Below are 115343 nucleotides of genomic sequence, written 5' to 3' on the forward strand. Positions count from 1 at the left end.
CAACCAGCTTAACACCGTCAATTAGTTCAATGTTTAATTCTTCTGCATACTCTTTAGCATTTTTAGTGAAAGATCCAGTAGTAACAATATATCCACCTAAAGCTCCTTCCTTGACCATATTAGAATGAATGATGGCAATACAGTCAAATGCTAAATCACCTTTAAAACATTTTACCTGACCTAAATATTTTCCTTCTTCCGTAACATGCTCAAAGTCAACTCCAAAGTCACCAGTTGGAGGTGATACCCAAGTACTCCCTCCTCTAGCTTTTTCAAATACTTCCGCAACGAAGGATTCAAACAAAAAGGGGTCTTGTTTTATAAAGATTGAATTTTCCTTAATAGGGTTTTTATCATCCTCATACTCTTTCCTAAATTTAAGGTACAACCCCATCGCTAAAGTTCTTTTTATTTCTAGACTACTATCAATATGACTTGCTAATAAAGCAGTTTTATAATTCGTTTGCCTTTTCACTCTTTGGAATTGTACAAAAGCTGCAATTAATACTACGGCTATCATTATTTCGACCAATAACATTAGACCGCCTCCTTATAGTTAAGGTATCGGTTATTTAAGAGGAAATTATTCAAATAATTCACTTTGGCCTATGGTGTCATAAAGGTATACTTAATTGAAGCCTAATCTGTTTTACACTTTTCTACATGCGGATAAGATAGTATCAGAACGATCTAAGAATTTACAGAAGTCGAAGAAATCCAATGAAAATGAGAAATGGGGTTTTCTTGATGTGTGGACGTTTTTCACTTACTGAAGATATTTCCGCTCTGCAGCAATACTTTGACTTTGAAATCTCTGAGGAAATCTCACCTCGCTTTAACATTTCCCCAAGCCAAAGAATTCTAACAGTAATTTCCGACGGCGAAAATCGAAGAGGTGGAACGATGAAATGGGGCTTGGTTCCGTTCTGGGCTAAAGATGAGAAAATAGGTTATAAAATGATAAACGCTCGTGCAGAGGGTATAGATGAAAAGCCTAGTTTTAAGCACGCATTCAAGCGAAGACGCTGTTTAGTCGTGGCAGATGGCTTTTATGAGTGGAAAAAACAAGGGGATGGCAACAAACAGCCTTACCGCTTTATTATGAAAAATAAAAAGCCATTTGCTTTTGCGGGGTTATGGGAAACATGGAAAAAAGGAGAACAACCTCTTCACAGCTGCACAATTATTACAACCACACCAAATGAAGTTACCGAGGATGTTCACGATCGCATGCCAGTAATCCTTCATCAGGATAGCTATGATTTGTGGCTAAATCCTAAAAATGACGATACAGATCATCTTAAATCATTACTTGTCCCTTATCCAGCTGATGAAATGGATTTGTATCCTGTTTCTACAATGGTTAACTCACCAAAAAATGATATAGCTGATATTCTTACTCCGTTGAATAGTATGTAAATGCTATTATGGTTTAGAAAAGAACTTTTCGCTTCGCTTAGCTTTGGGAAACTTGGAAAGTACAATTTACCTTATACTAGGTTAAATCAGCCGGTTCAAAAAAACACGAAGGGTACTTTTTTAATATAGGTGCTCTTTCCCTCTATATGATATACTTCTCTTGTACAGCAATCGCAGGGTGGGCAGCGGTCCCCTCCAATCCATTGAGGAAAGGGGGTGCCGCTGATGGTTACGTATGAAGCAATGAACTTGATGGTGAGCTTTGCTACACTTATCGTTGCCGTGATCGCAATAGGTATTTCTTCAAACAAAAAGAAGTAGCCTACCCTGCACATCGCCAAAATGTGAGTAGGACTACTTCTATTCCGGATTGGCCGCTGCACTTCATGCAGCTTGCTGTACATTGAGGTCCTGGTGACAGCCAGGATCTCTTTTTTTATTATATGGACTATATACATAAATTATAAACATAAAATTTTATCAAGTAAAGTATTGAAATGCATATTGACAAAAAGTAACCATACCTTGCTTTCTTTTGATTCATAACCTGCTTTGCATTTATTTAATTATGAAGCGGATCAAATACCTTTAAATTGGGAATAGTAATCCTACAACAAGATTGACATAAAAACCTCCTACTGTGTAGGAGGTTTCCTTCTGTGCGCCCGGCATGGGTGCAGTCTATAGGGTGCAAGTCCCGAGCCATGAAGGCAGTAGTAATGGTTAGCTTAACGCAAGGGTGTCCGTGGCGACACGGAATCTAAAGGAAGCGAGCGGCAAACCTCCGGTCTGAGGAACACGAACTTCATATAAGGCTAGGTACCATTGGACGAGTTTGCAGATCAAAACAAAGTCCTTACTGCCAAAGGTGGTACAGAGTAAATGGAGCAGATAGATGGAGGGAAAGACTGTACTCTTACCCGGGGAGATCTGGTTGGTACGCCAAGTACACTTGGTAACCTATCTAGCAATAGATAGCTGAACAACCAGAAGTCAGCAGAGGTCATAGTACCTTACCTACTCGAGATGGTAAGGGAAGGGCTGAACATTTAGGAAGAACGAGAACTAGGCATACAATTCCTGTGTAGAAGCAGACAATCCAAAAGGACTTACCTGAAGGAGGAAGTGGTGAATTCCACAAGGGGACTTCAGGAGGGTGGAGCAGGAATAACATAATTAGATTTCTACGTTCACGTCGAAAGGAAATATCACATGTTAATGGATCTGATTCTGTCACGGGAAAACTTAATAGCAGCACTTAAACGTGTGGAGAAGAACAAAGGGAGTCACGGCATAGATGGAATGTCCGTAAAATCCCTACGAAGACATCTCTATGATAACTGGGATACCTTATGCGATTCTTTAAGGAAAGGCACCTATCAGCCCAACCCAGTCCGTCGAATCGAAATCCCGAAACCCGACGGTGGAGTAAGGTTACTAGGAATACCTACCGTGACAGACCGATTCATCCAACAAGCAATCGCTCAAGTTCTAACCCCACTTTTTGACCCAAGTTTCTCAGAACACAGCTATGGATTTAGACCGAATAGAAGAGGTCATGATGCGGTTCGCAAGGCAAGGGAATATATAAGTGAAGGCTATAGATGGGTAATTGACATGGACTTGGAGAAATTCTTTGACAAAGTAAATCATGATAAGCTAATGGGGATATTAGCAAGTAGAATACAAGACCGATTGGTCTTGAAACTAATACGTAAATATCTCCAGGCAGGAATCATGATTAATGGTGTAGTCTATGATGCAGAAGAAGGAACACCACAAGGAGGTCCCCTGAGCCCTCTTCTTTCGAATATCCTTTTGGATAAACTTGATAAAGAGTTGGAAAGAAGAGGTCACAAGTTTGTCCGCTACGCCGATGACTGTAATATTTACATGAAATCGAAGAAAGCTGGAGAACGAGTGATGAACTCGATTACAGGTTTCATAGAGCAGAAATTAAAACTCAAAGTAAATCGAGGGAAATCAGCAGTTGATCGCCCGTGGAAACGAAAGTTCCTTGGCTTTAGCTTTACGCTTAATAAGAAACCGAAGGTTCGTATAGCCAACGAAAGTATTAAAAGGCTTAAAGCAAAAATACGGGAGTTAACCTCCCGTTCCAAACCAATTCCTATGGAAGTTAGAATTGAGAAACTAAATCAATATCTGACGGGATGGTGTGGATATTTTGCATTGGCTGACACACCAAGTAAATTTAAAGAATTTGATGAGTGGATTAGAAGAAGACTTCGTATGATTGAATGGAAACAATGGAAAAATCCAAGGACAAGGGTGAGAAAACTCAAAGGTTTAGGGGTCCCTGACCAGAAGGCATACGAATGGGGAAACTCCAGAAGGAAATATTGGAGAATAGCCTCTAGTCCAATCCTACACAAAACCCTCGATAACTCTTATTGGAGTAATCGAGGGCTCAAAAGTCTATATCAAAGATATGAATTTCTACGTCAAACTTAAATGAACCGCCGTATACCGAACGGTACGTACGGTGGTGTGAGAGGTCGGGGGTTAGTCACCCCCTCCTACTCGATTTAATATACATCCATAATATTGTTGGTATACTGATCACTCGAACAATGTTTTTCTTTTAATTTTTGTATGGCAGCTTGGACTAAATCTAAGTCACTCAAACCATTGGGTTCATTAGAAGTAGTCAAAATATGCGCTACCCTTCTATAATTAATTCCAGTTTCATACCCCATTAAAAAATATATAGCTCTTCTGAACTTCCCATCTTGGTTCCAATCTACATCACCGTATACGACTCTGTAATATGCACCTGGACTATGTTGAGGTGCAGGTATATCAATATAATCTATAGGATCCTTATGAATAGTCATGATATCCTCCTTTATTTAATAGGTTAATTATACCAATTGTTATTTAGAGATTACTATCTTTAAAATTCAGATATTTTGATGATAAAAGCTCATATTTGATAAAAGAAACATATATATAATAAGAAAGACAAAAATATTAAGGATACATATTAAATAACCTCTTTAAGAGTTTATCCTCTTTCCCCTTCTCCCCCAAGGATTTATTAAGTCTCCAAAGACAAAATCATTCAAATAACTAAGAACTTAACAATTGTGAATTAAATAGATTAACAATTCAACAAATTGCTAAATCAATTGTATACATATACACAGGATGTTTATAAAATTAATAAGTATTCCACAGGTAAATATTCGATATAAAGTTTGAAATAAAAAAAGAGGTTCCATAATAGATACCTCTTTTTTTGGCAGATTTTATGAATCAAGAAGATTATTGAAACACGAAAAGCCTTGTAGCAATTATAATTTTTTACAAGGCTCTCTAGATATCAAATTTTGCAAATTCCGGTATTTCCCCAGTCAATTGATATTGTTCAACTTTAGCATCGTGAAGTAATTCATATGGGATCTTCTTTAGTAAAGTTAATAAATCTTTTCGGAACGCTTTCCTGAAAAAGGCTCCCAGGGAATGAATTCTAAACGTTGATTTAAGTACACTTTGTTCAGTTATGTAGGAACCAATACTATCTATACAGCTAAGAAAGTATCGCTTAATCGACTTTTCAAGATTGAAGGATTCATTATTATTAATATATTTTATCTTATCATATACCTCCTGCTTAAAAGAAAGCATGATGTCAAGCTGGTCCCGGGGCTTGTATTTTATCTTATGGCCATCGAGAAAATATATTAATTCATGGGAAAGCATTGCGATGAGATGATCAACTTTAAATTCATCGCTGCTTTGTTCTTTAACACAATCCTCTTTTAATGTAATCCATACCTTTTTAACCCAAATCTGATTGCCACGGAACTGTAAGCCCTCAAATTTAATATCAAATAAGGGTTCCAGCAAAGCTAAAATTTCTCTAACCTTTTTCGCAGTTTTATTTAATTGCTTCTTTAAAGTTGACATGTTACGAGATTGTTTAAGCATTTTCAAGTCAATGTCTTCTCTTTTAGACATAGCAGTACGGAACTGGTTAAATAAAGACAGCATTAACTCAATTGCTTCGGGGTTTGCTGTCCTAACCAATTCTGCGAGTATATTTGTTTCAAAAAGAGAATGAGGAATTAGAAGGTAATTTAGCTTACCTTCTTCCACTCCCGGGTTATTGCATTTTTCAATATCTTTTAACACTAAGACAGAGATTCCATTTTGAATCTCCTCTTTAACAAAGTGATATTTCTCTAAATATAATTTCCCTGAATACAAAGAAGAATAAGGAATCTGGAGTTTTTTGGCCCAGTAAGAAAGGTTGAACTCTTTGAGAATACCTCTTTGGTTTTTCTCCATGTCCAGCTGCTTGAGCATAGTTAGGTAGACAACATAAGCGGATGCTGGGGGCCGTTCAAACGTCTGGTCTCTCAACATATGAAATTCTTTTAGTATAGATTGGTGCATTCTGAAACCATCAATCTTCACTCTTTTCATGCTCAAGCTCCTCCTTTCTAATTTATGTTTTTATTCTCAGAAAGCTAAATAAAGACCAGGTACTAGAGATCTTTTTTCCTGAATGCATATTGTTCTAAAGACATGAAAAAATAGCTTTTCTAAAGACATTTCTATTAATCTCTTATTGTTGAAATAAGTATAACTCAATCGAAATTTGGAAAATGTTCCTCTCTAGAGAAAATGCACCACAAATAAAAGTGGATTAAACATTGGTATAATAAGCTTTTGGAAAAAGTTATTATTTTTTTCTTATACGATTACCGCTAGATTATGCACCAATAGATATAAAATGCACCATTTAAAATAAATGAAGATTTATTAATAAACCATTGATAATTGTAGATTTATCTATAATGTAAAGGATTATATTTATACGGGTTCCGCTATAATATCTTTGAATTGGTGCATTTTAAGTTATGCAGCAGTCGCAGTAATTGATTTTCAGTATTTGAACTTTCATTTGGATTTTTTTAAATTAATTACCAACTTTCTTTTAAAATCAAGGTTTTTAATCCATACAGGTTCCGCTAGATGCCCATCAAATGGTGCATTTTTAGTGGTGCGTTTTATTTTTATTTCTATACGGGTTCCGCTATAAATTCAAATAGCCGGCTGTTAACCCCTACAACCTCCGCAGAGAAAAAGAGATATAATATCTATTAAACCCTTGATTTAGAAAGGTTTATATAAGTTAGTTATATCAAAAGTGGTGCATTTCTTTTGATAAGTGGTGCATTTTGATTAGGCATGTCGGGTAAAATGGTGCATTTCTCGATTTTTTAATTTTTATTTGGTGCATTTTGATATTATTAAGAGGACAAATTCACCCCTTTTTCTAAGGAGGTTAGAAAAATGAAATATGAAGACATACCAGAACATTTAATCCTAAATTATGAAGCTCTGAAAATTGTTCTTTTTGAGGAAGTTAAATCACTCTTTATGGATCGCCCTCATGTTTTGTCAAAGTGGAGCAGCTTAGCGTATCAAATGACAAAAGAAGAAATATTAAATCAAAAGCCCACAGATGATATGCGTTCTTTTGGAGTGTTAATCTCCCTTTTTACAGAAGCATTTTTTCACCAGAAACCAATTACTAAGGAAATGATCAAAGATGTTGTCTCCTCATCTGGTGACACGATAAAAGCATTTATAACAGGTCATCTGCATCAGGAGTTTCCTGAAGTCGAAGTGAAATATAGTTTTAACGACAATAAAATTGAAGAAGCGCTAGAGAAGGACTATATCCTTTCCAGCACGAATATGGATTTTCATCTAATGAGAGATATGGTTACGAAGAAGAATGATTTCAAAGAAGGCGAAGCAGGTTATCTAGCGACTGAAATTATAGACAATCGAGGTAACGTTAAAGGGGTTGCTGAGCTGCGGCCCCATGAATTACAAACTGAATTAACGATAGAGCAGCAAGTATGGCTAGAAACCTTGGGTGAAACGCTTAACTCGTTAGATGACTTGACCGCGGATTTATTTGATTTGATATCATATTTATGGCTTACACAGCCAAAGTCGAGTGATGGATACATAGAGTTTCATAGTAATGATGCTTTGCGACTAAGAAATATTAAAAAGAGAAGTTTTGCTGGTAAAGAATTTGATTACCGGGAAGAAGACCGTTTTAACATTATGAGAAGAGTAGCGGCACTCTCAAGTATTTGGGTATCCTTAGGCGATCAGACTATTAAGATTGTAAATACGGAAGGCCTTCAAGATAGCGAGCTGTATAAATTTAAGGATTTCCAGAAGATGTTTGAAATAGGAAAAATACGTATAGCCTATGATAAGAACACAGGAGAAGCTAAAGGAATATATGCTGTCCAGGTGCGCCCTACTTCTATTCTAACTCCTTATCTGGAAGGTCCTAAAAAGACACTTGGTATATTAGATTTAAAGGTCTTTAAATACAGCCATACCAGCCAAAGAGCTCATAAACGGCTGACAAGGTATTTAAACCTCCAATGGAGGATCAGAACGGTTAGGAACACGCTTGGGCAGCCATTTAAGGTAGGAACTCTTTTAAAAGAAATGGACTTCTCCTCCCGTTATACTGGAGTTGCACTGAGGGATAAATTTGAAAACACTTTGGATGATCTCCAGGCTGATGGTGTTATAAAAAAATGGATGTATTTAGATGAATTAGACGAAGAAATGGTAGGAAAACGAAACTGGGTTAAAGAATACTGGAGTAAGTTAAATGTACATATTTTGCCGGCTGATTATATTGTAAAGGAAAACAGAAAGATTCTTTCTTCGCAACCAGTGACTAACAAAAGATTAATTGAAACATCCATAGCGCAAAGTGCAGCAGATATTGAATTAGTACCAAGCGGACATTCCATGGCTATACAAAGTGCAAAAGACTCACAAGAGCCGATTGCTTTAACTCCAGAAAAAATGAAGGAAGCATTGGAGTTTTTAAATATTAGCATCCGGCAAGCAGCTGAGGAAATAGGCATTGCTCACACTACCCTATCGCGCTATATAAAAAGGGAAAATAAAAGACAGAATAAGAAAAACGATGAGAAAATGTTGAATTGGCTGAAGCAAAAGCTTAATTAAACGTTGGAAATTGTTATTGAAACAATATTGAACATTGAAGGTAACAGGGGGTTAAGAAGAGGTACTTTTCATGTCCTTGATTGTGAGTTTAAGAAAAACCCTACTTTTACTGTGGCAGTAACAGCATATGAATGGATACAGTCTCAAATAAGGGAAAGTGGCTTTAGACAAACTGTAATTGAAAAAGTGACATGGAATGAAAATAAGGATATTACAGAAGACGTAAAGCAAATTAGACCAATAATAAAAGATGACTTACCATTTTGAAAAGGCCGAACTCATAGAAGAGTTTGGCCTTGTTCTTCAGTTGGAGAAAATGGTCCTTCTTTCATATATTTTCCACAAAGTTTAGATGCTTACTCTCCAACCATACCATCATTGTCATTATCTCGCATATACGGGTATAACCAATGATCGCTCATTATTGGCATACTGTAACCTGCATCTTTTGCTTCTTGAATAGTTACCTGGCCGTTGCCATTTGTATCGACACTAGAAATATCACCTTTTTTGTTTGAGCTAATTGAATTTGAAGGTTTGCTACCTGTTAAACCAAGCGATTCGTTTACTTTATCAGGGTTGACATTGTCGAATTTATCAACAATCTTATTCCCTTTTAAAGTATAGGTATACTGATAATGTGAAGGAATCTGCGTATCTGTATTAGGATATGTTATTAATGCTTCAAAGTCTGTAGCTCCACCCGCTTTACGGATTGCGTCTTCCATATAAGCTTGGTCACCGTGACGGTTGAGTGTGCTTTCTTGTGGAGTAATATTGTAAGCATTCGATACCCCACCCATAGAATCTGCGATAATGTGTCCTTCGTCCATATCGTCTCTTTCAACACCTGGAACTTTTGCCTCATCAGAGTAGTATCTGCCAGACGATAATACAGGTTCTGTACTGTCATCTTGTAGAATAATTTCATCGGCAATGACACGCACTAGTTGTCCGTGTTCATTTGTAAACGCCCAATATTTACGATCTCCAAAGCCAATATCAACAACTATGTTAGATTGACGATATCCAGATAAATCTCCACCATCAACTTCAATCAATTTGTATCCTGGAAACAGTTCATTATTTTGTTGGGCTGGTGCTTCCTTTTCTACTGGTTCATCAACAATTGTAGTAGTTTCTTCTTTCTCAATTTCCGCTTGATTGATATTTTCAGTTGTATGAACTGTGGTTACTTGCGAATCTGTTTTTTCTTCTGTAACAGATACATCTTCTGTGTTCGTACATCCAACCATAAAGATAACCGCAAAAAGCAAGGTTAAATAGTTTTTCATTCTTGTACCCCTTATAATAACTTTAAACACATTTAAGTGTATTTTATCATAATGTTTATCTCTGAATTATATTTAATTACATACGAAAGGAAATTAAGCAATCGAAGATTTTTATTCTACGACATAAGAAAGAGCTGGTTTATCCGCTCTTTATATTGGAGAAAAGCACCCTATAGTTAAGTGCAATGCTTCACAAACTCAACTTCACACCTTTTTTATGCTCCTCAAGTTTGCTTCCAATCCCATTGGTTTTTTTTCTATCTCATAGTAGCTATAAATATCTGTTCACCTTGTTTATTACATTCTATGATTACAGTAATATCATCACCCTCGTGAACAGCGTTCAATTCTGTATGAATAAGAGAATATGAGTAATTCTTTTCCCCAGACTTATTAAACATCACTCAACACCTGAATTTTAAAAAAACGCTCAGACTTCTGAACGTTTTTATACAATATTTAATTAATGTTTTTTTTCTTCTTTTTATCACCAAAATACTTCCACAAATGATATGTGATCCAAAACAAGAGTACATATAAAATTGAGAACAAAGAGAAAATTGAAGTATGTTCAAGGAAAAAATCTGATGTTGATGCAAAAACAACGAAATATATTAAGATTATTAAGAAAGGCACCAAAAGAATTCAATAACGCTTATCTTTAAAAGTTTTAAAACTAAACAAAGGAATCACCCCTAAAATTTAATTTTAGCATTAGCTAGGGTTTTCTCCCTGTTGTTCAATCGCTATTTTAATACTTTCTATTCCAGGGAAATTGTTATGTGCTTGCTGTACTTCGGTGAGGCAACGAGGACAATAAACCTTTTTAAATGGGAAGAAGCTAGTTTTTTAACGCTTTTAACTATTGTAACATTTTACTAATCTAACTAAAATACCTTATTGAGCAAACCTGCCCCATTTGTTGAATAAGAAAAAGCCGCCTGATTCGCAGCTGTTCTTGAACAGTTGTAAAGTGAAAATAATGTTGTTTAATTTACATTAAAGCCATAAAAAATAATAAAGATGTTGAATTTTTATTAATCTAAAGATGCAAAAGGCGTATTATGCGTTAAATTAAGTGTAATTAGTATGTAGAGGTGCGACTGATGAACTCGTTGAATAAGTTTTTTGAAAAAAAAACATTAGTATTTTTAACTATATTTCTTATTGGTCTTTTTCTCTTTTCCTTTGGGTTTTCGTACATTTTCGTATTTGTTCAATCTCCTATAGGAATAATCAGTAGTGAGCATTCTTCTGATTGGTTGCTATGGATAGGGAGTTTCATTGGTGGGGCAATTGGTGGTATTTTTGCCTTCTTTGGAATAAAGATAACTTTAGAAAATCAAAGAAAGGAAATACAATTCGAAAACAAAAAAAAGGCCCTCCCTTATATTGATGTAAAAGCCAGTAATTATGATTATAAGTATAAATATATTCAATTTGATTTCTGTTTTACAGAAGAGGGAACGTAAAGATATAACTGATACAGCAAAAATAACTATAGCTTTGGAGAATGTAGGACTAAGGGAATTGTATGATTTGTATATCGGTGATATTGAATCAACATATTTTAAGGCTACGGCAGATTACTTTTACACAAGTCCAATAGTCTATTGCAACAAATTTATGGAACTAAATCTCTATTTTTATGAAAAAGGTTCCTATGATAATGATAATTTAGAAAGTCGTCATCACACGCTTATTTCCCCACTTATTTTTAAATGCTATTTTAGAGATTGCTATGACAATTGGTATTATCAGAAGTTTAGCATTTCGTTAATGCATTCAATAACTCCAGACGTTAGTGTAGATCAACGAGCGCTAAATATTAATTTTGAGAGGTATGAGATATTGTCTCAACCAATCGAAATCCCTGAAGAAGATTTACCGTGGAAGAATGGGAAATCAGTTTGTCATTGCTAAAAATGAATGAATAAATTTTAAATATTAGTTAAACCACTTTATTATCTTTTTAATGAATGAAATTTGTATGGACTAATACGGTATTAAACAACTTTTAAGAGCCTTATTACATTTCGTATGTAGTAAGGCTCTTGTTTTTTATAACAATATTAAATGTAGTGTAGTGCTTTCAAAATTAACCATAATGATTAAACAAAGAAAAAATCCCTGATATCGGTCAAAAAGCAGGGGTTTTTGCATTTTAATGGACTTAGGGAAATGAATAAACTATTGCTGCTTGTTTAAAGCACAATAATTAGTAAGGATGTTGGTCATTATATTTCATACTTTTTAAGAAATCTATTTTTCTAATATCTTTATTATTATTATTATCTGCTCGATAACTGTCCTTAGATGAAGACTGGTAGACACGTAAATATTGATCAGGATTTAGTAAATAATACTTTACGTCTTCCTTTTGATGGATTTTTAAATCCTCTAATTGTACCCCTGCGAAATTCGGTAAAGTATCAATAATACCAAACTCAACTGATAACCCCTCTTTAAAGAACTCATGTTCATGCAAATCAATTAGGCAATATTCCATTGAATTCATGATTTTCACAATATCAATCCAGTTATGTATAGATAATTCAGGCGGCACTTCCCATCCTCTTTTATCACCAGGTACATGAATATCTATGTCTTGAGCATCCCAACTCTTTCCTGTTATGACTTCTAAACCAACCGAACCCATTAACAATGGAATAATATCAATATCATTTAGTTTTTTTGCAATTTTAATAAACTCATCAAACTTGTGATTATCCATTTGCTCCTTCACCTTCCCCGATTTCACCATAACTATATTTTACAAACCTGTTTGTCAGTTCAATAACACAGGCTCTTGCTCTTGTTTTTCTTCTAATTCATATACTTCATCCCACTCTATTCCACAAGCCGCTGCATGTATTTTAGGATCGTATTTCTGGTCATTTTTTAAAAGTGTATAGGATAAATTTCAATTACCCATTTCTGCCTTCCTACTAGATGTTCAGTTACTATCAAAAATAATTAAGTGATGTGAGCGCTATATCCTACATTAAGTTATTGCTGACGTACCATCCTAATAGCCAACCAAAGATTCCGCTTATTATTCCTAAAAAAATCATTGTTGCCCCTTGCTTATCCCCCTTGTAATCTCGCCTTATTACAACTCCTATGCAAATAGGGAAAAACAATAGCATAGGCGGCATTAAGTTAAAAGTTAATAAGATGACAGATAACCACCCAATTGTTAGGAGTATACCTTTACCATTTTTTTGTTCACTTCCCATCAACTCACCTCAATTCATATCCTAATTTTTACATTTATTACTCATTCTATCATATAGAAAGCTTTGAAATTATAATTCTTTGATTATCTAATCAGCTCCGATACTTTGATAAGAAAAAGTAGTTCATATTTATTGAAGAATCACAAGTATAAAAGAATATGTGCCCATTAATAAAACAGGGCCTTTTAAGCTATGATAATAGATTGTTATTAAGAAGTCTTATATTCCTAACAACTGACTAAACCGTTGCTAAATCTTTATTCACTAAAAGGGATTTGTGACGAAAAAAACTCTATAAACTAAAAAATGGCTTGCCAAAACTATTGTAGTTAGCAAGCCATTTTTATTGCCATTTATTTGATATGCACTTCAAAACGAAACTTTTTTCATTATGAGATAAATTCTACAAAGGAAGGGATACGTAATTTATTTTCTTTTGTCAGGTTACGATATTTTACCTTTGCCTTTATTTTTGGTTCCAGGAAAATAAAGTCCTTGTTTTCATCAACTACATAATTACGGTACTCTTGATAAAACTTTTTCCTCGCTGCAGGAACCATGAACTCCATTAATCCAACAGGTCTCATTTTTTTCCCCTCTTCCAAGCTTAGAAGGAGTCCAAATTCGTTTTTTCTCAATCCTGTAATGTAAACATCAGCGAAAGAGTAATTGATGACTTTAAGCCAATTATGAGACCTATTTTTAATTTTATATAAGGAGTGTGCTTTTTTTATAACAATCCCTTCTAGTCCATGCTCTTTGGTTAAATTAAAATATGCTTCCGCATTTCCGGTTGTCCATTCGACCGGTGCTATATATTGAGAAGGTTTGATTAATGATTTTAATAGTTCTTTTCTCTTGAGCAGAGGTAAATGTGTAATTCTTTTCTCCTCAAGATAGATAATATCGAATACACAATACTGTATGGGTTGTATTCCATTTCTCCCCGCTTGAAATCTGCTCATTGTTTCCTCGAAATCAGGTTTACCTCCAGGACCAGGCACAACTACTTCTCCATCCAGGATCGTTCCATTTGGGATGTCTATATTCAGGAGCTCAGGAAACTTCCCTGTTATTTCATTTCCATGTCGAGTATATAGTTTTATAACGTTATCCCATTTAGATAGAAGTAACCTAATCCCATCTATTTTTAAATATCTCTATTTAATTGCACAATAATATTTTGTACAAAAGTATGTGGTTAATAGCTTATTAGAACAACACTTTTTAGCAATTGCACAAATAATCGTTGTACAAAAGTACGCACAATGATATTATAGAAAATGCTGCATATCTACATTTCTTACCTTACGGTATTGTTGCACATAAATATAAATGCTGGAGGACACATGGGCAATTTAAATGCATCTACAATAATGCCCCTTCAAAACTATAAATTTATCATGGTCTCCGTTTGGATTGATTGGGGAAAATTAAGTGATGGGAAAATAATAAAAAAGCAGTTTGCGGTAATTGCGTTAAAAAATCTTATTACTGATACCCACATTATTCATCCTGTAACAGAGTTCATTTTACGTTATTGGCAGACAAGAAAGTTCAATACACAAAAAAAGCATGCTTTAAACACTGTTAAATTCCTCAATCACTTACTAATAAACAGACGGAGGATGGACATTCGATCACTGTCCGAGGTGCAATTAGCAGACGGAACTAACTATCTTAATACGCTGACATCGGGTGGACAGTCCAGGGAAGCAGTAAAAGATAGCGAAAGGACACTCACCTATTTTTATCTTTGGTTAGTCGATAAGGAAATCGTAAGGGATCTTGATAAAAGCATGTTTGTGAAAAAGGAAACCCTTCAAGGATTCAGCTATTACGAGTCCCCTTTTCAGGTGATTTACCCAGACCATCGAGCGCCAAAAGTTGAACATTCTTTTCCTCTTAAATACATCCCCCTTTTATTAGAAATTGCAATCATTGAAGCAAGACCTATTGCACTTGGAGTTTATCTACAGTTATTCGGCGGGCTTCGAGTGGGAGAAGTGGTCAATTTAAAACGGACCCAAGTGAAGAGGCGAGTTGCCAATGGAGATTTTCTTTTTGAGGTAACAGATCAAAATTTTCGTTCGGATCTTAAGGATAGTGCGGGTAGCAATTATGTAAAACGCACTAGAAACCAAAGAATTTTTCAGATTAGAGATTGGGGAGAGTCCTTATTTAATGATCATCTTCAATTGTTCAAACCCGTGGATAATTCGAACGCACTTTTTATTAATAGGGATGGAAAAGCTATGTCTGGGCGTAGTTATCGTCAATATTTCGATAAGGTAAAGAAAAGCTTTCTCAATTACCTAAAAGTATACGGTGACATCGAGGATAAATTACTTGCTCACCATTTGAGCACGATGAGTTGGTCTACCCATATAGGAAGGGGAACCTTTACAAATATGTTAGCAGAGGCGGCTGAGAACCCTTACGATATCGCATTTCCGCGTGGAGATAAAAGCCTCATTTCTTCCCTAACCTATATGTCACGGACAGAGCGCATTCGAAAAAAATTAGAACAAAAATTTAATACGCTGCACGAAGCTTATATCCCAAAACTGATTGAACAGCGCAAACAACAAATGGAGGATTAAAGCCTTGCAAAACAGATCGGAATATCTTACACAATCAGAACTCGCAAGAGTTTTTAATGTCTCCCATAGCACCATTAATAGATGGATATCCGAAGGAAAAATACCTTCAATCGTTAATATTGAAGATAAATCTTTCATTCCAAAGGAAGCCATTCCATTGATAAAGGTAAACATTGGATATATAAATACCGATGAGTACATGGGACTTCAGGAATTTCTTGAGTTGTTCAATATCAGTAATGAAACTTATCTAAATTGGATTAAACGAGGTTGGATTAAGGGCGGCGTACAATATGGAGGCAAAGCCTATATCCCACTAAATTCCTTAGACCAAATAAAAAAATCTAGTGGTTATGTGAACGAAGCGGATTGTTTAACTCTTAAACAATTGAGTGACATACTTAATGTCAGTCCGGAGAAGATATTCAGATTCATTAAAAGTGGCTTGCTTGTGGATTTCAATCTATACAAGGATAAATATCTTTTCAGATTGGATTCTATTAAAGATATTAAACAAAGCATCGGTTTTTTCGACGGTTTCAATCCCAATGATTACTTGAGGATAAACCAAGCAAAGGAAAAATTGGGACTCGATTTCAATTTTTCCTACTGGAAACGGAAAATACCTTACACTCTGCATTTAGGTACCCCTTATATCCATACGAAGGATTTAAACCTTGTATTTGACCTTGTAAAAGGCAAAAAGAAAATTGAAATCATTAAGCCTGAGCTTGAGGGTTTTTTGAATACCACAAAGGCTGCGGAATTGTTACATATGGCTAAAAGCACGGTATCCCAACAAATAAATAGCGGCAAGATTAAGGGCGCTATTAAGGTTCGCTCCAAGTGGATGATTCCGATACAGTCAATCGAGGATTATAAGGAACAACGTCGTATTTCTTTGAGTGAGAAAAGAAATGCAGTTGCTAAACCAGCCAATACATTACAACTTAAAATGATAGCCGAAAAGACTGGTGTGTCATTGCAAACGCTGAGGATTAAGGTCAGAAATAAGCAGCTATTTCCAAATGCCCAAAAGGTTAAAGGAGTTTATTATATACCAATTGAAGAGGCAAATCACTTTATTGAGACCACTCCCCATCAGCGATACAAAAAAAAGGTGGACATTTATACGAGTAAAGATGCTTTAGAAGAAATTTTAGAGTTTATGAATACCTTTTGTTTGCCTTTTCATTTAAGGAAAACCCAAGATTTATATGCCGAGTTCTGTAAGATTAAATTGGGCAAATTGAGGGGTATTCCAAATCATATTCGTACCTTTTTCAATTATTACAGGTCTGTGTTCGAGATTTTACGCACTCTTGATAAAAATCTATATCAGCTGGATGTTAGTGATATAGATGAACTTCTAGCTAAGCGTTTGAAGAACGAACATTCCAAACGAATTTTCGTATCGTTTTATAACTATTGTTATTCGAGTTTAAACCTTCCAGTCCCAAAAAAGTATGTTGTCTCCAAAGCGAAAAATAATACTCAAAAGGAAAAGGAAATTTACACTCCTGAAGCTTTTTTTTCCTTCTACATATATGTGAAAGAAATTGCGTTGCATTTGCCAAATGCCATAAATAATCAACATTATGCAAACATGTGGGCATTTACTATAATGCACCTTACAAACGCATGGAGAGCTTCTGACATTGTATTTAATACACCTCATATTGAATTGTCATCGATACAGGTTGATTCTTTTGACTGGTTCAATACTAATGCTTTAACAATAACGCAGTGTCAGAAGGTCATTAATCAGCTGTATTTGCATTTTCGCTCAATTAGAACGAGCAAAACCAATGCGTTTGTTTCATTTTTAGTAGAGCCCGCACTGGTTGTAGCTTTATCTACCGCAATGATTGTTTCAGAATTACATAGGCAAAAATCATCCCAATCATTTCTTCTTGACTCATTTTTCCATGGGAGAAAAAATAAATCGGTGGCTACCTCTGGAAAGGCTCGGCATCAAGAATTTTTTAAATTTGATACATCCCTCGAACCCTTTAAAAGCTTAAAGTTTAATAACAGTACCATGACGTACCTGTTTTATAGCATAACTGATGAGGATGGGCAAGATTCTGATATAGCGCTGGAGCTTACTCAAAGGGTAAGGTCTCATAATAGGGCGGAAACTACGAGCATTTATGTACAAGCTACAAACGATGATGGAAGCCTGAACCAAGTATCCACCAACTTATTCAGGCGAGGGCATTTCGGTTGGCTCTATAATTTTTTAATACTATTGGCTACTGAAAATGATGATGTCCCCCGAACCATGGAGGAAAAAACAGAGGCAATTTCAACACTGCGAATTGAATTAGGCAGTCCATCGGACACCGAAAGGTGGGCTCAATTTCTTTTACAGATTAGGCAAAAACGAAATTCGGTTATGTCCCGATTGGCGAAAATGAGCAAGGAATCTCTGATAGAACTACTTGTAAAAATTTTTAAAGGGGAAATGCCTTCAAAGACCGAACACGCTCAATGTTTAACTGCCCCTTCATGTGAATATCCGAGATTGAACTCGTGTTATTCATGCCCAAACATCATCCCTAAAAATTATTTGTTCATTGAACTAAGTGGAGAATTTGACCGGTTGATAAAATCAATCGAAACCACTGAGCATGATGTTGTTCGAAAGAAGGAATCGTATTTTCTTATGAATTTATTAACCCTACTTGATGAAGGCATCAACTTTTTCGGGGAGGATTATATTGAAGCGTATATTAGAATCCAACATGTACGCGATAATCTTAGCAAACTATCCGACAAAATTAATATTGAATAAGGTGGACAACTTGGAATTAAAACTGTCTCAGGAACTGTTCGGAAACGCAATGGTAAGTGTTGTGGAACAAATTCAATTCGATGAAACTGAAAATGAACGATTTTTGATCACATTTTCAGCATTAAAAGAAAATGGGTTTATTGTTGCGGACTCTTTCCTCGATCACGTGTGGATTATGCCGTGTAAGATAAAGGCTAACGATTTTCGGCTAGAGTTTGATATCGAAATATACAGAGACTTAAATCAAGCTGTCAAAGCCTTTATCACCTTACGGAGATCCGCCGGGGTAAGTCCACATAAGTGTTACGACGAAGTGCAATTGCTTAAGAAGACGATAAGGGTTACCAACGGGTTGAAAAGGACAGATGAGCTTAAACACATGATGTCAACTATGGCAGCGCCGAGGGCTTATTCCCTTTCAAATTTGTTGAAGACCTTCATCAGTTTCTTTCCCTGTGAACATGGTGAGGAGATACTGGCAATCTGTAATACTGTCGCTTTCGCAAAATATGGGAGCAGAGACTTGCCCCACTTTCATGATGTCTTAGTATTCAATGATATCGTAAATGATTTTTTTCAGACAAAACCGGTCGAGCAGACCCTGAAATTTATGCCAATTATGATTTGGTGGCTTATTACCAATATCTTGCCTCAGCGACCTACGGAGCTACTTTTAATGAATAGGGACTGTCTGGAACATAAGTCTGATGGCTCCTTGTGGCTTAAAGTGCCGAGAATCAAGAACGAAAATGATTCTCCAGAAAAAATGATCAAATACGATTCAATCCAAATAGATCGTAAAGCGTACCAACTTTTCTCTTTATACAAAATAAAGCTCGCTGAATTAGGCATTGAAGATCACTACCTTTTTCCAAGGGATTTTTATCAAATGTTCAGGAAAAGACCAAAACGACAGGCATTTAATAGAATGACTCTATATAATTTCGACGTTTTATTGGAGGAGTTCTATAAAGAGGTCGTTGAGGGACTATATTCGGAAACAAGCCTTGAGAGAATCAAACCTGGAGATACCAGGCACTTTGCGATAATTAATATGTTTTTACAAGGTTTCAATATGCTTTCCATCGCTAGAATGGCAGGTCATGATGTGATTGCCACTCAGGAGAATTATTACTCACATGCAGAACATTTTTCTCAATCATATGTCTATATACTCGCTCAAAATATACTTGAACGAAAGCTCTCCGAAACTATGCCGCATGGATTTATTGGCTGGAGGCGTGGTGCATATGATAGAGGAAAGATTTACGATAACCAAGACACCTTAAATATGTTAAAGGTAGATTTTGGATATTGTAAGGAAAAAAGCGACATCTTCCCTACCACATGTGTAGAGGATTGCAGGTCATGCAGCAACTATGTTTTTAAACCGGACATTGATCAATACGAACAAGGGATTGAATGGCTCCAGGACTATTCCGCCGCGCGTGAACAGCGTATGAATGAGGTCCTTTTAATAATGAAGGAGCAGTGCAGTTCGTCGCTCCTATCGACTCACCCTCGCTCTGAAGAATTATTGAAGACAAATTCAATGAAGCTAATAAGCTGCATGAATCAAAAAGCAATGATTGATTCAAAATTGATGGAGGAAGGCAGATATGACTAAGGCGCAAGAAGGACGGGCTGCGACAAAAGGCAGACCGTCCAACTATAGTGACGAGCAGCTCAAAGAATTGGCGTTAGAGATAAAAAATAAATTCAAAGGAAAAAAACTGACCTATCTTTTCTTGGAAAAGGAAACCGGAATCGGAAGAAATACATGGAGCAGACGCATTTCTGAAACGATCGAGGAATTAAATAAACCTATTGCACGGTCAATCGGATTGTCCGATAGTGATGATGTTTACTTCCCAAACATTGAACAAATCTTTGAAATCTACAAAAACGATAAGAACAAAATAATCAATGAACTTCTTTTCATCGAAACAGCATTCTATGACCTCTACAATGAAGCTATAAATCTGAAAGAGGAACTCAATCGAAGAAAAGTTCACAGCGAGGAGTTAAGAAAGAAAAACGATGATATACGGCTATTGCGGGAACAGGTAAAACATTACGAGCAACTTTACAATCAGCTAATGGTTTCAAGTGCATTCCCTCACCTGCAATCCCAGAACCAGATTAAGGATAATTTGATTCGGTTTGATAAGAAAAACAAGAAACATTTAACTCTTGAAAACTTAGAAACCTTGTTTGAAACGGAGGAAGGACTTGATTACGAGGGTACTGATAACAACCACAACCTGTCAAACATGGAAAACAGGTTTAGCAATATATTCAAAAAGGACCGTTAGGTCCTTTTCACTGTTTTTTTATTGAATAAGGCAATTTTAAACAAAATAACCAGGGAAACCCCTGGCTAAAAAGAGAGATTAAATAATTTATTCTTTTACTCTTAGTAATCTTAAACTATTTAAAGTAACCAGCAGAGTAGCCCCCATATCAGCAAATATCGCAATAAATAGGGTTAACCATCCAGGTATGACCAATAATAATGCAACAGCTTTAATCGCTAACGAGAAGGTAATGTTTTGCTTGATAATTGCCAATGCCTTACGGCTCAATTTAATGGTATATGGCAACTTGCTTAAGTCGTCGGACATTAGAGCAATATCAGCCGTTTCTAAAGCCGTGTCGGTTCCTGCACCACCCATCGCTACACCAACAGTTGAAGCAGCAAGAGCTGGAGCATCATTCACACCATCTCCGACCATTGCTACACTTTGTTGCTTTGAACGAAGTTCCTTAATGAAATACAGCTTATCTTCTGGAAGCAAGTCAGCTTTAATGTTAGAAACGCCAACTTGTTTTCCGATGGCTTCGGCAGTTCGTTTGTTGTCACCTGTAAGCATAACGGTTTCTATTCCCATATTGTTTAACTTGCCGATAACTGCTTTGGATGATTCCCTCATTTCATCGGCTACGGCGATGAATAAAAGTATCTCTTTTTCTGTCCCTAACACCATCACCGTTTTACCTTGCATTTGCATTTCAGCAATTTTTTCTTTCCTGTCACTCGAAATGCTTCCGTGCAATTCTTCAAACAAATTTGGACTTCCCACATAATACATTTCATTATTCACTTTGGCTTTAACGCCTTTACCCGTAATTGATTGGAAATCCTCGACAGATACATCATTGAATTTCAGTCCATTTTCTTCTGCTTTTCGCATTATTGCTGAAGCAAGAGGATGCTGCGATCCTTTTTCAATGGCTGCTGTGATTAGCAACAACTCATTCTGATCTCCACCAAAAGTTTGAATGTCCGTCACAGCAGGAACACCTTTTGTTAATGTTCCTGTTTTATCAAAAGCAATGGCTCTAAGGGCTCCTGACTCTTCTAGATGAATACCGCCTTTAATTAACACGCCATTTTTTGCTGCATTTCCAATGGCAGTAACGACAGCAACGGGAGTTGAAACAACCAAGGCACAAGGGCAACCAACAACGAGGACCGCAAGTCCCTGGTAAACCCACTCACTCCAAATCCCTCCGAAAAAGAGTGGGGGAATGATTGCGATGAACAGTGCCAAAACGATGATCAAAGGCGTGTAATATTTCGCAAATTTATCAACGAACGTTTGAGAGGGTGCCCGTTCTGCTTGGGCTTCTTCGACTAAATGGATTATTTTCGAGATCGTTGTATCTTCAACCCGTTTTGTTACTTTAACTTCAAGTAATCCTTCTTCATTTAACGTTCCTGCAAACACTTCATCATCAATGGTTTTTGCTACTGGGACACTTTCACCTGTAATGGCAGCCTGATTTAGTGTTGAAGTCCCTTTAATGACTACTCCATCCATCGCAAGTTTTTGACCAGGTTTCACAATCATAATGTCTCCGACTTGAATATCCTCAACGTGGACCATCATTTCTTCATTTCCACGACGAATTAATGCTTCTTTCGGGGCAATATCCATTAACGATTCAATGGATTGACGAGCTTTATCCATTGAATAACGCTCTAGGGCTTCACTGATGGCAAACAGAATCACAACCGTTGCCCCTTCACCCCATTCACCAATCAACGCAGCTCCTATAATGGCAATGGTCATTAGCGTATTCATATCAAATTTTAATCGGCTTAAATTTTTGAGACCTTTAATAAACAGCGAATATCCACCGATTAAAATGGACGCTGCATAGCCAATTGTCGGAAGGATGTGATTTTCCCCGTATTGCTCACCTAAAAACCAACTAATCACAAGCAATATAGCCGAAATATAGACCTTGATGTTCTCTTTTTGCTTCCAGAACAGTTCTCGCTCTACCTTTTTTTCATTTTCATCTCGTAATTTCAGGTTCTCAAAAGCACCTGCCTTTTCAAGTGCTTCTATGGTCGTATTGCCCGTAACCGTAATTTTGGAAGCACCAAAGTTAACTTTTGCATCTGAAACACCATCCAGGTGTTTCACGTTCGTTTCGAACGTTTTAGCACAGTCAGCTCAGGTGAATCCTTGAACACGGTATGTTTTCGATTCTTGTTCATTGACTATTACTTTTTGATCAGACATTAACCTGTCCCTCCTGTTTATGGGCTAATGCGAACATCATTATCTGCTTGATATGTTCATCATCTAACGAATAAAATGCGAGTTTACCCTCTTTTCGAAACTTCACGACACCTTGTTTATGAAGTGTTCTCAAATGATGGGAGGCATTGGCGACGGTAACACCTACGATATTCGCAATATCACATACACAAAGCTCTTCATCCTGGCAGAGAGCGTAGGTGATTTTTGCCCTATTTTCATCAGCAATCGCTTTTAACATTTGAGCAACACTAGAAATGTCTACTGCTTTTAAATCTCCTTGTATTCGATTCACTTTTTCTTCGTCATAACAATAGATTTCGCAAGTATCCTTTTTCATATTCCCACCTCGGTTCATTCAAATATCCGCTTGAATAAAGTATACCCCTTCTGCACCGTTTCATTCAAGTTTTTATTTGAATGTTTTTCTTAATGCTTCTGTCTTTTTACCTAAGTCAGCTGGTTGTTAAAACAGGAATGTGAATAAGGCATCAAATGTTTTGTTTTCAAACAAAATATAAATTCCTAATCCTATGAAGACAATTGGAACAATCCAACGTTGATACTTCTCAATTTTTTCGGATACAAAATCCAAGTTGGCTAAACGATAACCGACATAGAGTAAAATTCCAATCATAATCAAAAAGACAATAATAGAAACTATGATTTCAGTCACGTTTAATGTTGTGAAATACGGTACATATATGGAAAAATCATCTGCACTGGAAGATAATACAATGAAAGTGACCGTCACAAATAATTGATTAAACCTACCTGAGGAAAATAGCGATAAAATGCTGCCTTCATCTTCATCCTCGTCGCCCTTAACCCATATCTTTATACCTAAGTAAAGTGGTAAAAGCCCAAGTAGTCCTATAACCCATTTTTGGGAAATTAGGTTAGTAACACCAAAAGCTACTAAAAGACTTGCTCCTATAACAATTATCGTTCCAATATACTTTCCTATCCAAATATGTTTTTCCTGTCCTTTTTTGATTTGTGAAAATAATAGAATTAAAATGACAAGGTAATCAATACCAGTTGCTACATAAATAGCTGCGGCTGTAAGTATAGTTGTTATCATTTTTCAACCTCCACTTCCCGGTGTGTCAGCACAAATTGAACATTTATGCAAACACTAAAAATATCTACTGTCTGAAATCCTGTTGTAATCGATTGACCTTTTCTTCGTCATTCAATAGATCTCGTAAGTATCTTTATTCATATTCCCACCTCTTTCTCATTCAAACTTTTACTTGAATATAGTATACCTCTTATTCATTTCCTCATTCAAGTATTTACTTGAATGAAAATAAAAAAGAATTGGGGGAATCCCAATTCTCGCAATGAGTGTTTTTGTTACAAACCTGACACGTCAGTTTTAGGTGAATAATCTTGCCCATTGATTAGACAGAAGAAGCTGCCATTGCAGCACATTTATATATTTAGTATTGGGCTCTCTTTTTTTGTGCGAATGTCTAATTACAATGCCGATAAATACATAAAAATTTTTTCTCATTGTAAGTATCTAAGTGGATGGATAATGTACAAAAATATCCACTCATCCGCTATTTATGTACAGGAAGTTAATTATGTACAAACAACAAATCATAAAGAAACACATGGTGCATAAGAATTAGGATAAGATTTTTGTTAATGTGCACACCCATTTATAGAGATACTTTTAATTCGGAGATATATTCATTTTCATCAAATGGAAGCTCATCGAATGGAGGATTAAATTTATGCAATAACATTGGTGAAACAAACATCCATACCACCTCATTTCAACATTAACAGATACCTTCGATAGTATCCTTATATAATTGGTGGCAAGTTATCCAAATGCTTGTAAAGTAACCATATTGGAGGTTTCGAAGTCTGAATTTTCTTGACCCTAACATAATAAGGTAATATAATAAACACTATAAAACGGTGTAATTTAAAATGAATTTATTTTGTATTATTTACTGGCGGTGAATAGGATGAACACTTTGCTTAGTGCGGCTAATGCAGCATTGCAATATAACAGGGGAAAACAAACAGGTTTAGCTGGTTTAGTTTTTATAGGAATTGTTTTACTTGCTGCTTATCAATGGGATCATATCGTCCCTATTTTTGAAGCAATCGGTTTGATAAGTTTTCTCGATCAATGGGGTCTCATATATGAAGGTGAATCTTATATGACTGGATTCAGCATCTTTATGGTTGTATTTAGAATCTGCATTTTGTTTGTAGTACTCGGGTTTATATTATTAGTATTAGGAATTATTGTATCAATGGTTGGCTCTAGTGATATCGGTATTTTAATATTGGGTCTTCTTATCAGTATTATTGCCTTACCGTTTTATCTTGTCTGGATACTTTTCGAGACTATATTCACTCCGAAAGAAGTCCGGGAAGAACGAAAAAGAGAACGAATGAGAAAATATAAAGAAGCTAATAGTACTCCAATTGATATCATAAAGGAGAACTATAATGAAATTACTGAAGATGAGGCAATAAGGTATTTGAACCGAATTCCTACTAAGGGAGACCATTTATTCTTATTAGGGGTAACGGAGGAAAACGAAGTATTTTTTGTTTTTCCAAAACCATATTATTTAAATACTGAGAATTTCAGTGCTGGCCTATGGGGAATAAAATCCATTATGAAACGGTGCAATGGCTCAGAATTTGGTATTGGGCCATTTCAGATAGATATTAAGCCAGAAGAGATTTACCCAGGTAAAGGTATTCAGCCAGTCCCAATTGATCGGATTACTTTCTATCACTCTGATAATAGCCATAAGGATATTAAAGCGAAATCTCAGCAATTTAGTTACCGGGATGAATATAGAAAATACATTGATGAAATACAGTCAACATACTTTCAAAAAAAGGATAATTTAGAAAAAACCATTTCTATTACTCCAAATAAAGAAAGATTCAATGAAGCAGTCCATGAAATAGCAAATTTCAATGCTTCCAATGAAGAGATAGTAAGGATGATGTTACAATCTGAAGGAAGAGTACAATAGAGAGGCAATGTATGGATAACGAGGAATTAATAAATCAATTAGAACAACACAAATCGGAAATAACAACTGCTGCACATTGGAACTCATATGCAAAAAGTGTTGGTTTACCAGATTCAAATAAGTTGATCGCTAATTATGGGTCATGGAATGAATTAAAACGTAAGCTAGGGCTTCCGGTAACAAATACATCATATACTCCAAGCGAGATACGTACAATAGTCAAAAAGCATAAGAATCATGTTAGGACCCAATCTGTGTGGGATCTATACGCAAGGGAACATTCTTTACCCTCTTCTAAGACGCTTATAAAGAGTTTTGGAACATGGAGTGAAGTAAGGAAATATGTTGGGAATAAACGTGAAAGAAAACCGACATATACAAAGAAAGACATTAAAGATATACTCAAAAACCATGCTCCCAATTTCCAAAATCGTACACAATGGGATGTTTATGCAAAAGAGAATAAACTTCCGACTTACAAGACTATAAAGAAATTTTTTGATTACGAGGAAATTACAAAAATTCTTAACAAGGAAAAAAAGATTAATTTATCAAAAGATGATCTAATACGCATAGCACTTAAGCATAAGGATATATTTTTAACATCAAGCATGGCAAAGTGGGATATATATGCTTCTGAGAACAACTTGCCTAGAAGTACCACCTTCCATAAACATTTTGGCTCCTGGAACACAGCTAAAAATGTGATAAAGCCAATGTAATTTAAAAGCCAGCTCTCCTGTTATTGGAGGCTGGCTTCTATCTGTTTAATGATATCCCAAGCAGAAGTAGTTATTACGTAAGTGCCTATTTCATCCTCATGGTGAGAGTCTGATAAAGTTAAAAGATCAAAATTTACCGTGGCTTCTTTTTGATCGGCGTATTTAATGGTTAGTGAGATTGTGTTGCTATCTGTATTTAAGAACCCTTTATTTACTTTATACAAAATCTCTTTTAGAGTACCATTGCGAGAAATTTTATCCATTATTTCTTTAGTAACGGCATCCTTATCGGGATTTTTACTCTTAAATAAATCTTGAGAGATAGACTCTACATAAAAACTAGATAAAAAGATGTCGGTATTGTTGCTAAGAAGCCCAGCAATAAAATATTTTATGGCATCTTTTTTGGGATCTTCTTTTCCTTCATGCTCAGCATGTTCTGGATGGAAATAACCAATGTCTTGGTCGTTACCTTCCGCTAATTGAATTGTTTTCTCAGTGTATTCTTTTGAATCTTTTATTTCCTTCAGTACCTCTTCTTTAGTAGCGTCTAACTCAATCCTTTGTTTGTCTGAATTGATATCTAGATAGATAAACAAAGAAACACCTAAAATGGCCATTATTGATATTAAAGCGGCAGATTTTTTATTCATGATTATTGAGGTGTCTCTCCGTCTGAGGTTTCAAGACTCTTTCTTAGTATTTTCCATTCATTATTGATAGATGCTTGATTCGTTTTAATTTCTTGGTACTCAGTTCTTAGATAGTTTTTATCAATTTCATTTTCTTCAGTGTTGGCCATATCAATAGCAGTTAACAAAAGTCCGTGAGAGCGATTAATTAGCGCTATAAGATTTTGATGGTTCTCAAATAATTCGGGCTCTACATCTAAACTTTCAACATCAGAAACTAGTGTATTTGATATTTCTATATTGTCTTTCATAGATTTTGCGAATTGTTCACGGCTGTATTGTTCAGTATATAAGCCATCTAATGAATTATTAAAGGACTTAAAAATTGATGTCATTTGATCAAAATATACTTGTAAGGACTTATCATATTCTTCTAGATAGGATTTATTTTCTTCAGTTACCTTTAAACTTGCTGTAGCATTTTGTTTTGAGGAACATCCCATTAAAATAAAAATACTAGTAATGATAATAGTTGCAATCCCTAGCTTTTTCACAAATACTGATTCTCCTTTGGTTAGAGGGGGAATCCCCCTCATTTATTAAAATTGAACAACTAATGCCGGATTCATCGCATTCCCTTTATTGGGTGTCCACTGGTTTTTGTGTACTTCAAAGTGTAAGTGTACTCCAGTTGAATTCCCGGTCGTTCCCATATAGCCTAAAAATTGCCCTTGCTTGACTTTTGCACCTTGACTCACTGCTCTATTGGTCATATGAGCATAAACTGTTTCATAAGCTTGCCCATTAATGTTGTGCTTAATAAAAACAACGTTTCCATAAGATGAAGAAAAATATGATCGGCTAACTGTCCCATCTGCAGAAGCAACGATAGGAACTTTGGATTTACCCCCAGAAGCGATATCAGTTCCATAATGTACCGTTCCCCATCTTGCTCCAAAAGGAGAAGACACAGGACCAATAGCTGGCCTCATAAAGCTACCTGGCTTTAATGGAGGAGTATCTCCACCACCTTCATAGGTTGCTGCAGTCTTAAATTTCTCTGCGTTTGATAGTACCTTATTAACATACCAATCTGCGTGATTGTATTGCCAAATGGCTTTTCTTGCATCTTTTGCATATCCATTTTTTGATAGGTAATATGCTGCGGTATGAATGGCATCTTCCATGTCCCAAGGGTCTGCTTTGCCGTCATTTTGGGCATCTCTTCCGTATCCATTTCCAGCAGCAATGACTGCTGGACTGGTGATATCTAGACTTGACGAAACGAGTCCTCCGCCGATATTGTACTTCCAGCCAACCCATGTTGCGGGCATGAACTGCATGTGTCCAACAGCGCCAACAGATGAAACCATAGTTTTATGTGAACTGAATCCAGTTTCAACAAAATGTACAGCTGCCAATACATACCAATCAACACCATACTTCTTTTCCGCAGATCGATAGAAAGGCATGTATTGTGGAGGTACACCTGCACCAGGTATTATAGTTCCGTCAAAGCCAGGGGAACCACCGAAGCTACCTCCGGTTCCCATCGTTTGAAGCCAATCTGTATAAGCAATAGTTCCTCCCATAAACATATAGTTTGCTTCTACTATACTTTTATCGGTTAGACCAAGCCCATAAGAATTGAGGATACTATCAAAAGTAGCATAATCAGTAATAGTAGATTTAGAGGACTCGAAATATTGTTGACGTGTTTTAGTAATTGTTTTTACTTCTATTTTTCGAACTTTCTCGACTTCTACTTCTCTAACCCTTTCTTCTTCCCTTGATTTAGCTTTTTTGACAGGAACTTTTTTATACTCTGTTTTAGTTACCTTTTTATACTTTGTAACAGTTATATACTCTACGTACCTTCTACCGTTTTCATCAAGTTTTACAACAGCAATTTTTTCTTCGTAAGGAACGTATTCGGTAACTGTATAGGGCCGTGTCTCATATTCGATATAGTACTCCACTACAGTAACGGTGTATGTTTCTTTTACTTTTTCTTTATATTTTTCTTCCCGGTATGTGATCTTCTCACTAGTTTTCCAAGGAGTGACTTTAGGTGTGTACGTAAAAGTTGTTGTTCCATTCCAATACTCTACATGGTTTAATTTTGTAACCATATTAGAGGTTCTTTTTACAGGTCCAGCATTACATTTTCCATCTTCACATACCGTGACCTGTTTTTCTTTCCATTCATCATATTGACCGTAATCAAATGTAGGAGCAAGAGCATTGGCCATTTTTTTAATGACGCTTTTAATATCATCATTTTTTTGGAAAGCATCTAATTGAATAGTGGCAGCTATTAGTTTTTCGGGTACGCGATAGGGTCTTTCAAGTGAACTATTCATATTTACTGTGCCATTTGCCTGTTGCACAATATATTCATGAATCTTCTTATCTTCACCCTCTAGTCCATCGCCTGTACCGAACATGAAGCTCCAGGCTAATGAGATAACAATAAGAGCAACAATTACCGCTAAAGCTATCCCTATAACAGGGAGGCCAACAGCTCCAACTAGCCAAGCTAGTACTTTTCCAAGTAGCAAGACAAACTTTTTTGCCGCGAATTTAGCTAATTTAACTGCAAATTTAGCTCCTTTTTTAGCTAGCTTTTTAGCTACTTTCCTGCCCTGCTGTTTGGCCTTATGTTCAGCATATTTTCTTAATACGGATGGATCACGTTCTTTTTCTTGAGGTGAAGGCAGCATGCGATCACCTCAAGCCTTCCACAAATGCTTTATTTCTGAACTTGTCATTCTGTTTTCTCATCATATTTCGTTTGTTAGCTGGACGATAAGCGACTAAATCCTCTGGTTTTAATGAAGTAGTATAACCATCAGTATTATTTGGAATCAGCTTATTATTTCTCATCTCACAGGTGATCTTTTGAGTTTCATCTGGGCTAATTCTTGTATCACCCGGTCCATAAGGAGAAATGCGGTAGGTTTGTCCATTCTTTACTCCTTGAAGGTAGCTTCGATTTCTGTCAACAATCATTTCAATGTTGGACATTTCACTCATTGCATTCTTTAAATAATACTGTCCGCTATCTACCAATTGGTTATAGCTTTGTACTTCTTTTACAACCCTTGGAGTTTTAGGTGTGTTCCTATTAGCTACCAGTTTATTAGGGTTAACATTTATTGTGCGGTTTAAATTAACCCTCCCTCCTCCACTGTCTTCTTGGTAGACATTAGAAGTTGGAGTGAGTTGGCCATCTTGAATTGATAAATCTTGATAAAGGGTGTCTCCCTTTTTTAAAGAAGAATCACCCGAGCCAATACGAGAAACTGTTTGAAGCTGTCCCGATTTCGTTCTTACTTGAAGGACTGTTTGACCCTTAGTAGTAACCATTCGAACTGCTCCAGATGCAAGTGTTTTTTGGCCATCATCCCCAATTATAGTTTGAGCCATTTGTTCTATCTCAGATATTTCAGCAACATCCGGAGATTTTTGATTAACAGCGTTGTTATATGGATTCCATCCTTTTAAGCCAAATGCTTTAGTTACTTGTGTTCCTCCAGCTGCATAATTCGCTCCGGCTTTATAACCCTTTACACCACCAATCATGCCTGTGGTATAAGCAACAGCATTTCTGAAGCCTGATTGTTTTTCTAATACATTTTGAGCGATGTGGTTCCTTCCAGCATCCCACGACTGTTTAATTCCTAATCCAACAGAATCAACAGCTGCTGTTACTGGATTTTGAATTGGATCTCTATTTTCCCATGCTGTTCTTGTTTCAACAGGTAAAGACCTAACAAGAGTGCCCAATTTAGAATCACCAACAAATTTGCTAACCGCTTTCGGACCAGAAATAATACCCGTACTTTCAAGGACTCCACTAGCAACACCAGCACCTAAAGCAGATGCTCCTCTAACGAAACTACCTCCTCCGATTAACCGATGGTCTAAAGGTATATGCCTAGGGAGTCCGCTTACAGGATTGGCTAACGCGTTTAAGTTCTTTTGAAATTGATATGGTGCATGTGATGTGTTCCATTCTTGAACAGCCTCTTGTCTGGTGGCCCCAGGGTTGCTACTAATATGCTGTTCAACAAAAGCGTCCCTTTGCTTGTTTGTTTGCATTGAAGCTAATTGATTACGTAAGAATGGTGTATTTACCGACTTCCCTGAATACAGTGAAGCGTTCTTTACGGAACTTGTAGCTCCACGAACAGCGAGGAGGCTAGCGCTTTGACCCGCTCCAATTACCGCGCCTACTTCATTTCCAACCTCATTAACAAAGTCGTCCTTGTTAATGTAAGAATTGGTACTAGAAGGGATATATCCTAATTTAGAAGCGGCCTTACTAGCAATCTGACTAATTGTGTTTTTTTTACCAGCAACCGTATTTTGCCAAGCAACTTCCCGATTTTGGTTATGGGTTTGTATAGTATCTGAACTTGCATCTGCAGGCAATGGGTTGGACATATCATAGTTCTTCATAAAGGATTCACGATTATTTTTAGCCCACTTGCTTGTCAAATTGCTTACAGTAGCACCGATTAATTCAGAACCCTGAGCTTGTCCCACTTTAACTCCATTAGTCGCAGCTTTGACTGCTTGAATACTTTCAGGATTATTAAAACCGGTAATGGAACTTACTTTATTTCCAAGCTGATTTACAAACTCTTCTTTATTAATAGAGGATGAATCAACTGGAGATCCATTCCCTAGTTTGGAGGCAACCGAAATGGCAGCATTTTTAATAGCATTTTGCTTTTGACCAAGTGCTTGATTCCAGGCAGCTTCTTTAGATTGTTGATGCATTGTTTTTTCTTCTGTAGAAGCATTCGTGGGTAAGGGGTTTTCATTATCATAATTTCTCATAAATGCTTCTTTATTTTTACTGGCCCATTCTTTTGTTAGGCCACCAACAGAAGTATTTATCAAATCTGTAGCTTTTGCACGATTTAAGTTAACGCTATTGATTGCATCCTTAACGGCACCTAAACTTTCTTGTTTCCCATTCATGCCAAGAACGCTACCGACTTGATTGCCAACCTCACTAATAAAGTCATCCTTATTAATGAAAGATTGGCCATCTAACTTGCCAAATCCGAGTTTAGAAGCTGCAGCCAAGACTACACCATTTATGGCATTTCTCTTTTCAGCTATCTTCTGATTCCAGGCTTCATTTTTATTCTGATTATGTTTATTCTTTTCAGCTTCCGTAGCATTTGCTGGCAACGGATGAGCGGCATCATAATTTTGTTTAAAGGTATCTTCATTGTTTCTTGCCCAATCATTAGTCAGGTTATTTACGGTGGAATCTACTAAGTCTGAAGCTTTTGCAAGTTTCCCATTTTGTGCTTTAAGTCCTTTTACTGTTGACCTTGCTTTTTCGAGAAAATCACTTTGCTTAGACGCAACTTGTTTATCCCACATTTGATTGATTTCGCGATCAGTGGCATCAGGGAAACGCTCTTTAATATCTTTTAGAAATGCATCTTTATTTTCACCAGCCCATTGAGAGGTTTCTTTATCAGCAAGGGTATTAGCTAATTTTTCATCTGCATGAGCTTCAGCATTTTTTAAACCATCAAACTTGTTTTTCCCCGCCTTAAAACCAGCTTTAGCTCTGTCTGCCAATAATTCTGCACCAGCCATACCCGCTCTTCCCGCTACTCCACCGATTGCACCACCAGCACTAAAACCTAAAGTTGAGCCAGCAATTGAACCGACAGGACCCATCGGTGAACCAGCAATAGCTCCGGCGGCTCCAAAGATAGCTTTACCGCCTTTTGAAAAAATTTCTCCAGCTTTTAGCATTCTTTCTGCTCTTGAGGTAGAACCTATGTCTGTTCCAGCTCCTGCAAGGAGACCTTTTGCACCGTCTTCTTCAGTACCATCTTTTCCGCCTTTAGCATTTTTAGCTACCTGGCCAGCAGCACTTCTTAATGATTGAGCGACAGATTGTCCACTTAAGGCCCCTTTAACTGCACCAGCAACACCCATTAGTGCAGAACCACCCATCATGGCTGCCGTTTTACTTAACCGGTCATTCATCTGTCCTCCTAAACCTAAAAGAGATCTGATTGATTCCGTAACAGGAATAAAGATGATGTAAAGTAAGATACTTCCGATACCAGGATTCGCACCAGCAATTGCTGCAATTACCCAATATACCCCGGCATGAACGGATTGAACAAATACAGTTCCTGCATATTCTTTAAACAATCCAGCGGTAATACCTTTCGTTTGCGGAATAAGGTAAAGAGCCACTGCCAAAGGCGACATTATGGTTAAAATCATTAGTGTAAGGGTACGCATCATATAATAGAAGTTTGCCCATATTGAAAGTCCAAGAAGTACCAATCCTATTATTAATCCCCCTAGAACACCTTGCTTTAGAAATGTAGTAGCCTGTTTCGCAATATCTCCATCCATGACTTCTTTTGCACTTGAGAATGTCGAAACAAACATTTCATTTACGGAGTACATAATTTCGAAAATTGTGCTCAAGTTAAAAAACAATATAGCTACAAGAATAAAGTCTTTAAAATATTCAAATGTATAGGTCCTGTTAGAAGGATTTATACCGGAAGAGGATATTCTCATACCTGCTAATATAATAGAAACTAAAATGAACCCTACAGATAAGGACTGCATAACAGCCATACCTTGAGCTATAACACCAAATTGATCCTCATTAAAAACACCATAATAGTATTCTTCTTTTCCTGTGTCATAAACGAGCCCCTTAAGAGTGTCTAGATCCTTAAAGGGACCCAATATCCATTCGAGCATCTTCTCAAATAGGGACTCAAATATATCCATAATTTTATCTTGCAAGGACCACCACCCCCTTCTAACGCTGTTCCATGAGTTGTTTTCGCTTCATTTGTTCTTCATAAACTGCTTGGTTAGATTCAATGAAGAATAATTCTTCCTCACTAGGATTTGTTTGTAACCACACGGAGCTTTTTCCCATCCGAAGAATTCCTTCACCTTTATCCGGATTCCCGAATAAGATATTTATTTCACCAGCGCTAAGGTCAAAGTTTTCCTTAATAACTTTCAAATCAATTTTGTTTTGCTGAAGGAATAGATAAGCATGTGTATTTTGTAGAATCCCTCTAGCTTTGTTATTTGTAACAAAGCGTACAAAGTCCTGACTTGCCAATCGAAGACCTGTGTTTCGTTTACGGGCTCTTCGTGCCATTTTTTCAAGGAAACTGACTGTTTGCTCAGAATCGATTAATGTCCAAGCTTCATCGGCGTAAACAAATTTCTTTTTTGTTGCGTTATCTAGATTTTTCACAAAATGCTCCCATAAATAATTCAGGATTACATGATAAGCAATTGGGCGTAAAAAGCCTTCCTCCATTTGGCTAATATTAAAATTAACCAGCCTTGCATCTTGCAATGATTGGGTAACTCCCTTGCCAAGATATGTTTGTCCATCGAAGATAGGCTTTGAGCCATCCCTTAAGAAGGGGCGAATGGCGGCTATTAATCTTAGAGCTTTTGGCTCTTCCTCATAATGATCTTTTAAGTATTCGAACACATCAGATATAGTCGGTTCCGGTTTCCTTACTTTTGATTGGATCAATTGGTTGTCAACTTGAACTACCTCGTTGCTGAATAAGGAATCAGGATGAGATGTAAGCTTTAACTTTTCATTAAAGATGTATTGAACTGCTTCTTCTAAATAGTTTCTCTCAAAAACATCAAGGCCTCGATCTTCCGAATTCTTACCGCGGCAAATAATATCGAAAAAGTCCAGAATGTCATTCATTTTTTCTCTAAGAGGTACAAACCGAATAAATTTCTTCCCCTCTTTTTCAATAACTTCTCGTTCATCAGTATCTTCTAATAAATCTAACTCTTCATCTTGCTCATCCATTGGGACGTCAGTAAAGTTAATAGCGAGAGGATTAATGCAAATATCTTCTTCTTCACTAATGTTTAAATTGATACCACCTAATCGTCTGGTGATTCGAACAAATTCACCTTCTGGGTCTATTAATCTGCTATAGATATTTGCACCAGTTAATTCCCGAGCAATTAAGAGCTTAAGAGTTACTGATTTACCTGAACCAGATATACCAACTACAAACATGTTATAGTTTTGTGGACGGTACTCTTCATTCCCAAAACTATTGATAAACTCTAATTGGCCAGTAATTTTATTTATTCCTAATGGAATACCTCCCATGTATTTACCGCTGCCACTAATGAAGGGAGCGAAGGTAGATAAAGCACGGCGGTCAATATTACGAAATGAATCCGGAATCTCATTTTTCCCAAAAGGAATAACACTTTTAAAACCTTTTTTGACTCTGCCCCAGGTCGAGACTAAAGAGAAGAATTGACTGCTCATTTCATCCTCGATGGCTTCACTGTACCTATTTAGTTCCTTCTCGCTTTGGCCATATAAAACCCCTAACGAACTAACGTTATACATGTCATTCTCGGAGAACTGTATTTCGCTCATAAGTAAGTCTGTGTCTCGAATTTTAGATTCCAAATCATTAATTTGATCAATGTTTCCTCTTTTAGTCTGAAAGGTTAAGTTCGACTGGAGCATTGTAATTTGCCGCTGTAAGGTTCTAATGGCATCTGATTTTCCTACTTTATGTACATCAATTAGAACGTCTACTTCTCCACTTGAAGAAAGATTGTAGAGCCAATTAGTCTGCATTTTTCTGGGATAGCCGTCTCTTGGAATATAAATTGGACGGAAATATGTTTTGGTTCCTAGAGATTGCTTTATTATTCCAAAATCTTCACTATTAATTTTTAAGCCTTCAGGGGAAATAATGTCCCACATTGTAGGCTTAGTCACCATTTGATGATCTGAGATCGCTTCATCCTTACCGGACTGTTTTTTCTTTTTAACCTTACTTTCTTTAACTTGCTTGGCCTTCTTCTGTTCGATCTTCTTTTCGCTGTTCTTCTTGGTTAAATTCATTTTCTTCAATAGCCTCCTTAACCGCTTCAATATGTTCATCAGTCTGCTCAGCTGTTACGTACAATGCATTTTTTTCTGTTTCTACTAAATCTTTGAAACGATTTTTTACTGCTTTTCGACGATTAAAAGTGTGATAAAGCAATTCATAAATCCCTTCTGTAGGAAGAAGAGAAACATTCATTTCCGCTCTCCTTAATTGAGATTTAGCGGCATTCAATCTCCTCATTAATTCAGCAAATGATTTCTCAACAAGTTTTTCTTCTAATTCTTCAGCTGAATCAGCTGAAATGTCCTTTGCGTTGATTTTATGACTAAATATGAGATATCTCTTAGTCTCATAACGTGGTGTTTGTGATTGCCAATTTTGTAAGTCATCAATCATTGATTGGCCAAAACTTAATGCTGCTTCATTAAGGTCTTCTGAATTTCTCATGCTCTCTTTCATTTGCTGGACCGGTTCAGAAATATCTATAAAACGATTTTGTAGGTAAAACTGTACAGGGTAATTAATGGCAGCTAACCAACTTTCAAAAACCATATCGATCGCTTCCTGTTCATCTTGGCTCTTAAGGAAGTAATTGACCGGCTCAACTTCAGCTATCATGGTGAAGGAATTATCGTTAAACCTAATCATATGGTTTGATATGTCCTTTACTTCATCAAATAACTCTTGAAAAAGCTTTGGCTCTTCTTCGACTGAAACCTCATGCTTTTTCTTTTTTTGTTTCTTTTTATTTGATGGGGTATCTGATTCATAAACTTTTTTTTCTTTCCAAAGGAGAATGGGCTCCTTCAACATCATTTTGTAAAATACATAAGCAACAACCCCGAAGATTGCCATTACGATAAGTTCAATCATTTATTAGTCACCTTCCAATTTTTAGAACGGCTACCTTTCCGCCAAATGCCTATCTGTTTTCCGTAATTAAGCTTAATTAGAAAATAGTGGTCAAAATTTAGATGAAGTTTTGTTTTTTTCCAAAAACCAAATATGAAAATAAAAACCAGTGTGGGAATTGCTGAAATAAGAGCAGCTATCCCACCGACGATAAAATGCGGGAATATGTTAAAGACTATGGGGATATATGTATATAAAATGGCCCCGCCAATGATGAGGTAGATAAGTTGCCTTATAGAGATAAAGCCTAGTATTGTTTTTTGTTCAGAGGACATATCAATTGGAACAGTTTCTTTTCTCAAATGAGCACCTTCTTTAAAAATCTACCCCTCTAATAATTTAGAGGGGTATGAGTTTTTCTATTTGAATTTCTAATTAGGATCCGAATCCTGCAAACCAACCAGCAATAGTCGTTGCTTTAACAATAATGAAAATTCCAAGTCCAGCCATTAAGATTCCAATAAAGCCCTGCGTTCGGGCCTGTGGATTTCCGCCCTGAGCAGCTGAGAGTCTCATACCCGCGAATAATAGGCATCCAATAACCCAGAATCCACCTACAGCTGTAATAAAGTAAACAATGTTAGCAAGATCGGTATAAATTTTACTGTTTTTCAAATCTCCTTGAGGAGAAATACCGGATTTCTTCCATGCTGCTGCGGCTTCCTCAGGAGAGAAAATAAGTAAAGAAAAGGCAAATACTGCAGTTAACGCTACAAATGGAAATAATTTTTTCATAGACTTTTTCATGGTTCCACCTCCTTCGAGGAACAAAAAAAGCCCCGAAGAATCTAAGAGCTGTAGATACAAAAAGTATCTACTCTTAGTTCTTCGGGGCTTTCCCGTTGGTTTAAATTTGTATATCATCATAATAATGTAAATATTGGATATGGTCAAGCCTTTATTCCTGTTTTTTGAAGGGCCTATTGCTCCGTGAAATCCTAAATTATGGTACCAACTTTAATAAGGATTATAAGTTTCTATAACGAGCAACAATATTTTCTATTACGTTGGTTAAATTTCCAGTTCTATATTTCTGTATAAAGTCGCTATAAAGAATTCTTAGCACCTGGTTAACTGTAAATGATTTGTTTTCCCCTAATTCTGCTATATCACTTAAAATTACTTCCAGTCGTAAGGCTTCTTTTCTTCTGATGGTACATTCAAATATACGCTCTTTTCCTTTAGATGTATTACGGTTATATGTTTTATTCCCACCTTCATAGCTATTCACCTTTAACGAGTGTTCACTCCTTATATCTAATTCATGATAAAGATCATATGGATTGTTTCGTTGTTTTGCTTGATACAAAAAATCGTCAAGGAGTAAACTTATTAGATCTCTTTGCGTGAATTTACACTCCATGGCTTCAGATACATCATTGCAAAATAGTTCTCCCCTTAAGTATTCAGATGCAGGCACAGAAAAAGAGTATTGAAGTTCTTGAGATTTATATAAGCTTCTACCCAGATTAAAAATTAACTTATCAATCAATCCACTTGGTTGATAAGATAAATCGTCAAGTTCTTCTTCATATATTTCATATTGACCATATCTGGTTTTATTCATAACAATAACCTTCTTTCAATGGTTAGCATGAAACTTATAATCCTGTAGGCAGCCTCTTTTAGACTACAATCCCATTTAACTTTATAATCAAAAAGCTGATCATGGTAATGAACTTCAAGTTTTGCAGGATAAGGTTTCCCTTTTGGATTGTAATAACAGGGAGGAATATGATGCTCTTCCTTGAGCGCCTTCTTGATTAACAAAGTGCAATAAGGAGTCGGTTCCAGGCCACGCATTTTAGCAAGCCTTTTAATTAATACCCTCTCTTCGTCATTGAATGGTATCTTCACATCTTTCTTTTTATCGCATCTTTCTTTTCTGCCCTCAGCCTTCGTTACAGGCTTTTTCCGAACATTGGGTGTATGAGTTACGGATAGCTTGTTTTTATTTTTGTTATCAAAAATTGGATTGATTGCTTTCAATATACTCCCCCCTCTTCTAAAAGAGCTCCTCTCTCCTCTTTTATCCCAGTGTCAAAATGTTAAATAGTTATATTGTTAATCTATTCATCTAGTGGAGAGTATAGTACGTTTAGAATTTATTAATTTGGACAAACTAAAACTTAACGAACGAAATAAGAGGGCAGGTGGGGAATATATGGCTTCTAAAAAGGATAAAAAAACATTGCTGAAGGAATTAGGGAAGGCAGCAAAAAAATCTAAAGCTGTGACGAAAGTAAAAGTGAAGTGATTTTAGCAGATTTTAAACTCAAGCTGGTAAAGTAGTAAAATATGAAGAGATTATTTTTCTTGAATATAAACAAGCTTATATGCTATTACTTATAGTGCGACATAAATTGATGATTCCAAATTTTTCTAGAGGTGACCAAAATGAATAAAACAGAACTTGTAAATGCAGTTGCTGAACGTAGTGAGCTTTCCAAAAAGGATGCTTCAAAAGCTGTTGATGCAGTATTTGAAGCAGTTACTAATGTATTAAAAGAAGGGAAAAAAGCCCAATTTTTAGGTTTTGGTAACTTTGAGGTTCGTGAAAGAGCCGCTCGTAAAGGGCGTAATCCGCAAACTGGTGAAGAAATTGAAATTGCTGCGAGTAAAGTACCAGCATTTTCTCCAGGTAAAGCACTGAAAGATGCAGTGAAAAACAGTTAAATAACTGGTTCTAAATGTAGTAAAGCCCTTCTTAAGGGCTTTCAGACTGTCGACAAACTCGATGAAAATCGTGCTTGTCTGCAGTCTTTTTTATTTTAAAATAGAGGTAATACAATGCTTGAGGTGATTTAAATGCTTTCAAAACATAATCCAATTCAACGGGATCAAATTGAAATGGTTGCTTTAGACGAACTTGTACCGGCGGACCATTTGGTCCGCAAAATTGAAGCGGCGATTAATTTCTCATTCATCTATGACTTGGTAAAAGATAAGTATTCAGAAAAAGGCCGCCCAAGTATTGACCCTGTAATATTAATTAAACTCACATTTATTCAATATACCTTCGGTATTCGCTCCATGCGTCAAACAATTGAAGAATTGAAAACGAATATGGCTTATCGGTGGTTTCTAGGTTATGGATTCCACGATAAAGTTCCTCACTTCTCAACTTTCGGTAAAAACTATGAACGCCGATTTAAAGACACCGATCTCTTTGAACAGATATTTTACCGAATCTTAAAAACTGCAGCTGAAAAGAATTTAATTAGTGCTGAACACGTTTTTGTAGATTCTACGCATGTAAAAGCCAGTGCAAATAAGCGAAAATTTGCAAAGAAGGTTGTTCGAAAAGAAACACGTGCCTATCAAGAACGCCTTCAAGAGGAGATTAACCAAGACCGTGAGGATCATGGAAAAAAGCCGTTTCCTCCAGATAAGTTTGATAAGGAAGAATACAAAGAAATTAAAGAGAGTACAACGGATCCAGAGAGTGGCTACTATGTAAAAGATGAGCGTACAAAACAGTTCGCCTATTCTTTTCATGCGGCCGCAGACCGCAACGGCTTCGTGCTAGGCACAATTGTAACCCCGGGTAATACGCATGATAGTCATATTTTAGAGCCATTGGTTGAACAAGTCATCGAGAAAGTTAGTAAACCAGAAGCTGTTGCGGCAGACGCAGCTTATAAAACACCTGCCATCACGAGCTATTTATTGAAAAACGATATCACACCTGCTTTACCTTACACCCGGCCTCGCACAAAAGAGGGTTATTTCAGAAAACATGAGTATGTTTATGATGAGCATTTTGACTGTTACATTTGCCCGGCTGGTGAGATATTAAAATATACAACGACTACAAAGGAAGGGTACCGTCAATATAAATCAGATCAGAGAATTTGTGCCGGGTGCTCTTTCTTGTCTCAATGCACACAGAGTCAAGCACATCAAAAACTAATTCAACGTCATGTGTGGGAGGAACATGTAGAAGAAGCAGATCATCTTCGCCACCATCAAGACGTCAAACCGATCTATGAGAAACGCAAAGAAACAATTGAACGTGTATTCGCAGATGCAAAAGAAAAGCATGGCATGCGTTGGACAACCCTAAGGGGACTTAAAAAATTGTCGATGCAGGCGATGCTTACTTTCGCTGCCATGAATTTGAAGAAGATGGCCACCTGGACTTGGAAAGGTCCAGAAATGGCCTAAATGATAACCTCGGAGAGGTCTGCAATTCTCTGTTATTGCATAATGTCCCACAAAAAAGCAAAAAAAGGGTTCTGAATGAGACTATTCCGAACCCTTTTTGTCTTATTCGATTAAGCATGGCCCTATGCTCTGGCATGAAATGAGCTGGCTGCCATTTAATTTTTCCTCTGTCACGGATCATCTATTCTCATCTCCTTATAACAACAATTATACAAACATTTGTTCTTAAATCAACTTGAAAACGAACATTGGTTCCCTTATTATTATGTGAAAAGGAGCTGATAATACATGAACTGCTAAAATTTCTCAAGGGAAAATAAAATACCCATTGAACTATTAGGCTTACCCACATATTGAAAAGAATCTTACGACAGAGGACAGAATTCAATTTACCCTATTTCCATAAGAGACGGATACCTTTGAAAGAAATTTATTCTGAACAATATGAATTCCCTAGCCTAATTTTTAAAGATGAGCTTGAAAATGGGTAAACAATTGGAAGTCATACATTGAAGAAAATAAAGAGAAGTACGTTTCAAAGAAAAAGGAGAGAACCTCATAATAAATTTTACAGTTTGGTAGGTCTTTTCCTCTTCAATATGGAAATAATAGTGAAAGAAGAGGAGGGAGTCCATGACGACTAAAATTGAAGATATTCTTGTTAGCGTCAATTACGATGAGTATCGCCCCGGCATGAAAATCTATTTTTTGGAAAATTATCAAGGGTACAAAGAGGGTGACACCGCAATCATTAAATCCATGAGCGGTTTTGATGGCAGCACTTATACTCACCCAAGGAGCGGCGGTTGTTTCTTTATTACTGATAATAATAAAAAAGTGGAATGGGGAAACAGAATTCGAATATGCTGTTTAATTGAACAGGATCCAACGACCGTATTTTTACAAAGCATGTACTCTAAATACGAACAGAAAGCTGAAAGGATGAAAGAAGAAGCAAAAGCTGAAGATCCGGATTGGTTCAATAAAGATCGTTTTGATGAATATATCGCTGAGAAGTATGATACTCTAGACGAGATTTTGCTTGCTTATAAATACAAACGACTAGGATTTAATTATAAATGAGGGGGCGTCCAGATGGGTGCTCTTTTTTGTTTATATAGAAAATAGATAACAACATTCAAGACAGCCACAGAAAGATATAATCAGATTACTAAATTGACGAAGCAGGTTCTTGCTTGTTTATTTGGTGAAGTAAATAAGAAAAGTCCCCTGAGAACTCACTCAACGGACTTTCATATCTTTAAAATTATATTAATTTAGAATAATTTTTTTATGTGGGGTAAGCGATTTTTGATAAATAAGTCATCAATTCCCTTAGCTTCATCCTCATTCCATAAAACGAGGTTTGCTCTATAGCCTTCTTCTTTTAGACCTTTAGCACATTCCATTAAGTGTTTCTTTACATATACATTGGAAACGGCATCTGCATCAAAGCAAATATTTACTTGTTCCACACCCATTTCCTTTAATACAGGAAGGGCTAGGCGCCATGCTCCTGCTCCCGGAAGTGCTAAGAAGATATCACCTATATCATCAATTTCTAATGGATCATATAGTTTCCCAATACAATCTGATGCTATGTCGCATTTTAAAGGACCTTCAGATAACCATACAGTTCTTGCTTTTAGACTAACCCCTTCTTTCCATTCCTTTAACTTAGAAGTAGGTACTGCAACATGAATGGGGGCTGGATTACCTGAACCTGTTCCTTCTGGTTTCTTTGCTGAACTAAGCCAGAAATAACGGTTTCCTTTTACTACTCGAACCCATCCTTTAACTTCATTTTCATGTACAATGGTTGTCCATGTTTTTTTAGATTTAATCTCTTCCTCTAAGATGATTTCACCATCAAAAGAGACCTGCACAAGATCTGGTTGCTCTATAATCCGGGCTTTAAGACCAGGGCGATTAACTTTTACTTCAACCACATTTTGAGGATTATCTATTCGGTACTGGAAACCGACAATTTCATTATAGTGATTTCGAAAAGGTATCAAAATGCCCTTGCTGCCGGCAATAGTCCAGTACTTTTCTTCTTGTAGATAAAAACCAGGGATTCCTTTAAAATGTTTAATTTCCAAACCTTCTTTCAACAATCTCGCTACCTCCCAAGGCTTATCTGGAAAGCTGCGGTATTGCCTTAGCATAACTTGCTTATCAGCTAGCTGTCTTGAAGGAGAAGTTAAGTGTTTGTAATGTACATCATCAAGTTCTAAGCATTCTATTAATGCACTATAAACAGTATTAAGGACTTTATCTTTTTGCTTGGGGTGTCCTACATGAATTTCTTCGATTTCCTCTTTGTTAATCTTTCGCTTATTATCCCCTTTAAGTAGGTGAAGGTAGCTAGGTAAAGCCGAATTTTTTGAAAAATAAGTGTCACTTTCAGTTCGGATACAAGCTACCGCTGAACCATCAACGTGAGCCATACAACCACCTGTCTTACCACAAATTACACATGGGGTTCGATAGTATTCATACCAATCTTTGACTCTAGTTTGCCTCATTAATTTCATAATTCGTAACAACCTTTCTTATAGTTCTTAAGCTCTACACACACAATCCTTATATCGGAAATGATCAATTGGCGGCATGACTGTTACAAGCTTAAAAATAAAATGCGAATGTTTAGCGATGACCACAACAATCGGGTTATCATCCATATCTCTCCCGGCTATTACAACCTTAGATGCCCCTTGTCTTTCAATGATTTCTCCATTAAATAAAGCTGAAACAATGTCTCCTTTAGAGTACCCTCGCTTTTTAAGTCTTTTCTTAGTGTGTGTCCCTATTAAAATTTTTCCTTTTCCAGTCATTAAGACTTTTTTAATTTCCTTTAAATTCATTTTTTTCCACCTCCATTGAATAAAAAAAGCGGCCAATGGAAAGAAGAGAGAGCATCAAAAAGAAAGCTCTTGCTTCGATCCAAAGACCGCTAAATTGATAAATTACCGCTTATCTCATAAAAGATAGCCAAGAAATAATAAAAGAAAATAGATTACTATCAGTTTAGCACCTACATGAAGAATCAATCAACAGCATCTAATAACTTTCTTTTTATTTTCATCCAGAAGGTTGGTCGGTATATTTTATCAAATTCTTTCCCCACAAACCCTCTAGCTATTTTAATAAATGGCGGTATGAGCTTTTGAGCTGCAATTATGTCAGCAATCAATGGTTTTCTCTCATGGTTATTTGCCATTACCCTGTCAAACATGGAAGGTAAAGCTGTGATGAGCTCCAAGTCTAATAATTCTGCTACGTCCTTTGGCCGGCTATGAGTACCAGTGCGGCTATGAATCAATTTAACTGGCTTTTTATACTCCTTAATGAGTGTATTGTGTATGAAATTTTTCCATTCTTTAGTTCGGTCAAACTGGTCATCAGCAATTACCCAAATTTCGTCGAGGTATGGAAGTGTATTTAAAGTGGAATCATCCATCTTTCCGGTAGGCAAATCCACTAATACATAAGCATTTTCTTTAACTGAAATAAAAAAATCTAAAATTAGATCCTGGTTTCGATCAATATCAAAATCATTTAAGCCTACCGGGAACCATTTGACGCCTTTATAAATCCATAAAGAGTTATTATTGCCATTGTCATTGGAGTAAAGGTTTTCCGTTAGTGAAATCCAATTGTCTGGCTTTGAACCAAACCGGTGTAACATCTTAAACAAGTGAGGATTCTCTTTTGGGATCTCCACAACTGATATAGGAACACCATGTTGCTGAAGGAATATGGCATAATCCACAATGAAGGTTGTGGCCCCTGCTGTTAAAGGTGCCCAAATGCCTACAGTCTTTTCTGTACTGAGATTTACGCCATTTAATTTTCTACCGAAATCATGAGCCTTTGTAGGTGAAGAAATGTATATTTTCTTCCTCTTTTTTTGTGAAGCTGATGAGTTGTCATGTTCTTGATTAGGTGCTGCCTTTTTAGATTCCGGACTTGGCGTTTTACTTAGGGATTTACTATTGATCTTTTCTGAGTTTTTTTCTAGATCGTTTTCTTTTGGAGGAATTTTAGAGTTTGTATTATCCTTTTCCTTCGAGAATTCTGGAGGTGATTTGTCTATGGATTTTTCCTGATTATCACTCTTCTTAACGTCATTTTCAGCTGTTTCATTAGCAATTTCTTTCTTTATCGGCTTATCATTGAATGGTTCCATTACTGTTCTATCTATTCCTAAGTGGCCAATAGGTGAATCATAGATGGCCATTCTTGTATCATTTGTACTTCTGCATAGAACTATGTTTTTATTTGTAACGTTTATACTTTTATCATAGTCGATTACAATGAGTTGACCCTCTAATTTAATGGTTTCTAAAATATGTTGATCCAGAAAGTCACTTAGAGTGATACATGCTAAAAATGGGTTGCTTATTGCCTCTAAAACTTCCTCCTTGGAAGATAGCTTATGTACATCTACAAAGGGAAGCAATCCTTTAATTGTACTTCTGATTTCTCCATCTTCTTTATCAGAAACTGCTAAATATATCTTTTTCATGAATCTCTTTCTCCCGCTTCAGATAATCGTTAATCCGAACTCTAAGTTGGGGAGAGAATGGTACCTCGCCCCTTTCAATCTGTCCAAGATAACTTGTACTAATTCCCATCCCCTTTGCAAACTGATATTGGGATAAGGCCATTCGTTTTCGGAGAATTAACAATCGTTCTACGTCATCTTCTATTTCAATTTCATTAAATGTATCAACTGTTAGCATTTATTTAACTGTTCTCCCCTCTTTATAGATTCAAATAAAAAAGACCGCTAAACACACCTTTAACAAAAGGCTGTTTGAGCGGTCATCGCTTTAAGTAAATTAAATTATAGAAATATTATAGCACATCGGGAAGCATTTTAAAGGGTAAAAACACCACAATAGCACAATCCTGGAAGTTTATTATTGTTAATTAAATGATAAAATTGTATAATTTTTTCAGGAACTTTTTTTATTTTTTTATTTTTTGGCAGCCATAATTTGGTTAGCGGATACTCTATTAAACTTACAACCTTTGGGTTGATGGAATTCAAGTAAGCATTATGTGCTTATTTGTAACTATCAAACTCAGAGGTTTTTTTGCATTAATGGAGCAAAAAATAAGTGGTGGAAAAGTTCTAAGAAACTTTAAGGGGCTGTTGTTGTGAAGAAAGATTGTAGCATGGAGGAAGTTATGCAAAAGCTGCAAGCGCCTTTTCCCTCAAAGGATATCGAATGGCGTGTCAGTCGAAGTGGTCAAAGCAATGGTAAAAAATATGCCTTTGTCTTAGCTTATGTCACAAATCGAGCAATTCAAAATCGATTAGATGAAGTATTCGGACCGGCTGGATGGCAAAATGATTTTTCTGATTTTATGCAAGGAGTCCTTTGTACAATCTCATGTTATGTAGATGGCGAATGGATAAAAAAATCAGATGGAGCAGAGCAAACTCAGTTTGAATCATTGAAAGGTGGCCTTTCAAGTGCAATGAAAAGAGCTGCAGTTCAGTGGGGTATTGGAAGATATTTGTATAGATTGGAAGAGAATTACGTACAAGTTTTTGATAATAAACGTGATGGATCCAACTATATAAACGACAAGAAAACTAATGTTAAGGGTTATTGGATGCCACCAAAGCTTCCAGATTGGGCTTTGCCTGCTGATGAGAAAGGAAATTGTAGAAATGCTTCACAAGATCCTCAAAATAAGCCTGAAAAGCAATACCAAAGAGAAAATAGCCAAGCTCAGCAGAGCAATCAAAATGACTCTGTACTGAAAAAACTGGGAAACAACCTCCGAAAGGAACTAAACAAATGAATCAAAAGGGCGAATTTGACCGCTCTCGTTGTTTAAAGGTAATTGGTGAGTATTTAGAAACTACGGGCCTGAAGGAACAACCGCAATTTATCATTCCGCTGTTCAAAAAGGTGACCCAAAATTCTACTTGCAAGTCACTACAAAATATTCTTGATAAAGCAACAGAAGAGGAACTTAGAGCATTTTATGGTGTTTTGAGGCCGGTTAATGACCTGGTTCTTATCACAAATAATTATAAAGTTGCTTTAAGTGATTCTTTAAGATATGTACAAATTCTTCTTCCTAATGTGAAGATTGAGAGTTTGTTTAGTTGCTTTATACATCTAACGAAGGATCATGTTAAAGAAATCGCTACATTTATTAAAGAGGACCTTCAAAATGGAAATTTAACTAAAATCGCTTAATTGAGGAGTGGCACTAAAGAAGATTTTTCTATCTTTCTTTTGGTGCTTTTTTATTTATACAAAAACAACTCATGGAGGAATAACAATGCATATTAAAATTAACCATTCTGTGTTGTCTGATGCTTTAAAAAAGGTAGAGAAGGTAGTAAACGCCAAACACAATATCCCTATATTACAAGGAATTTACATGGAAGCTACTAATGAAGAACTTATCTTTATAGGTTCTGACAGTAATGAATCATTCCGCTTTCACGTACCTGTTGAGGGTGAAAACGTTGAGGTATATGAGCCAGGGAAAACGGTATTGCCTAAACAAGTGACCGAAACCGTAAAAAGATTCAAGAAGGACATTACCTTAAAGCTTGATGGTTTTACTCTCCTTCTGCAATCAGGCCGGTCTAAGTTTAATTTGAATACGTTTGACCCTGAAGAGTTTCCAAAGTTACCCGACTTTGCTATTGAAGAATCTACCCTGTTCTTAAAGGGCACTGATCTTAGCAATCTAATCAAGAAAACGGGATTTGCTGCGGCTGATTCTGAAATACGCCCTATATTAACCGGTGTATGCCTAGACCTTTCTGGAGATTGTATGCAAATGGTTTGTACCGATTCTCACCGGTTGGGTAAAGTCCAGGTGAGAAACACTTCAGATAGGGATTTAAAGTTTGTTATTCCTGCGAAATCGCTTGATAAGCTGAATAAAACATTTGATTTACAGGAGGATGTCCATATCTATTGTGAATCAGAAAACCAGCTCATCTTTAGAAGTGGTTCCTTGGTGTTCTATTGTCGTTTGTTAGAAGGCACCTACCCTGATACTTCCCGTCTCATTCCGCAAGATTTTAAAGCGGAAATGAAGATTAATCGGAAAGTGTTCCTGGATGAAATTGAAATAATCCGCGGGATTGCTAATAATGCAGACAATGGACAAGGAGGAGTAATTAAACTTCATGTAAACGGAGCAGCAACTATTTCTTCTTATACCGCTCAAACAGGCAAAGGTGAATCGGTTGTAGATTATGAGTCTTTAGAAGGCGAAGATAATTTCACGATTAGCTTTTCGGGAAAATACATTGTTGATGCTTTAAAAGCCATCGATGACGAATTCATAAGTTTCAAGTTCAACGGAGAAATGAGACCTTTCTTGTTAACTCCATGTGAATCTGAGTATGAAGAGCTTCAGCTGGTCTTACCAGTTAGAACACAGTAAGGAGCGGAGAGTTATCTCCCTCCTTTTCTAATGGGGGAATTAATTTGAAGATTGACTTTCATAAAGTAGAAAAACTTTTGGAGCCTTATAAGCAAATTAAAAAGCAAACCTCTGAAAAGAAAGAGGAAGGAGTAGCCAAAGTCATTCAATATGTATGGAATCATACTCCTACCAAAAAGGTGGATTTTGATTCTTTTAATCTAAACGGAGGTCTTAGAGCTTTTTATGAGTTTTATTTCCTCCCCCACTACGATGATGAAATGACACAGGCAGATTTAGTCGCTATTAAAGACAATCTATGGGAGATTAACGCTGCCTGGGATGACTTGATCTATTCATTAACCAAATGTAATAACAAGGTTTATGAGAATGAAGATGATTTCATTTAAGGAGGAATTGGCATGAGAATGTTATTAGATGCAGAAGAAAAATACGCTTACGATGAATCAATAAGCAATTTTCTTACATTAAAGATTTGGCACGATTTAGGGGTTAATGTGAAAGAATTTCCGGATTACATTGTGTATCCAGGTGGTTATGATGGTTCATCTTTCGAGATTCTAGAAGCTGGATTAAAAGCACTTTATCCAACATTCAGACAGCTAGATTATGAAGATGAACACAAACTAGAAACCATTGCTAAAGAATCTAATATTTCTTCTACTCCTGAGCGGCTATATTTATTAAACAATGATAAGGTTCAAAAGCTACTAGATACGGGTGAGATAGATAAGCTAAAAAAGCCATTATCCAAACTTTACGGAGATCTTACTGAATTTGATATGAGTTTCCATAAGGAATATGGATTGGTCTTGGCAATTTATTTTACAAGTGTATTTTTTGAAGCGGCTGAGGCAGTGGCTAGAATTACTAAATTAGTAGAGGATTTATATATACAAATTGAGGGTGTGACAGATAATGGATTATGTTATCAAGCTATCTGACAAAATTGATGACTATGAAGGTTATGTAGAGGTTCTGCGATTATCTGACCGTTTTGATGGAAAGACAGAAAGCTTGGACAAGATGGTGAAAATAGAAAACCGTATCATCCAGGATTTATATAAAATTACTCTATCAGATTTAATCCGGATCTTATCGGAATCTAGTGCAGGTGGAGAAAACATTTCAACTCCTATTTTACCGCAAAATTGCATAAAGCATGTATGGGTGAATCGAGCTGCTAAACAGCATGAAGTATACATTGAGATACCGAAAAGGCGGTGGGATATTACCTATCATTCTCAGGCTTTTGAGAAGGTGGGATTCCCAAGGATGATTTTTAAATACTCAGTGTCTGACACTAAAGTAATCCTATCTAACATTGTAGCAGTGCAAGAGCAAGGGATACTAACTGATGAAACCCCTTTATTTCTGTTTCCTTTTTCAAATGTGAACATAGATACAAAGGTATGTATGGGTGGAAATGAACTCCCTCCTATTAAAACTCTATCTCAGTTAAGTACTTTTCATAATATCTTTTTTGCGGCACCGTTCGGGGATGACTATGGGTCAAAGACGTCTAATGGAAAAACAATACGAGAGCTTTTTACCGTACTTAAGGACAACGATTTTAACGATGAATGGCTTGTTCCTTTAAAAGAGTCTATACTTGGAAATTTTTAAAAAAACTAATTGGAGGAAATAAACAATGACAAAGGTAGAACAAACTGATATTTTTAGCATGTTTGATATTGAGGATGAGGCAGTAATTAAGCTTGAAGCTGCAAAAGCAGCCGCCGTAAAAAAGCGAGAAGAACAAATCGAAAAAAAATTAAGGAAATCAAATGAGGAAAAGAAAGAGGCCAAAGCTTCTACACCAGCTGCTCCAAAAAAGGATCCATTTAAAGTCCTGGTTGATACCATTGTTCGCTATGCGGGTATGGACTTGCCAGTTACCAACTATTTCTCAATAGAAGAGCTAGAAAATGGACTTCCGACTAAAAAGAAGAAAAAAGATGATGATGGAGAAGAATCAGCATTTGAGCCGATTTCTGAAAATGCTCTCAGAAAGAAATTAGAAGATGACTTTCCTGAGCTTGTGGCCAACTTTACTCAACTTGTATACATTGAGAAGAAAAACATTATTGTACCCGTACTTTCTGCAAAGAAGAAAGGTATGGTGGATTGTAAGGAGACCTCTGCATCTGCAGAGGTTTCTTCCTGTTCAAAGAAAAAGAAAATTCCCTTTCACATATTGGCTGATTTTATCGTAGTAGCCAAAGATTTTTCTAGTAAGTTTGGAACGGAGGTTCATGCCGACATCTACCTTGACAGAGACAAAGGAACATTTATCTTAGATTTTCCCAAGCAAGTGGTTAATTCTGTGCTTTGCTCAATCGATGATGATAATGCGTGGCTTTATGTTGAGAAATACGGTGATAGAAACTTAATGAAAATTATGGAGATCCACTCTCATCATGTAATGCCGGCTATCCCCTCTCCAGTGGATGATGCTAACGAAAGGTCCCCTATCCTTTATGCCATAGTTGGCCGCCTGGATAAATTTTTTCCGGACTTAATCGTCAGAACATTTAACAAGGAGACTCAAAAACACTTTAATATTAATCCCTTTAATGTTTTTGAAAACCCGGTATTTGATGACTATGCGACTTATCTTAGTGATATCTCAAATGTGGAGGTTGAGTAATATGCCGAAAATATCTGTGGATTTTACAAAAGGCAAACGACTTTTCACTCATATTGTGCTAGTTGGAGCGGGAGGTAATGGAGGTTATGTCATTCAGCAAGTAGCTCAAATGCTCAATATTTTTGATATGTGGGGCAAAATGGTGATTGCTGATTATGACCATTATGAAGAAAAGAACCTAGCTAACCAGCTTTGTTTACGCCAAGATTTAGGAAGGAACAAAGCGGAAGTATTAGCTAAACGTTATCGCTCAGCTTACCAGGTAAACATTGAAACATATAGCGCTAGTTATATTGAGAATGTTGAAACCTTAGACAATTTATTTAATACAGACTATGAAGGTTGTCATGGCTGGAGTACATCATATGTACCAATCTTAATCTCTTGTGTTGATAACAATTTCTCTAGAAGGGTATTCCATGAATACTTTGAAAAAGTAGATAACCTATTATATATCGATATTGGGAATGAGGAAGTCCAGGTTCCCAATGACTTCCGTATCCGGTCAAAAGATGCCTGGACAGAAGAAGAGTTGGAAACTTATGAACGATCAGGCTTTACGGGTCAATTGGTATGTGGCCTTAAAATTAATGGGAATGTAATTTCTGAGCCAGTTGCTTCTGTATTTCCTGATATTTTAGAAGACCAGGATCAAATTGCCCCGTCCGAACTTTCATGTACTGAACTTGCTGCTTCTAATCCGCAGAGAGTGATAACTAATCGTTACTCAGCTCTAGCAGCATCCACAGTATTGAATGAAATATTCGAATTAGGAACAGTATCTACCCATAAGATATTTTATCATTCTAAGAAAGGATATATGAGAAGTGAGCCGATAACTCAATAAAATAAATTAATTTTTATAAGACCATCATTTTTTAGATGGTCTTTTGTGTACTTCGAAAAGAAGATATGTAAAGACCAAGCAGAGGCAATCTGCTTGGTCTTGTTTATTAGTTGTATTGAAAGAAACTGTCTACTTGAGCTAAGTTAACTGTAAGTTTATCTGTATCAAGAGTATTCATAACAACTGCTCTAGTAACTATTTGATCTAAAAGATTGTCCTGCTCTAAATCAGTTAGGCTAGTTTTTATTGAGATATTCAGGAAAAGACCTTTTTCGCTATCCCCGATATCAACAGCCAAAACTGTTACTTCTCCTATTTTGTCTAATCCTCTATAATCTGAATTTATAATCTCCCAAACTTCACTTAAACTATTTACTGCAGTTAAACTAAGATAGTTCTGAGGATTAATAAAGGTAATGTCATCTAGAGAAGCCATAATGCCTTTGTGTTGAGACTTATAAAAATGTATACCTCTTTTATTAGCCTCGTCTTTAAAAGCCCATAATGCCCCTAAACAAGCCGTATTTAAGGATATATCCATCAGGGTAGGGTAAACACCCTCATATTCAATTACCATCCATTTGATCAACTCTCTAAGGCTATCCATGGTTATTACTTCTTCTAGGTTATTATTTGAGCCGACTCGGAGCATATCGGGGATTTGTTGCGCTATTACCCCTTCTGCTTGTTTAAACCAATCATCCTCAAAGTTCGATTCGCTGTTTTGCATTAATTCCATTGCCATAAAGTAACCATTAAATATTTGTGATTGAATTCCTGCAAATAGCATATTCTCCATTTTCTCTACTTTGTCATGCTGCACGTATTGTAATAATCTATTTTTATAGAACTCATAGATTGTTGCTAAATCAATATTGAACTCTTGATTATTCTGTTGGTGGGCTTTTAATTTCTTTTGTGTGTATTCATAAATATTAATCTCAGTGGTTTGTGTCATCTAAATTCTCCTTTGTAAGTATTATGAAGCATTATCCTGAACTTCATATGGAGGTGAAGGACTATCATCAGCATATTTCCAAACTCCATTTTCCTTTTGAATTATAGATATAAAATACTCCTCCCCGTTTGTTGTTAAAACCTTACGATAAAAACTCCCTTCATTTTTAAGCCGGTTAAAAGTAACATTTGTTAATGTGTAGCTTTCGCCATTAATATTTTGTTTTAGATACAGGTCCTGTAATGAAGAAAATACAGTTACAGCATCATCCTTAGAAGGTAAAGATTCCTTTACTGACTCAGTTCCATATTGTAAAAGGAATTCATAATAGTTTTCCGGAGAAAGTTGCACTGTGTAGAATTTATACAATGCGTCTGCGACAAATTTTGAAAACTCTGCAGCATCCTTATACTCTTCTAAATTTTTGTAGTCTAGATTTTCAACTTCTTTTAAGGTATCTAACTCATTTTCATAGACTACCTCATTAACTGGTCTCTCTTGTTCTTCTTTTTCTTTGCTATCCTTAAGTTCACCTTGCTTCTTTTCTTCTTTTAGAGCTTCAATTCTTTTTGATTCTTTATCGAATAAACCACCGCATCCAGTTAACAGCAAAGAACTAGATAGAATTAGAGAAATAGCTTTAACTTTCATCTTAAGATCCCTTCTGTCAAAAGCTTCTTTTCTTTAGTAGTAAGATAATTTATTAGTTCTGCGCTATGTAAAGCAGAGATGTCACTCACTGCAGATGTGACAAGTTTAGGTATATCTGTTATTTTCATTTGGTTATTGCTAGGTGTTACTGGCACTTTTAAATGCTTTTCTAAACAATATGAAAGAGTTTTAAGATGATCTCTATCAATACTGGTTGGTAGTGATATGCTTTCTAATTTTCTAATTCCAAATAAGTTGATGCAGACAATAATCGATTTTAAAGTAATCAAGCCTGGATCTAAGGTTAAGCTAAATATCTTCGAATTATCTTTGTACCATTGGTCCTTCAAAGTTTTTAAAATTGGATGTGAATGTATACTAAGCTGTTCTTTTTTACTATTAATTTCAATATAGTTACTAATCTGCTCATTCTTAAGAACTTCCGATAAGTATAAAGATTTTTGTTTGTTAAAAGGTATAGATAATACATCATTGGAATTATTGAAATTAAAATCTCCTTCTCCTATTAAGACTGCTTTGGAGAAATCTAATAGGTTTCTAGCAACTTGCTTATCTTCCAACGCTACAGCTCCTTTCCCATAAAAAAAAGCACTCCAGAATAAAACCATCTCCAATAAAAGATAGTTTTTCTGGGTGCTTCCCATTGTTGTTTTTGTTTCCACAATTATACACTTAATTTTGAAGCCTATTCAAGTTCTTTTTGGGTATAGGTTCCTTCGACTATCTGTTTCAGATAGTATGATGCAGTATTTTCTTCAATTCCTAATTCGGCGGCTATGAGCTGGATTGGTACTTTTTTAGAATAAAGATCAAATGCGATAGCTCTTCGAATTATAGTAAGAGTTAAAGCTGGAGATCCTTCAGGGAGGTAATCACGAGATATTGCTCTTAAATGACTTTGCATGGACATTACCTGTATAGGTCCAGTTACGTTCTCTCCGTGATGTTTTGTCGTAAATACATACTCGCTGCCATTAAAAAAAGTGGAGTAAAAGTACTCATGGAAGTACGCCACTTCAGATCCCTGGAGGGTAATGGTTCTATTTTTCAATTGAATTTCAACTATATCTTTATTTGCGTTATCTTTAACTTTATCCTTGGTAAATCCAAACTCAGCCATCTTTAAGCCTTTAGTGGCCAATAAAAACAATACTTTTCTAAGCGGCGAATATTCATCATTAAGCAGAACTAGATCAAGCACTTTTAGAATTTCGTGAAATTGAATGTGCACAGTTGGCTTTTCTTTTACAACAAACCTCTTGATTTTGACTGCAGGATCAACACTTAAAGGTACTTTGTCAGTTTCCCAAAAATAGTTAAACATAGTCTTTAAAATGGCAAGTTCTTTATTTATTGTCGAGATACTTTTTTCTCTTATATCACGTTGATACTCTAAGTATTTGATTATGTCTGAAGAGGTAATTTGAAAAGGTTCCTTATTCTCCGGATATTTATCTTTAATAAAGGCAAAAAATTGGTTTATAACCTTTTCGTAGCTATTTACTGTTTCCTCACTATACCCTTTATTTTCGATATGCTTAATAAATCCGTAAGGCATTCATTCTCCCCTCCTAATATCAGACCTTTATATTTCCTATATTATACTAGATTATATGTTCGTATCTTCCTTAAAAACTAAAATACTGCCAATTTTAAGTGGTTTTTTGTTGTAATTTACTACCGCAAGTTTTAGACTCACCTTAACTACTCAGCGGTTTTGAAACCTAACTTTTTTAGAGTTCAGTTGTACCCTGTATTTTATTTATTTTTCAAACCAAGAACGCAGCTAAGGTTTAACAAAAACCCATTAGAAATACAATAATAATGACTAAAAAAAGCTCATCCCAGTAAATATTTACTGAATGAGCTTTAATAGCTTTAGGAGATATTGAACTTACCAATTAATGATTGTCCTGGCGATAGCTGCTAGCAGAGTTACTGCGGTTGCAGCTACCACCACTTTATCAATTGTTCTTACTGTTTTCTCTTTAAAATAATATGTTAACACTCTGCCCCACCCCTTATGAACAACTTTAGTAAGCCCATTATAAAACATATGTTCGGAAATTTCAATCTATTTCATATTTGCACTTAATAGTTTTTTGTCATCTACATCAGTATCGAGCTGCATATTCGAAAAAGATTCACGCTCTTGCTGTAATAACGTATTTACTTTCCTCTTTTCCTCTTGAAGTGTTTCTATTTCTTTTCTTGCTATATTGATCTTCTCTTTAATTTCTTGATCCATTTTTTCTTTTAGCTTTGTTTCTACATCCTTGTTAATTTGCTCAACATCAATAATATCAGGTTTCTTAAAAAGCCCTAAAAAAGAAGGTTTTTGAATACTTTTTTTCAATGAGGTTGATAGCAGCTGCGTTTGTTTTTCTTCTAAGTACTTCATATAAGCATCTGTCTTGATTTGGTCTATCTCAACTTCTTTTCTCTCTAGTTTTCTCTCAATATCAGAAATATCTTTTTCGTACTTAAGTATGTTCAGCATTTTACTCTGGAATCCTAGATTTCGCTCCATAGTTGATAAACGTTCTTCATAATTATTCTGCAGCTGATCGCTATACTCTTGAAGATCGGTACTTTCACGTTGAACCCTCTTTACATTCCCTCCCATGGAAACACCAGGTTGCATTCCTAGCTCAGCAAGAAGATCCACAGAAGTTTTAGAGGCCTTGTCCATTAATACAAATATTAAATGTAAACGAAATACACTTTTATAATTTAACCTGTAAAACTTCCCGAACTTTTCAGGTTGAATGTACTCGATTAGATCTGAACGAAAATGATTTCTAATTGTAGAGTCAGACCGTTCAATAATACGACCTGCCTCAACAGTGCTATATGTCATGTCTTTATGCATTGATTGAATACCCATTGTGAACACGCTGTCCTCTAATCCATTCAAAACAGCCATTCTGTATATAGGATCATTTTCAAATTCTTTCATAAGCAGTTCTTTCATATCTAAGCTTTCCACACAATCACCTCCAGTACTGTAGATTTCTACAATCATTTATAAGAAATATTACACTTAATAAATCCATAAATCAACTCAAAACGTTGATATATTAGGCGTTAACAAGCTCCGAACGATTCGCAGCGCTTGCGATATTTGCCACAAACGAACATCAGCGCGAACGCTACCTTACGAAATTTAATAAATCAATAACGTAATTGAATCAAACGCATATGTATGAATCTATCGTTTTCGTAATTGAATTATAAAGAGCGCTATTTAACGTTACAAGAACGGTAACGCTACATATCGTTTGTGCTTAATAGCGCTTGATTTATAAGGGTTCTTGTTTTGTTGTTTGCGTTTGATCGAGAATGAATGATGAAACATCGTCCGTGTTATATTGAGTGAAGATGATTTTTGTGAATTACTGGGTTTTTATCCAGGTTAAGAGCTTTTTTTGCGTCTTGGATCCAGCACAAGTCTTTTCTTTGAATTTCAAAGCGAACCAAACATAACTTAAGGGCATTCTTTGATTTTAACTTATAGTAATAACCGTATTAGTAAGGTAAAAATAATTTTATATGTACCGCAATTGAGGTTGCTAATTATGGTACACATATATAACGTTGATATACGAGGGATTGATGGTTTACGGTCCTTTTAGGTACATAAAAGGGGTACACAAAGTTTGGAGGAATAAATACAAAAAAACAAGCCTAGAAGGCTTGTCTTTTTAAAAATCAATATCATTCAAATCGGCAACTTTAGCTTTCTTTGGCTTATTCTCATTATCCTCAAATTCTAGATCATCTAAAGTCATCTTTTTCCGTCGGACTGTAGTGTTTCCAGAAGAAAAGAAGTCATCAAATTCATCTAACCCTAGTGCTGAAGAAGCTTGTTTCTTAGCTTCCTCTTGTTCTTTTTCTAACTGTTCCCACTGCGATAATTCTTCTCTTAACTGTTGAATTCTTACAGAGGGAGAAGGGTAAACGGCAAGGCCATATAAAGTAAGGTTTTCCAATTTGCTATTTTTAGATATTGATAAGTTTACTTTGGTATCAAGCAAGTCAGAAGTATATCTGAAAACATCATCTGCAATCTTAGGTGAAATATTCTTCGAAGAAGGATATAGAACTGCTACAGCACCAGCCACTGCATTTTGAACTTTATAAGTAGCCAGTACTTCATTGTTATTAAATAGATTTCCTATAACAGATTCGATATTTTCATCATTTCTCAGTTCCTTGTGCTTCGATATAGATAGCCAGCCTGGAGTTGATAAGGTAGTAAGTAGTTCCGTTTTATCAAATACGGACCGTCCATCTAAAAGAGGTAGAGATGAAATCTCTGCCAAAGCACTTGCGATCACCATATTGCTATAGGATTTAGCATCAATTTCAAGGCCTCCGTATGTTTTGAGAGGGCTATTTGCGTAATAGTCTTTCATTTTTTCATTATCAATAACTACAGCAGCACCCATTTTGTTTTCATTCATAAGCTGCTGAATTACACTAATACCAGCAAGAGCGTTCCTTCTAAATGCAGAACCTCTTTCGTCAGAAGAAGGCAGGGAGCAAATAACACCTAAAGGAATTTTCCCGCCTGGTAGGGCTCTGTTTTCTCTAACTTTTGACAGGTAAGCTAATGCTACTTTTAGCGCTCCATTACCAGTCCCGCCGCCTAAACTAACACATACCCAAACGAACTCTGAGTCCTGTACTGCATCGTCAAGTGCGACCTTTTTATATAAGTCTGCATTTTCTTTAGCGATTTCAAATCCAAGCTGTGCATTTTTATCTGTACCTTCAAGTTCAGGAAAGTCTTTACTGGAAGTTACAATCCTATGAGTTTCCGGAATTAAATTTTTATGTTCTTCCATATCTGATTTTGATGAATTGAGTAAGAAAGTTGGATAACCAAACCTTGATAATTCAGCAGCGATTCGGCCACCACCTTGTCCAAGACCAATAATTGCTTGTGAAGGATAACGATCCATTTCAGATTTTAGTTCATCAGATAGTAAATGTGGGGATAGCAGCGCTTTAATTGCACCTAACTTTTCATTTTCTCCAAAAGCCTTAATCATCATATGTGTTGCTCCTTCCTTAACTTTTCTTCATAAAGTAGTTGGGCTAATTGTTTGCCTCTTACTGTAACAAAATAGGGAGTCGCGGTTCCGTCTTCTTTTTTCTCAACGAACCCTTGAGCTTCAAGAGTCAAAAAAGCGGAATCATACTTCTTTCGTTTGCTATGAAAGTTATCTAACCTAGTCTTAACAAGGCCTCTATGTATCTTGTTTTCTTTCACGACCTGTCTAAATACGTCAATAGTAAAGTCATCTAGCTTTTTTCTAAGGAATCGCAGTGTGTCATTATCGTATTCCAGTTCATCTAAGTCCCTGAAACTCTTAGCTTCAAGTTCACTCATTCCTTCACCACCTTATGAACCTTAAAAGACCTCTTTTGTGTACCTTTAAGGAACATTATAGAAAACAAGCCAAATAAATGCAATATATATATACTTTATTATCTCAAATAAATGTACTTTCCTTCCATCCTTGTGTACCTTAATTGTGGTACACAATATAAATCTCAGACAGCTTGATTCCTGAAAAAACCTGCCCTCCAATGACGCTCGATGTGTACCGCAATTGTGTACCTTAATTATGAACCTTAAAATTTACATAATAAAGTCCCCCATATTTCATTTTCGTATCATTAAATTCAATTTAGTTCTGTTTAAAAAGGGAAGAATGAACATCTTCGATCACAATTCAAATTCATTCAACTTACATATTTACCGTTGTCTAGCAATCATTCAGGTTCATTCAAGCTCATGTAGTAGCATTATCATTAAAATAAATTTTTTTAAGTAAAAACAGCAAATTGTTTTATACGATTACTGGAATACGGAGTATTAAGTGCCGGGGAGCCATTGCCAGAAGGAAAATGATTGTAGGAGATTGTCTGTAGTGGGGAGGTCTCGAAAGGATTCCTAACTATCTTTTACATAGGGGTATTCACTTTTTCATTCAATCCATGATTTTATATTTAGTCCTCAAGATATAACAAAATCAGTAAAGTTCCGCTTACCAGTGGAAAGGTTGTGGTGGAAAGATTATCGTTCCACCAAAAGTTTTCCACCATGGTACACCAATAATAGTACTTTGAAGTCTTGGTATTATAGTAAATACGGGTTCCAAAGCAAGTGTGAGTTCTTACCGTATTTTCACCCCGTTTAAGTTAAAGGATTGAGACTGAATTCTATTGATTTTACAACATCGATTCGCACCCTAAAATATAGCTATTTCATAACAAAAATTATTAAGTATGAAGGTCACGATTCTTTGTATATCCCTGTATAATCATTCGCTAGATATCACGATATTTTATTGCCAGCCCTTATATAAAATGGTATACTCAGGTCGAAATTTCATATCTAAAGGGACGACCCTGGACTCACTAAGCTTAGGCTTGGTTTGTTCGGGGTCTTTTTTTATCTCATAGAAAGGAGGCTATAAGTGGTGAGTGAGAAGTCTATCTATACTTACAATAATGGTAGGGCATGGATAACTGAAAAGGATAAAGAATTATTAAAGCTAATATGGTTACATAAATCAGTAACTGTCTCACAAGTAAGGTTTTTTCTTTTAAAGGCATATGGTATGAAAAAGAGTGCTGTCTACAAGAAGCTTCAGAAATGGAACGAGCTTAAGATTACCAAAACACAAGTTTATAGCGGGAGGAAGAAGGTCCAATTAAGATGTGTACAGATGAATAAGAATGGAATTGATATTTTAGTAAATGAAGGGGTTATCCATAATTCAACTTATCCTTTGGTAGAGCTGCCAAATCCTAAAACGGCTGATCACTTCTTTTTAACAAGAGAAATAGTTATAAGAACGTATTTAGAGTTTTATAAAAAGGGAGGTAGGTTTACTTCAATTCCTCCATTAGAAACTCCTTACTATGACACTAAAGTGAAGAAGGCTTATAAAGAACAAGGAAAAAATCTCTTAAAAACACCAACTCTAGTAGAACCGGATTGGATTTTGTACAGTGATTCATCAATACTGAATATTGAATCGGATACCGGGCATGAAAGAGCAAATACTATCATCGACAAAGTTAAAAGGTATGTAGAATATAATGCTCAGAATTTAGAACATAAAGACCATCATATATTGATTGCCCCTATAGATTCTGCAGATGATGACATCCTATGCTATGTGGAAGATCGGCCAAAAGAACGTAAAAAGCGTGTAAGCCAAATAAAAGAATATGTTATTAGGGCAAGCGCTCATATCATTCCTAACCTTCATTTCCATGTGGTCACTTCTAGCAGAGCAGGGAAAGTAGCTTATAACATACTAACAGGAAAGACTAAGGAACATTCCTATGTACTAAATGAAAGTATTGGAGCTTTAGAAACTAATAAACACCTCAATGTTTCAATGGTAAAAAGGCTACCTGAAGAGTTTTATACCGGAAACGTATTAAATTCATATTTTGCTGAAGGCCATTTTGACATGAAAAGAGAAGGAGAGAAGGTAAAAACATTTTTAATCAAAGTAATGGATGAAGGCTGCGTAAAGTCCTTGGACCAACTTGCTTATTTAAACTGGCTTTTAGAAAAAGACCGTTATAAAAGTCATGTCGATGGAATCCTTGCTATCTATCAAACAGAAGAGGAGAGATTGCATGATAATCTGGGTGACCTTTGGGAGTTAAATCATGTCTATTTCAGTTCTTTAGAAAGGCTACAAAGAAATAGTATTGACGGATCAACATTTTATCAGCAAACCTCTAAATTTAAGAGGAAGAAGGTGTTGCTTTATGAGGGATAAACTGCTGTTAAAATTGCCGGGCATTGCCGTTTCAATACTGGGTATTCTCTCTTTGTATCTAACAATCCGGGCAACCATAAATTATTACTTTTTAATGTCTGCTCAATTTAAAGGTGTGGTACCATCATTTATTTTATTTGGTGATTCTACAGAACCTGGCCGAATCGGTTTCTGGTTATCAGCAATCTGTCTTATAGTGGGATGGCTAATCAGTACAAAGTTTAAAGCATTTCAAACGAAAAGGTGGAGAATTGCTTGGTTTGGAAATATGGCTATAGGAATGTTTTTTCACTTCCTTTGGTTGATTAGCGCACCAGTATATAACACCCTGATCCCGTATTTAGGAAATCGCATAAATCAAATGGATGTTCAAAGTATATGGTTAGAAATTGCGGTGGGTGACACCCAAACATTGCTTCTAACAGTTATGTTCGTTCCTACTACAATTACTTGCGTAAGTATGCTATGGCTATTTGGACAGTACTCACAATATTCAAAGGAACTTAATCAAGCATTTTGGGAATTTGAATACAAGAATGTTCATCTGCAAAAATTCTTTAAGATGAGCAAAAAGGAACTATGGCCAGATGTGGTATTGGGTCCAGACTCAGACACAAAAGAAATGGTTATCCAACCAGGTAAGGACCGTACTCTCAACAATGTCATTATTGGTAGTATCGGTACAGGTAAAACCGCTGCTTTGGTTCTACCTATAATTAATCAGGATTTACATTGGATGAGCCGCTACATAAATGAATATCCTTCTCTGTATCAGAGGGAGGACTTCCATACGGAAGATGTTAAGGGTATGTACCTAAATGGTGTAAGCATAATAGAGCCTTCAAACGACCTTTGCCAAAAGGCATTTCAGTTAGTAAAAGCACATGGCATCCCAGAGGAGTCAGTATTTTACATCGACCCTACAAATCCGAATACTCCATCTATAAATCCTATGGAAGGACCGGTTGATAAAGTGGCTGAAGCTTTCGCTATGGTTATCGAGGGTCTAGCAGAAGGCGGTCAGGCAAACTTCTTTTTCCAACAGAGTGAAAGGAACCATTTAAAGCACTATATCTATTTACTAAAACTGCATGAGCCTGAACAAGAAGTTACTTTCGACATGTTGTTAAAAATGTACGATAATCCTAACCTTGTTCGTGTAATGCATGAGAAACTTAAAAAGACCTTCCCAGAAAATGTGGACCTGCTGGAAGATCGTGATGAGCGGAATCATTGGGCTATCGTAAAACAGATAGATGAATGGTTTGATACAAACCTTCTTCCGAAAACAGAAAGAGCAGGTCAAGGAAACGTACCAAAACTTGTCCAAGAAGGGGAGTTTCGTGGGCAGCAAGAATATTACGATGCTAAAGCGGAGTATGTACAGGGTTTAAGAAACATTCTTAACGACATAGGGGCAAGCCCGTTAATACGAAGAGTATTATTTGGGAAATCTGATTTTTCATTTGACCGCCATCTAGAATCAGGCGGTGTTTTACTAGTGAACTCGGCCAAGGGAGAACTCGGCGGCCTATCCAACGTATTAGGTAAACTCGTATTGTTGAGTCTTCAGAATGCAGTTTTCAGAAGGAAACCTAATATATCAAACTTTCATCATATTTTAGTAGATGAATTTCCAGATTACATTTATCAACCATTCAAAGAGTTTCCAGCTCAGTCACGTAAATATAAAGTTATTGTTACCGTTGTAGCACAAACTGTTGCCCAGCTAGCGGATAAGTATGGAGAAACCTATATGCATACTTTGCTAGGTACCTTACGACACAAAATGGTTTACGGGGATATTCCTGATTTTGATGCTCAACTTTTCTCAAAAATATTCGGGGAGGTTGAAAGATTTGAAGAAGGAGTAAATGAACAAGCAGTCAGCCCACTGCAAGAAAAGCCTATGTTACGGGTTGGGAATTCCTATCAGAAGAAAAAGGAGGCTATCCTATCTCCAAGCGATATCATTTTCCAGAATCCATTCCAATGTGCAGTTAAAATTGTTGCTAATAATAAGCCGGTGCCGGTTATGCAAATTGATGCAAACTTTGTTCCAAAGGAAGAATTTAACGAGGCCGTGATCCAGGTAAATGAAGAAGCTGCTAAAACATGGCTAGAGTCTAGAAAGGGCATAGTTTTGTTAACCGAGAATCAAACTCTCGAAGAATTTGAAGTATTAGATGAAGAAGAGGTTATTAAAGAATTAGAGAAATCGGACATTGAGCAGGCAGAACCGCTTCTACTAAATCCCGGTAATGATCATCCTATTACACTACCAATTTTTAATAAAAAAGACTCGGACCCAGAGGCTGAAATACCAGCTGGAGTTTCAAGTGACAAATTAGAAGCTGTTCCGGAAGATTTAAAAAAGAATACTGACGCAATAGAGCCGATTGTTCCTTTAAGTCCCGCTAATTCAGAAGATATCAAAACAGAACCTCCTTCTAGTAGTGTTATTCTAAGTAGCGATGATGGTGAACCCACTGTCAATGTTTTGTCCAAAGAAATGCCACAGGGTTTACCAAAGGAGCGCATAAACATAACTCATGAGTCAGACAGTAATATATCAAATAAAGAGGTGCAGCGACCAGTACTGTCTCAATTAGGCGAAAAGCAGGAACAGCTTCAAAACGAATTACTAAAAGAGTTAAGTGAAATACCCGCAAAGTCAGAGGTTGCTGTAGCTTCTGAAACAGACAAAGAAGCAAAGAACAATTCTAAAAAGGCTGAAATTCTATTCAGTGTATTTGAGGAATAAAGTAGTAATATAGTTAATTATAGTAAATTAATTATTGCCAAATCTATAACGCTTAGTATACACTTTTGGTAAGGTAGCAAGAGTGAAAATTAAATTATTCTAAAATGGGAGTCCCCCAAGAACCAGAGTAGTACTACACTACTCTCGTTTTTGGGGGACTTTTTTTGTTTGCTTACCTGCCTTTTTAAAATCAGGAGGGATACAAATGGAAGAACTCACAACAAAATCTTGGAAATCTGAAGAGCAGCTAGATGATCTTGCAAGATATAAAAGAAATAAAGAGATTGTTAAAGGGGTTGTTACCTCTGTAGGAGTAATTAAAGCAAGGGTCCTGGACGCTGACTCTCAAGAGTATGTAAATAAAGAGACTGAAATTGCTTATCTAATGCTTGAAAACGGGGTAACAGCTTATTGCCCGGCACATGAATTCTCATCACATGAGTTCCGTAGCCTAAATGGATTTGCAGGTACGATGCAGGAGTTCCTCATCGACCATCTGGATTTAGAACAAGAAATTTTACTTGTCAGCATAAAAAAGGCAGATGAGATTAAAAGGGCAAAATTTTTAAGCCAGCTTGAGGTTTTAGAAGAAACTGACCAATTGCATGAATTTGTGTTTGATGGAACGATAACTGGTTTTGATAGAAGAACTAGACGAATTTTCGTTCGTGTAAATGGTGTTGATTGCACTATGTACCCAGACGATTACAGCTGGGAGCGGGGAAGACGTATTGAAGAACAAATTCACCGCGGAGAAAATATCAAAGTAAAGATTATCCGAACTAACAAAGAGCGCAATACCATACGTGTCAGCCGTCGTCATACAATGGAAGATCCATATGAAAAACTAGAATCGTTACAATCCAGAAATGCAATCGCTGGTAAAGTTTCAGGTGTAGACGCTGTTCACGGCATCTTCATTCAACTGGATGTTGGATTAGAAGTAAAAGGCGTTAAACCTAATTATCTGGAGGAGCCAGTGGTCGGAGATGTGGTAAGCTGCGCAATTCGAAGCATCGATAAAGAGAATCGGAGAGCCAAAGTTGTCATTACTGGATATCCAAGGGGTAAAAAGAAACGCAGGGACGTTGGAGCGTTCTTGTTTGAATAATGGAAGCTCTTATTCAAGACCAGCCTAACCCAGGAGTAACACAGGAGTATCCATTACTCACAACAAAGAAAGGTGAAGTGCCTTTATGGGATCACCCCTTCCTTAAAGGCACTAAGGTCTTGCCGAAGAAATACTACCCTTACACTAATTTAGAAAGTGTTGTAGAACATTTTACGAGGGGTAGGTTAGACGAGAAGGATTTCACACTCTTAAAAGTTCTTGGTGATGCCATTTGTGCAAACGAAAACCAATTACGAAGGTATCTATTGCCTATTATGAGTTCTTCTCAAACATCTTTAAGGCTAGACCGCTTGCGCCGAAATGGGTTTGTTGAACGCTGGAAAATACGAATTCACGGAGAAGAGGATGCAGTAAAACCACCCGCTCCCTTTACTTTGGGAATGGCCGGATTTAAGCTTTTAAAGCACTATTATAATTCTGATTTCTTTATGGACGCGAATCGTTGGGATTCTTTAGGTGTTGGTGGAATCAAACGATATGTATCCATGAATGAACTTCGCTGTTTAATGGCGGAAATGAACATCTTAAAAAAATGGAAGTGGAATCCGATCATTGCCACTAACCATCAAAATAACCGACCATTAGGAGCGGGAATCATAGAGTTTCCACAGGGTCAAATGAATTTCCTTATTGATCGAGTTCAAGGGACTCAAAACTATATTGGGTATTTCAAGGAAAGACTATTCAATTGGAAAAACATTTATGAACACTATGGAAGAATTCCGGTAAGTGAGTTTCCTGATAATACTTCCTATATCATAATATTTGCTTCCACCCTTAGCATTGCGAATCATATACATCAAGAACTAATGCTGGATACCTTCCCATTTAATATATGGGTATGTGTCGAAGAGGATGTTCTTGAAAGTGGATTTAATACTTCTTTTTACATTCCGAACAAGCAAGACCTAAAACGAATTAGACTTGATTTTTAAGGAGGTGGAGAAAATTAACGAGGAGCTTTTAGAAGAAACTCACACTCTTGTTACAGCCTTATTTCATCACTGTCTCGATACGTATATGCACTCATTCAGGGTAGGAGATGAATTATATGCTTTCTCCAACTTCTTAGGATTTAGTAATGCTCAAGAGATTTTTGTGCTGGGGCTTCTCCATGACATAGGTAAGCTTAAAATTCCTTACTCCTTGCTGAATAAAACTACACCTTTGACTAAAAGTGAATTTGCAGAGATCAAGAACCATGCCGACTACGGTAAAAAAATACTTTATAAGCTTGATGTCTTTCCTCCAGAGTATGCAATGTGTGTTAAATATCATCATGAAAACTTTGATGGCAGCGGATATTTTGGAATTGCGGGCAAAGAGATTCCACTTCTTGCTCGGATGATAAGAGTCATAGACAGTTACGATACTATGCTGAATGGCAGAATTTATCAGCATACTAAATGTCACGATGTAGTAGTTGACGAATTGTTATCTAATAAGGGAGTACTATACGATCCAAATATAGTTGATCGATTTATACAATTTCTTTCTAAGCGATTTACACTGCAAGCTGCTCGAATATAATGGTTGAATTTAGCAAATCGGAGTGATACAATGGGACTACAACAACGCAGTTGCTTTATAGCCTTGAAGCAACAGCCTTTCTTAAAGTTTTTTAGTGTGGGCCTTCTAAGAGATTAGGAGGCCTGAAAAAAACTATAATAAAACGGGAAAAACCCGAAACCTAATTTCCAATCAATACTACATGGTATTGTTGGTGATTACGTTTCGGGTTTTTTGTTTTTTCCAGGAGTGATTTTTAAATGCCTAGAAAAGTGCTTATCGCTGTGGGGGATAAATCCTATACAGACATACTGATTAATACGTTTCAGCAACATACAGAGGATTTCACCTTATCCTCACAAGAAGTGCTGCATAGACGTTTCCTTCAAGAAATTGTTGAAATTGAAACCCCAGAAATCTTAATCATACACGATTATTACCTTGAAAGTGATTATAATCGACAGGAATTGAAAGACAAAGAGCTCATATCATTCCTCAAAGATATGCGTATCCAGTTTGAAGACTCTTTACGTATTGTTTATTTGTGCGAAAGGCCAAAAGGTGATCCTATCCTTTCAACAATAGTCAGTTTAGGGATTATGGATATTTTCAATACAAATTCATTTGATTTGAGTGTTTTTGTTGAACAGCTAAAAGGCAAACCACAATTTTCTAAAGTTGCTAAGTTCCTTTCATCAGAAATCTATTCAGATACCTCTAAAGTCAAAGAAGTTGAGCACCGCTCCAGTGAGGAAGAAATAAACGAAAATGAAAGTGAAGCTGATGAAAACCCCAACTATGAAAAGCAAAAGCAAGTCGTCCAAAAGGTAATTGAAAAGAAAGTCGTTCAAAAAGTCGTTAACAAAACCACTATCAAGAGGGACTACACTTTTCATGTACATAACCATAACGAAAAGATTGTAGGTATTCCTGTAAAAAAGAAATTAGTGATGATTGGTAGCCCGATTGAACGAAGTGGCAGCACATTTATTTCACATCTTTTGGCAAGGTGCTTAGCGAAAATGGGCGTTTCCACTACCTATGTAGAATCTCCATTCTCTAAATCGTATACATATGATCGATTTTTCGGGCATTTATATTCGGATGAGTACAAAAGTAAATTCTATCAATTCAGTAAGTACATAGATCCAAAGATTAAAAGCATATATGACTGGAGCAAATCAGAAGTAGATATTATTTGCAAACACCCCACTAAAGAGCCGCTTTATCAGGAGGAGGACGTTTCATTTGATGCACTTATCAAAGTATTGTTCTCTTCTAACTCGACAGTAACCATAATGGATGTTGGTACTGACTGGCAATACGAACTCTATCAAGATGTATTTGACATTGCTGATCATGCTTACTTCATTCTTGAACCTGATATTCCTTTTATCCAGCATTTTGAGGAATCAAGTGAAAAATCAATTGAGTTTCTACAAAAGCAGCTTCAGTCTGATAAATCTTCATTGGTAGGAAATCGATTTGATAAAGCTCTAATGAAAAACGAATTGCTTAAGGATCTTTACCTGGAGAAAATGATAACCCATTTACCTTCTTTTCCAGTAACAGATGTGTTTCAAGCACAGTTCCAGGGATTATTCTTGAATGATACAAAAGATTACGAAAAACAATTGGAATCAAGTTTGCGGCCGCTTTTGGAAGATATCCTTCCTGGTGATTTTCTTAAGAAACAAAAGAAAGCTTCTGGAGTATTTAAGGGGCTCTTTAATAAGAAGATTAGTGTTGAAAAAGCGGAATCCAAAGGAGAGGAGACAACTGTATGAAGCCGGGAGTCAAAATAGCTTTAGGAATATTCACTTCCGTGGCTACTGCAGGATTTATTTTTGTATACGATTTTTATATAAAAGATCGTATTGATTCAGCAGAAGTAGTCGTTGTGAAGGCTGGGGAAGAAATTCTTAAGTCTGAAAATATAACTAAAAATAAGTTAGCTATAGAAAGAAGGCCAAAAGAAGCATTAATTGACGATGTGGTACTCGCACAAGATATGGAACAAATAGTAGGGCAAGACTCTTCTATAAATATCGTAGGAAACTCTATGATATCAACAAAAATGATTGATTTTGAACAATTGATCCCTGATGAAACCAAAGGAGAAGCTATTCGCCCTATTACAAAGGAAATGATTTATGCTCAACCAGGTTCATTGCGGAGGAAAGACTCCATTGATATTTATCTTGTCAATCAGGATGGAACAACGAATCTTACTACCAACGGTGCTCCCGAGGTAACCTCTGAAACAAAGGCAGAAACAGATTCTAAAGAGGCAGATTCTAAAGATGAAGTTGAAAGTAATGCTTCAGTCAACACTAAACCTTTCCTTAAGGATGTAAGAGTGGTGTACGTAAAAGATTCCGGCAATAAAGAAGTCGTATCTGCTGCAGAAGGAAACAAAGGCGATAAGCGCTTAGATGCTACCTCTACCATCAGTGATCTGGAAGTGATATTAAATGAAGAGGACTTTACTAAATTAATGGGTGAGGTACTTGGTAAGGGAGCTCGCTTATATATTACTTACCATTAAAGGAGAGTATTATCCCATGAATCTATTAGTGATATCAAAAAACTCTATCTATAAAGAACTATTTGAAAAAAGTGAGGAAATCACATCAGTACTCATAATGGACGAAGCAACAAAAGCAAATGTTGAAATTAGTGCCATTTTATTAGATGGTGAGAGTTTTGATTTAGACAGCTTGCAACAAGTTAGAGATCTTTATCCGGAGAGTTTAGTCTTTTATAAACCACGTGGAGTAAACAGCGATATTATCATGCGAAATATTACCCGCTTATGTGCTGCCTATAAGGTCAAGGTCTTAAGCGAATATTCAACAGTTGATCAAGTTGTAGATGAAATTATTAATCAGATTACAAACAAGGACGATTACCTTTCAAAAAGACTTGTCAGTTTTTTCGGTACCCATAGCGGGGCAGGTGTTTCAACTACTACCCTGAATCTTGCCCGGTCACTCTCAAACAAGATAGAAGAGAAAGTCTTAGTACTAAGTTTAAACAGTTGGGATCCATCTGATTATTTTTATCACTACAACGGACATTACTTAAACGACTTAAAGGTTGATCTGAAGACCCAAAACTTAACACCTGCAAGACTTTCAGAAGCGGTTTCACATCAAAATGGATTTTATCACCTTGCAGGAAACCGGGATATTAAGATGCAACGGTTTTACCAACCAAATGAAATTGAGCATCTGATTAAAGTTGCACAGCAATTATTCGATGTAATCTTAATCGATGCCGGTACTCATTTTGATACCGCACCTACGGTTCAATCTTATTTATCTAGTAATTTGCGCTTTTTGGTCACAAACCAAGAAGAAAAAGGTTATAGAGGTTATTTTCCTTACGTTTTCCAACAGCTTATTGAGCCAACGGGTGGTAAGTCAGACGACTTTATGCTTATTATCAACCGTTTTCAGCCGGCCAACACGCTAATTAATGAGAAAGCGTTGGAAGAAGAGCTCGGAATGACCAAGGTAGCCACACTGCCAGATATGGGAGACCTGGGAGCTATGGCTGCATATCAAAAGAGACTTCTATATGATGTATCGGATTCTTACTATACAAAGAACTTAGACCTGCTATCGAATTTAATAATTTCTGAATGTAGGCTAACTGAAAAAGAGCAGCTTATGGAAGAACGGAATGAGAAGAAGGGATTTCTTTCTTTCTTCAAATAGGAGGTGGTTACCGTTGAAGCAAATAGAAATGGAATTGGGAGTTGAAAAAGAATTTAGTTCTTCTGATTGGTTGGCAGAGACCGTTCAAAAAAAAGGGTTAAAAGTAAATTACATTACAACCTTTGCGAGAAAGAGGTCCTTTAAAGATATCTGCCAAAAGGTCCGGGAGCAATTAAATGACATTATTGTAGATGGATCCATTTCAGAACCTAACAGAGAAAAAGGAAAAGACCTCGATGAAGTACACTACAATGAAAATATTTGGTTGGAACGTCAGCATAAAGCAGTAATTGGTGATGCACAAGCAATGTCTTACTTTATTACGAAGATCAATGAGGTTTTACAAACAGAGAATATCACCACTAATGAGTATCCTCGCTTTTATGATTCCCTTGCTGAAGCTATCTTTCATGAAGTATGGGGAGTCAGTATCCTTCACAAATGGGACAAGCTTCCGAATAGTGAAGCGGCCGTCATACGTGGAAAAGAACTTTGGCTTGATATTGATGGTCAATTTACAAAACAAATAGAGGAATTTGAAAATGTAGAGGCTGTCGAACGAATAAAAAGGGCTTTTACTATGAGGGTCAAAGATGCGGTTATTAATGAACAAACACCGGAACTTGAAATAGAAAGAGAAGACGGAAGCCGTATCACTATGATCCAAAAACCAAGAGGGAAAGAAAATTACATCATGTTCCGCCGCTTTGTTGTAAAAAATATGAGCCTTGAGGAACAAGCTAATTTAGGAACTATTCTTGTAGATGATATTCCCTTGTTTCGTGCATTATCCAGGGTAATGGCTAACACCATTTTTGCCGGCCGTGTCCGGTCCGCTAAGTCGACTTTTATGAAATCTATGTTGAGAGAACGGGATTCCAGCTATGTTGCTGCTGTTATGGAGAAGCACTTTGAGTTGGATTTATCCAAACAATTTAAAGACCGGCTTATCTTTGAAATACAAGCCAAAGAAGGCGATCTCCATCATGCTGTCCCAAGACTGCTAAGAATGGAGCACGACTATATCATAGTTGGAGAAATACGAAGTCTTGAAACTGAAGGCTATCTCCAAGCTTGTGAACGTGGGGAAAGGGGAGCATTTTCAACCTATCACCTTACATCTGTAGAAAATGTGGCACCGCAGATTACCCGACATATCTTAGACGAGTTTCCTAATCGGAACTTTGAAAATGAATTGGAACGAGTAGCGCGTAATATTGACATTATTGTAACCATGAGCGCGGATCGAGATAGGAGAAGAAAGCGAGTTATTGGAGTCACCGAAATCATATGGGATGAAGATAAAAGGGCTCACCGAACACAAGATTTAGTCAGGTACAGTCCAGTAACAGATAAATATTACTATTCTTCTAATATCACAAAAGATTTATTAACTCTTATGGCAGCTGAAAGTCTAGAAGATACAAAAATTCTCATTAAGCATTTAAAAGATAAAGAAAGACAATCACCAATGAAGGATTACTTAAAAATAAAGGATCAAATTATCGATACCCTTTTGGGAGAGAATCTAGATGGATAGCATCTTACACTGGGTATGGCAAATTGGCGTAAATTACTTTCTATATGCAATTCTTCTCTGCCTGTCATTATGGACTGCTAAAACAATTATGCTGTCATCAATAAAAACGAAGGTAAATGAGTGGAATTACAAATATAGGATACGGAAGGTCAAAACGAAAGCTGTTTTGTCTAGGAGTCACGAATACAAAAATCCCCTATTAAAGCATCTTAACCTATTAATAAAAACGACTAGTGAAGAAAGGAATGAAAACAGTGTAGAAATTTTCCTTATTCTTTCAATACTGTTAGGGGTCTTATCAGGAGTTTTTATCCTATTCGTTTTTGGAGATATTTTTGTATCTGTGACGTTTGGCTTTCTATTACTTTTAATCCCTTATTTATTCTTAAGGTTAAAACTTAATAAGATACGTTATCTCATGAGTTTGGAATTTCTGAACATAGTTCAAAAGCTTACTCAAAATTACAATGCAATGCATAACGATATGTATCATGCTTTATCTGAAACTCAAAAAGATATCAGGAGTCCAGAATTAAGGAAAGTAATCGTTAAGTTAATTTCTGATCTCCAGGTCTCAAGGAATGAGTATGAACTCCGTGAAAGTGTTCAGGTATTTACTTATACAGCAGGGACAAACTGGTCCAAACGTCTAGGAAGTATTATCTTAAAGGCTTACCTCTATAACGAAAAGGTTCTTAATGCCTTAATGGTATTAACAAAGCAGATGGAAGAAACGGAAGAAATGTTAGAAGAAGAAAAATCTCAAACAATGGATTCTGTATACAACGGATATTTAACCATTCCGGTTTTTATTGGTTCGCTTATCCTTGGATACTACTCTTCTGGTGCTCAGGATTGGTGGAAACTGCAGTTTGGTAGCCAATGGACCATCCTATTATTTTCAGTTTGTTTATTAGGCGTTGTTTTCTCAATTATTATTTCGGCATTCCTGAAAAGGCCCAAAAATGACTTATAAGAGGAGTGTAACCCCTTGGCTGAGACTATGTTCTTTAAATATCTTCCATATGTAATGTATACACTCTCTCTTCTTTTATCATGTTTAGCCGGTGTGTTGGTTTATACAGGATTAAGTTCACAAGCAGAAAGAGTACAAACTCGAATCCGTTTCAGAAATAGCTTAATAAAGAATAAAGAGAAGCTTGTTTCTAGTTCAAAAGAAACTAAAGCAGAGGAATGGCTAAAGCTTGCTCAGTATCCTTTGGGCATTACTGGTTTAAAATACTATCTTGTTACTTTTGGGTTCATCCTTTTCCTAACTATATACTACGTAATTCTTCCGATTCTCATTAATGGGGGAGTACAGAAATTAACAATGGTAGCAGCTGTTATCATCTTATTACTTGCTCTTCTGGCTGCACCAAGCAACCCGTATTCTTTGTTTGTTTATTTGATGAAGAGAGTGATCGAATACCATCAAGCCAAAAAGCACGCGGAAGTTTTTATGTTATATGACTTACTGATTAATGAGATTGAAATGATGAACATCAGTAGGATCAATACCTATAATATATTGCGAAATATTAAACCCTACTTCGTTGTTTTGGACAAGCCACTCACAAAACTTCTAACTTCCTGGAGTAACGATGAAGGACCAAAAGCAGCTTTAGAGCAGTTTGAAAAAGAGCTTAATTCAAAAGAATCCCAGGCGTTAATAGGTGTTATAAAAAGTTTAGATGACTTAGACAGAAAAACCGCTATGGGACATTTACGCGGAATGCATAATATGTTTGTTCGTTCGCAAATTGAAAATTATAGAAGGAAGAGAAAAATCACTACTGATCTATTAGGAATTCCTATTAAGATAACTCATTTTTTGATAATCCTGAACTTCCTTGTGGTCATCGTAACAATGGTATCAGTTATATTGAAATCTTCCAGAATGTAATAATTCTACATTCCTTTAAGGAGGTGATGTCGATAAATACTTCACTAAGCACATTTATGAAAATTGCCATCACTGCAGTTGTAATTAGTGCCTTTATTTTTGGAGCTATGTTTACAGATATGGGCAGAATTTCAGATTCCATTGCTGATTACATAACAAATAGTGGATAGGGTGAAAACGTGTGAATAAATCATTAGCCACTTTTATGTTAATGGCATCTATCGTAATAATTATCACTGGACTTCTCTTTGGAGTTGCCTATGATTCTTTAAAGCAAAAAAATAATCATCATGAACAAATGTTAAATACTGAGCACCAAATAAAATTTAAATAAATTATTTATTATTGGAGGAATTTAACCATGAATCAAACATTATCTACATTCTTAAAAATTGCAGTAACAGTAGTATCGATTAGCGCATTTCTATTCTTTATTGGATACAACATGATCAGCTCAGAATCTACAGAATATCAAACCGAGATTACTGGTATCAGTAACAACCTGCCATCTGATGGTAATTAATTTTTAAATGAGGGGGAGGCATCAGCTTCCCCCTTACTAAGGAGGATTCTTAAATGTCAAAGACATTAGGAGAATGGATGACCCTTTTTATTGTCATAAATATTATGTTTGCTCCGATTCTGGCTTATCTTGATAGTCTACATAGAGAAGCTGTAGAAGTAGTTCTCACCGAGGGAGCAAAGAAAGCATCGATAGAAGGCAGATTCACTCCCGCTATTATTGATGAGATGAAAGATACTTTAGTAGATAGGTATAACTTTGATGAATCAAAAATTAAGGTAACAGTCACACAATCATTAACACCCCGTAACCAATATATAGAAGCAAGTATTGAAGCCCCAAGAAGTTTCATTTTTATTCTAGATATTTTTAATCAAGGTCCAGGTACTTTTAAAAAGGAAACCAAAATCTTAAGTGAATATATTAATTAGGAGTTATTTGTATGGCTACTACCCTTAGAACCATTCTATTTATTCTCTTATTCGCATTCATAACTCAAATTCAATTTAATCTTGATGCTGATAAAACAGCTACAAGGCAATTAAAAAATGCTTTGGAGTTAGCTGTTCACGATGCTGCCTTAGCTGTTAATCCTGAACAGTTGGGAAATGGACGAATTGTTTTTGATCAGGATAAGGCCATAGATAAGCTTAAAGCCAGCTTAGAAAAAAATTTAGATATTAAAAGTGGTTCTGGATTTGTTTATACCCCAAATGAAAATTCATTTTATAATAATGATATTTTTCTTTTGCATCTTGAATTTATAGATGATAGTTATCCAAGAACCTATCCATTTACATACGTTAATGACCAATTTAAGATTATGGAAACTGTTGATGGTCCTAGTGTCATAGCAGTTATTAGTACTGAAAGCCCCCGCTGGTTTGTCGGTGATTCGAGCTTAATAAGGCAGGCAGCGGTTTATGAATATAAAAAATAAATAATGGCTCTTATTTAATTGACCCATAATACCCATATGTATTATGATTAAATTAATATATGGCTAACGGGAAAAACCCGAATGAATGATTGAACTTATTCAATCGTTTGTTCGGGTTTTTTTGTATTCATATCAAATCAATGTTTGAAAAGTCTTCCAAAATTTAATATAATAGTCTCAAATGTTAGCTTTTACTATTTTATTGCATCTCCTACTTTGGAGTTAGCGGATTCACAAAAAGAGCGGTTCTTTGGGACTTAAGAGTTACAAGGATAATAGTATTTATTTACTATTGCCTAAAAACCTCTACCAAAGAGCCGTTTTTGTTTTGTGAAAAAAAAATATAGGGGGAAGACACATGTTGAGACAAAAGAATGCAACTAAAATTGAGGAAAAATCTCGAGGAAGAAGGGGAAGACGAATGAGAAAATTTATGAAGGCAACGTTAGCAACACTATTAGCTGCAAATATAGGAGGGATCTTTCAAAGTAATTCCGTAGAAGCAAGTTCAAAGGCTAGTTGCAGTATGACAATTCAATCGGATATTCATACAGAAAACAACTGGGCAAATGCAACCGGTCCCTGCAATGGCTTGGTTAACGGCTTTTATTCTGCAAGCGCTAATAACTTTCACGTTGTTGGCCACGTTACTACTGAAGTAACAAGAAGCGGCCAAAAGTTCACAATATCTATCTTCGAGGAGCCTTTTCAAGCGGAACTAACTGTAACAACTATCTTGAAGGCGAAACCGAAACCTGAGCCTAAACCTGAGCCTAAGCCACAGCCTAAGCCAGAGTCAAAACCGACAACGAAGCCGGTGTCTAAACCTACAGAAACTCAAAGTCAAACAAATAAGACATCAACTTCATCTAATAGCGGTGGAAGCAGTAAAAACACTTCAACAAATACCGCAACAACAACAAAGGCAAAAGGCAATGAGGAAAATTCTAAATCAGTCACTGAAAATCAAGTAAAAGAGGTGGCGAGTGCCTCAACCAAACTTTCTGGAGATAAAGAAAGCTCCAATGATGAAGAAGCAAAAGAAAAAGTTGATAGCAAATCTGAAGATGAAAAGTCATCTGAAGATTCTATAAATCAAGATGAGGATAACGGTGGTGATGGAGAAGAAAAATCACTTCAAACAGAAGAAAAAATTAATAGTCAATCTGCTTTAAAAGATGTTTCCAGTGATAGCAACCAAAATTCTAGTAACAATAAAATTTGGGTTGGCTTTTCCTTATTAATCTTAATGGCGATTGGAGGAGTTATTTGGTTTTTCAAATTTAGAAAGGTGAGATAGATTTGAATCGTATCAAATTCAAACTAATAGCATTTCTATTCTTTTTTCTTGTAGGGGGAAGTATTTTCTTTTTCCCCTCTGCAAGTTCCGCTGAATATTCTCCTTTTGATGTTCCAAGTACAGTAAGAAGTGGTTGGAATAAAACACCTGGTGGCAAACATTACAAAGAGAATACCGGGAGAATGCTCATTTACGATGTATATTACAACAAATATATATCTGGCGGACAACGTATTGTTAACAAGAATTTTAACGGCACGGGAACTCAACCTTATTTAGAATTCAGAGGCTGGTCAGTAATATTTGGACATAAACGGCACTTAAGTTCTAATAATGAAACCTACATCGCAGCTCAAAAAGTTGCTGGTAGTGGAGCCGGGGCAATAAAAATATTTAGAGCACAGCAACGAGGATTATACGCTACCGAAGATCTTGAGTACAATAACCAAGGATCTGGTATCTATAACGAATGTTCCGCTTCAACAACGAATACTCCAAACTATGATTGTAATATGCGTTATGAAAGTGTAGGATTTGATGCTTATTTACCTCTTAATGAATTATTCCCTGACGACAGTAAAGATGCTGTTTGGTCCCTCTATCTAATAAAAAAGGTAGACTCTCATATTGTCTATACACCTCTAATAGTTCCTTTTGATTTTTCAAATAGAGATTTTAAATATGGGAGCATTTCTTTATCTAGCGGACAAAACACCAATAAACTGACGATGAATACCGATGAAGTTTTAAGGCGTTCCAAACCACGTGAAGCAGCTGCAAGTGTACGGGATGAGTTAGGGTCTGATCGTTACTTTACAAACAATACGACTTATACTCGTGTTGATTCGGAGGAATCTCAAACAGCTGTATGGTATGGAGTAAGGAGCCCTAAAGATAGCAATAAAACCAAATGGGCTGGTACTTCTTATTGGCGCTTTTCAGGAGATCAGGCCAGAATATCATATATTACTGAAAACGATCCACCTGAACATATTGCCGATAGTATCACTAATCATCGTTTTCGAGATGGCAGTAATCATTGGGTTCAACCTAATGATACGGTGACTGTAATGCTCCGCCAATACGATAAAGAATCAGGAAATAAAAATCAGTTCTTAAGAATGCTTGGAAGTGGGGTTGAGGTTCGAGCACGACATGATTTCTTTGATGCCACTAACCATAACTACCATTGGGTCAAAAGTAATCATTTAGTAATTGAAGCAGCAAAAAGGACTGAAAATACCAAGTATGGAAAAGTCGAATGGAGTGTCACTCCTAAAACACATGGCCATACATATGACGTCCAGTACCATTACACTGATAATGTGGGAAATGCTGTAGGATATGATACTGGCTCAGGAAATACCGGTCTTAAATTAAGTGTTGATGGCGTCGCTCCGACTAATATAACAAACAGTCTTACAGGGGCAAGATATATTAACGGAAATGATTACTGGGTAAGAGAAAATGAATCAGTAACCATTACATTAAGACAGAGGGACCCTCATTCCGGAAACAAATACCAATATCTTAGATTATTAGGAAGTGGGGTTGAGGTTAGATCTCGCCATGATTTCGCCGCTGCTTCAGATTATAACAACCATTGGATTAAAAGTAACCACCTTGTTATCGATGAAGCTAATAGGACCGAAAATACTGATTATGGTACTGTGAAATGGAATGTTACCCCAAAAACACATGGACATAATTACGATATCCAATATCACTATTTTGATAATGTAAACAATGGTAGAGGATACGATACCGGTGAAGGAGACACAGGTATGAATTTACGTGTTGATAGCGTTTCTCCTTCTCATATATCGCATAGCTTAACCGGTGCCAAATACGTTAACAATAATGTTTATTGGGTAAACTCTGATGATAAAGTCACAGTACAATTGAGGCAACATGACGGTGATTCTGGAAATAAGCGACAATACTTACGTTTGGCAGGCAACAATATCGATGTGCGTTCCAGCCACTATTTTAGTGAAAGTACTAATCACCAGGACTCGTTCTTTAAAAGTTCACACGCAGTTATTGAAGCGGCTAACAGACAAGAACAAACAGCTTATGGAAAAGTGAATTGGACAGTGGTACCCAAAACACACGGCCACCTTTATGATATCCAATATTATTATCAAGATAACGTCGACAATATTAGCAATGTTGTAATTGATGAAGCGGCTAAAGGTTATCAATCTACAAATATGAAACTTGGCGTTGATGATGCAGGACCAGTTATTCAATACCGAAATAATGAAGATACATCTGATTTTTCTAGTAGAGATTGGAGCAAGGAGAGCATTAAGGTTCGACTCAAATTTAACGATGCTCATTCTGGTTATAAAAGATCCCGATATGTCTGGACACAATCCTCTAGTACTCCAACTGAATCGCAATGGTCTTCCTGGTCAACCAACTCAAATTATGTAGTAACGAAATCAGGAAAAGGGCAATGGTACCTTCATGTACAATCTGAAGATAATGTTGGTAACGTGTCCACTACGTATAAAGGAGCTTATAAGTTCAATAACCCTCCAGAAGCTGGGTTTAATACAGATAAAACAACCTATTATCGTGATGGAACCATTAAGGTTACTTCGACTGCCACTGACCCGGATGGAGACCCACTGACTTACCATTATGTGCTTGTAAAAGCAGATGGCACTAAGGTAACCAGTACTTCCGTTAATCCTTCTTTTACTGGATTGGATAAGCCTGGTACCTTTACGATTACTCAAACCGTAAAAGATCCTGAAGGGGCAACAGATAGCATTACAAAATCGGTAGAAGTCGTGAATAGACCGCCTACTGCAGGATTCAATACCGATAAAGCCAAATATCTTAACAATGAATCAATTAAAATTACATCTACTGCTTCTGATATTGATGGTGATAAATTAACATACGTTTATGAGTTAACGAAGCCTGATGGCAGTAAAGTTACTTCTTCCGCTGCTAATCCTACGTTTAATGGTTTGCAATTAATTGGTGTTTATACCATAAAACAAACTGTTAAAGATACTTATAACGCTACAGACACCATCACTAAAACAATAGAAGTGGTTAACAGACCTTCAACAATTACATTGACGTATGACCCAAGTGATCCTTATGAAGGAGATACAATTAATGTCTGCATGAGGGTTCATGATTCTGATGGTCATAAGATGGATGTGAAAATCTTTATTACAGAAGAGGGAACAGCGGAAAAGACTGTACTTACTAAAACAAAAGTAGTCTCCGATACCGAACATTGCTACAGCTTTGTTTCCAAACATAAGAAATATACATTCCGGGCAACCTCCGATGACGGATATGATGAGACTGAGGTTACAACCTGGGTGAATGTAAAACCCCTAATTCTAAAAGGTTACGTCAAACACACCCCAGATTGGCAAAATAAACACCAGTCATTAGGTAACAAAGATAATCAGTTTTATAGCGGAGAAAAATTCTTGTTAGAAGCTGATGTTTCACCATATCCAGTCGAATATGTAAAAAGTACTTTAAAGGCATTACAGGCCAATTCTGTTTCAATTAACAAAACGGTCAGCCTTAAGAAGGGAACTTCAATTCTATACAAAGGAGAGTTGTATGACCCTGCTTTTATAGAATACCCAACAAATATAAAGCCAGGGCCGGCTATCTTTGAATTTGAAGTAAAATATACCAACGGTGTTATTAAAAAAGATAGTGTACCAATTGATATTCTTGCAGATTCTTATAAAGCATTTCAGCTTCATAGAAAGTATTAATCACTTTAAAAAAACTCCATCGCTACTTTTGTAGCTTTGGAGTTTTTTATTTTATACATAATTCCTATTTTCAAGTTTAGGCATTGGTTTAATAATTAGCGGTGGAAGAATTTCATCGTCCTTAACAATTGTAATGTTCTCGGAATCATTTATATTTTTAGAGTAATTTGCTCCCGTTGAGCAGCCGCCCATTAACAATCCGATAGTAACAGAGGAAATTACAAGCAATTTTTTATTCATGATGTCACTCCTTATTTGGTTAGGTTAGATATATTAAGAAATTCTCTAGAAAACGAAAAATATTTTGCAGCATTCTTATATTTTCCATTAGCATAATAGTGATCCCCCAGGAACAGGCAGTAATTAGATAAGGAAAAATACTTCTTATCTTTCTCTAAAGCTGGAACTACTTGAGAGAACATTATTTTCTGTAATTCTTCATATTTATCAAGTAATAATAGATTATAAAATTTAAATTCTAAATAAAACTGGGTTTTTAAGTCAGGGTGTTTAACTAATAGTTCAAAGCCTTTTTGTACTAGCTGAAATGCCTCTTTTTTATTATCTTTTTTATGAAGTTCCCTAACTAATGAAAGGATAGTCTGAACATGAACATATGGGGTCAATTGATCTACCTTATTTAAGATAACGTAAAAAAGTTCAATTGCTTTATCTATCTCTCCAATTACACCATACAAATAGCCTAAATTATGCTGGATCGTTAAGAAAATATCTTTGTAATGTATCTGGGCAGCTAAGTCTAAAGCTGTTTTATACTGAGAAATTGCTTCTTCAATATTATTATTCCTTCGATGGGTAATTCCTAATAAAACATGACAGTCAACACATCTCTTTAGAAGGTATAGCTCCTGGTAAATCTCTAGTGCAGATTGACAATATTTTAAACAAATAGCGGTTTTTTTCAATCTTGCTGCAGCAAGTGAATAGGCATAATATAGGTCAGCTAGTTCTAAATTATTTAACGTAAACATCGATACTAGGCTCACTGATTTATCAAAAAAATAAAACGACTTCTCTGCTTTTTGGGTGTGGTAGTAATAATAACCTAAAGCTTTATAAAAGAAATATCTTAACTCAGATGGAAGCTGGGCTTCCTTGGAAAAAATAGATTGAATCCGTTGGGGGAGTTCTTTGAAATGCTTCATTTCCACAAAATAGAAGATAGAAATAACTTCGAATCTTAATTTTAACGCTTCAGAAAAGTCTTTATGTAAAAGTTCTTTATAGACTTTTTCAGCATTTTGAATGTCCTTATTTAACAAAAAATTATATAACTCTTGAATCTCTCTTTCTCCAAATTCATTGTTTAGAGGGTTATCTTCAATACCTAATCTTTTAATTATTAAATTTTTTATTTCTTCACTCGGATAAATGACTCCATTTTCAATCTTAGATAGATAAGAAATCGAACAAATCCCCTTAGCAAGTTCACTCTGGTTTATCCTTTTGATAGTTCGTACATACTTAATCTGCTGGCCAAACGTAAACTTCTCGAGCATTTTGCCCCCCCTTCCATATAATGCTCATATGTATATTTTACTACCATAAGTAATATATTGTAAGTTTATCGTGGTGAAATTTGTCGCTCGACAGGTGTGTAATTCCAGATAAATTTGGTATATAAAACAATCATTAGTTCAATAAATTGAACTAATATGAGAGAAGTTTCGATTTTTTCGGGGTTTTTTCTAGTTTTTTTACAACTAATTGAAATATCTAAGAAAAAACTGTCATGAAGTAAACTTATTTCTATACTTGAGGTGTTAAAACATTTAGGTATATGGTTGGTGAATGAGGGTTTGTTAAAAGATTCGAAGTTAATTATTAGAGATACATATAAAATTTACGTTAATTTGCACAATGTACACATTAAAATTTTACGAAAGAAAATATTTACTATAAATTAGGACAAATGTATTATTAATTAGCAATTCAAATTAACATTTTATGCCTTTAGCGAACATGGGTTCGCTATTAAGAATAGGGATTTTTTAGTATACTTTATTAAACCAAAGTATCTGAAGTTTTATGAAACCTTATATTCATAGGGGGAATAAAGAGCTTAATATAAAGTAGAGTATCATCAGGTTTATCCTACTGATCGTTTAAAATCAGATAATCATAGGAAATGTATCAGTGATTTGAACTGTTTTTAAATTTGTACTCTAATTTATTGTGAAAAAATACAATTAATACTTCATTCATCTTGTAAATTAAAACTAAGAAAATCAATAGTTAAAGGGATGATAAAAATGAATCAAGAAGTCATTTTAAATGTACTGTTTTATATAAAGAGAACTATTTTTAGAAATGAAGAAAATAATAATCTTATTGAACTTATTTATATAACAAAAGAGGAAAAGGAAATAAAGAACGGTATTTCTCTTACTACTCCTGAAGTTATGACATCTTATATTAATGAATTTAACCAACAAAATGTAACAGGGTTAAAGTTGTCTTACGAGGAAGGGGTAGACCAACAAGTATACATTACAAAAGAAGAAGCTGAGTACTTACTGGAGATTTCTGCAGATGAACAAAAGTTTGTTGAGGCTTGCCATAACATTTTAAAAGCTTGAATTAAGATGGTGAGAAATGGTAAAATCAAACTATAGTTTTTATTGATTTTGTCATTTTATTGCAACCATTCTTAGGTTAGCAGGTCCTTATATAAAACGTATGCGTCCTTTGGGATGATCTAGAAAACACTATTTTTGTGTTTTTTTTAGAACATCCTAAAGGGCGTTTTTTGCGTTTTAGAGGGGGATCACATTAGAATCATTAAAACTATAAAGTAAAACTTTATGGAGGGGTTGTGTTGTTAATGAATGCAACAAAGGCTAAATTTTTTAGGCGAAATGGAGGAAATACTTATGTTTAAGTTAACATGTTTTGCTCCGATTGAGCCTGAACAGTTAGGGAAAGCTTTAAAGGGTATCCACTTCAATCAAGTAAGAAATGGCTTTGAATGGGCTATCGATGGTTCAATTTTTCGTATTGAGCCATTTGAAAACCAGCCTAGAACTTCGCTAAAAGGATATCGAATTACATTTAATTGTGATTTATCTGGAGGTTTGTATTTATTTGACTTATCTTTAGGATGCCTCGGTGCATATGTAACAGGGATTGAATTTATTCTTGAACATCCTTCAATGTTCCATGCTAATTGGATGAAAGAAATGCGGAAAAGGCCATCCTTTAATATGATAGATCCAAGAGGGCTATTTTTCAAAGATGGAATTAACATTGTTCTAGTAAATGACTCAGTGACAATTAAAATTCATAGCAGAAAAAATAAAAAACTAATATTGGCGGATTGTATAAAACAGATTGATCTTATTCGGGAAGAACTGCAGCCGAATGATTTCAATCTGTTTTCGTTTCAAAGGGAGGATATCGCATAATGGTTGAGTTTTACACTAAAGATGCAACGCAGTTTATTGTTACTTCTGAAAAGATCTATAGAAATGGTGAAGTCGTAATTCAGGGCAATATTCATATTCATCATCTCATATTAAATGAGCCAGCGTGGATTGATGTTCAGCAAGGAGATAATAAACCACCCATTTTTCTTAAACTTGATAAAGTATCTGCTGTATTACCTAGCCAGGAATTCTTTAACGGGGTTAGGTGCCATCGGAATGCTTACCAGGTTTCCTTTTATGTTCATAAAACAGAGGGTTGGGTCATGAAAAAGGAAGTATTATCAGCTGTTAATGATATGCATGTTCGCCAAATTTTAAAGGCTAAACATGGTAGAGATATTCGTTCAGTTTCTTCTGAGCTTTTACAATCTAAAACTGAACTTTCAATTACTAATTAACCTGGAGGGGATTAAAAATGGAATCAATTATTTATAGAGTTTTACTAAGCGGCCATAAGTTTGCTAAGGATGTAATTGTGAACGGGGATAATCTGTGTAGCTTTCTTCATACAGTACGAAATTGTCCATTAGTTGTAGTTATGGGACCTGAAAATACTATATCTCTACGCATAGAACATGGAAACATTATTGGAGATGAAAAGATCAAAAACCAACTGCAGGAGATTGAACATGCAGAACAAGCGGGCAACTGGAGACCTTTATCTCTGTATCAGATCTCTTACTATTGTATACTTCATGAAACCGTTTACTTATATGCAGCAAACCGGGACCAGGCCAAGAAAGATTTCTTAACTTGGTCAATTTTTGATCCGGAGGTCATTGTTTTAGTGGCTTAATCTTAACTCCACACTCCCTTTCTAGTGGGGAACTTATTCTCAGGTTCCCAATACTAGATTAGGGAACCTAATGGAGTGAAAGAAATGAGTAGAATACCAGCTGCAACATTAATGGAAAAGTTCATTGAGGATGGACACTACCCGGAGTTAAAAAAAACTGAGGGGACGTTAAAAACCCTTACTAATTCCATTAAAACAGCTTTAGAATCTTCAGATTCCAAGCGACATGTATTTGAAAAATGGAATCTGGTAGGAAGGTTTACTGCAAAAAAGATTTATAACGTGGATTACATAGGCCTAAATGAATATCTGTATGATGTTGGTTTATTGCTGCAAGTAGCTGAAATCGACAACAAAGCGATAAAAACCAATGAATTGTATCTCGATATGATTCAAGATTTTCGTTTACCAGAAACATTCTATGTTAAGCCAAACTTCAATAAAGCAGGCAAAGAACTGATAAAAAGCGATTTCGAAATTCCGGATCATTGGAGCATTAACGAAGCAGCGCAGCATATAGGACAGCTGAAACCGAGAGCGAAGGAATGGCACATCAATATGAGGGGCTAAAATTAAAATTGCTCCATTTAATAGAAAAGGACCAGCAAAAATCCATAAAGCAACCCATTCCTCATAAGTATGGCAGTCTTTCATGGGTAGCAAACCAACCTAAATACGACATATCTGCAATATATGATTATTTAGGAGAGTGGCTGCTAATTGAATATGGTAAGCCAAACTCTAGGCTATTAGAACATTATATTTTGAATGGGATGCTTTCTGAAAGAGATATCGAACCTTTTAAAACTGTTAAGGCTATTCGGCTGGATTTTTCCGTAATGACCTTAGAAGATGAAGAAAAGTTCCTAACTATGATGGACAAAAAAAAGCAAATAACAGCGGCCAATAGAGTCGGTGCATAGGTGAAAATTGTTTCTTATGAGGTTTTCTAACTAACGGAGGGAAAAGGATGGTTTATAATAAAACAGCTTTTATTGCAACTCTTCCAACCAAGATACAAGAGGATATATTTAAATGTTTGGAGTCTACAGGTATTTCTACCGAAGATATTCAAAATGCCATGGATTCTAGACTATGTGACTTAGAAGAATTAATAAATGTTAAGAGGTATTGGACAAGTAGATGCATTTAAAATGATGGGAATCATGAATAGAATATTAAATATTTTATAGGGGGTGAAAATCCTCTGCTAAACTAGTATTAGCAGGGGGTTTCCCCCTTTTACTGTTTAGCAGAGGATTGTTTATGACAATTAATGTGTTAAAAAAACAATCTGATGATAACTTTATGGAATGGATACTTGATCCAGAATCTAAGCTAAAACAATTCCAAGACATAAAAACACTTATGAAAAATGAATATCTTAATGACCCTTATGATTGGGTGGTTGCATTCTCCTCCGGAAAAGATTCAACTTTAGTTTTAAAACTTCTTTGGGAAATGTTATCTGAATTGACTCAAGATCAACGGCACAAGAAGGTACATGTCGTTTCATCTGATACTGCTGTAGAAACAAACAAGTTAACATCCTTTCTTCATAAATCACTTGAAATGATAGCTGTTAATGGCGCGGAATTGGGTATCGAAGTCCATCTGGTGAAGCCTCGTCTCATCCAGAGGTATTTCAGGCACGTAATAGGCTTGGGAGTAATTCCACCCGCTCCTGGTAAAGGTTTTCAATGGTGTACTGATCGATTAAAAATAGCTCCTCTAAACTCCAAAATGACTGAGATTCTAAAGCAACAGCCAGTAATTATACCAGAACCCGAGTATAACCATAGATTAACACTACTCCTCGGTGTTCGTTTAGATGAGAGCATAAAAAGAGCTGCTAGTATCAAGAGACATACATCAAATGATTTCTTTGGAGAGCATGATTATATCCCAAATGCCAGAGTATTCCATGCTGTGAGAGATATTAGCACCGATGATACCTGGAATTTTCTCAGGTATATAAGTAAAGAACTACCATGGGGGATGCCTGTTGAAAATTTGGAAGCTATGTATGGGGGTTCCAATATCAAAGAGTGTCCTGTAATCCGCAGCAAAAAAGAATTGAACAAATCATGTGGAAATACACGCACGGGTTGCTGGGTCTGCCTATTAGGTGGCAGAAAAGATAAAATGTTACAGGAATTAATCGATGGTGGAGATGATTCCGTTACTTATTTGGCAGATTGGAAAGAATTTCTTTTCGATGTAACGTTCGATTGTAGATACAAGGATCCCATAAAAGGAATTAAGGAGATTGAAAAAAGAGTTCAAAAGCATTCAAATAAGGGATTTTTAGATAATCCTGCCCTGTGGCATGAAGACGAGTTTAATCGTTATATCGACGATTATAAAGCATATGAGCGAGCTACAAAAGGAAATGAAAAAGGAGAGTATGATCCTGGTAAATTCTCTTTTGAAATGCGCCGTATGTTGCTCGAAAAGTTATTTTATGCTCAGGAAATGGCCGGCTACAAACTGATATCTGATGAAGAAGTACTTTTGATTATTCAGGAGTGGTCCAATGAAGGTTATAATGTGGACCTGGAAGAACTTAAGCCGATAAACCACCATTATGATGGGGCAGTAGTGATAAAAAGAGACTGGACCATAAATGAAAAGGAAACGACCAATAAAAACCCTATATTCTTTGTAGAGGTCCCATTAAATATGTCCGCTAGTGAATTAGCGGTATATCACAAGCAACGTCAACGTTTAACAGGTAAAAGCATTTTTTGTTTTTACAGTCATGCTGATTATAGCCATGCTAAGATGGTTTATAATAAAGCGACTTTCTTGGTTTGTAAAAAGGACATTTTAACACTAGAGGAAGCTACATCATATGTTTATGAATGGCTTTATCTAGAAGGTCATATTACAATCGGTATGGATGGCAAGTCCTTTACAAAAATGACAAAAGAAGCTAAGAATGCTGCATTAAAGCATCTAATGATTGACACTCTTGGGGGAGCAATTAAGAGCCTGGATGAAAGGATAGGGTCTTTGAAAAATCAATCTGTAAACCTTAAGACTCTTTCGGATGAGGAAATAGCTAAATTATCAAGAAGATGGTCCTTGCTTCAAAAGTGGATAAGAATAGAAAAAGAAAATCACATTGAACAAAATGAGAAAATAAATAATAAATTAACTGTAAACAATAAAAAAGTAGAGTATGACTATAATAGTGTTTACCTTACAAAAGATGGTCAACTTGTATTTACATTTTAAAACGAGGACTTTGTCTTCGTTTTTTTTGAGGGAAAACCTTTTGCTGTGCACAGATAATAATGTCGCTTAATTTATAATATAGTCATTCAAAAAGTAATAAGTTGTTTAATAATCCTTATTCCACAAACGGGGCAGGTTTGTTTAAAAAGGATATAGAATAAATAATAAAGTGATTATGGGGGAGGGATGTTTTGGGTAAGAATTTGGTTTTTCACATACCTACTTATACAAAAGTCAATTCTACATTTCCAAAACCAAGGAATGATAATTACGATTATTGGGTGCCATTAATTAATTACTATTTACCAAAGTCAGACACGATTGAAATTCATTGTTGGAATGAAGAAATTGAGATTATTAGAGAAATTAAATGTCTTAACATAAATATGCTTGAAATGCAGGATGAAAAAATAACAATATTCAAGGCGAAGAAAATCTGTACCCTTTCAGAGTATTTATTCAATAAAAATTTGGATCAAAACGACAACTTCAAGTGGTTTACAGTTAATTTAATATACGATGGAGTGACTGTGTTTCATTTAGGTCATTGGGGAACAGAATTCTTTGTACCAAATGCAAAGGAAAGGGACATTTTACTTATCAAAAATGTAATTCCTCCGGAATCAAATTTGCACAAATACTAAAATAGTTAGCTGCCAAATGGCGGCTTTTTTGTTCAACAAACGGGGCGATTAGCAAAAAAAGACTAATACCCCTTCTAGTTTCTGGGATATTTCAAAACTTTTAATTTTTATATTCGTAGTTTATTATGCCTTTCTATCTGAGATTGGAGGTTTCAAATGAGAAGAAGCTATAAAATATATGCATATGTAGTTTTATTAATCATTGCAGTTTTAGCTGTCTTTGATAGTTTAAATAGTTCAAATGCTGCGGAAGATGTCCGAACGGAAAAGGATGCGTTAGTTCAGAAAGTTACAAGACTAGAAAAAGAAAATGAAAATAAGTCTAATTTGTTCAATGAGGTAAGAGAGGAAAAGAAGTCCTTAGAAGAAAACCTTTCTCAATTGGAAGAAGAAGTACAAACTTTAAGATCTGCTATTGAATATAAAGAGTTTATTGCCGCTTTAAGTACGATTGAATCCTACAAGGCTTCACAATCATTTCAGGAAGCAACTAAATTAATGGCCTTTAAGGATGGGCAAGGTTACTTTACAACAGACAAAGCAGGGAACTGCCCTTGTGGTTTTGGCTTTAATGGCAAAGGGTTTGAATGGATACCAAATGCTGTTCTGGATCTTAAGGAATTCAGAATTGAAAAGGATAAAGTGTACCTTACCTACAATACGGTTGAAGATATCAAAACCAATTATCAATTTGTAATGACTAAGGCGATAGGAAAGTATGATAGTGTGAAAAAGTGGAGGATAGAAGATATTAAATTGGAAGTAAAAAGTAAGTAAAGGGCCTGTTTCTTATGCTCAAGATCAGCTGCCAAACCAGGCGGACTTTTAAAAAAAACAAAGGGGCAGTTTAGTTGAAGAAGCAAATCCCAAAGGTAAGTTTAAATGCTTAGGAACTTATTATCAGTGATAAGCGTCTTGTTAGAAAGGAGGTAATGAGTTGAAAAAGGGTGGAATGATCTTAGGTTTATTTATAGCCGTTATTGCAGTATTCGTATTTGTAAATAAATTGCATTACCCTTCTCTTCCGATAGCTGATACGTCTGCAAAAGAAGCGATTGATATACTGAAAGAATCGGAAAGTAAACTAGCAGAAATTGCAGTAGAAGGCGATTCTATTTGGTATATCACAAGTAGTGAGAACCAAGGTATTTCGATTGCTGATGAAAATATAAAACAAATGATTAGTTCAAATGGATGGGAATTTAAAGAAAGAGATGGTGCTGGTCTGTTCTTTGAAAAAGACGGAAGGATATTAATTGCCACCACTCAAATGTGGACTGGAAATTATGTTCTCGTTAAAATCCCAGGTAATTTCAAAAAATCTTAAGAGGCTTTTTATTAAACTATCGAATGCGTTGATCTAGGGGAGGATTAACGCCTTTCTTGTTGAATTCGATTTAAAGGGGCAGGTTAGCGAAATAAAGGAAAAAGTTTTCACTTAGAGAATATATATTTTATATGATTTGAGGAAAGGATTTTTCCCTTGAAAATACAATTAAATAAACCTAAACCGGCTAAACCCTCCCTTAATATTTCAGGAAAAATTGCACTATTTTTATTAATTGTCTTTATTGGATATTTTCTTCGTGGCATTAAAATACCAGAGCAGTTTATATTCATTACCGATACGTTGCCAGAGGGCCCTTTTAGTTTTCAACTGCAAAATAGAGTTATATTAATGCTATTTTTAATCACAGTATTTTTTATAGCGGGCAAAAAATACAAAGATCTTTTTAGTGTATCGCCTCTTAAAAAGAAAGGTACCTACATTTGGATAATTGGGGTAATGTCATTGGTTATTTTACTGATGCACCAGCCACTATCCTTTCATTTGCTGCCTTTACAATTTGGCGAATATATCCAATTTTTTATGATTGTTTGCATCATTGTACCTATTGAAGAAGAACTCTTTTATAGGGGTTTGCTCCTTTTAATCCCATACAGAAAATTACAATATGTAATGTTAATCATATCCTCCCTTCTGTTTGCTTTGATCCATTCTGCGGGTTTTAGTACGTTACTTTTAGGTCTCGCTCTTGGGGTTCTTGCCCTTCGGTTTAGAAATTTATGGGTTCCAATCCTGGCACACTCTCTTTGGAATGTGTTCTCAATGTTTTTCTAATCCATTGCATAATAATCGTAAGTTTGTGAAGAATTGTAATTAAACTATAGGGTCCAAGAGTTTAAAAAGAGATCGCTGCTGCGGTCTTTTTGCTTGTTCAGCTAAAGACCTGCGGTAATATGTCAACTCCAAAAGTTTAAAGATGTTTAGTTTTCAATTTACTTGTGACTAAAAAAGACCGTAAGGAACTACACCAGTAAATAAATGTAATTTACTGGAAATCAGGAAGGCTTGCGCTGACAAAGTATATTTGTCAGATCTTCACGCACCTTTCTTGCGCAAAGACTTGGCGTTTGCGAAGCAGCGCATCCACCAATCGCACGAGTTTTCTTGCTGTTAGGACGAGGGCACGTTTGTGTTGATGTTTTGGAACTTCAAGACATTTCTTTTGGTAAAACTCGCGATATTCGGGAATCTGTCTCCTAACCGAGTTGGCGGCTTCAACGAGGTAGTAGCGCAGATATTCGTTTCCTTGTCGCGAAAGAGAAGTGTCTTCAGCTGTAAAGCGGCCAGACTGGTGTTTCCGCCAGTATAGACCTGCATATTTGGCAATCTTGCTTTCATCTTCAAAACGTTCAATCTGGCCGATTTCGGCAATAATGCCTGCGGCATATACAGGTCCGATGCCCGGTATAGTCTCCAAGGTCTGGGAAAGGCCTGTCATTAGACGGGTAATGGCTTTGTCGATTTCCTTGATCTGTTTCTGAAAGGAACGGATCAGCTCAATGGAAGTACCTAAAAGGAGATCCATTGAGTCTTCTACCACTTTATCTAAGCGGTAGGAAGAGCGGACTGCCCGTTGGATGGAAGTAGCTACTTTATCGGGATCAGAGAAACGATTCTTCCCGTGTTCCTGAAGGAACGCAGCCAATTCATCTAAAGGCATCTGGGCCAGTTCTTCCAGGCTGTATCTTTCGAGGAAGAGGTCCATCATCGCATTTCCGAAGGCGGAAGAGTCCACCTCATGGGAAAAGTTGCTGCACTTGAAATTCAGATGTTGGAGAAAGTGCTGTTTCTCCTTTGTCATCATCTTAACCAAGTGATAACGTGAACGGGTCAACTGTTGGAGTGCGACATACTGGCTCTCCTTGACAATGGACATCTGGTTACGGCCGAATCGGACATAATCGGCAATCACGAATGCATCAATTTCATCCGTCTTATTCATATCCGAATAGCTTTTCTTGAAGTTGGCAATCTGTTTCGGATTAATGACGAACACTTGAGTGTCAAAGACCTTAAGGTCTTCATCATAATGAAGGAACATAGAAGGATGGAAGCTATAGACCGAAGTGGACTCCAAACCGATCTTAACGCTTTCAACTTTACGTCCTTTCGCAAGGCCGAGGATTCGTTCCTTCAAAACTGTGGCTCCTGGAAGGTCATTTGATACCGTGAAGGTATCCACTTTTGATCCTTCCTGATCAAGGATACAGCCTTTCATGTCAAACGAACTTACGTCTAAACCAACAAATAATCGCATGGGGGTTACCCTCCTTTCATTGTGGAATCATTGGGTATTTCCTTGGACGCCTCGAGATATCTCTAGTATGGACGCCGATCATCAACCTCGTGTATCAGAACTGCATCTGCATCGAAAGCCGCCTCAGGGCTGCTTGTCACCTGAGTTCGAGAGGCAGTGCGCTCAGCCTGCGAGTATGAAGTGCCGCACGTACACTGAGAAACAGTCTTTAGATGTAGTCAAGCTACAGGGGCAGGAAGAATTGTCCCAAATGATCCTAAGACCATTATCTAGAAATATCTCGAGACGTCCAAACAGACCACCTTATATTGATAGAAAAGATGAAAAAGAGAATGGTATTTAAGGAGTTAAACATAATATACGAGGGGCAGATTTGTTGAATAAAAAAAATAAACTGTTATGGCGTATAGACATAAACTACGAAGTAAAAAAGACGAGTTTCCCCGTCTAATTCTTTAGTTTATCAAGCTTGTCCGAGATAGATTTAAGAATAATATTCTTCTCCTGTTGTATCTTTAGAATTTTAATTAGGAACCAAACAATAAACAAAATAGGGGCTATGGATAATAAAAGTGGAAGGATTGTCACAAGAGTAGCAGTCATTAAGTATAATTCTCCTAATGTTTTTGGATAATTATACCACATGGGGTAGTAGGGCTGTTCAAATAAATATAAATAAATACTTAATGGTGCGGGGCTTTTGGAAAATAAAATAAGCAATCAGTTTCATTTACCTTTTTTCTCAGCTCTAAAAGTCAAAATAACAGCTAAGAACCATAAAGCTGCCAAAATACTTGGAACTCCAAGTGATACGAAATATATATTTGTTAAAGTGTATTGATCAATCCAATTGAGCATGGTATCACCTCTGAAGATACGAGTAAGGGCGGAAACTTTTTCAATGTGGAAAACATGAAAGGGTGCCCCTACTCTGATGTACAGCTTGCCCATTATTTTTGGAAATATGCGTATGGGCTGCGAGCAAGGTCCGGAATCTTAAGTGGGTTGATCTATGCTAGTTGGCCTTGCTCGGTATAAATAAAGTTTCCATTTAATTACAGATATATACATTTGACCTAAAGTGCGCAGCAAAAAGAAAAAACGGGCCAAAAACAGCCCGGTCATTTTTCGGAAATGATTCTACTAGTGTTTATATTGCTTTAGATAATTTAAGAATTGCTTCTTGTTCGGATGAAACGAAAAATATATCGTTTCCTTTATTACACTCATAAATGAAATCTTTCAGTGGTTTACTGGTATAAGACGAAAAGTCCCCTACAATTGCAAACTTAATATCGTAGTTAATGAACTTTTGAAGGATTTTCCCTGCTAGTCTTGTACTAAGTTTGAAAAAATCTTCTGAAATTGCTTCTTTGTTTAGTATAATTTGATTGCTTTCTGTTTCACTGCTAATTGACATAATAATATCCAAAGCACTTTGTTCATCTGTTAGTAAAATTGAATCTGCATGAGCAATTGCTATGATATGTCCGTTAACTTCTGTCTTTTTTATATTCATTTTAAGCACTCCATTCAAAAAACTATTAACATTTTTATTATAAACAAATATAGTCAATCGTGAAAATGAGATAGAAATAGTATGTGGTATGTCGCAGTTCGATAAAAATATGCATTACCGGAGAAGGCATCTATTCAACTTAAGGGTACAAGAGTTATAGATCCTTCTGCCATTTTGGTGGCTTTTTCTTATTCGACTAAACCAGCTAATAGTTTGTCAATATTTTTCAATAAAAACTTAAAATATCTCATGCTATACTAAAAATGCGCATGCCAAATAACCTTCCATTATTCTGTTGTTGGAAGGTTTTGTGATATTTAGTTTAATTTGGTTTTAAGCTATATCTTGGAAAGTTGTTTTGCTTTTTAAAAGGGCAAATATCCAGTGTAAGAGCTTATTTACACAAGCAATTACAGCTACCTTAAAAGGTTTTCCTTCTTCACGTTTTTTATCATAGAACTCTCGTAATTTCTTATTTCGAGGAATAATTTCATCGCTTGTTTTACTCTTGCGACAGTCACGAATCGCACAACGAACAGCCATATATAAGGCGTGACGAAGCCTACTGGATCCTCTTTTCGTGATTCGGTTTCTGGTGGCTGTAAACTTTCCAGATTCGAATACACTAGGATCAACTCCAGCGAAAGCTACGAGCTTTTTAGGATCATTAAATCGATCTATCTCCCCAATTTCTGAAATGATCGTTGCAGCGATCTTTTCACCGATACCAGGGATAGATTTGATAATATTATATTCTTCAACTTCTTTAGCGAGGGCATCTATCTCTGACTCTAACTTGGATAGGTGCTCTTTGTATTGAAGAATAATGTTTATATACATACCAAGACTCAAAATATGACTCTGATACAAAGTCTTTTCAAACGGATTTCTGTCTGCGGCAGCTTTGAGTTGAATAGCTTTTTCATTAGCCCATCTGTATGAACGGCTTTTACATAATTGAGCGATTTTGTCAGCTATGGTCTCAACGCTTGCCTCTAATATATCTTCAGATGAGGGAAACTCTGAAAGAGTTAACAGTGATACTACCGAATATAAGTCACCAAAAACCCCTCTATATTCAGGAAAGACCTGGTCCAGAATGGCTTGAAATTGTAGCTTTGTTTGGATTAATACCCCCGTTATATTCTCGTGCTGTCTGGTAAGATTTCGAAGGTTTAAAAGTTGAACTCCACGCTTTTTATATGGCTCAAGATCCTCTTTATAAAACAGCTCGCAGAGATGGTAAGCATCGAGCGCATCTGTCTTTACTTTCCGAAGACTTGAACTTTTCGCCTTATAAGAAATCAGTGGATTAATGATGATCAATAAATATCCACGGTCCTCCAAGTATTGAACAACAGAGGAATGATAATGTCCTGTTGCTTCTAGGACGATAGGTGGTTTCTTACCTGTTTCTCTCTTTACGACCTCCAGAAACTCTACAAGTAAATCAAGACCTTCAATAGTATGAGAAACTTTAAAGCTCTTACGATATGGTTTGCCTTTATCCAAAAATGCCTGAACCTGACTTTCCCCTTTTGAAACATCCAGACCAATGACTGGATTCATTTAAAAATCCTCCTCCTAAACTAGTAATTTGCCAGTACCCCTAATTCCTCCATGCAGTGTCACAGCTTCGCTTGTTATACGAGATCTATGTCCCAACCAGCCTCAATCATGTTTCTACAAGTAGGGGGTGAACCGTTTAGTTGACGGGGTCGATGGCCCCACGGGCAGTTACGTTCTACCCTGGCTACTGATATAATAAGACCAAATAAAAAATGGTCAACCAGAAATATCTGGTGACCTTATAATACGAACGGGGCAGTTTTATTGAACAGCGAAAATGGGCTTCAAATATTTCAACAGCAAAAGTTGTAGGGGATTTCAGTCTATACCTGGAGGTAATAAATTGGTAGGAATGTAAAATTTAATGTAAGGAGGTTATATAAATGATTAAAGGGATTTATGAAGCTCATTTACCTGTCAAAGATTTAGATAGATCTATTGAATTTTATCGTGAGTTAGAGTTAAAGCTAGCTTGGCGTAGTTCGAAAACCGCATTTTTCTGGATAGTTGAAGGGGAAAGTTGGCTAGGGTTATGGGAAGGGAAAGAGTATAAAACCCCGTCCCACCCATCATTAAGGCATTTAGCCTTTACTATCTCTTATGAGGATATGAAAAGTTCCTTACAATGGTTAAAAAGTAAAGGGATTTCAGCTGTTCCATTTGGAAGTAGAACATCTGTAGAACCTTTTGTTAGACCTTAACAGGGAAATGCTTCTGTGTATTTTGAAGACCCTGATGGAAATAGTTTAGAATTGATGTGTTACGTTGAAGTACCTGAACATTTAAGAGAGAATGAAAAGGTATCTATAGAAGAATGGGAAGAACTCCACATAAAGAAATAGCAGAAATTCTTTCTTGTATCTTCTATTAAAGGTGATTATGATAGCTGCCATCCCAGGTGGCTTTTTTTATTGAATTAAAGGGGCAGCGCTGTTGAAGAAGGTGAAAGAAAAAAAGTAGCGAATTAATTAAGTATCAGCAGCAACTATCGTACTTAATGAGCAAAAAGAGGTTTTATTAATTAAAGGTCCTCGCAGAGGATGGGAAATGCCTGGGGGACAGGTTGAAGAAGGAGAATCATTAAAGGACGCTGCAATCAGGGAAACAAAAGAAGAAACTGGTATAGATATTGAAGTTTTAAAATTTTGTGGAGTATATCAAAATGTAAGTGATTCTATATGTAACACATTGTTTTTGGGAAAACCAATCGGAGGAGAACTGAGAACATCTCCAGAGAGCTTAGAGGTAGGTTTCTTTCCAGTTAAAAAAGCCTTGGAAATGGTCACTTGGAAAAATTTTTGGCAAAGAATTGAGTTTTGTTTAAACGAAAAACTTCATCCTTTTTATATCGAATTTTGATTTAAGATACATTGAGCAAAACGGGTGCTATGTTCAAGATCAGCTGCCAAACCAGGCGGCTTTTTGTTTAATTAAAGTGGTAGGTTTGTTTAAGAAGAAACCTATAATCTTAAAAGGAAATTGGGGAAATAAAATGAATCCTTTATTATTAGATATACCATTACAATTCGAAACTGAAAGACTAATACTACGAGCACCAAGACAATCAGTAGACAGTAATATTGTTAATAAAGCTATAAGAGATTCCTTAAATGAATTAAAGCTTTGGTTGCCATTTGCCCAGACCCTTCCAACAGTTGAAGAAACAGAAGTAAACCTGAGAAAGGCGTATATTAACTTTCTTAACCGAGAAAGTTTTCGATTCCTTATTTTTCATAAAAATTCTAATGAATTTATAGGAGTTTCAAGTTTTGAAGAAGTAAACTGGAACATTCCAAAATGTCATATTGGTTATTGGATTAATACTGAATATAGTGGCAATGGATATATGTTAGAAGCAATAAAAGGTTTAACTGAGTTAGGTTTGAATGTCATTAAATTTAAAAGGATAGAAATTCGGTGTGAATCCACAAATTTAAAAAGCCGTTCAATCCCTGAAAAGTTGGGATTCGAGTTAGAAGGGACTTTAAAAAATGAGGATTTATCAGCAGATGGTTGTAGGCTTACGGATACCTGTATCTATGCCAAGTGGACAGATACATTGTGAAGAATTGTACTTAAACAAAACCAGCTAATAGTTTGTCAACATTTTTCAATAAAAAGAATAATAACGTCATGATATACTAAAAATGTTCATGCCAAATAACCTTCCTCTATGTTTAATTTGGAAGGTTTTGTTGTATTTAGTTAGATATAGTTTTTAAACTGTATCTTGGAAAATAGTTCTGCTTTTTAATAAGGCAAAAATCCAATGTAAGAGCTTATTAACACATGCAATAACTGCTACTTTGAAGGGTTTTCCTTCTTCACGTTTTTTATCGTAAAACTCTCTTAATCTTTTATTGCGTGCGATGATTTTATCAGTCGTTTTCTTTTTACGAGCATCACGAATACCACTTTGAACTGCCATATACAAGGCATGTCGAAGTCTACTAGAACCTCGTTTGGTAATTCGATTTACAGATGCAGTAAACTTACCAGAAGAGAAAACACTAGGATCTACTCCAGCGAATGCAACGAGCTTTTTGGCATCATTGAACCGATCTATCTCACCAATCTCGGAAATAATCGTGGCGGCGATTTTCTCTCCAATTCCAGGGATAGACTGCAGTATATGATATTCTTCAATTTCTTTAGCGAGGGCATCTATTTCACCTGCAATCTTAGATAGATGCTCTTGGTATTGAAGAACGATCTTGACTAATAACTCTAGATTAAAAATATTACTCTGGTAGAGGTTGCTTTGAAACGGATTACGAAGGGCTGCTTCCCTTAATTTTTTGGCCTTTTCGTTTGCCCATGCATCTGAACGACTCATACATAGCGAAGCTATTTTCTCTGTTATTTCTCTTTCACTCACACTTAACACTACTTCTGAAGTAGGAAATTCTAATAATGTAAGCAATGAGACTTTGGAATATAAACTTCCAAAAACTCCTCTATATTCAGGAAATACCTGATCCAAAAGGGTATGCAGCTGTATTTTAGTCTGTGCTGATACTTCGGCAATACTTTCTTGTTGTCTTGTTAGATTACGAAGATTTAATAGTTGAATTCCTCTTTTTTTATAAGGCTCTAATTCTTCTTTATAAAACAGTTCGCAAAGGTGAAAAGAATCAATTGTATCTGTTTTTACCTTCCTTAAACTCGAACTTTTGGCTCGATGGGAGATAAGAGGATTGACAACAATATAAACAAAACATTGCTCCTCAAGAAATTGAATTACAGGAAAATGGTAATGTCCTGTTGATTCTAAAACCACCGTTGGCTGATGACCACCAGCTGAACTCTCTACTTCATGAAGGAACTCTAATAAACTACCTAAACCATCAGTATTGTGTTTGATACTAAAGCTCTTACGATACGGTTTGCCTTTGTCTAAAAATGCTTGAACCTGACTTTCACCTTTTGAAACATCCAGACCAATGACTGGATTCATAATCATATCTCCTCCTTTGTAAAACAACAATTGTCGGTATCCCCTAAGGCTTCTTGTAATGTCATAGGTTCGCTTGTTAAACGGGATCGTTGTCCCAACCAGCCTGAAACATGTTTATACAAGTAGGGGGTGAACAGTTTAGTTGACGGGATTTAACCCACGGGTGCGACGTTCTACCCCGACTACCGTAATATTAAGACCATAAATAAAAAGGTCAACCAGAAATATCTGGCTAACCTTATATTACGAACGGGTGCAAGAGTTGAAGATCAGTATGGATCGGCAGCTCTTTTTTTCTTATTCGACTAACGAGTCAGTTTAGTTTAATAAGAAGAAGGATTATATGTTATTAAATGGAATATACACTTTATACTTTTATGAGAGGTGTATTTAATGAACATAAGAAAAGCTGTTTTAAATGATGCGAAGGGTATTGCCAAAGTACACGTTGATAGTTGGAGAACAACATATAAAAATATTATTTCAGATGAATTCTTAAATAAATTATCATATCAAAAACGAGAAGAGTTATGGATTAATAATATTCCAAAAGGAAATGTTTTTGTCGCAGAAAACGATAATGGGGAGATTGTTGGTTTTTCATCTGGTGGTATAGAAAGAAGTGGGAAGTATAAAGAATATCAAGGGGAACTAAGTTCAATCTATATTTTAAAAGAGTTCCAAGGGCAAGGAATAGGTAAGGCTCTTACAAATCCAGTAATTAAGGAATTAGAGAAATTAGGGATAAATTCAATGCTTGTTTTTGTTTTAGAAGAAAATGACTCAAGGTTATTTTATGAGACGATAGGCGGTAAGATAATCGATAAAATTGAAGTAGAGATTGCTGGAAAGAAACTCAAAGAACTTGTTTATGGCTGGGATAACATTAGGACTTTAAATGGTCAGTAAAAATTTCTTATTGAACTAGCGGGTGCAATCCTTAAAGATTAGCTGCAAATACAGCCGATCTTTTTATTTAACTAAACCAGCTAATAGTTTGTCAACATTTTTCATTTAAATGGTTTTTTATTGTGTGGTATCCTAAAAGTAAGCATGCTAAATAACCTTCCGTCAGAGCTCTTTTGGAAGGTTTTGAGCTATTTAGGTAGCTTTTCATTTTAAGCTATATCTTGGAAAATTGAATTGCTTTTTAAGAGTGCAAAAATCCAGTGTAACAGCTTATTGGCACAAGCAATGATGGCAACCTTGTATGGTTTGCCTTCACCACGTTTCTTATCGTAAAACTCCCGCAACTTCTTATTGCGTGGGATGATTTCCGGTGTTGTCTTCTTTTTGCGGGAATCACGAATCGCACAACGGACAGCCATATATAACGCGTGCCTAAGCCTGCTTGATCCTCTTTTTGTAATCCGGTTGACTGTTCCTTTAAATCTACCGGACTCAAAGATGCTGGGATCTAACCCGGCAAATGCCACAAGCTTTTTTGGATTGTTAAACCGTTCAATCTCTCCGATTTCAGAAATGATCGTTGCCGCGATCTTTTCTCCGATACCCGGGATGGATTGGATGATTTGATATTCCTCCATTTCTCTTGCCAAGGCATCTATCTCTGCTTCCAACTTCGATAGGTGCTTTTGGTATTCCAGAAGCATCTTTATATTCAGTTCAAGACTTGTGATATGACTTCGATATAGGATTTCCTTAAAAGGATTTCTGGAGGCTGCCTCGATGAGCTTCTTTGCTTGAGTGAATGCCCACTTACTTGAACGGCTTTTACAAAGCTCATCAATCCGGTTGGCCAGGGTGTCTTCTTCAACTCCCAATACTTCTTTGGATGTAGGGAATTCCATTAAGGTTAATAGTGAGACAACCGAATATAAGTCTCCAAATACATCTTCGTATTCAGGGAATACCTGATCAAGCACTGCCTGAAATTGGAGCTTTGTCTGTACATACATACCCGTCATATTTTCGTGTTGCCTCGTAAGATTGCGAAGGTTTAGAAGTTGAATCCCACGTTTTTTATAAGGCTCCAGTTCCTCTTTGTAGTAGAGCTCACACAAATGCCTGGCATCGATGATATCTGTTTTTACCTTCCGCAAGGAAGAACTTTTTGCTCGATAAGAGACAAGTGGGTTAACAATAATAAGCAAGTAGCCTCTTTCTTCAAAATATTGGACGACAGGTGTATGATAATGGCCTGTAGACTCTAAAACAATCGGTGGTTTAATCCCAGTATGATCTTCTATTTCACTAAGAAACTCACTTAATGTTCCCAGACCTTCTAGAGTATGAGGTACTTTAAAGCTTGTTTTATAAGGTTTTTTCTTATCCAAGAAAGCCTGTACCTGGCTTTCGCCTTTGGCCACATCTAGTCCAACAACAGGGTTCATTATTTTATCTCCTCCAAAAAATTATAAATTTGCCGGCAGCCCCTAGACCTTCTTGCAGTTTCATAGCTTCGCTTGTTATACGAGATCACTGTCCCAACCAGCCAAATCATGTTTAAGCAAGTAGGGGGTGAACAGTTTAGCTGACGGGATCATCCTCCCACGGGCAGGTGCGTTCTACCCCGGCTACCGTAATCATAAAACCATATAAAAAATGGTCAACCAGAAAAATCTGGCTGACCTTATAATACGATAGGGGCAGGTTAGTTGAAAGGCATTTTCCTATTACGGTTTACACTATTAAATAAAGGGAGGTTACTTCAAATAATGATAAATTTTTCAGGAACTCCAAAAATAGAAACTGACCGCTTAGTCCTTAGAAGGATGAAACGGTCTGATTCTCAAAAGGCTTTCGAACATTGGCTTTCGGATGAACGGGTGTCTGACAATCGGATCAATGCCGCACACAAGACCGTTTCAGAAACAATTGAGAGGGATGCAAAGATAGTAAGATATTATGCCAATATAGAATTTTGTTGGTGGGCTATTGAGCGAAAAGCTGATGGTACATTGATAGGTGAGATTGATTTGTATGAATTCGATTACTCCACTTGCAACTGTGAAGTAAGTTATTCGATTGGATATGAATGGTGGAACCAGGGCTTTGGGACCGAAGCATTAAGGGCGGTTGTGGAATTCGGTTTCCGATATATGAACATTCACAAAATCACTGCAGCACATAACACTGACAATCCGGCTTCTGGAAAAGTGATGGGTAAAGTTGGAATGGAGCAAGAGGGAACGATCAGACGTGATGGGTAAAGTTGGAATGGAGCAAGAGGGAACGATCAGACATATGATTCGCAATGCCAAGGGTCAATACAAAGATTGTGCAATATATGGACTTCTACAAGAAGATTATGAAAAAAAACACATCAGTAATCAAACTAGTATCCTTAAATTGAATGACAAAGTGTTGCGTATAAATTTAGATGTATCAATTACCCAGTTATTAAATGCTTTGAGTAACGCTTGGTCATTAAAGTCAAGTTCAAAAATGGAGTATGGATAATCCAGCAAAAGGGCAATGTGGGGTAACATCGTTAGTGGTAAATGATATCTTAGGTGGAGAAATACGAAAAACTCCTTTAAGTGACGGATGCCAGGAGATAGTTCAAACTATACGATGGGTGATAATAAAGACACTGGTGGATTTCAATAAATATTTCTTGATACTAATTAGGGCGATTCTTAATCCACGGAGGTCGCTTTTTTATTATCTCCAATAGATTGTGAAATATTGCACTTAAACAAACGGAGTTGTACAAGAATGAAACAACTTTAATATCCTTTTAAACAACAATATTCTATTAAATCACTTCAATTTTAACAACTATTAGAGCCTTATTACATATCAAATGTAGTGAGGCTCTTGTATATTATTAGAGCGAAACTAAATAACTTTATTATCGTTCTACAGTTGCTCTTGGGTACTTAAAGGAAATTAAGTGTTCTTATCGAAAGTAAGTAACCAGGATTCCCAAAATATACGTACTTAAATACTATTAATTATATAGGAGTATCAAAATGAAACTAATTGTTTGGAATGCTGCAATGCGTTTTAGAGATAAATTGGAACACTTAAAATCATATCAAGCAGATATTTTAATTATTCCAGAATCCGAATCTCCGGAAAAATGGGGACAAACTAAACTTCAGGACGTTAATCAATTCCTTTGGTTTGGTGAGAAAGTTAATAAGGGGATTGGTATATTTACATTAAATGAACATTATAAAATTGAACTTCACCCTTTATATAACAAGGATTTTCGCTATATTATTCCGTTGTTGGTAACTGGAAAACGGAATTTTATTCTCTTTTCGGTATGGTCACAAAATACAAAAGCAAAATTTGAAAGTTACATTGGTCAAATATATTTAGCCCTAAAATATTATGACAGTTTGTTGAAGGAACCCTGCGTTATTGCTGGGGATTGGAATAGCAATAAGAACTTTGATCATATCAAGAGGGTTGGTACTCATACGGATGTGGTCAATCTATTAAAAAACAAGGGTATAATTAGCACATACCATCATTTTTATAACGAAGAGCATGGTGATGAGTCACAGCCTACCCACTATTTTCGAAAAGAATATGTAAGACCATTTCATATCGACTATATTTTTACTTCTATAGATATACTATCATCGCTAAATAAAATGGAAGTAGGGAAACATGAAAATTGGATTAAATTAAGTGATCATATGCCTTTATATACGGATTTCAACGGTATCCAATAGCCAATAGAATCATTTAAATATTGCCTATAAATCCAAATAATAGTAAAATGAATTTGTAACATTTTATTATTTTATTATTTTTAGCAACCAATCTTTGGTTAGCGGGCTATGTTTATTAAACGTATGCGTTCTTTGGAACGATTCTTTTACACATTTTTTTATGTGCTTATTAGAGTCATTCTGGAGGGCGCCTTTTTGCGTTTTAATAAAAAAATATACCAGAAAGGTGGAAAAGAAAATGGCTGTTACAATGTCACAGTTATTAGGAAAACCAGGAGATGTTATTGAGGATTGTAGAAAGGAAATCAGGCTTTTACCCTCAAATGACAGGTATCGCATTTCTGCAGAGATACTTCTTAGAAATGGAGAGCGTCGATATTTTCGAGCAAAGTCCATTGATAGGAAGTCTGCTACACAAGAGATACTCTTGTTTATTGCAGCTGTCGAGAATGCAACTGGGGAAACAGTAATGTGGAGATTAAAGGGAGAGAAAACTTATCATATGAGCACTAATTATGAGGTAAGCCCTTCTTTTATTCAGCGCACCAAAAAAGCCATTCTAGGGTACTTCTTCGACATCGAAGAGTAAGAGGCAATTAGTTTAAGAAAGCATTTAAGAGACTTTAAGAAAGGTTGTTGGAAACATTGAAAAATCATTTTGCAATTGCGAAAGAGGAGCTAGGCTTTTATGGTTTTGAAAATACTTCTCTACAAAATTTGTTAGCAGTATTAATTGGACCAAAAGCAAATCCAGTTGTAACCGGCCAGTTGTCTTCATTAGGAGTAAAAAGGCTCTCTTCCTTATCTAAAGAAGAGTTACTCCAATATGAAGGTATTGGCGAAACAACTGCGGATCGAATTATTGCCTGTATTGGACTTGCTGGTCTACTCAACAAATTTAAGTTTGAGGAATGCTATATTGTCAGAAGTCCAGAAGACGCTGCTAAATATATGGCTGATATGTCTACACTAGATCAAGAACATTTTGAGGTGCTATTTCTTAACTCAAAAAATGTGGTTATTGGGCGTAAGACAATATTTAAAGGCTCTTTAAATGCAAGTATCGTACACCCTAGAGAAATCTTTCGTGAGGCAGTAAAACTCAGCGCAGCATCAATAATAGCTGGTCACAACCATCCCAGCGGAGACCCTTATCCTTCAAGGGAAGACATCGAAGTTACCAAAAGATTATCTGAGGCAGGGAAGCTAGTGGGGATCGATTTATTAGATCACATTATTATTGGTCATCACGGTAATTTTACTTCATTAAAAGAAAAGGGGTATTGTTAATGAATAGCCTTAACCTAGTGGGGCGACTTACAAAAAAGCCTATTATTAAAGGTGATGAACAGAAAGTTTGCCTATTCACATTAGCTGTTAATCGTAATTATACAAACCAAAACGGTGAACGTGAAGCTGACTTTATTCAGATGTGCGACTTGTTCTGTTATAACCAGCGTTAAAAACTGGGAAATACAGAGGTTTAATTAACCATTAAACCTAACTTTTTATCTGATAGTTGGAATGAGGAATCCATGTTTTCCGAAACAACTACGCTGATACTCCTACATGCGGTCGAATAGACAGAAATTGACCGTATGGAGCTAGGTGAAGTCGGCTGAATCAATTCTAAGTTCCTTATGAATACGAATTGAGATAGGTCGGGCGGCTATAAAATATCTATGGTGAGAATGACCATTTGGTCTGACAAAGTTTCCGAATGTACGGGTCTATATAAAGACATTATCGAAAGGTAATGGCTAGCAATTCGCTAGGTAAGTGGCGGAAAGTAAGGATATTTGGGATGAAATCCGTCCAGCAAACTACGGTGCTGCAAAACTTACAGGCTCATAGGAACCACCTAAGGATATATGTAAAGCTAGGATAAAAGGAACAAGGAAAGCAAGGAACGTTACAAAGGGACTGTCATCCCAACGGTTGCTATAAAACCTCATGGTGGAAATGCATTTATCCTTGTGAGAGCAGGGGCACGACCTATGAAACTCCTGTAATGGGAATGGAGGAACAGCCCCAAGTCTTTCTCTAGAAAACTGATATTCCAAATGATGAATTGCAAGGGTCAGGTACGAAGATGGGAAATCATTTCCGAGAAAGGGGATGATCCAGCGTGCAAACACAATTACGATACTGGGAATACTACGGTTTGACCGAAACATTTGATAACTTATACAACGATAGCAGAAAAGGAAAGACCTTTAACAGACTTTATGACATCATTACGTCTTACAAGAACATCCTTTTAGCTTACCGTACAATTAAAACAAATAAAGGTTCCAATACACCAGGAAAAGACGGAAGAACCATCAATGACTTTAAAAAATTAACCGACGAACAATTGGTTAAACTTATCCAAAAACGTCTATTGAATTATCAGCCAATGAAAGTCAAACGAGTACTCATTCCTAAAAGTAATGGCGGTAAAAGACCACTAGGAATCCCTAGCATGAGTGATAGAATCATTCAACAAGCATTCAAACAGGTTCTCGAACCAATTGTTGAAGCTAGATTCTTTAATCACTCATACGGTTTTAGACCTCTTAGGTCTACTCACCATGCAATTGCTAGAGCAAATACTCTTATTAATAGAAATCAACTACATTATGTAGTGGATATCGACATCAAAGGTTTCTTTGACAATGTCAATCATACTCTATTAATTAAGCAATTATGGAATATTGGTATTCGCGACAGGATAGTCTTACGTATTATAAGTAAAATGCTTAAAGCCGAAATTGATGGCGAGGGTATCCCCCAAAAAGGTACTCCACAAGGCGGCATCCTATCCCCATTACTCTCCAATGTCGTACTTAACGACTTGGACCAATGGGTAGCGGGTCAATGGGAGAATTTCGATACCAAAAAGAAATTCAACCAAGACTACAACAGATATAGAGTCTTAAAGCAATCATCCATGAAAGAGGGTTACATCATTCGCTATGCGGATGACTTTAAAATCTTCTGTAAAAGTTGGCAGTCCGCCCAAAAATGGTTTCAAGCAGTCAAACTATACTTAAAAGACCGTCTTAAACTTGACATCTCACCAGAAAAATCTGGTATCAGAAACCTTAGAAAAAGAGCTACAGAATTTCTAGGATTCTCGATTAGAGCTGAAATTAAAGGTAATAAACGGGTTGCACAATCTCGCATCAGTGAGAAAAAGAAGAAACAATACAAGCACGAAGGAAGGAAAAGGATTAAAGCCCTCTCCAAAAATCCTACTGCTAGTAATGTTAATGTTCTTCTCTACAACAGCTGGGTACTCGGTATTCAGAACTACAGTAGAGGTGCAACCTACGTATCTTTGGACTTTAAAGAAATTGACTTCCGGCTACGAAAGCTCAGAGGTAATCGATTGAAAAAAGTTGGAAAGTATGAGTTGCCAGAGAATCCAAGAACTATCTATAAGAAGATTTACAAGAACAACTCTAAAACTTATAAGGTCTGCGGTGTTCATTTATACCCGTTAACAGACGTTAGACACTCTAGCCTAATGAATTTCTCACAATGGCTTACTCCTCTAACGGCACAGGGTAGAAAACACATCCATAAGGAACTCAACGGCAATATCTCTCACGAGATATCTAAACTCTTAGCGTCCAAAATTAAAAATAGAAGCGTGGAATATCTGGACAACCGAATCAGTAGATACAGTATGGTTAACGGCAAATGCGAAATCTCCAAGCAACACCTTCCTGCCGAATTCGTTCATTGTCATCACTTCATCCCCATTCACCTTGGTGGTACGGATGACTTTGATAACCTTCGTATTATACACAAAGATTTACACGTCCTCATCCATGCAACCAAAAGACCAACAATCGATAAATATCTTGAATCATGGAACCTTAACAAAAACGTTATTAAGAAGATAAACACATTTCGTAAAAAGTGTAATCTAGAACCTATCAGTTCATAGCTTGAGAGAGATGGAACGCCGTATGCGGTGAAAATCGCACGTACGGTGTGGAGCAGGGGAAAAGATAGAGATAACTTCAAAATCTTACCTATTGCTATAAAAACGTTTAAAAAGACTGCTAACAATTGTTATAAATACCTGGACAAGGGTAGTTTAGTTAGTGTTACTGCTTCTATTCGTACTGGATCTTATATGAAAGACAATAAGAAGATTTATACTATGGAAGTTGTAGCAGAAGATGTACGTTTTCTCGATACAAAGAAAAGTATCAATGAAAATAGTAATGGAGATCATCATCAATATAACCAATCCCATGATGACGACCCGTTCCCTGGTAGCGTTGAAACCAATGAGGAATGGCCATTTTAAGATTGGAGAGAATAAAGCGTTCGTTCCTTTGTGAATGAGCGCTTTTCCTTTTTAAAAAAGAATTTGGAGGCATAGAATGAAAAAATATCGTGTACTAGATGAGTCTAATATATTTTCTGCTAGTGCTGAGGAGATACGAGAATACCTAGAAGTAAGTTTTGGAGAAAAGTTTGGATTTCTTCCTATGTTTCAGGAATCGGAAGATGAAGGTTATTTAGAAATTTACCTTCATACTGATACTTATGAAATTTTGGAGGATCAGGAGCTTACTAAACTCGAAGAAATGGATATCACGGAGTCTGACTCCTTAAAAGCCATTTGTTCAATCTTAGGGCTTCGGATTGAAAATTAATAGATCTCCAAAATGAAGAAAGGGTTTTGTGTTTCCCTTTCTTTTTTAATTATGAAGGAGGAATTTTTTTGAATCTGCCAGATTGTTATCTCGATTCAGCAGTGACCGAACCGTTTTTTAAAAAGGCCAAGGAGTACATTCCCTTTTTAGCTTACTTCGCGATTCAAAGTGCGTTTGCAGAGAAAGATAAGATGTTCAAAGTGGTTGCTTTGACCCACCTACGGAATCATTACAAAAAAGGTGAGGTATCAAGGGACCAACTCAATGAGCTTATAGAATACTTAGATACTTTTCGCGATCCTTATCAGGACTTTTACGAAAAGGCTGGATTTCGTACTTGGAAAGATACTAAGAATAATATTTTAGGAGGATTATTAAATGAGTCATGTAGGAAATAAAATTAGGGCTGGCTTCTTTGCCACTCCTGAACGACAAGGTGAGTATTTCACTCAGTTATTAGAAGTTGAAGGGAGCGGAGTGTGGCTAGATCCCACATGCGGTGAAGGTGAAATCCTTAAACAACTATCAGCTGCCTTTCAGAAAGAGGATTGTAGGATTACTACATACGGTGTGGAGTTGGATAAGGGAAGAGCGGATAAAGCAAAATCTGTATTAGACCATACAATTAATGCACCTATTGAATCTATGGTCATTGTGCGAGGCGTTCTTCAATAACTAGAGCAAATCTAGGAAAAGAAGGGGCTATTCGTAATAAAGAATAGTTACAACTGAATTAATGATAAAGAGGAATGAAAGCCTTCATGTTGAGCTGAAACTCTTTCCCTAAGACTCCTGCATGCATCTACTAGTAGTGAATCAGAGATGTGTGAAGCCAGGCGAAGTCGGCTGAAATCACCCTAAGTTCTTTGAATATGGATGATGATAAGTCGGGGGGCTACAAAATAAATATGGTGAGAATGTTCTAAAATGAACTGACGAACTGGCGAATGAACGGGTCTACATGATAGGAATACGAAAGTATTCTGCTCGCTACAGCGAGGTAAGTGTCGGCTAGTAAGCAAATGACTATGAAAACCGATATATCCAACCATGAGGATATTACGCTCACAGGCTCAGAGTCAGCACCTAAGTTTATATGTATAGCTAATTAATTCGGAACGTCGTAAGCGATAAACTTCTATATAACAGTCACTACTGGGAAGGTTGCTATTAGATACCTTGTATCGAAATGCATTCGTTGTCGTGAAAGTAGGGCCACAGTACCTATGAAATTATGGAAACATAGTGGAGGGATAGGCCCAAGTCTAGGATAGAACTAAAATCTGGTTTAATAGATGAGCTGCATCGGTCGAGTATGAATGTGGGGACAACTCAAAGAAAGGTGGAGTTGCCACAGTGCAGACGAGATTGCGACAGTGGGAGTATTACGGACTAACACCGACCTTTTCTGAGTTATATGAGAAAAGTAAGAACGGTGAAAAGTTTAATAAACTTTACGAGATAATTACCAGTCGAGACAACATCCTTTTAGCATATAGAACTATCAAGTCAAATTCAGGGTCTAAAACTCCAGGAACTGACGGAATTACGATAGACAGCTATAAACTAAAATCCCAAGAGGAACTAATCACTCTTATCCAAGAGCAGTTAGTGGATTATAAACCTAAAGCGGTCAGAAGAGTCTATATTCCCAAACCCAATGGAGACAAACGTCCATTAGGAATTCCTAGCATGATTGACCGGATTATTCAACAGATGTTTAAGCAAGTCCTTGAGCCAATTTGTGAAGCGAAATTCTACTCACACAGCTATGGTTTCAGACCTTTAAGAAGTACATCCCATGCTAAATCCCGTTGCGATTCATTAATCAACAAGGCTGAACTACACTTTGTTGTAGACGTAGATATTAAAGGCTTCTTTGATAACGTAAATCACCGAAGGTTAATGAAGCAAATATGGAGTATAGGCATACAGGATAGAAAAGTCCTAGCAATAATCTCAAAAATGTTAAAAACCCCCATTAAAGGTCTTGGTATTCCTACAAAAGGAACACCACAGGGAGGTATCCTGTCACCACTTCTGTCTAACATAGTCTTACATGACTTAGATGTATGGATCTCGAATCAATGGGAGAACTACCCATCGAAATTTTCATACAAAAGACAAGGTGATAAGGTAGCCGCCTTAAAACGTACCAATTTAAAGGAAGGTTACATTGTGAGATATGCTGACGACTTTAAAATCTTTGCAAGAAACCATAAAATTGCACTCAAATGGTTTCACGTGGTTAAAGATTACTTAAAGGAAAGGCTCAAATTAGACATCAACCCGGATAAATCCAAAGTAGTTAATCTCCGAAAAAGAAGCACCGATTTCTTAGGTTTCACTCTAAAAGCAACCCCAAAGGGTAGCAGTTACTTTTCAAAAAGTAATATAAAGAGTGAAAAGAAGGAGCAAATTTTGAGACGTGCGAGAAAGCATATCTTGAATATTCGCAAAAACCCTTCCCGAGAAAACCTTATGAATTGGAACAGCTTCATTCTAGGAATCCATAACTACTTTAAATATGCAACTCATGTTAGTAACGACTTTACCGACCTGTCCCACAGATTATCCCGACTGATATACAATAGGTTCTCAAAAGTTGGAAAGCGGGTTTACACAAGTAATGCACCACCAACATACAAAAAATTCTATGGCTGGTCCAGATACAGAGCATGGGCAATAAATGGTATTTACCTTTATCCTATGCAAGCTATTAAGACCAGAACAAATCTGAATTTCTCACAGGGGCTAACACCATTCACGGAAAAAGGGAGATTGCTAATTTCTAAGAAATTGAAGCCCGAAATCATGGGTGAAATTCTTAAATTGATGAAATCCCATATCCCTGAGGGCACCGCAGAATACCTAGACAACCGTCTTTCACGATATTCAATGCAAATGGGTTGTTGTGATATTACAGGAGAATTTTTATATGCGGATGATGTTCATTGTCACCATTTTACCCCTAGAAAAGAAGGAGGTAATGATTCCTTTGACAATCTGAGAATCATCCATAAAAACGTGCATAAACTGATTCACGCTTCTGACGAAGACACTATTGGGCGATACCTTATGTTACTAAATCTGAAGGCAAGGCAAATTCAGAAAGTTAACCAATATCGCAAGGCTTGTAATCTAAAACCAATTAGATTCTAAACTAGGTGGAACGCCGTATGAGGTGAAAATCTCACGTACGGTGTGGAGCGGGGGAAAAGGTGGAGATAGCATCAAAACCTTACCTATCGCTATCAAAATGAAGCTGTATCATTTTTATACTTAAATCCCCCATACGATTTCACGTGCGCCTTGTTCTTAGCCTAATCTGAGCGGAAACGTTCAATAAAAGCTAAGGAATCTAGGTTACTAGATTTAACGTTGTTTATGAATTTTGTAGGGGAAGTTCCTACTCTGGACTAAATGTTGGTAGTCCTGCCCTGATACTCCGACATGCATCAAAAATTTACCGTTTAGATGTATGAAGCTCGATGAAGTCGGCGAAAAACTAACCTGTGATGGTTATGAAGTAGTCGGGGGGCTATAAAATTGCTATGCTGACGACCCGCATTCGCGGTAAAAGGAATCTCTTTAATGTACGGTTCGTGACGTAGGGTGTACCAAATAAGAAGGTACATTGCTCCAAAGGGGCTTCAATCGTGGATAAAGTAATGTGAAATGCTTTATCGATGTGTCTCCAATAAGGATACACGCTTCAAATCCACCAACAGAGGATGAAGAAGTGGTTGACGGATCATAGAGAGACAGCTAAGGCGATATGAAAAGCTAATAAACAATGAACATGGGAATCTCAACAGGTGATGGTAAGAAGGGTAAACTTCAATGCACCTAATCAATAGGAAATGATTGATGAAGTTGAGAGGCAGCAGCCCGTAGTAATGATGAAGCAGAGTAATGTCTGTGGAGTGAAGGGGCATAGTCACAATGATTTGTATGTATTTACAGACAAATGTTGAGGAAGCCGTTGTGCAAACCTGACTAAAGCCATTAAAAGGCAATATCTCCGAAAGGGGTGATGCCAGTGGTCCAAAAATTCAACTATCCTAAATCTGAAAGAGAATTCCGTAAGCTTCAAGACGAGTTCTACTCAATTTCAAAAGATGCAATAGCAAATGGAAATAAACCCTCCTTTAAAGGATTGCTAGAAATTATCGGCAGTGAAGTTGTTATACTCAGCGCCATTCATAAGATTAAAGCCAACAAGGGTAGTAATACTCCTGGTTCGGATGGCAAAACAATGAAGGATGATTTTCTCCAAAAACCAGCCGACAAAGTTATTAAAGAAGTACAAAATACCTTCAATAACTACAAGGCTGAAAGTATCAGAAGAGTCTTTATCCCAAAGCCCGGTAAGAAAGAGAAACGCCCCCTTGGTATTCCGACCATTAAGGACAGAATCATCCAAGAATGCGTTCGCTCTGTTATCGAGCCTATCCTAGAAGCACAATTCTTTGCTCACTCATATGGGTTCCGCCCACAAAGGGACACTCACATGGCACTTGAAAGAACAAAGGATTTGGTTCACAAAACTCAATACTCATGGATTATCGAAGGTGACATTAGTAAATTCTTTGATAACGTAAATCATTCCATTCTTCTTAGAAAGCTATGGAATATGGGAATACGAGACAGAAGAATTCTTATGATAATTAAACAAATGCTTAAAGCAGGAATAATGGAAGAAACAATCCATAATGATATTGGCACTCCACAAGGAGGAATCATATCCCCACTGCTAGCAAATGTTTACCTTCATAAATTTGACGAATGGGTTACAAGGGAATGGGAACAGAAGAAAACGCAACACAGATACTCAGCAAATAACAACATGTACAAAGCTCTCAGGAAATCGAGCAGACTAAAACCTGCTTATCTAGTCCGATATGCAGACGACTGGATTTTGATCACCGACACAAAGAGCAACGCTGAAAAATGGAGAAAAAGAATTAAATCATACCTTCAGACAAACCTGAAACTCAGCCTGTCAGAAGAAAAGACCTCAATTACGAATGTTAGGAAAAAATCCATTAAATTTGTGGGTTTCAACTTTAAAGTAATCAGGGGTTCCTCACCTACAGGATGGATTTCAAGAACTTCAGTAGACAACGAAAAACTGTTAGGTAAGTTTGAAACAATTCGGAAAGACATTAGAAGGCTAAGAAAACTTCCGCGCAAAGAGGATGTTATTCATGGAATCAATCTTATTAACCTCAAGATTAGGGGATTGATTCAATACTACCAGCCAGCTAATACGGTTTATCTCTCAATGCACAAAACCGGAAAAGGAATCTTACAACTAGCACAGAGAACCTTTATTAACTTGCGTATGGATTATAAGTGGGTACCAGCTGATAAAACTGATAATTTACTATCTGTTCATTCACAGTACAAAACTCAAATCCCGGCAATTGAATACAGGGGACTTCAAATAGGAGTCACTTCTCCGATGTTCGCAAAATGGACAATGCCACCGCTGAAAAATCAGCTGGAAACTCCATATTCCGAACAAGGACGTGAACTCTATCGTAAGAGAAGTAAAAAGAAGTCACCACTTGCTAGGGCAGACGACATTCTCAGTATCAATCAGTCTGAACTGATCTCCTGGAAGTTCAAAGATACGAAGTACAACTTTGAATTTTATCTAAACCGGGCTTATGCATTTAACCGTGATAAGGGCAAATGTAGAATTTGCGGGAACGATATCACAAGTCCTGCCGATGTTCACACTCACCATGTAAGACCTTATTTACCAATATACTCGGTTAATAAAGTCGAACACTTGGCTACTGTACATCCAATTTGCCATGAACGGATACACGATGGAGTAGAATACTCAAACCTAGGAACAAAACAATGGAAGAAAATAAAAGATTTTAGAGAAAAGTTGTCTAGTAAATAACATACTGTTGTGATGGAACGCCGTATGCGATGAAAGTCGCACGTACGGTGTGAAGCGGGGGAAAAGGGAGTCCTAACGATAAACGTCAGTTTAGTCGAGGACTGCCCTTACCTATCGCTATAATGAAAGGGATAGATGATGAATCAGCTGACAGAAAAGAGTGGACTGAGCTTTACAGAAACACCAAATATCTTAAGGAACAAGGTCTCATAATGTATGTGATTCCTTCTTATCGTTATTCCGATAAGCGGATCGCTAGGTTTTTGGCCACACATTTTTATAATGTAGGCATGATGAGATTTTCGGATGATGATTATGATGATTTCCGTCAGTGTATATTTATCGGTAATAAAAAGACAGGTAAGCATAAGGAATTTAATCAAAAGCTGTTTGACTTCCTTATTCAAATGGAATCTGATGAATTTGTGATGGAAAATGTTACACCGGTAGACTGCTTCGTTGCTGCCAATAAAAAGTGGAGTGTTCCTTGGGGAGTAGAAAAATTAAGGACATTCTATACCAAGTTAGCAAATAAATCAGATTTTGTTGAAGGGATTCGAAAAAGTAAAGGGTTTCAGGCCTTTAAAAACCGTTCTAAACCACGCCAGCTAGATATTGGCGGTAACCCTATTCTACCCTTAAATGTTGGCCAACTGGCTCTCTTACTAGCTTCTGGAGCCGTTAATGGAGAAATTGGAGAGGGAGATAATTATCACCTTGTACAGGGACTAGAGCTTGTGAAAAAAATTCCGAGTGAGGAAAAGAAAGTGCACGATAATGGCAGTGTGACCACGATTACAAAAATTCGCACACGACGTGAAGTCAGCGTTAAGGTAATCACGCCTCAGGGGAAAATTTTGAAGCTCGTTTAGAGACAATAAACTAACAGTCTTGACCTAAAGAACAACCTTTTTTATAGGAGGAAAGAATGTGTATTCCCATAATGAAATAGTATTCAAAGAAGAACAATGAAGATGCTCGTAGCAAAGGATGCACTGCTAAAATTAGTGTATAAAGATATGATATGCAATA

General features: G+C 36.3%; 107 protein-coding genes and 3 pseudogenes (2 of these 110 running past the window's edge). 72 read left to right on the plus strand and 38 right to left on the minus strand.

Features of this window, described 5'->3' with window-relative positions:
* Nucleotides 1–538, minus strand: the 5' portion of a protein-coding gene (locus tag MKY20_RS24670; protein WP_009336800.1) for a restriction endonuclease. 68 nt of this gene lie to the left of the window's left edge; 538 of the gene's 606 nt are visible here — the first part of the coding sequence; the start codon lies at nt 536–538; the stop codon falls past the left edge of the window.
* A 209-nt stretch (nt 539–747) separates the two neighbouring features.
* Between MKY20_RS24670 and MKY20_RS24675 the strand changes: the two genes are divergently transcribed.
* The 3 genes from MKY20_RS24675 to ltrA (MKY20_RS24685) all read left to right on the plus strand — a co-directional run bounded on the left by MKY20_RS24675 (nt 748) and on the right by ltrA (MKY20_RS24685) (nt 3891).
* On the plus strand, nt 748–1419 hold the full coding sequence (locus MKY20_RS24675) for an SOS response-associated peptidase (RefSeq protein WP_009336801.1): 672 nt from the start codon (nt 748–750) through the stop codon (nt 1417–1419).
* A 225-nt stretch (nt 1420–1644) separates the two neighbouring features.
* Nucleotides 1645–1740 carry a putative holin-like toxin gene (locus MKY20_RS24680; RefSeq protein WP_222125080.1) on the plus strand — a complete coding sequence of 32 codons (96 nt, stop codon included), beginning with the start codon at nt 1645–1647 and terminating at the stop codon, nt 1738–1740.
* Nucleotides 1741–2631: 891 nt separating this feature from the next.
* Complete coding sequence (gene ltrA / locus MKY20_RS24685) at nt 2632–3891, plus strand: group II intron reverse transcriptase/maturase (protein ID WP_009336802.1); 1260 nt, start codon at nt 2632–2634, stop codon at nt 3889–3891.
* Nucleotides 3892–3965: 74 nt separating this feature from the next.
* Here the strand turns inward: ltrA (MKY20_RS24685) and MKY20_RS24690 are convergent, their stop codons facing one another.
* Entirely contained in the window at nt 3966–4274 is a 309-nt protein-coding gene (locus MKY20_RS24690) for a hypothetical protein (RefSeq protein WP_034297908.1), read from the minus strand.
* 481 nt (nt 4275–4755) lie between these two features.
* Nucleotides 4756–5730 (minus strand): hypothetical protein, encoded by a 975-nt coding sequence (locus tag MKY20_RS24695; RefSeq protein ID WP_232292565.1) that lies wholly within the window; start codon nt 5728–5730, stop codon nt 4756–4758.
* Between the two features lie 1011 nt (nt 5731–6741).
* Between MKY20_RS24695 and MKY20_RS24700 the strand changes: the two genes are divergently transcribed.
* Together MKY20_RS24700 and MKY20_RS24705 are read left to right on the plus strand one after the other, a co-directional pair.
* Nucleotides 6742–8463, plus strand: coding sequence for a helix-turn-helix domain-containing protein (locus MKY20_RS24700; protein ID WP_009336170.1), 1722 nt, complete (start codon nt 6742–6744; stop codon nt 8461–8463).
* A gap of 3 nt (nt 8464–8466) precedes the next feature.
* The gene (locus MKY20_RS24705; protein WP_034297906.1) at nt 8467–8730 is read left to right on the plus strand and encodes a hypothetical protein; all 264 of its coding nucleotides are present in this window, start codon (nt 8467–8469) and stop codon (nt 8728–8730) included.
* An 89-nt stretch (nt 8731–8819) separates the two neighbouring features.
* Here the strand turns inward: MKY20_RS24705 and MKY20_RS24710 are convergent, their stop codons facing one another.
* Nucleotides 8820–9758 carry a DNA/RNA non-specific endonuclease gene (locus tag MKY20_RS24710; protein ID WP_009336166.1) on the minus strand — a complete coding sequence of 313 codons (939 nt, stop codon included), beginning with the start codon at nt 9756–9758 and terminating at the stop codon, nt 8820–8822.
* A 1106-nt stretch (nt 9759–10864) separates the two neighbouring features.
* Between MKY20_RS24710 and MKY20_RS24715 the strand changes: the two genes are divergently transcribed.
* On the plus strand, nt 10865–11230 hold the full coding sequence (locus MKY20_RS24715; RefSeq protein WP_034297899.1) for a hypothetical protein: 366 nt from the start codon (nt 10865–10867) through the stop codon (nt 11228–11230).
* Nucleotides 11231–11976: 746 nt separating this feature from the next.
* On the opposite strand, the gene MKY20_RS24720 is transcribed toward MKY20_RS24715, so the two are convergent.
* From MKY20_RS24720 to MKY20_RS24730, 3 genes are all read right to left on the minus strand, one after another.
* Nucleotides 11977–12492 (minus strand): hypothetical protein, encoded by a 516-nt coding sequence (locus MKY20_RS24720; RefSeq protein ID WP_009336161.1) that lies wholly within the window; start codon nt 12490–12492, stop codon nt 11977–11979.
* Nucleotides 12493–12757: 265 nt separating this feature from the next.
* Nucleotides 12758–12997 carry a hypothetical protein gene (locus tag MKY20_RS24725; RefSeq protein WP_009336159.1) on the minus strand — a complete coding sequence of 80 codons (240 nt, stop codon included), beginning with the start codon at nt 12995–12997 and terminating at the stop codon, nt 12758–12760.
* Nucleotides 12998–13386: 389 nt separating this feature from the next.
* Nucleotides 13387–14145, minus strand: coding sequence for an ATP-dependent DNA ligase (locus MKY20_RS24730; RefSeq protein WP_083805751.1), 759 nt, complete (start codon nt 14143–14145; stop codon nt 13387–13389).
* A gap of 201 nt (nt 14146–14346) precedes the next feature.
* Between MKY20_RS24730 and MKY20_RS24735 the strand changes: the two genes are divergently transcribed.
* The 4 genes from MKY20_RS24735 to MKY20_RS24750 are packed head-to-tail and all read left to right on the plus strand — an operon-like array spanning nt 14347 to nt 20712.
* Complete coding sequence (locus MKY20_RS24735) at nt 14347–15600, plus strand: hypothetical protein (protein WP_009336155.1); 1254 nt, start codon at nt 14347–14349, stop codon at nt 15598–15600.
* 4 nt (nt 15601–15604) lie between these two features.
* Nucleotides 15605–18397 (plus strand): helix-turn-helix domain-containing protein, encoded by a 2793-nt coding sequence (locus MKY20_RS24740; RefSeq protein ID WP_009336153.1) that lies wholly within the window; start codon nt 15605–15607, stop codon nt 18395–18397.
* Nucleotides 18324–20024, plus strand: a complete 1701-nt coding sequence (locus tag MKY20_RS24745; RefSeq protein WP_009336151.1) for a hypothetical protein — start codon at nt 18324–18326, stop codon at nt 20022–20024. Before MKY20_RS24740 ends, MKY20_RS24745 begins: the two co-directional genes overlap by 74 nt.
* Nucleotides 20017–20712 carry a hypothetical protein gene (locus MKY20_RS24750; protein WP_009336149.1) on the plus strand — a complete coding sequence of 232 codons (696 nt, stop codon included), beginning with the start codon at nt 20017–20019 and terminating at the stop codon, nt 20710–20712. Before MKY20_RS24745 ends, MKY20_RS24750 begins: the two co-directional genes overlap by 8 nt.
* 87 nt (nt 20713–20799) lie before the next feature.
* Here the strand turns inward: MKY20_RS24750 and MKY20_RS24755 are convergent, their stop codons facing one another.
* From MKY20_RS24755 to MKY20_RS24765, 3 genes are all read right to left on the minus strand, one after another.
* The gene (locus MKY20_RS24755; RefSeq protein ID WP_083805750.1) at nt 20800–22932 is read right to left on the minus strand and encodes a heavy metal translocating P-type ATPase; all 2133 of its coding nucleotides are present in this window, start codon (nt 22930–22932) and stop codon (nt 20800–20802) included.
* Complete coding sequence (locus tag MKY20_RS24760) at nt 22925–23290, minus strand: ArsR/SmtB family transcription factor (protein ID WP_009336146.1); 366 nt, start codon at nt 23288–23290, stop codon at nt 22925–22927. Before MKY20_RS24760 ends, MKY20_RS24755 begins: the two co-directional genes overlap by 8 nt.
* A 126-nt stretch (nt 23291–23416) precedes the next feature.
* Nucleotides 23417–24034, minus strand: coding sequence for a CadD family cadmium resistance transporter (locus tag MKY20_RS24765; RefSeq protein ID WP_009336144.1), 618 nt, complete (start codon nt 24032–24034; stop codon nt 23417–23419).
* A gap of 901 nt (nt 24035–24935) precedes the next feature.
* Between MKY20_RS24765 and MKY20_RS24770 the strand changes: the two genes are divergently transcribed.
* Complete coding sequence (locus tag MKY20_RS24770) at nt 24936–25970, plus strand: hypothetical protein (RefSeq protein WP_009336142.1); 1035 nt, start codon at nt 24936–24938, stop codon at nt 25968–25970.
* 11 nt (nt 25971–25981) lie between these two features.
* A complete protein-coding gene (locus MKY20_RS24775; protein WP_009336140.1) occupies nt 25982–26692 on the plus strand; it encodes a hypothetical protein in 711 nt (236 codons plus the stop codon).
* A 20-nt stretch (nt 26693–26712) separates the two neighbouring features.
* Here MKY20_RS24775 and MKY20_RS24780 read toward each other — a convergent pair whose 3' ends face one another.
* The 10 genes from MKY20_RS24780 to MKY20_RS24825 form a co-directional block, all read right to left on the minus strand.
* Nucleotides 26713–27345: a hypothetical protein gene (locus MKY20_RS24780; RefSeq protein WP_341003576.1), complete on the minus strand. Its 633-nt coding sequence runs from the start codon at nt 27343–27345 to the stop codon at nt 26713–26715.
* 2 nt (nt 27346–27347) lie between these two features.
* Entirely contained in the window at nt 27348–27878 is a 531-nt protein-coding gene (locus MKY20_RS24785) for a hypothetical protein (protein ID WP_019380456.1), read from the minus strand.
* 45 nt (nt 27879–27923) lie between these two features.
* A complete protein-coding gene (locus MKY20_RS24790; protein ID WP_034297894.1) occupies nt 27924–30047 on the minus strand; it encodes a peptidoglycan DD-metalloendopeptidase family protein in 2124 nt (707 codons plus the stop codon).
* A gap of 4 nt (nt 30048–30051) precedes the next feature.
* Entirely contained in the window at nt 30052–34137 is a 4086-nt protein-coding gene (locus MKY20_RS24795) for a hypothetical protein (protein ID WP_009336131.1), read from the minus strand.
* A gap of 16 nt (nt 34138–34153) precedes the next feature.
* Nucleotides 34154–36259 carry a VirB4 family type IV secretion system protein gene (locus MKY20_RS24800; RefSeq protein WP_009336130.1) on the minus strand — a complete coding sequence of 702 codons (2106 nt, stop codon included), beginning with the start codon at nt 36257–36259 and terminating at the stop codon, nt 34154–34156.
* Complete coding sequence (locus MKY20_RS24805; protein WP_341003583.1) at nt 36198–37118, minus strand: hypothetical protein; 921 nt, start codon at nt 37116–37118, stop codon at nt 36198–36200. The genes MKY20_RS24800 and MKY20_RS24805 overlap by 62 nt, the downstream gene beginning before the upstream one ends.
* Nucleotides 37115–37459 carry a PrgI family mobile element protein gene (locus tag MKY20_RS24810; RefSeq protein WP_019380452.1) on the minus strand — a complete coding sequence of 115 codons (345 nt, stop codon included), beginning with the start codon at nt 37457–37459 and terminating at the stop codon, nt 37115–37117. The genes MKY20_RS24805 and MKY20_RS24810 overlap by 4 nt, the downstream gene beginning before the upstream one ends.
* A gap of 73 nt (nt 37460–37532) precedes the next feature.
* Nucleotides 37533–37904, minus strand: a complete 372-nt coding sequence (locus tag MKY20_RS24815; RefSeq protein ID WP_009336128.1) for a pilin — start codon at nt 37902–37904, stop codon at nt 37533–37535.
* Nucleotides 37905–38124: 220 nt separating this feature from the next.
* A complete protein-coding gene (locus tag MKY20_RS24820; protein ID WP_009336127.1) occupies nt 38125–38724 on the minus strand; it encodes a hypothetical protein in 600 nt (199 codons plus the stop codon).
* Complete coding sequence (locus MKY20_RS24825; protein WP_009336126.1) at nt 38721–39146, minus strand: hypothetical protein; 426 nt, start codon at nt 39144–39146, stop codon at nt 38721–38723. The genes MKY20_RS24820 and MKY20_RS24825 overlap by 4 nt, the downstream gene beginning before the upstream one ends.
* A 408-nt stretch (nt 39147–39554) precedes the next feature.
* On the opposite strand from MKY20_RS24825, the gene MKY20_RS24830 reads away from it, so the two are divergent.
* The 3 genes from MKY20_RS24830 to MKY20_RS24840 all read left to right on the plus strand — a co-directional run bounded on the left by MKY20_RS24830 (nt 39555) and on the right by MKY20_RS24840 (nt 42407).
* Nucleotides 39555–39833, plus strand: a complete 279-nt coding sequence (locus tag MKY20_RS24830; protein ID WP_009336125.1) for an HU family DNA-binding protein — start codon at nt 39555–39557, stop codon at nt 39831–39833.
* 132 nt (nt 39834–39965) lie between these two features.
* Nucleotides 39966–41324, plus strand: coding sequence for an IS1182 family transposase (locus tag MKY20_RS24835; RefSeq protein ID WP_009336124.1), 1359 nt, complete (start codon nt 39966–39968; stop codon nt 41322–41324).
* A 633-nt stretch (nt 41325–41957) separates the two neighbouring features.
* On the plus strand, nt 41958–42407 hold the full coding sequence (locus MKY20_RS24840; RefSeq protein WP_009336123.1) for a hypothetical protein: 450 nt from the start codon (nt 41958–41960) through the stop codon (nt 42405–42407).
* A 194-nt stretch (nt 42408–42601) separates the two neighbouring features.
* Here the strand turns inward: MKY20_RS24840 and MKY20_RS24845 are convergent, their stop codons facing one another.
* The 4 genes from MKY20_RS24845 to MKY20_RS24860 form a co-directional block, all read right to left on the minus strand.
* Complete coding sequence (locus MKY20_RS24845; protein ID WP_341003587.1) at nt 42602–43774, minus strand: DUF3854 domain-containing protein; 1173 nt, start codon at nt 43772–43774, stop codon at nt 42602–42604.
* A 114-nt stretch (nt 43775–43888) separates the two neighbouring features.
* Nucleotides 43889–44191, minus strand: a complete 303-nt coding sequence (locus tag MKY20_RS24850) for a DUF4258 domain-containing protein (RefSeq protein ID WP_009336119.1) — start codon at nt 44189–44191, stop codon at nt 43889–43891.
* A 182-nt stretch (nt 44192–44373) separates the two neighbouring features.
* Nucleotides 44374–45855 (minus strand): hypothetical protein, encoded by a 1482-nt coding sequence (locus MKY20_RS24855; protein ID WP_009336118.1) that lies wholly within the window; start codon nt 45853–45855, stop codon nt 44374–44376.
* On the minus strand, nt 45827–46072 hold the full coding sequence (locus MKY20_RS24860; protein WP_009336117.1) for a helix-turn-helix domain-containing protein: 246 nt from the start codon (nt 46070–46072) through the stop codon (nt 45827–45829). Before MKY20_RS24860 ends, MKY20_RS24855 begins: the two co-directional genes overlap by 29 nt.
* A gap of 451 nt (nt 46073–46523) precedes the next feature.
* Between MKY20_RS24860 and MKY20_RS24865 the strand changes: the two genes are divergently transcribed.
* From MKY20_RS24865 to MKY20_RS24900, 8 genes are all read left to right on the plus strand, one after another.
* The gene (locus MKY20_RS24865; protein WP_198286745.1) at nt 46524–47147 is read left to right on the plus strand and encodes a Rad52/Rad22 family DNA repair protein; all 624 of its coding nucleotides are present in this window, start codon (nt 46524–46526) and stop codon (nt 47145–47147) included.
* Nucleotides 47144–47551, plus strand: coding sequence for a hypothetical protein (locus MKY20_RS24870; protein WP_009336115.1), 408 nt, complete (start codon nt 47144–47146; stop codon nt 47549–47551). Before MKY20_RS24865 ends, MKY20_RS24870 begins: the two co-directional genes overlap by 4 nt.
* Before the next feature lie 85 nt (nt 47552–47636).
* Nucleotides 47637–48761 (plus strand): DNA polymerase III subunit beta, encoded by a 1125-nt coding sequence (gene dnaN, locus MKY20_RS24875; protein WP_009336114.1) that lies wholly within the window; start codon nt 47637–47639, stop codon nt 48759–48761.
* 44 nt (nt 48762–48805) lie between these two features.
* Nucleotides 48806–49150, plus strand: coding sequence for a hypothetical protein (locus MKY20_RS24880; RefSeq protein ID WP_009336113.1), 345 nt, complete (start codon nt 48806–48808; stop codon nt 49148–49150).
* A gap of 12 nt (nt 49151–49162) precedes the next feature.
* Nucleotides 49163–49705 (plus strand): hypothetical protein, encoded by a 543-nt coding sequence (locus MKY20_RS24885; RefSeq protein WP_009336112.1) that lies wholly within the window; start codon nt 49163–49165, stop codon nt 49703–49705.
* On the plus strand, nt 49680–50387 hold the full coding sequence (locus MKY20_RS24890) for a hypothetical protein (protein ID WP_009336111.1): 708 nt from the start codon (nt 49680–49682) through the stop codon (nt 50385–50387). The genes MKY20_RS24885 and MKY20_RS24890 overlap by 26 nt, the downstream gene beginning before the upstream one ends.
* 25 nt (nt 50388–50412) lie before the next feature.
* Complete coding sequence (locus MKY20_RS24895) at nt 50413–51411, plus strand: hypothetical protein (RefSeq protein ID WP_009336110.1); 999 nt, start codon at nt 50413–50415, stop codon at nt 51409–51411.
* Between the two features lies 1 nt (nt 51412).
* Nucleotides 51413–52258, plus strand: coding sequence for a ThiF family adenylyltransferase (locus tag MKY20_RS24900; RefSeq protein ID WP_009336109.1), 846 nt, complete (start codon nt 51413–51415; stop codon nt 52256–52258).
* Between the two features lie 106 nt (nt 52259–52364).
* On the opposite strand, the gene MKY20_RS24905 is transcribed toward MKY20_RS24900, so the two are convergent.
* The 7 genes from MKY20_RS24905 to MKY20_RS24935 form a co-directional block, all read right to left on the minus strand.
* A complete protein-coding gene (locus MKY20_RS24905) occupies nt 52365–53216 on the minus strand; it encodes a hypothetical protein (protein ID WP_009336108.1) in 852 nt (283 codons plus the stop codon).
* Nucleotides 53217–53237: 21 nt separating this feature from the next.
* The gene (locus MKY20_RS24910) at nt 53238–53867 is read right to left on the minus strand and encodes a hypothetical protein (RefSeq protein WP_009336107.1); all 630 of its coding nucleotides are present in this window, start codon (nt 53865–53867) and stop codon (nt 53238–53240) included.
* Nucleotides 53864–54550 (minus strand): hypothetical protein, encoded by a 687-nt coding sequence (locus MKY20_RS24915; RefSeq protein WP_232292564.1) that lies wholly within the window; start codon nt 54548–54550, stop codon nt 53864–53866. The genes MKY20_RS24910 and MKY20_RS24915 overlap by 4 nt, the downstream gene beginning before the upstream one ends.
* A 23-nt stretch (nt 54551–54573) precedes the next feature.
* Nucleotides 54574–55446, minus strand: a complete 873-nt coding sequence (locus MKY20_RS24920; RefSeq protein WP_019379635.1) for a tyrosine-type recombinase/integrase — start codon at nt 55444–55446, stop codon at nt 54574–54576.
* Nucleotides 55447–55962: 516 nt separating this feature from the next.
* Nucleotides 55963–56877, minus strand: coding sequence for a hypothetical protein (locus MKY20_RS24925; protein WP_009336104.1), 915 nt, complete (start codon nt 56875–56877; stop codon nt 55963–55965).
* A gap of 715 nt (nt 56878–57592) precedes the next feature.
* Complete coding sequence (locus MKY20_RS24930) at nt 57593–58948, minus strand: cell division protein FtsZ (protein ID WP_113885130.1); 1356 nt, start codon at nt 58946–58948, stop codon at nt 57593–57595.
* Nucleotides 58945–59286 (minus strand): hypothetical protein, encoded by a 342-nt coding sequence (locus MKY20_RS24935; protein ID WP_009336102.1) that lies wholly within the window; start codon nt 59284–59286, stop codon nt 58945–58947. Before MKY20_RS24935 ends, MKY20_RS24930 begins: the two co-directional genes overlap by 4 nt.
* A gap of 1096 nt (nt 59287–60382) precedes the next feature.
* Here MKY20_RS24935 and MKY20_RS24940 point away from each other — a divergent pair.
* The 18 genes from MKY20_RS24940 (at nt 60383) to MKY20_RS25025 (ending at nt 80805) form a co-directional block, all read left to right on the plus strand.
* Nucleotides 60383–61705, plus strand: a complete 1323-nt coding sequence (locus MKY20_RS24940; protein WP_341003599.1) for a hypothetical protein — start codon at nt 60383–60385, stop codon at nt 61703–61705.
* Complete coding sequence (locus MKY20_RS24945) at nt 61695–64469, plus strand: type IV secretory system conjugative DNA transfer family protein (protein WP_341003600.1); 2775 nt, start codon at nt 61695–61697, stop codon at nt 64467–64469. Before MKY20_RS24940 ends, MKY20_RS24945 begins: the two co-directional genes overlap by 11 nt.
* A gap of 205 nt (nt 64470–64674) precedes the next feature.
* Nucleotides 64675–65580 carry a S1 RNA-binding domain-containing protein gene (locus MKY20_RS24950; RefSeq protein WP_341003601.1) on the plus strand — a complete coding sequence of 302 codons (906 nt, stop codon included), beginning with the start codon at nt 64675–64677 and terminating at the stop codon, nt 65578–65580.
* On the plus strand, nt 65580–66536 hold the full coding sequence (locus MKY20_RS24955; RefSeq protein WP_019379629.1) for a hypothetical protein: 957 nt from the start codon (nt 65580–65582) through the stop codon (nt 66534–66536). The genes MKY20_RS24950 and MKY20_RS24955 overlap by 1 nt, the downstream gene beginning before the upstream one ends.
* Complete coding sequence (locus MKY20_RS24960; RefSeq protein WP_157380286.1) at nt 66526–67131, plus strand: HD domain-containing phosphohydrolase; 606 nt, start codon at nt 66526–66528, stop codon at nt 67129–67131. Before MKY20_RS24955 ends, MKY20_RS24960 begins: the two co-directional genes overlap by 11 nt.
* 239 nt (nt 67132–67370) lie before the next feature.
* Entirely contained in the window at nt 67371–68897 is a 1527-nt protein-coding gene (locus tag MKY20_RS24965; RefSeq protein ID WP_341003604.1) for a hypothetical protein, read from the plus strand.
* Nucleotides 68894–69658 carry a hypothetical protein gene (locus MKY20_RS24970; protein WP_341003606.1) on the plus strand — a complete coding sequence of 255 codons (765 nt, stop codon included), beginning with the start codon at nt 68894–68896 and terminating at the stop codon, nt 69656–69658. The genes MKY20_RS24965 and MKY20_RS24970 overlap by 4 nt, the downstream gene beginning before the upstream one ends.
* Before the next feature lie 16 nt (nt 69659–69674).
* On the plus strand, nt 69675–70832 hold the full coding sequence (locus MKY20_RS24975) for a ParA family protein (RefSeq protein WP_341003608.1): 1158 nt from the start codon (nt 69675–69677) through the stop codon (nt 70830–70832).
* A gap of 13 nt (nt 70833–70845) precedes the next feature.
* Nucleotides 70846–72372 (plus strand): ATPase, T2SS/T4P/T4SS family, encoded by a 1527-nt coding sequence (locus tag MKY20_RS24980; RefSeq protein ID WP_341003609.1) that lies wholly within the window; start codon nt 70846–70848, stop codon nt 72370–72372.
* The gene (locus tag MKY20_RS24985) at nt 72365–73348 is read left to right on the plus strand and encodes a hypothetical protein (RefSeq protein ID WP_019379623.1); all 984 of its coding nucleotides are present in this window, start codon (nt 72365–72367) and stop codon (nt 73346–73348) included. Before MKY20_RS24980 ends, MKY20_RS24985 begins: the two co-directional genes overlap by 8 nt.
* A gap of 15 nt (nt 73349–73363) precedes the next feature.
* Nucleotides 73364–74278 carry a hypothetical protein gene (locus MKY20_RS24990; RefSeq protein ID WP_341003611.1) on the plus strand — a complete coding sequence of 305 codons (915 nt, stop codon included), beginning with the start codon at nt 73364–73366 and terminating at the stop codon, nt 74276–74278.
* Nucleotides 74279–74304: 26 nt separating this feature from the next.
* A complete protein-coding gene (locus tag MKY20_RS24995; RefSeq protein WP_341003613.1) occupies nt 74305–74448 on the plus strand; it encodes a hypothetical protein in 144 nt (47 codons plus the stop codon).
* A gap of 11 nt (nt 74449–74459) precedes the next feature.
* Nucleotides 74460–74612: a hypothetical protein gene (locus tag MKY20_RS25000; protein ID WP_019379620.1), complete on the plus strand. Its 153-nt coding sequence runs from the start codon at nt 74460–74462 to the stop codon at nt 74610–74612.
* Between the two features lie 27 nt (nt 74613–74639).
* Entirely contained in the window at nt 74640–74801 is a 162-nt protein-coding gene (locus MKY20_RS25005; RefSeq protein ID WP_009336089.1) for a hypothetical protein, read from the plus strand.
* Between the two features lie 53 nt (nt 74802–74854).
* Nucleotides 74855–75232, plus strand: coding sequence for a hypothetical protein (locus MKY20_RS25010; protein ID WP_341003616.1), 378 nt, complete (start codon nt 74855–74857; stop codon nt 75230–75232).
* Nucleotides 75233–75243: 11 nt separating this feature from the next.
* Complete coding sequence (locus MKY20_RS25015; protein WP_341003618.1) at nt 75244–75741, plus strand: peptidase M23; 498 nt, start codon at nt 75244–75246, stop codon at nt 75739–75741.
* Between the two features lie 358 nt (nt 75742–76099).
* Nucleotides 76100–77041 carry a hypothetical protein gene (locus tag MKY20_RS25020; protein WP_341003620.1) on the plus strand — a complete coding sequence of 314 codons (942 nt, stop codon included), beginning with the start codon at nt 76100–76102 and terminating at the stop codon, nt 77039–77041.
* A 2-nt stretch (nt 77042–77043) separates the two neighbouring features.
* On the plus strand, nt 77044–80805 hold the full coding sequence (locus tag MKY20_RS25025; protein ID WP_341003622.1) for a hypothetical protein: 3762 nt from the start codon (nt 77044–77046) through the stop codon (nt 80803–80805).
* A gap of 51 nt (nt 80806–80856) precedes the next feature.
* Here MKY20_RS25025 and MKY20_RS25030 read toward each other — a convergent pair whose 3' ends face one another.
* Nucleotides 80857–81045, minus strand: coding sequence for a hypothetical protein (locus MKY20_RS25030; RefSeq protein ID WP_341003623.1), 189 nt, complete (start codon nt 81043–81045; stop codon nt 80857–80859).
* An 11-nt stretch (nt 81046–81056) separates the two neighbouring features.
* Nucleotides 81057–82325 carry a helix-turn-helix transcriptional regulator gene (locus tag MKY20_RS25035; protein ID WP_258752794.1) on the minus strand — a complete coding sequence of 423 codons (1269 nt, stop codon included), beginning with the start codon at nt 82323–82325 and terminating at the stop codon, nt 81057–81059.
* Between the two features lie 753 nt (nt 82326–83078).
* On the opposite strand from MKY20_RS25035, the gene MKY20_RS25040 reads away from it, so the two are divergent.
* The 12 genes from MKY20_RS25040 (at nt 83079) to MKY20_RS25095 (ending at nt 91053) form a co-directional block, all read left to right on the plus strand.
* Nucleotides 83079–83405, plus strand: coding sequence for a hypothetical protein (locus tag MKY20_RS25040; protein WP_341003628.1), 327 nt, complete (start codon nt 83079–83081; stop codon nt 83403–83405).
* Between the two features lie 294 nt (nt 83406–83699).
* On the plus strand, nt 83700–84230 hold the full coding sequence (locus MKY20_RS25045) for a hypothetical protein (RefSeq protein ID WP_341003630.1): 531 nt from the start codon (nt 83700–83702) through the stop codon (nt 84228–84230).
* The gene (locus MKY20_RS25050; RefSeq protein ID WP_341003632.1) at nt 84230–84649 is read left to right on the plus strand and encodes a hypothetical protein; all 420 of its coding nucleotides are present in this window, start codon (nt 84230–84232) and stop codon (nt 84647–84649) included. Before MKY20_RS25045 ends, MKY20_RS25050 begins: the two co-directional genes overlap by 1 nt.
* A gap of 17 nt (nt 84650–84666) precedes the next feature.
* Nucleotides 84667–85047: a hypothetical protein gene (locus MKY20_RS25055; protein WP_341003633.1), complete on the plus strand. Its 381-nt coding sequence runs from the start codon at nt 84667–84669 to the stop codon at nt 85045–85047.
* Nucleotides 85048–85131: 84 nt separating this feature from the next.
* Nucleotides 85132–85617, plus strand: coding sequence for a hypothetical protein (locus tag MKY20_RS25060; RefSeq protein ID WP_341003634.1), 486 nt, complete (start codon nt 85132–85134; stop codon nt 85615–85617).
* Nucleotides 85593–85970, plus strand: coding sequence for a hypothetical protein (locus MKY20_RS25065; RefSeq protein ID WP_341003635.1), 378 nt, complete (start codon nt 85593–85595; stop codon nt 85968–85970). The genes MKY20_RS25060 and MKY20_RS25065 overlap by 25 nt, the downstream gene beginning before the upstream one ends.
* 47 nt (nt 85971–86017) lie before the next feature.
* Nucleotides 86018–86200 carry a hypothetical protein gene (locus MKY20_RS25070; protein WP_258752787.1) on the plus strand — a complete coding sequence of 61 codons (183 nt, stop codon included), beginning with the start codon at nt 86018–86020 and terminating at the stop codon, nt 86198–86200.
* A 113-nt stretch (nt 86201–86313) separates the two neighbouring features.
* Complete coding sequence (locus MKY20_RS25075) at nt 86314–88287, plus strand: hypothetical protein (RefSeq protein ID WP_341003637.1); 1974 nt, start codon at nt 86314–86316, stop codon at nt 88285–88287.
* Nucleotides 88288–88478: 191 nt separating this feature from the next.
* Entirely contained in the window at nt 88479–88931 is a 453-nt protein-coding gene (locus MKY20_RS25080; RefSeq protein ID WP_341003638.1) for a hypothetical protein, read from the plus strand.
* Between the two features lie 156 nt (nt 88932–89087).
* Complete coding sequence (locus MKY20_RS25085; protein WP_341003639.1) at nt 89088–89708, plus strand: hypothetical protein; 621 nt, start codon at nt 89088–89090, stop codon at nt 89706–89708.
* Nucleotides 89709–89868: 160 nt separating this feature from the next.
* A complete protein-coding gene (locus MKY20_RS25090) occupies nt 89869–90258 on the plus strand; it encodes a hypothetical protein (protein WP_341003641.1) in 390 nt (129 codons plus the stop codon).
* A 156-nt stretch (nt 90259–90414) separates the two neighbouring features.
* Nucleotides 90415–91053 (plus strand): CPBP family intramembrane glutamic endopeptidase, encoded by a 639-nt coding sequence (locus tag MKY20_RS25095; protein ID WP_341003642.1) that lies wholly within the window; start codon nt 90415–90417, stop codon nt 91051–91053.
* Nucleotides 91054–91306: 253 nt separating this feature from the next.
* On the opposite strand, the gene MKY20_RS25100 is transcribed toward MKY20_RS25095, so the two are convergent.
* The 3 genes from MKY20_RS25100 to MKY20_RS25110 all read right to left on the minus strand — a co-directional run bounded on the left by MKY20_RS25100 (nt 91307) and on the right by MKY20_RS25110 (nt 95624).
* Nucleotides 91307–92536, minus strand: a complete 1230-nt coding sequence (locus MKY20_RS25100) for an IS110 family transposase (RefSeq protein ID WP_009333976.1) — start codon at nt 92534–92536, stop codon at nt 91307–91309.
* Between the two features lie 1150 nt (nt 92537–93686).
* Nucleotides 93687–94055: a DUF4180 domain-containing protein gene (locus MKY20_RS25105; protein ID WP_252245018.1), complete on the minus strand. Its 369-nt coding sequence runs from the start codon at nt 94053–94055 to the stop codon at nt 93687–93689.
* Nucleotides 94056–94388: 333 nt separating this feature from the next.
* On the minus strand, nt 94389–95624 hold the full coding sequence (locus tag MKY20_RS25110) for an IS110 family transposase (RefSeq protein ID WP_035333656.1): 1236 nt from the start codon (nt 95622–95624) through the stop codon (nt 94389–94391).
* 383 nt (nt 95625–96007) lie between these two features.
* On the opposite strand from MKY20_RS25110, the pseudogene MKY20_RS25115 reads away from it, so the two are divergent.
* The 3 genes and pseudogenes from MKY20_RS25115 (at nt 96008) to MKY20_RS25125 (ending at nt 97689) form a co-directional block, all read left to right on the plus strand.
* Nucleotides 96008–96466 (plus strand): annotated as a pseudogene (locus tag MKY20_RS25115) (VOC family protein).
* A 145-nt stretch (nt 96467–96611) separates the two neighbouring features.
* Nucleotides 96612–96983: an NUDIX hydrolase gene (locus MKY20_RS25120; RefSeq protein ID WP_341004145.1), complete on the plus strand. Its 372-nt coding sequence runs from the start codon at nt 96612–96614 to the stop codon at nt 96981–96983.
* Nucleotides 96984–97116: 133 nt separating this feature from the next.
* On the plus strand, nt 97117–97689 hold the full coding sequence (locus tag MKY20_RS25125) for a GNAT family N-acetyltransferase (protein ID WP_341003643.1): 573 nt from the start codon (nt 97117–97119) through the stop codon (nt 97687–97689).
* A gap of 153 nt (nt 97690–97842) precedes the next feature.
* Here the strand turns inward: MKY20_RS25125 and MKY20_RS25130 are convergent, their stop codons facing one another.
* Nucleotides 97843–99081 carry an IS110 family transposase gene (locus MKY20_RS25130; protein WP_034297819.1) on the minus strand — a complete coding sequence of 413 codons (1239 nt, stop codon included), beginning with the start codon at nt 99079–99081 and terminating at the stop codon, nt 97843–97845.
* Nucleotides 99082–99474: 393 nt separating this feature from the next.
* Here MKY20_RS25130 and MKY20_RS25135 point away from each other — a divergent pair, with 393 nt between their 5' ends.
* Nucleotides 99475–99990 (plus strand): GNAT family N-acetyltransferase, encoded by a 516-nt coding sequence (locus tag MKY20_RS25135; protein ID WP_341003644.1) that lies wholly within the window; start codon nt 99475–99477, stop codon nt 99988–99990.
* 209 nt (nt 99991–100199) lie between these two features.
* Here the strand turns inward: MKY20_RS25135 and MKY20_RS25140 are convergent, their stop codons facing one another.
* A complete protein-coding gene (locus tag MKY20_RS25140) occupies nt 100200–101435 on the minus strand; it encodes an IS110 family transposase (RefSeq protein WP_252222885.1) in 1236 nt (411 codons plus the stop codon).
* Between the two features lie 324 nt (nt 101436–101759).
* On the opposite strand from MKY20_RS25140, the gene MKY20_RS25145 reads away from it, so the two are divergent.
* The 15 genes and pseudogenes from MKY20_RS25145 to MKY20_RS25215 form a co-directional block, all read left to right on the plus strand.
* Nucleotides 101760–102254: a GNAT family N-acetyltransferase gene (locus tag MKY20_RS25145; protein WP_341003646.1), complete on the plus strand. Its 495-nt coding sequence runs from the start codon at nt 101760–101762 to the stop codon at nt 102252–102254.
* Nucleotides 102255–102414: 160 nt separating this feature from the next.
* Nucleotides 102415–102592 (plus strand): annotated as a pseudogene (locus MKY20_RS28760) (YunG family protein); the annotation flags it as partial.
* A 427-nt stretch (nt 102593–103019) separates the two neighbouring features.
* Complete coding sequence (locus tag MKY20_RS25155; RefSeq protein ID WP_341003648.1) at nt 103020–103733, plus strand: endonuclease/exonuclease/phosphatase family protein; 714 nt, start codon at nt 103020–103022, stop codon at nt 103731–103733.
* A gap of 238 nt (nt 103734–103971) precedes the next feature.
* Nucleotides 103972–104322: a DUF6018 family natural product bioysynthesis protein gene (locus tag MKY20_RS25160; protein WP_341003650.1), complete on the plus strand. Its 351-nt coding sequence runs from the start codon at nt 103972–103974 to the stop codon at nt 104320–104322.
* Between the two features lie 44 nt (nt 104323–104366).
* Nucleotides 104367–105023 carry a RadC family protein gene (gene radC, locus MKY20_RS25165; protein WP_019379598.1) on the plus strand — a complete coding sequence of 219 codons (657 nt, stop codon included), beginning with the start codon at nt 104367–104369 and terminating at the stop codon, nt 105021–105023.
* Nucleotides 105023–105163, plus strand: a pseudogene (locus MKY20_RS25170) (single-stranded DNA-binding protein); the annotation flags it as partial. The gene radC and the pseudogene MKY20_RS25170, both read left to right, overlap by 1 nt.
* 698 nt (nt 105164–105861) lie before the next feature.
* Nucleotides 105862–107670: a group II intron reverse transcriptase/maturase gene (gene ltrA, locus MKY20_RS25175; protein WP_341003653.1), complete on the plus strand. Its 1809-nt coding sequence runs from the start codon at nt 105862–105864 to the stop codon at nt 107668–107670.
* 27 nt (nt 107671–107697) lie between these two features.
* Entirely contained in the window at nt 107698–108039 is a 342-nt protein-coding gene (locus MKY20_RS25180; protein ID WP_341003655.1) for a single-stranded DNA-binding protein, read from the plus strand.
* 76 nt (nt 108040–108115) lie between these two features.
* Nucleotides 108116–108391: a hypothetical protein gene (locus MKY20_RS25185; RefSeq protein ID WP_009336504.1), complete on the plus strand. Its 276-nt coding sequence runs from the start codon at nt 108116–108118 to the stop codon at nt 108389–108391.
* Nucleotides 108392–108459: 68 nt separating this feature from the next.
* Entirely contained in the window at nt 108460–108789 is a 330-nt protein-coding gene (locus MKY20_RS25190; protein WP_341003657.1) for a hypothetical protein, read from the plus strand.
* Nucleotides 108770–109066 carry a DUF6094 domain-containing protein gene (locus MKY20_RS25195; protein WP_019379595.1) on the plus strand — a complete coding sequence of 99 codons (297 nt, stop codon included), beginning with the start codon at nt 108770–108772 and terminating at the stop codon, nt 109064–109066. Before MKY20_RS25190 ends, MKY20_RS25195 begins: the two co-directional genes overlap by 20 nt.
* Nucleotides 109067–109747: 681 nt before the next feature.
* A complete protein-coding gene (gene ltrA, locus MKY20_RS25200) occupies nt 109748–111553 on the plus strand; it encodes a group II intron reverse transcriptase/maturase (protein WP_341003659.1) in 1806 nt (601 codons plus the stop codon).
* A gap of 874 nt (nt 111554–112427) precedes the next feature.
* A complete protein-coding gene (gene ltrA, locus MKY20_RS25205; protein WP_445293104.1) occupies nt 112428–114311 on the plus strand; it encodes a group II intron reverse transcriptase/maturase in 1884 nt (627 codons plus the stop codon).
* Nucleotides 114312–114433: 122 nt separating this feature from the next.
* A complete protein-coding gene (locus MKY20_RS25210) occupies nt 114434–115183 on the plus strand; it encodes a DUF6094 domain-containing protein (protein WP_341003663.1) in 750 nt (249 codons plus the stop codon).
* A gap of 102 nt (nt 115184–115285) precedes the next feature.
* Nucleotides 115286–115343, plus strand: the start of a protein-coding gene (locus MKY20_RS25215) for a hypothetical protein (protein WP_157380305.1). Its footprint extends 98 nt past the window's final position; the window shows 58 of its 156 coding nt (coding positions 1–58); the start codon lies at nt 115286–115288; the stop codon falls past the right edge of the window.

Origin of the sequence: Cytobacillus sp. FSL W8-0315, assembly GCF_038002905.1 — a bacterium.
Taxonomy (GTDB): domain Bacteria; phylum Bacillota; class Bacilli; order Bacillales; family Cytobacillaceae; genus Cytobacillus; species Cytobacillus pseudoceanisediminis.

What these genes read in the sequence shown, in the direction of transcription:
- MKY20_RS24675 (WP_009336801.1), top strand. Translation starts at nt 748, where the DNA reads ATGTGTGGACGTTTTTCACTTACTGAAGATATTTCCGCTCTGCAGCAA.
- MKY20_RS24680 (WP_222125080.1), top strand. Translation starts at nt 1,645, where the DNA reads ATGGTTACGTATGAAGCAATGAACTTGATGGTGAGCTTTGCTACACTT.
- ltrA (WP_009336802.1), top strand. Translation starts at nt 2,632, where the DNA reads ATGTTAATGGATCTGATTCTGTCACGGGAAAACTTAATAGCAGCACTT.
- MKY20_RS24690 (WP_034297908.1), bottom strand. Translation starts at nt 4,274, where the DNA reads ATGACTATTCATAAGGATCCTATAGATTATATTGATATACCTGCACCT.
- MKY20_RS24695 (WP_232292565.1), bottom strand. Translation starts at nt 5,730, where the DNA reads ATGGAGAAAAACCAAAGAGGTATTCTCAAAGAGTTCAACCTTTCTTAC.
- MKY20_RS24700 (WP_009336170.1), top strand. Translation starts at nt 6,742, where the DNA reads ATGAAATATGAAGACATACCAGAACATTTAATCCTAAATTATGAAGCT.
- MKY20_RS24710 (WP_009336166.1), bottom strand. Translation starts at nt 9,758, where the DNA reads ATGAAAAACTATTTAACCTTGCTTTTTGCGGTTATCTTTATGGTTGGA.
- MKY20_RS24715 (WP_034297899.1), top strand. Translation starts at nt 10,865, where the DNA reads ATGAACTCGTTGAATAAGTTTTTTGAAAAAAAAACATTAGTATTTTTA.
- MKY20_RS24720 (WP_009336161.1), bottom strand. Translation starts at nt 12,492, where the DNA reads ATGGATAATCACAAGTTTGATGAGTTTATTAAAATTGCAAAAAAACTA.
- MKY20_RS24725 (WP_009336159.1), bottom strand. Translation starts at nt 12,997, where the DNA reads ATGGGAAGTGAACAAAAAAATGGTAAAGGTATACTCCTAACAATTGGG.
- MKY20_RS24735 (WP_009336155.1), top strand. Translation starts at nt 14,347, where the DNA reads ATGGGCAATTTAAATGCATCTACAATAATGCCCCTTCAAAACTATAAA.
- MKY20_RS24750 (WP_009336149.1), top strand. Translation starts at nt 20,017, where the DNA reads ATGACTAAGGCGCAAGAAGGACGGGCTGCGACAAAAGGCAGACCGTCC.
- MKY20_RS24760 (WP_009336146.1), bottom strand. Translation starts at nt 23,290, where the DNA reads ATGAAAAAGGATACTTGCGAAATCTATTGTTATGACGAAGAAAAAGTG.
- MKY20_RS24765 (WP_009336144.1), bottom strand. Translation starts at nt 24,034, where the DNA reads ATGATAACAACTATACTTACAGCCGCAGCTATTTATGTAGCAACTGGT.
- MKY20_RS24770 (WP_009336142.1), top strand. Translation starts at nt 24,936, where the DNA reads ATGAACACTTTGCTTAGTGCGGCTAATGCAGCATTGCAATATAACAGG.
- MKY20_RS24775 (WP_009336140.1), top strand. Translation starts at nt 25,982, where the DNA reads ATGGATAACGAGGAATTAATAAATCAATTAGAACAACACAAATCGGAA.
- MKY20_RS24780 (WP_341003576.1), bottom strand. Translation starts at nt 27,345, where the DNA reads ATGAATAAAAAATCTGCCGCTTTAATATCAATAATGGCCATTTTAGGT.
- MKY20_RS24790 (WP_034297894.1), bottom strand. Translation starts at nt 30,047, where the DNA reads ATGCTGCCTTCACCTCAAGAAAAAGAACGTGATCCATCCGTATTAAGA.
- MKY20_RS24800 (WP_009336130.1), bottom strand. Translation starts at nt 36,259, where the DNA reads ATGAATTTAACCAAGAAGAACAGCGAAAAGAAGATCGAACAGAAGAAG.
- MKY20_RS24805 (WP_341003583.1), bottom strand. Translation starts at nt 37,118, where the DNA reads ATGATTGAACTTATCGTAATGGCAATCTTCGGGGTTGTTGCTTATGTA.
- MKY20_RS24815 (WP_009336128.1), bottom strand. Translation starts at nt 37,904, where the DNA reads ATGAAAAAGTCTATGAAAAAATTATTTCCATTTGTAGCGTTAACTGCA.
- MKY20_RS24820 (WP_009336127.1), bottom strand. Translation starts at nt 38,724, where the DNA reads ATGAATAAAACCAGATATGGTCAATATGAAATATATGAAGAAGAACTT.
- MKY20_RS24830 (WP_009336125.1), top strand. Translation starts at nt 39,555, where the DNA reads ATGAATAAAACAGAACTTGTAAATGCAGTTGCTGAACGTAGTGAGCTT.
- MKY20_RS24835 (WP_009336124.1), top strand. Translation starts at nt 39,966, where the DNA reads ATGCTTTCAAAACATAATCCAATTCAACGGGATCAAATTGAAATGGTT.
- MKY20_RS24840 (WP_009336123.1), top strand. Translation starts at nt 41,958, where the DNA reads ATGACGACTAAAATTGAAGATATTCTTGTTAGCGTCAATTACGATGAG.
- MKY20_RS24845 (WP_341003587.1), bottom strand. Translation starts at nt 43,774, where the DNA reads ATGGCTCACGTTGATGGTTCAGCGGTAGCTTGTATCCGAACTGAAAGT.
- MKY20_RS24850 (WP_009336119.1), bottom strand. Translation starts at nt 44,191, where the DNA reads ATGAATTTAAAGGAAATTAAAAAAGTCTTAATGACTGGAAAAGGAAAA.
- MKY20_RS24855 (WP_009336118.1), bottom strand. Translation starts at nt 45,855, where the DNA reads ATGAAAAAGATATATTTAGCAGTTTCTGATAAAGAAGATGGAGAAATC.
- MKY20_RS24860 (WP_009336117.1), bottom strand. Translation starts at nt 46,072, where the DNA reads ATGCTAACAGTTGATACATTTAATGAAATTGAAATAGAAGATGACGTA.
- MKY20_RS24865 (WP_198286745.1), top strand. Translation starts at nt 46,524, where the DNA reads ATGCAAAAGCTGCAAGCGCCTTTTCCCTCAAAGGATATCGAATGGCGT.
- MKY20_RS24870 (WP_009336115.1), top strand. Translation starts at nt 47,144, where the DNA reads ATGAATCAAAAGGGCGAATTTGACCGCTCTCGTTGTTTAAAGGTAATT.
- dnaN (WP_009336114.1), top strand. Translation starts at nt 47,637, where the DNA reads ATGCATATTAAAATTAACCATTCTGTGTTGTCTGATGCTTTAAAAAAG.
- MKY20_RS24885 (WP_009336112.1), top strand. Translation starts at nt 49,163, where the DNA reads ATGAGAATGTTATTAGATGCAGAAGAAAAATACGCTTACGATGAATCA.
- MKY20_RS24890 (WP_009336111.1), top strand. Translation starts at nt 49,680, where the DNA reads ATGGATTATGTTATCAAGCTATCTGACAAAATTGATGACTATGAAGGT.
- MKY20_RS24895 (WP_009336110.1), top strand. Translation starts at nt 50,413, where the DNA reads ATGACAAAGGTAGAACAAACTGATATTTTTAGCATGTTTGATATTGAG.
- MKY20_RS24900 (WP_009336109.1), top strand. Translation starts at nt 51,413, where the DNA reads ATGCCGAAAATATCTGTGGATTTTACAAAAGGCAAACGACTTTTCACT.
- MKY20_RS24905 (WP_009336108.1), bottom strand. Translation starts at nt 53,216, where the DNA reads ATGACACAAACCACTGAGATTAATATTTATGAATACACACAAAAGAAA.
- MKY20_RS24910 (WP_009336107.1), bottom strand. Translation starts at nt 53,867, where the DNA reads ATGAAAGTTAAAGCTATTTCTCTAATTCTATCTAGTTCTTTGCTGTTA.
- MKY20_RS24920 (WP_019379635.1), bottom strand. Translation starts at nt 55,446, where the DNA reads ATGCCTTACGGATTTATTAAGCATATCGAAAATAAAGGGTATAGTGAG.
- MKY20_RS24930 (WP_113885130.1), bottom strand. Translation starts at nt 58,948, where the DNA reads ATGATGATTAAGGCTTTTGGAGAAAATGAAAAGTTAGGTGCAATTAAA.
- MKY20_RS24935 (WP_009336102.1), bottom strand. Translation starts at nt 59,286, where the DNA reads ATGAGTGAACTTGAAGCTAAGAGTTTCAGGGACTTAGATGAACTGGAA.
- MKY20_RS24945 (WP_341003600.1), top strand. Translation starts at nt 61,695, where the DNA reads ATGAGGGATAAACTGCTGTTAAAATTGCCGGGCATTGCCGTTTCAATA.
- MKY20_RS24950 (WP_341003601.1), top strand. Translation starts at nt 64,675, where the DNA reads ATGGAAGAACTCACAACAAAATCTTGGAAATCTGAAGAGCAGCTAGAT.
- MKY20_RS24955 (WP_019379629.1), top strand. Translation starts at nt 65,580, where the DNA reads ATGGAAGCTCTTATTCAAGACCAGCCTAACCCAGGAGTAACACAGGAG.
- MKY20_RS24965 (WP_341003604.1), top strand. Translation starts at nt 67,371, where the DNA reads ATGCCTAGAAAAGTGCTTATCGCTGTGGGGGATAAATCCTATACAGAC.
- MKY20_RS24970 (WP_341003606.1), top strand. Translation starts at nt 68,894, where the DNA reads ATGAAGCCGGGAGTCAAAATAGCTTTAGGAATATTCACTTCCGTGGCT.
- MKY20_RS24975 (WP_341003608.1), top strand. Translation starts at nt 69,675, where the DNA reads ATGAATCTATTAGTGATATCAAAAAACTCTATCTATAAAGAACTATTT.
- MKY20_RS24985 (WP_019379623.1), top strand. Translation starts at nt 72,365, where the DNA reads ATGGATAGCATCTTACACTGGGTATGGCAAATTGGCGTAAATTACTTT.
- MKY20_RS24995 (WP_341003613.1), top strand. Translation starts at nt 74,305, where the DNA reads ATGTCGATAAATACTTCACTAAGCACATTTATGAAAATTGCCATCACT.
- MKY20_RS25005 (WP_009336089.1), top strand. Translation starts at nt 74,640, where the DNA reads ATGAATCAAACATTATCTACATTCTTAAAAATTGCAGTAACAGTAGTA.
- MKY20_RS25010 (WP_341003616.1), top strand. Translation starts at nt 74,855, where the DNA reads ATGTCAAAGACATTAGGAGAATGGATGACCCTTTTTATTGTCATAAAT.
- MKY20_RS25015 (WP_341003618.1), top strand. Translation starts at nt 75,244, where the DNA reads ATGGCTACTACCCTTAGAACCATTCTATTTATTCTCTTATTCGCATTC.
- MKY20_RS25020 (WP_341003620.1), top strand. Translation starts at nt 76,100, where the DNA reads ATGTTGAGACAAAAGAATGCAACTAAAATTGAGGAAAAATCTCGAGGA.
- MKY20_RS25030 (WP_341003623.1), bottom strand. Translation starts at nt 81,045, where the DNA reads ATGAATAAAAAATTGCTTGTAATTTCCTCTGTTACTATCGGATTGTTA.
- MKY20_RS25035 (WP_258752794.1), bottom strand. Translation starts at nt 82,325, where the DNA reads ATGCTCGAGAAGTTTACGTTTGGCCAGCAGATTAAGTATGTACGAACT.
- MKY20_RS25040 (WP_341003628.1), top strand. Translation starts at nt 83,079, where the DNA reads ATGAATCAAGAAGTCATTTTAAATGTACTGTTTTATATAAAGAGAACT.
- MKY20_RS25045 (WP_341003630.1), top strand. Translation starts at nt 83,700, where the DNA reads ATGTTTAAGTTAACATGTTTTGCTCCGATTGAGCCTGAACAGTTAGGG.
- MKY20_RS25050 (WP_341003632.1), top strand. Translation starts at nt 84,230, where the DNA reads ATGGTTGAGTTTTACACTAAAGATGCAACGCAGTTTATTGTTACTTCT.
- MKY20_RS25055 (WP_341003633.1), top strand. Translation starts at nt 84,667, where the DNA reads ATGGAATCAATTATTTATAGAGTTTTACTAAGCGGCCATAAGTTTGCT.
- MKY20_RS25060 (WP_341003634.1), top strand. Translation starts at nt 85,132, where the DNA reads ATGAGTAGAATACCAGCTGCAACATTAATGGAAAAGTTCATTGAGGAT.
- MKY20_RS25065 (WP_341003635.1), top strand. Translation starts at nt 85,593, where the DNA reads ATGGCACATCAATATGAGGGGCTAAAATTAAAATTGCTCCATTTAATA.
- MKY20_RS25070 (WP_258752787.1), top strand. Translation starts at nt 86,018, where the DNA reads ATGGTTTATAATAAAACAGCTTTTATTGCAACTCTTCCAACCAAGATA.
- MKY20_RS25075 (WP_341003637.1), top strand. Translation starts at nt 86,314, where the DNA reads ATGACAATTAATGTGTTAAAAAAACAATCTGATGATAACTTTATGGAA.
- MKY20_RS25085 (WP_341003639.1), top strand. Translation starts at nt 89,088, where the DNA reads ATGAGAAGAAGCTATAAAATATATGCATATGTAGTTTTATTAATCATT.
- MKY20_RS25100 (WP_009333976.1), bottom strand. Translation starts at nt 92,536, where the DNA reads ATGCGATTATTTGTTGGTTTAGACGTAAGTTCGTTTGACATGAAAGGC.
- MKY20_RS25105 (WP_252245018.1), bottom strand. Translation starts at nt 94,055, where the DNA reads ATGAATATAAAAAAGACAGAAGTTAACGGACATATCATAGCAATTGCT.
- MKY20_RS25110 (WP_035333656.1), bottom strand. Translation starts at nt 95,624, where the DNA reads ATGAATCCAGTCATTGGTCTGGATGTTTCAAAAGGGGAAAGTCAGGTT.
- MKY20_RS25125 (WP_341003643.1), top strand. Translation starts at nt 97,117, where the DNA reads ATGAATCCTTTATTATTAGATATACCATTACAATTCGAAACTGAAAGA.
- MKY20_RS25130 (WP_034297819.1), bottom strand. Translation starts at nt 99,081, where the DNA reads ATGAATCCAGTCATTGGTCTGGATGTTTCAAAAGGTGAAAGTCAGGTT.
- MKY20_RS25135 (WP_341003644.1), top strand. Translation starts at nt 99,475, where the DNA reads ATGAACATAAGAAAAGCTGTTTTAAATGATGCGAAGGGTATTGCCAAA.
- MKY20_RS25140 (WP_252222885.1), bottom strand. Translation starts at nt 101,435, where the DNA reads ATGAACCCTGTTGTTGGACTAGATGTGGCCAAAGGCGAAAGCCAGGTA.
- MKY20_RS25145 (WP_341003646.1), top strand. Translation starts at nt 101,760, where the DNA reads ATGATAAATTTTTCAGGAACTCCAAAAATAGAAACTGACCGCTTAGTC.
- MKY20_RS25155 (WP_341003648.1), top strand. Translation starts at nt 103,020, where the DNA reads ATGAAACTAATTGTTTGGAATGCTGCAATGCGTTTTAGAGATAAATTG.
- MKY20_RS25160 (WP_341003650.1), top strand. Translation starts at nt 103,972, where the DNA reads ATGGCTGTTACAATGTCACAGTTATTAGGAAAACCAGGAGATGTTATT.
- MKY20_RS25185 (WP_009336504.1), top strand. Translation starts at nt 108,116, where the DNA reads ATGAAAAAATATCGTGTACTAGATGAGTCTAATATATTTTCTGCTAGT.
- MKY20_RS25195 (WP_019379595.1), top strand. Translation starts at nt 108,770, where the DNA reads ATGAGTCATGTAGGAAATAAAATTAGGGCTGGCTTCTTTGCCACTCCT.
- ltrA (WP_445293104.1), top strand. Translation starts at nt 112,428, where the DNA reads ATGCCAGTGGTCCAAAAATTCAACTATCCTAAATCTGAAAGAGAATTC.
- MKY20_RS25210 (WP_341003663.1), top strand. Translation starts at nt 114,434, where the DNA reads ATGAAAGGGATAGATGATGAATCAGCTGACAGAAAAGAGTGGACTGAG.